Below are 115343 nucleotides of genomic sequence, written 5' to 3'. Positions count from 1 at the left end.
AACTATGATAAAATGGCATTTAGCAAAGCACATACTGTTTTGAAAAATGACAATCAACTCTATATTTTACCCAAAAACAATTCTGAAATCATACCAATTTCACATCCAAATTTGTTAATAAATCAGTTTTTGGTAACCAATGAAACCTTGTATATTTACAACGACGGAATTCTGCGTCAATATCAACTTAAACTAGAATAGATTATGCATGTTGCTGTTGCTGGAAATATAGGAGCTGGGAAGACTACGCTCACCAAATTACTTGCTAAACACTATAAATGGGAAGCGCAATTAGAAGATGTTGTAGACAATCCATACCTAGATGATTTTTACAATCAGATGGAACGTTGGAGCTTTAATTTGCAGGTATATTTCCTTAATAGCAGATTTCGTCAGGTAAACCAGATTCATAGCAGTGGCAAAGACATTATTCAAGATAGAACCATCTATGAAGATGCTCATATTTTTGCACCAAACCTTCATGCCATGGGTTTAATGACCAATCGCGATTTTGAGAACTATTCTTCGTTGTTTGATTTAATGGAATCTTTTGTAAAAGGACCTGATTTATTAATTTATCTAAGAAGTTCAATTCCAAATCTTGTTGCTCAGATTCACAAACGTGGTAGAGACTACGAAAATTCAATTAGTATTGACTATTTAAGCAGATTAAATGAGCGATACGAAGCATGGATTCATGGTTACAACAAGGGGAATCTTTTAATTATAGATGTTGATGACCTAGATTTTGTTGATAATCCTGAAGATCTGGGAGGTATTATAAATAAGATTGATGCACAAATTCACGGTTTATTCTAAGCAATAAACCCATGATTTCTGGCATGTAACAAAGCCTGTTCTCCATTTTCTACTATTAGTACAGGAACTTCGTTATAATCTTCAAAAAGAGTACTGATACGTTTCATACGTTTGGAATGCTCTACAGCTCTTAAGTATATTGCTGCTATTCTATTTGGAAATTCTTTTACGACATCTAAATAGATATAGGCATCTTTCTCTCCACAGTCACCAATTAAAATAAAATTGAGGTTGGGATACGTCTTTAGAATATTGAAAATTTCATGATACTTGTGTGCCAGTTCCATTTTTGGAGTTCTATCAAACGGAGTTCTAAAATCTCTTAGCAAAATTGGACCTTTAGGGAAATTATTGTTTTTTAAAAAAAACGCCAAGTATCGGTATAAATTCCAAGGACTATTGCTCACATAAAAAATGGGGTTTGCCTCTAAGTTTGTTTTTCCATTATGTAACAAATGATAAAACTCTGCGGAGCCCTCTAATGCCTTCCGTTTATGAGGTGTTTTAAACAATGTATTTACAACAACCCTCCACTTTAATCTAGAAGTAACACCTGTATGCAGAATAGTATCATCAATGTCGCTAATTACACCAAAGCTTGTATTTTGCCTTGGAATAAGCATTTTACCCTTGAACTTATTATTTAACTGAATCTGTCTTTTCTTACTATTGCTTTTGTAAGAGACATAATATTCTAGCCAACCTTCATCATCAATGTGATGTTTTAAGTTATCAGAAGATTTATCCAATAGGTAATACCCTTCTGCATCTGTGCTCGATTTAATAATTTCTTGATTAGGGAGGCTGATGACTAAAGGTGAATTTCTTATCTCATCAGTTTCAAAACGCTTCCAAGAGTTTAAAAGTAAACTAAACCAGTCCTTTTTATCTAAATCTATGTCCTCATCTTCTAAGGCCCTACCCTTCAAATAAAGGTGTTCATTAGTACCATAGGTATCAAAAGGTATTATCTGTAATGGATCTTTTTTAAACCAACTCAAATGAAAACAGTTTTTGAAAGTTTGAAGATACTAAAACTAGAATTTAAGTCTAGTTTGTAAATTAAAAAACTAAGGAAAATGTTAAAGTAACTATGACTTCAATTTTTAACAAGTAATTTAGTGGCATTACCGATTAAACTTCAAAAAACCAACTAATCATGAAGAAAATACTCGTCGTTCTTTTAGTACTATTTACTTACGGCACTGTTAGCGCACAATCTGAAAAAGAGGATAATATTCCTGTTCCTAACTATAGATTAGCATCTAAATATTCTCCTACAAACCTTGGGAAAATGGTGCACTCTACTTCAGTTAGACCAAATTGGTTAAAAAAAGGGAATCGATTTTGGTATCAATACAAAACTACAGAAGGCTCTAAATATTATATTGTTGATGCGGACAACAGAACTAAAAAAGAACTTTTTGATAATGAAAAAATGGCCAAATGGCTTACTGAAATCACCAAAGACCCATATGATGCAAAGCACCTACCTAAGTTCGATTTCAAGTTTGTGAAAAACGATACAGCAATTCAATTTTATGTTACCTCTACAGAGAAAGTAGAAGAAGTTAAGGAAGATAAAAACGAAGAAGACAAGCAAAAAAGGGATTCTACTTCTACCAAAAAGAAAAAAAGCAAACCAAAAATGGTAAATAAGATTTATCATTTTGAATATCGCCTTGGTGGTAATTCATTAATCGTATTAGATAATAAAAAGAAGGAAAAAGAAGAATGGAAAAAATGGGCCAATATTGCTCCAGATAGTTCGGTAGTTTTATTTTCTAAGAACTACAATCTTTATTGGATGGATAAAGAAAACTTTCTTAAAGCAGTAAAAAACGAGAAAGACTCTACAATAGTTGAAAATCAATGGACCAATGATGGTGAAGAAAATTATAGTTACGGTGGCAGAACAAGAGGAGAAAATAATGAGACCAAACTTAAAAATAAGGACAATCGAAAATATGTTGGAGGAACATGGTCTCACGATTCTAAAAAGTTTGTTTTCCAAAGACGAGATGCCAGACACATTAAAGATCTATGGGTAATCAACACAACATCTAGCAAAAGACCAACACTTGAAACCTACAAGTATCATATGCCAGGAGAAGATGAATTTTACAAAACAGAAATTCATGTTTTTGATATCCCATCAAAGAGCAGTATTAAGGTCAAAATAGATACGGTAAAACAACAAAGTATTCAAATTTATCGAGCACCTAGAAAAAAATCAACTTATAGAGATGATTTTCAACCATCTCTTTTATTATCCCAAAAGGGGAAAATATATTTCAATACTATAAGTCGGGACCGAAAAAAATTGGATATCTGTGTGGCAGATATAAATACTGGAGATGTTAAAGTATTAATAGAAGAACGCTTTAACACATACATTGAATCTAGACCATTAGTACTATTTAATAATGAAACAGAAATGTTGCACTGGGCTGAGCGTTCTGGTTGGGCTCATTATTACCTATATGATACAGAAGGTAATTTAAAAAATCAGGTGACAAGTGGTTCATATCATGTAGAACGTTCAATTGGCGTGGATGATAAAACAAGAACACTTTATTTTACAGCTCATGGCATTCCAAAAAATCAAGATCCTTACTATGAGCATATGTATAAGATAAACCTTAACGGTACGGCTTTAAGAGCTCTTAATCCTGGAGATTTTAATACTAATACAAGTATGGCCGATTCTAATAAATATTTTGTTAGTAATTATTCTAGAGTTAATACCACTCCGAAGTCAGAATTAAGGGATAGCAGCGGCAAAGTTGCTATGCAACTAGAGGAGGCAGATTTATCCCAATTGTTTGCATCTGGATATCAATTTCCAGAACCATTTAAAATGAAAGCTGATGATGGAATCACTGACATTTATGGTGTAATGTATAAGCCTTTTGATTTTGATGAAACAAAAAAATACCCACTACTAGAATATGTATATCCAGGTCCTCAGACCGAAGCTGTAAACAAATCATTTTCTGTACGGATGGATAGGTTAGATCGAATGGCTCAAGTAGGGTTTATTGTTGTTACCATGGGTAATCGAGGAGGTCATCCAGATAGGTCTAAATGGTATCACAATTATGGTTATGGGAACCTAAGGGATTATGGTTTAGCAGATAAAAAACATGTAGCTGAACAGTTATCAGATAAATATGGTTTTATTGACATCGAAAAAGTTGGAATTTATGGACATTCTGGAGGCGGATTCATGTCTACTGCAGCAATTTTAGTATACCCAGATTTCTTTAAAGCTGCAGTATCTTCTGCCGGGAACCATGACAACAATATCTATAATAGTTGGTGGAGCGAAACGCACCATGGTGTACAAGAAGAAATTGATGAAAATGGCAATGTAAAATATAAATACATGATTGATGACAATCAATCACTTGCTAAAAACTTGAAAGGACATTTAATGCTAATTACCGGTGATGTAGACAATAACGTTCATCCAGGTGGCACAATTCGAATGGCTCATGCATTGATAAAAGCAAACAAACGGTTTGATTTTATGCTAATGCCAGGCCAACGTCATGGTTTTGGCAATATGACAGAATACTCATTCTGGTTAAGAGCAGATCATTTCAGCAAGCATTTACTCAATCATGAAGCAACTAATATTGATATTACTGAAATGAATAGAGACAAACCAAAAGGCAAATAGCCTAAACTCTATTGAAAAGAAAAGCCCTTGCAATTGCGAGGGCTTTTTTATTTAATAAGCTCTTATTTTAGCTTTTAGAAACTTCTACTTTTTCTATAATAGTTTCTACTTCTGCATCTTTCTCAGTAGACTTTAAGTTTTCTTCAAAAGCTTTAAGTTGTGCTTCAACTTCAGCCTCAGTTCCCTTAAAAGTCTTGCTTTCAGTTACTTCTTCGCCATTTACTACCATTGTATATTCTACTGTAGCTTCGGCCTCATTACTATCTGAAATAACAATCTCCTTTTTAATTTCCTCAGTCTCATAAGAAGCCATTCCTGTGGCAGATATTGCAATACTTGGTGCTATTACCAAGGCTACAACAGACATTAACTTTAATAAGATATTTAATGAAGGACCTGAAGTATCTTTAAATGGATCACCTACAGTATCACCAACAACAGCTGCTTTGTGAGCATCAGTTCCTTTTCTTCCTTGTTCTTCAATCATCTTTTTAGCATTGTCCCATGCTCCACCTGCATTAGATTGGAATATCGCCATAAGAACACCACAAGTTGTTACACCAGCTAATAGACCACCTAACATTTCTGCTCCACCAATAAAACCAACAGCAACTGGTACGGCTATGGCTAATAGACCAGGTAATACCATTTCTTTAATAGATGCTTGTGTAGAAATCTCAACACATTTATCATATTCTGCAACACCATCAGCTTCGTCAAAAATTGCTCTTTGGGCATCTGTTGCTTTAGACATATCAGAATCAACAGCACGCATTACTTCTAATGCTGCTTTTAATTTTGGTATATCTCTAAACTGACGTCTAACTTCTTCGATCATTGCCATTGCAGCTCTACCAACCGCATTCATAGACAATGCTGAGAATACAAATGGTAACATACCACCTACTAATAGACCAGCCATTACTGTAGGCTTAGAAACGTCAATTGCAGTTACGTTTGCTGTTTTCATGAATGCAGCAAATAATGCTAATGCAGTTAAAGCTGCAGAAGCAATAGCAAATCCTTTACCAATTGCAGCAGTTGTATTTCCAACTGCATCTAATTTGTCAGTACGCTCACGTACTTCACTTGGTAATTCTGCCATCTCTGCAATACCACCTGCATTATCTGAAATTGGTCCATAAGCATCAACTGCTAATTGGATTCCTGTATTTGCAAGCATACCAACAGCTGCAATCGCAATACCATATAAACCTGCATAATAATGTGATACTAATATTGCCGCAGCAATAAGAAGAATAGGAATCATTGTAGACATCATTCCTACACCTAAACCAGCAATAATATTTGTAGCACTACCAGTTTCTGATTGCTTTACGATAGAGTTAACTGGTCTTGTGCCAGTTCCTGTATAATATTCAGTTACTTTACCAACAGCTAAACCAGCAATTAAACCAGCGATTACTGCAACAAATACTCCTGTAGCTCCACTAGGAAGCCCTTCAACAGTTTCAGGAATTAAAGCGTTTATAATAAAATAAGATGCAACTAGCATTAAACCAGCTGAACCAAACTCACCAATATTTAGAGCTGTTTGTGGGTTACCACCATCTTTAACTTTTACGAAGAATGTACCTATAATAGACATTACTATACCTACAGCTGCTAAAACTAGAGGCAAGTATACAGCACCTAAACCATTAAAGTCTGGTGTTATAATAAATGCTCCAAGAACCATAGTACCAATTATTGAGCCTACATAAGATTCAAATAAATCAGCGCCCATACCAGCAACATCTCCAACGTTATCACCAACGTTATCTGCAATTGTAGCAGGATTTAATGGGTGATCTTCAGGAATTCCAGCTTCTACCTTACCAACTAAATCGGCTCCAACGTCTGCTGCTTTAGTATAAATACCTCCACCAACACGCGCAAATAACGCAATAGATGAAGCACCTAAAGAAAATCCTGATAGTACATTTAAGACTTCATTGATTCCCCAGCCCATTTCACTGTAAATCATAAACAAACCGCTTAGCCCTAATACACCTAAGCCAACAACTCCAAGTCCCATTACAGCACCACCAGCAAAAGCTACTTCTAAAGCTTTACCTAAAGATGTTCTCGCCGCACTAGTTGTTCTTACATTTGCTTTAGTTGCAACTTTCATTCCTATGAAACCTGCAAGAGCAGAACAAATTGCACCTATAATAAAGGAAACTGCTACAACACCATTTGACCCTTCTTCATAACTACCTTTGAAGTAAAGTAGAATTGCAACTGCTACAACGAAAATTGCTAAAATTTTGTATTCAGCCTTTAAAAAGGACATTGCACCATCTGCAATATTCTTAGCAATTCTTTTCATTTTGTCCGTTCCTTGGTCTTGTTTGCTTACCCATGCACTTTTAATAAATACAAAGAGTAATGCTAAAACACCAAAAGCTGGAAGCGCTTTAATTAAAATATCCATATTAATATGTGTTAGTTAGTTACTAGTTTTTTAATGCTGCCAAAAATAGAAAAATATACCTGATAAAAAAAGCCACCCTTAATTAAAGATAGCTCATTTTAAATGCTGAATTTTTACAATAAATACATTATATAGTAAAAGTTCTTTTCTTTTTGTGTTCACTCTCTTCGTATCGTTCAACACATTGCAGATATATTTTTGTAGCTTCTTCTGCATCTCCCCAGCCACCTACATCTACTTTTTTCTTCTCTAAATCCTTATAAACCTGGAAGAAATGTTCTATTTCTTTTAAACGATGTGGGTTTAAATCATTGATATCTGATCGTTTACTCCAAACAGGATCAGAAACCGGAACGCAAATAATTTTTTCGTCCGGACCTTTTTCGTCTGTCATATGAAAAACTCCTATTGGTCTAACTTCCATTACAACCATTGGATATGACGGTTCTGTTGAAAGCACCAATACATCAAGTGGATCTTGATCTAATGCTAACGTTTCTGGCACAAATCCATAATCTCCTGGATACATCATAGATGAGAATAAAGTTCTGTCAAAACGTATTTTATTTAATGCAAAATCGTATTCGTATTTGTTTCTACTTCCTTTTGGTATTTCAATTAATACGTCAAAAGTAATTTTCTTCTTTTCTTTCATTTAATGTTTTATTAGGTTAACCCTTCTTTGGGACGTTTGATTCAATTTTCGGGCAGCGAAGATACGACATAGTAAAGGTTCTACCTAGTAAAAGGTTATGAGTATATGAATTAAATAATTTTATTCTAACAGTGTTAAATTAGAAATAAAAACCAAAACTACCTGTTACTCCAAATCGTCTTGCGTCTGGATTATTAAGATAATTCCCTCTAAAGTTGAAGTCAATTCTTAGCACTTTGAAGATATTTGCTACACCGAAGCTATATTCATAATAAACTTCAGAATCTGGCGCAATCAAAGGAAACTCTAATGGGTTACCTGTTGTACTTAATGCTATATTTTCATCAGACAACTCACCCCAAACACCTCTAAGTGCGACTATAGCTCTAAGATTATATTTCTTTAAGAAAGGAATTCTTGAAAATAATCTTCCATTGAAATTATGTTCTAAATGCAATGAGGAATACGTGTCTGTTACAAATTCATAAAAATCTAATTGCGGGAAAGTATTATATATTGAAAAGTAGGTTTGATTACCAGGAACAATACTAAGCAAGGCCAACGGAACTTCACCAAATGTTTTTCCTAGTTCTACTGAACTAACTAATCTTCCAAATCCACCAATCTGCCAAGGTTGAATATAAGATAATTGAAGTTTAGTATAATCAAAATCACTGTTAAACCAATTCTTGTCCCCTCTAGTGACTTGAGCAAACAATCGGGCGAAATTGTCATTCTTATTTTTTCGTTCCACGCCAAAGCCAGTCATCTGGCGTTTAGGGAAATAGCCTAGAGAAAATCTACTTTCAAACTGCTTAACTTCAGAACTAATTCCTGTCGTAGACGTTGGATCATTAAAATCTAAACTAAATGTTGGTGAGGCACTACTTATCTTCCTAAAACTACCATCCCATCTCACCTCCAAATTTCTTAGAGGTTCTATTGCAACACCAAAATTTGTAAGATTTATGTTAGAAAGCTTATCATTAGCTCCCGCTGTAAATACCGCATTTGAAGCTAAACTTCTACCTAATACGTCAGTAGAGCTAGTTAAACTTGCTCCTATCTGTTCTATATCTCTTCGGTGGCCACCAAAAACCGTAAGCCTGCTCTTCTTGTCCAACAGCCATTTACCAGAAATTCCATGTTTAAACTTATTATCTCTAAAGCCGTACGCTACAAAACCTTCGAGTCTCCAAAGGTCATTTGGCCCAAAATAAGTTCTTCCGCCTGTTCTTATTCGTAAACCTTCAACATCATTAAATCCAAATGTTGAGAATATTGGCCCATAATCAAAATTAATACTTGGAAACTCTACATAACCAGATGCCAGAATGCTTCCTAAATTATACAGTCGTTTAAACTTTTTAACTGTCTTTAGAGTATCTAACATTGTATAGACACCTTTTTCGTCTTTATTGAGAGCTTCTAACCTATTTTGATCCCAAAAATCTTCGCCCCTATTATATACGTCTGCATCGTAATTATAAACTACTTGGTCATAATATTTAGGATCTTTTGGGTCGTTAAATTTATAGTTGTCATATAATGTAGTACGTTTACCATAAACACCACGAGATTTCTCTTTCTTATTAAAAGCAAAATCAGATAAAAAATAATCTCGTTTTATTAAAAACACAGAGTCGTTCAACACCTCAAATTCTTGCTCAATATAAATTTCTTTTACCCAGTTTATATTGGCACTCTTTGAGGCCTGCATATTAATTTCTTTTATAGCATAGGTAGAGTCGTTAACCCAAAAATCTCCCTTAAAGGTCAGTTCATTTTTCCGCCTTGGATAGTAAATAATATTATAACACCATTTGTTATCAATAAAGGCACTATCTGATAGCACATAATTGTAGGTCTGAACACCAGACCTGCCCAATGGACTCACAAAGCTTTTATCAAAGAACTTTATGTAATTGTCATATACATTGTACTCTGAATATAAGTCGTCAATAAAGTCTATAATGACTTGATTATTGCTAAAGCCACTGTTTTTGTTTCCTACTAAATCTTGACGCTCTTTATTAAGAATATTATCTCCAGAAACTTTCTTTACGGATTCATTCAAAAATATTGGCAAATAGGTTTTACCTGTTACACTAGAAGTATCTACTTCTTCAAAAACAAACTCCATCCCTCTAAACAACTTACTTTTAATCAAAGAACTATCGATTGTATTAAGGTCAAACTCTACCTTTTCATATTGATCGTATTCATATTGATTAAATTGATTAAGTCCATTTTGACGTTTCCTTTCCCAAATTTTCTCTAGCAATTTAACCGCAGGATTTTCTGAGGCTTTCTTAGATTGTTTACCGGTTATTATTACAACCTCATCTAATGAGGATGCCTCTTCTTTCAAAATAAATTTTAAATTAAAATTGACACTTTTTGTAAGTGGTATTTCTAGAAGCTCATAGCCAATAAAAGATACGATAAGCGTGTCCCACTTTTCATCAGATTCAAGATAAAATCGTCCGTTTTCGTTAGTTGTTGTCCCCTCTGTTGAGCCTTTAAATAGGATATTTGCATATGCAATAGGTTCGTTATATTCATCAAAAACATAACCACTAACCTTTGTCTGGGCATATGCACAAATTGATGAAATGGTTAATAGAAAGGAAAGTAGTTTTATTTTCATATTAAAAAACAGACTTCATCGACAACCAAACTTTTAAGGTCTCTACGGTTATCAATGAAGTCTATTTAACGCAAAAAACTGCGAATTATTTATTTATACATCACTTTTTTCACTGCTTTAACAACATCGTCACTATTAGGTAACCATTCAGCTAGTAATACTGGTGAGTAAGGTGCTGGAGTATCAGCGGTATTAATTTTTACGATTGGTGCATCGAGATAATCAAATGCTTCAGACTGAACTAAATATGTAATCTCAGTAGCAACATTACCAAAAGGCCAAGCTTCCTCTAAAACTACAAGTCTATTCGTTTTCTTAACAGAATCAAGAATGGCTTTTCTATCCATTGGTCTAACCGTTCTCAAATCTATAATCTCACAGCTTATTCCTTCTTCTGCAAGCACGTCTGCGGCCTTATATGCTTCTTTAATAATTTTACCAAACGAAACTATAGTAACATCAGTTCCCTCCCTTTTAATTTCTGCAACACCGATAGGAATTGTATATTCTCCTTCTGGCACTTCGCCCTTATCACCATACATTTGCTCACTTTCCATAAAAATAACAGGATCGTCATCTCTGATGGCTGATTTTAATAATCCCTTTGCATCATATGGGTTAGAAGGTACTATAACTTTTAAACCTGGTGTATTCGCAAACCAGCTTTCAAAGGCCTGTGAGTGGGTTGCTGCCAATTGTCCTGCTGAAGCAGTAGGTCCTCTAAATACAATAGGGCACTTAAACTGACCTCCAGACATCTGTCTAATCTTCGCAGCATTATTGATAATTTGATCAATACCAACTAAAGAGAAGTTAAAAGTCATGTACTCCACAATTGGTCTATTACCTGTCATTGTAGAACCAATGGCTATACCAGCAAATCCTAATTCTGCAATTGGAGTATCTAAAACTCGCTTTGGACCAAATTCATCAAGCATTCCTTTTGATGCTTTATAGGCACCATTATATTCAGCCACTTCCTCGCCCATTAGATAAACGCTTTCGTCGCGACGCATTTCTTCGCTCATTGCTTCGCAAACAGCTTCTCTAAATTGAATTGTCTTCATTATCTATTTTTTAATCGAGTAGCAAAAATAGGAATAAATGAAAAACTATATATGTCAAATTTCTTTAAAATTTATTATGCGTGCATAGTAAATATTCGAAATAAAATATTTATCTTCGCTACCGCAATAAATAGGGCTTTCAATCGCCTTAAATTGTTATAAAAATGTAAATATTTTTGGCATTTACGATAACGTTCTCGTAATGTAAAAAAGCATTAATAAAAACTAAATAATATATAAATATGAAGATTTTAGTGTGTATTAGTCATGTACCTGATACAACATCAAAGATTAATTTCACTGATGGTGACACGAAATTTGACACCAATGGTGTTCAGTTTGTAATAAATCCTAATGACGAATTTGGATTAACACGTGCCATGTGGTTTAAAGAAAAACAAGGAGCAAGTGTTGACGTTGTAAATGTTGGAGGACCAGAAACAGAACCTACATTAAGAAAAGCTTTAGCGATTGGTGCAGACGCCGCAATTAGAGTTAACACAGAAGCTACTGATGGTTTTGCCGTGGCAAAACAATTAGCCAAAGTTGTTAAAGACGGCGCCTACGATCTCGTTATTGCTGGTCGTGAATCTATTGATTATAATGGAGGTATGGTACCAGGAATGTTGGCATCATTAATAGGCGCAAATTTTGTTGCCAATTGTATAGGTTTAGAAATTGAAGGTACTAGTGCTAAGGCCGTAAGAGAAATAGATGGTGGTAAAGAAACTGTTTCTACATCTCTTCCTTTGGTTATAGGAGGTCAGAAAGGATTGGTAGAAGAAAGTGACTTGAGAATCCCTAACATGAGAGGTATTATGATGGCGAGAAAAAAACCTCTAAACGTAATGGAACCAATAGATCCAAGTGCTGAAACCAATGCTACAAGTTTTGAAAAACCAGCACCAAAAGGAGCCGTTAAATTGGTTGATGCAGATAATGTAGATGAATTAGTAAGCTTACTTCATAATGAAGCTAAGGTGATTTAAAAAAACAAGTTATGTCAGTTATAGTATATACAGAATCAGAAAAAGGAAAATTTAAGAAAGCCGCATTTGAAGTTGTTTCTTATGCTAAGGCAGTTGCAGATCAAATGGGTACTTCAGTTACTGCAGTGACAATAAATGCAGAAAATGCAGAAAGTCTAGGTAACTATGGAGCATCAAAAGTATTGTCTGTCAATAATGCAAACCTAGATACATTTAACGCCAAACAATATGCTTCAGTAATAGAGCAAGCCGTAAAGCAAGATGGCGGAAATGTGGTAATTGTTAGCTCTAGCGCAGATAGTAAATATTTGGCTCCTTTATTGGCGGTTGGATTAGAAGCAGGTTATGTTTCAAATGTAGTTGAAGCACCATCAAGTGCATCACCTTTTACAGTAAAAAGAACAGCTTTTACAAACAAGGCCTTCGCCAATACAGAAATTAGCACAGATATAAAACTAGTAGGACTCTCAAATAATTCATTTGGATTAGTAGAATCTGGAGGAAGTGCCTCAGTTGAGGAATTTACTCCTTCAATACCAGACTCAGGAGTATCAGTAGAATCTGTTGATAAGGCAACCGATAAGGTAAGTATTGCAGATGCCGAAATTGTTGTTTCTGGAGGTAGAGGATTAAAAGGTCCTGAAAACTGGGCTTTAGTAGAAGATTTAGCTGAAGTTCTTGGAGCTGCAACAGCATGTTCAAAACCTGTATCAGATTTAGGCTGGAGACCTCATAGTGAACACGTTGGACAAACAGGCAAACCTGTTGCTTCTAACTTATATATAGCTATTGGTATTTCTGGCGCTATACAGCATTTAGCTGGTATAAATTCTTCTAAGGTAAAAGTCGTAATTAATACTGATTCTGAAGCTCCTTTCTTTAAAGCAGCAGATTATGGTATTGTTGGTGACGCTTTTGAAGTAGTACCAAAATTAACAGAAAAATTAAAAGCTTTTAAAGCACAAAACGCATAAATTTATTAACTTGTATTGTCAATAGGACTGTTTAAATTTGGAATGTCACTGACGCATTATAATTATTGTTTGTTCAGTTAAAAAACCAAAACTGTTAAATACAGTTGGTAAAGTCCAAATTTAAACGGTTCTTTGTGTTTTACATTTTATGAGCTTAGTTCGTTTAAATATAAAGGGAATTTCCTATAGCCAAACTCAGAATGGTGCTTATGCGTTAATACTCAATGAAGTTGATGGCGACAGAAAACTTCCTATTGTGATTGGAGCCTTTGAAGCTCAATCCATAGCAATTGCCCTAGAAAAGGAAATTAGACCTCCTCGACCATTAACACACGATTTATTTAAAAATTTTGCGGATCGATTTGACATTGTTGTTAAGCAGGTGATTATTCATAAACTTGTGGATGGTGTCTTCTATTCGAGCTTAATTTGCGAACGCGATAAAATTGAGGAAATTATAGACGCCAGAACTAGTGACGCAATCGCTTTAGCATTAAGGTTTCAGGCTCCAATTTTTACATATAAAAACATCTTAGACAAGGCAGGAATCTATCTTAAGGTAAATCCTAAAAAAGAGGATGAGGAAGAAGATAGTATTTTGGTTGACGATCTTGTTGCTGAAGAAATTGAAACTGCAGTAATTGAGCAAGAAGGTTACAAAGATAAATCTTTAGATGAGCTGAAAACACTTCTTGATGAGGCTGTGAACAATGAAGATTATGAGAAAGCTGCCAAGATACGAGATGAAATTTCTAAGCGTTAACTAATCAACAACTTCGATGACAAAATTTTTCAAAGCCCTATTAGCTTTTTTTATTGCACTCTCTACAATAACAGCTCAAGAGCTTGAAAAAACCTGGCAATTCGAATCTATTAAAGATACTTCAGGACAAAATTTGTTCAATACCATTGAATCAGATACACTTAGATTTGATGCCGGAAAATTTAATTATTCACTTGACGCAAAGAATAATTTAAGGGCGTCTGGTGACTATTTGCATCAAAACAATGTATTAGTACTCTATTATTCCTCACCAAAAGATACCATAAGACATTATAGAATTAAGGAATTAACGGATTCTACCTTAGTTTTTACGGAAAATAACATCGCTTATAGCTACAAACCTTTTATTAAGGATAAGGTAATTACAAATGATATTATACCAAGTCAAGGGTTTACACTCAATAGTCTAATGCGTGGTGCATTGGGTATGTTGGTTTTATTAATAATCGCGTTTCTATTAAGTAAAAATCGAAAAGCTATTAATTGGCGCACAGTTGGATTTGGATTACTTGCCCAATTAGTTTTGGCTGTTGGAGTTCTCAAAGTACCATTTGTTCAGTCAGCATTTGAATGGGTTGGTGGTCTGTTTATTAGTGTTCTCGATTTTACTATGGCTGGAACAAAATTTCTATTTGCATCATTCAGCACCAATGAAATTGCAGATTCTTTAATGACGTTTGCAGTTTCAATTTTACCTACTATAATATTCTTCTCTGCCCTAACTTCAGTCTTATTCTATCTTGGAATAATCCAGAAAGTAGTAAAAGGAATGGCGTGGTTACTCACCAAATTATTACAGATTTCTGGAGCTGAGAGCTTAAGTGTTGCAGGTAATATCTTTTTGGGCCAAACCGAATCACCATTGATGATTAAGGCCTACTTAGAAAAGATGACAAAGTCAGAAATCCTTTTAGTGATGATTGGTGGAATGGCAACTGTGGCAGGTGGAGTTTTGGCAGCTTATATTGGCTTTTTGGGTGGTTCAGATGAAGCACTTAGATTATTCTATGCTAAGCATTTATTAACAGCTTCAGTAATGGCAGCTCCAGGAGCAATTGTAATTTCAAAGATATTATACCCTCAACAGGAAAAAATCAATTCTGAAATAAAAATAACTCAAGATAAAATAGGCTCAAATATATTAGATGCTATTGCTAACGGTACTACCGAAGGATTAAAATTAGCAGTTAATGTTGGTGCTATGCTTCTAGTTTTCCTTGCTTTTATCGCAATGATAAATGGTATCCTAGGATGGGCTGGTGATATTACAAATCTAAATAGTTGGATTGCCAGTAATACAACCTATTCTGAGTTTTCACTAGAGTTTATTCTTGGTTATACATTTGCGCCATTAATGTGGTTAATTGGTGTGGCAAAAGAAGATATTGCCCTAATGGGACAACTATTAGGAATCAAATTAGCAGCAAGTGAATTTGTGGGTTATATTCAACTGGCCGAACTAAAAAATCCGGCACAATTGCTTCATTTGAAATATCAGAAATCTATTATCATGGCTACATATATGTTGTGTGGTTTCGCAAATTTCGCTTCTATAGGTATACAAATTGGAGGTATAGGATCCTTAGCACCTGGTCAACGTAAAACTTTATCTGAGTTTGGCATTAAGGCTCTTATTGGAGGTACTTTAGCTTCGCTTTTATCTGCTACAATTGCAGGTATGATCATTGGTTAAGCAAACCAATTTAAACGTTACAAAATCTAATAGTAAACGTTAATAACTTTTAATATCTGACAAACTCTTTAGTCCAAATTTAATTGACTTTTTAATTAAATTCGTTCCCGAATAATTTTCTAAAAAATTCTAGCCCAAACAGGACTGGACATATTACGCTTATGAAACAATATCACGACTTAGTAAAACATGTATTAGAAAACGGCAATGAAAAAAGTGATAGAACAGGCACTGGTACAAAGAGCGTTTTTGGTTATCAAATGCGATTTGATTTAAGTGAAGGTTTCCCGATGGTCACAACCAAAAAATTACATCTTAAATCTATAATATATGAATTGCTTTGGTTTTTAAGAGGTGACACAAATATTAACTACTTAAATGAAAATGGTGTTAGAATTTGGAATGAATGGGCTGATGAAAATGGTGACTTAGGACCAGTTTACGGTCATCAATGGCGCAATTGGGCAAGTGAAGATATTGACCAAATAAAGGCGGTAATTGAAGGTTTAAAAAGAAATCCAGATAGCAGAAGAATGTTAGTATCTGCTTGGAACCCTTCAGTATTACCAGACACCTCAAAATCATTTTCAGAGAATGTAGCTAATGGCAAAGCAGCCCTACCACCATGCCATGCTTTCTTTCAGTTTTATGTTGCAGACGGAAAACTCTCTTGTCAATTATATCAAAGAAGTGCAGATATATTTTTGGGTGTACCGTTTAATATTGCATCCTATGCATTATTTACCATGATGATGGCACAAGTTTGTGGATTCGAAGCGGGTGAATTTATTCATACGTTTGGAGATGCCCATATCTATAATAATCATTTAGAGCAGTTAGAATTACAACTTTCCCGAGATATTAGACCATTGCCAAAAATGATTTTGAATCCTGAAGTAAAAGACATTTTCGATTTCAAATTTGAAGACTTTACTTTAGTAGATTATAATCCACATCCACATATTAAAGGTATAGTTGCAGTTTAAATTAAAAAACTATCAATAAAAAAGCGCCTCAAAATTGAGGCGCTTTTTTATTGATTAATAGCACATTAATAATTACAAATTCAAAACGCCATTCTCAGCTCCTGCATAATCACTCCATGCATAAGCATCCGCTTGCTCATCATTGATGTAAGTACCATCAACAACATATCTAAATTCGTAAGAATTGTCTTTTTCTAAATCAACGGTTCCTTTAAAGGTTCCGCTTTTTAATTTCTTAAGTTTTACAGCTTTCTTCTCGTTCCATTCATTGAATGTTCCAACTACTGCTACTTTTTTTGCTTCTTCCGCAGGCACAGAAAATGTAACCTTACATACTGGCTTGCTTTTTAAATACTGCTTTTTAATTGCCATAATAGATAGATTTAATTATGGGTCAAAAGTATAAAAGAATAAATCACTAAATAAACATTAATTCACTTAAGTCCAAAGAATTATTACTTTCATAAAATAGCATTAGATTTTTGATAAAATACATATTTTTATAAGACTAATTTTATGAGATTATCAACGTTCTGAAAATGTTATTAAGCCTTGATTATCAACTATATCGTTTGCGTTAAACTAACGATTCTAAACTCTGAGGAAAACTAAAACGTTTTAGTGAAAATTAGGTATCTTTAACCATTCAAATTTCAGTTATGTTTGGAAAGAAAAAACAAGTTTCTTCAATAGATAAAGATCAATTAGAACTCATTGAATATGCACAAAAAAGAATAAGGCAAAAAAAACGTCTATATATTCATTTTGTTGTTTTTCTTATTGGTGCTGTGTTCTTGATTATTGCTAATACAGTATTAGGAATTGGCAAAGATTTTACCATTGCTGGTGTTAATTGGTTTGTTTATGCCATATTGGCTTGGCTTTTTCTATTTATATATCACTTTATTAATGTGTTTATAACCAATAAATTCATGGGTAAGGAATGGGAAAAATTACAATTAGATAAGCTTGTAAACTTGCAGCAATCACGCATCGATGCCTTAAAAAAGGATTTTCTTAAAGAAGAATCTAAAATAGCGCAATCTCAAGCCTATAACGAAGCACAATCTCAACCCGAGATTTCAGAAAAAAAAAAGACTAAGGAATTAACTGTTATTGTTGCGGCAGGAGAAAATAACGCTATTGGTAAAGACAATGACCTCATTTGGCATTTAAGCAATGATCTGAAACGATTTAAAAAATTAACCAATGGGCATCATATTATAATGGGGCGTAAAACTTTTGAAAGCTTTCCGAAGCCTCTTCCAAATCGCACACATATTGTTATTACTAGACAAGAAGACTATAAAGCTCCTGAAGGTGTAATTATTGTCAATAGCTTAGAAGATGCAATTGATGCTGCTAAAAATGACGACCAACCTTTTATAATAGGTGGTGGAGAAATATACAAGCAATCTATTAGTCTTGCCGATAAACTCGAAATCACTAGGGTTCACGCTACTTTTGATAATGCTGATACGTTTTTTCCAGAAATTGATAAATCCATTTGGAAAGAGGTTAGCAGAATATTACATGATGCCGATGAAAAACATGCACATGCCTTTTCATTTGTAACGTATTTGAGAAAATAAATATTCCTATTTTTGCATCACTAAATTTAAATGAAAATGAACGCATATATATTTCCAGGACAAGGTGCTCAATTCTCAGGCATGGGCTTAGATCTCTATGAAAAATCTCCATTAGCACAAGAGTTATTTGAGAGAGCCAATGATATATTAGGATTTCATATCACTGATATTATGTTTCAAGGCTCTGCAGAAGATCTTAAGCAAACAAAGGTTACCCAACCAGCTATCTTTCTTCATTCTGTAATTCTTGCCAAAACAATTGGAGATAACTTTAAACCAGACATGGTTGCAGGTCATTCACTCGGTGAATTTTCTGCCTTAGTTGCAAATGGTGCTTTAACTTTTGAGGATGGATTAAACTTAGTGTCACAGCGTGCACAGGCTATGCAAAAAGCATGTGAGCTACAACCTAGTACAATGGCAGCTGTATTAGGATTAGATGATGATATTGTAGAAAAAGTATGTGCAATGACTGAAGGAGTTGTAGTTGCTGCTAATTATAATTGCCCAGGTCAACTGGTGATTTCAGGAGAAATTGAAGCAATAAATAAAGCCTGTGAAACCCTTAAGGAGGAAGGTGCAAGACGCGCATTAGTATTGCCTGTTGGTGGTGCATTTCACTCTCCTATGATGGAACCAGCAAGAGAAGAATTGGCAAGCGCCATTGAAAACACAAATTTTAGTAAGCCTAATTGTCCTATATACCAAAATGTAACTGCTTCGGCAATTACAGATGAAAATGAAATAAAAGGTAATTTAATTTCTCAGTTAACGGCACCAGTACGTTGGACACAGTCCGTGCAACAAATGGTGGCTGATGGTGCCACACATTTTACAGAAGTAGGACCTGGTAGGGTATTGCAAGGCCTAGTTAAAAAAATACATAAAGAGGCTGAAACCTCTTCTGCCAGTTTAGATTCTAACGCCTAACATCATCCATTTTGAATAGAAACGTATTTATTACTCTACTTATAGCTTTTAACATTGCTATTGACCAAATCTCAAAAAAAATTGTTAGGTCTAATATGATTGAAGGTGCACGTGGTGAAATTGACATCATTAAAGACTACTTTCAACTAATTTGGGTAGAAAATAAAGGAGCTTTTCTAGGTATGGGCAGTGATATGAATCCTACCTTGAAATTAATTTTTCTATTAATCTTACCAACTATAGTGCTTGGTTATGTCATTTATTACATTGTAAAAACCAAAGACCTAGACCGAACAAGTTTAATTGCTTTTTGTTGCATTGTTGGCGGTGGAATCGCAAACGTATTTGACCGTATTGTCTACGGACAAGTTACCGATTTTTTCTTTATTAAAATTACCGATACGATAAAAACAGGTATCTTCAATGTAGCTGACCTGTCTGTAACAACAGGTATGATTATGCTTCTATTTAGTGGTGTAGTTAGTAAGAAGAAAAATAAAAACGAGATTGCCTAGCGTTCTAACATGCAATGCTTGCAATCTTTTACCTCACCATAATATGTCTCACGATATTTATGGATAGTTTTATATGGAATATTGAGGATTTGTTTTTTGATATAGGTTACGTTTGTCTTTAAACATCCCATTTTTTTTGTAAACCTTGTCTCGACTCTAGTTTGTCGTTTTACGCTTATCAATTTCATTTTTAATCAATTATCATTAAATGCAAAACAACAAAGACTAAAAAGCAATCCCAAGTATAAGCTGTTAAAATAATGTTAACCCGTAAAAAGACAAGGTAAGACTATTGTTTAAAAATAGTACCATCCTTCATTACAAAACTGACATTCTCCATTGTAGAAATGTCCTTAGTAGGATCTTCGTCTACCGCAATAATATCCGCTAAGTAACCAGACTCTATGACTCCTAGTTTTCCTTCCATGCCCAATAATTTAGCATTAGTAATTGTTGCAGACTTAATACTGAACATAGGTGACCAGCCAGCCTCTACCATATAAATAAATTCTTTTGCATTTTCGCCATGAGGAAAAACACCTGCATCAGTACCAAAAGCTATTGGAACATTTTCTTTAACTACCATACTAAAAGTATCATCAAGAACTTCCATAGTACTTGCAATTTTTGGTAATATTACATCTGGATAATAGTTTGGTATTTTAGCTTTCTCCTCAACGTATCTACCTGCAGATAAAGTTGGTACCAGATAAGTATTATTCTCTTTCATTAATTTGGCAACTTCTGCATCCATAAAGGAACCGTGCTCAATAGTTTGTACACCACCGATAACTGCTCGCTTCATCCCTTCTTTGCCATGGGCATGAGCAGCTACAACCATTCCGTATTCCTCTGCTGTTTTGACTATTTCGTTTACTTCCTCTTGAGTAAACTGGGCATTCTGACCATTTTTTGCAACACTCAAAACACCACCAGTTGCTGTGATTTTAATTAAATCTGCTCCATTCTTGTAACGTTGCCTTACAGCTTTTCTAGCATCTTCTGGGCTATTAATAACACCTTCAGCAGGACCGGGATCTCCCATTAAATCTTTACGCATACCGTTTGTTGGGTCGGCGTGTCCACCTGTTGTCCCAATAGCTTTTTCAGCAGTATAGATTCTAGGGCCAGACACTATTCCTTTATTTATTGCATCACGTAAAGAAACATTTACACCAGACCCTCCTAAGTCTCTAACCGTAGTGAAGCCAGATAATAGTGTTCTATTTGCAATTTCTGCAGAAACAAATGCCACATCAGATTTATTCTTTGTAAAACGATCCAAATAACGCGTCGGACTTGTTTCTCCTTCGATATGTACATGCATATCAATTAATCCAGGCATTACCGTTTTAGATTTTAAATCAATAATAACATCATCTGGATTTTCTGAAGTAATAAAACCGTCATTTACAGAGACAATAGTATTACCTTTTATAACAATTGTTTTTTCATTTAAAACTTTACCTGATTTAGTGTCTATAAGATTACCACAGTGCAAATAGGTGTTTTGCGCCACTATTGTTAGAGTAAATGTAAATGCTAAGATGTTCAGTAAAGTCTTCATATTGATTTTATTTTTTTCTAATTTTTTTCTCCCAATTCCAGGCAGACGCCATGGCATCATCTAACGTGGATTCTGTTTTCCAACCCAGGACTTTATTGGCATGTGTTGTGTCTGCATACGCTGCGATTACATCACCTTCTCTTCTATCCACAATTTTATAGTTCAATTTTTGGCCTGATACTTTTTCAAAAGATTGAATAACTTCTAATACAGAACTCCCTTTGCCAGTGCCCAAATTAAACACCTCATAATTTGAATCACTTTTATTTTCAATAAGACGTTCTAATGCAATAACATGTGCTTTGGCAAGATCCACAACATGAATATAATCTCTAATACACGTACCATCCTCTGTAGGATAATCATCTCCAAAAACAGACAATTGATCTCTCATTCCAATTCCTGTCTGGGTAATATAAGGCACTAAGTTCTGTGGAACACCAATTGGTAATTCACCAATATCAGATGTCGGATGCGCGCCAATTGGATTAAAATATCTCAATGCGATTGCATTTAAATCTTTATTTACCTTGCAGGTGTCTCTTATGATTTCCTCACCTATTTGTTTGGTGTTTCCATAAGGAGATTCTGCAGGTTTTACAGGTGCAGATTCAGTAACCGGTAGTTTGTCTGCTTGACCATAAACTGTACATGAAGAACTAAAAATGAAATTTTTATTATCTAGTTGACATAAATTTTGCAACATGTAAACTAGTGTATTAATATTATTTTCATAGTACATTAAAGGCTCTTTTACACTTTCACCTACCGCCTTACTAGCTGCAAAGTGAATAACACCTGTTATATCCTTATGCTTTTCAAAAAACTGATCTGTACTTTGCTTATCTCTTAGATCTAACTTCTCAAATGCAGGTCTCTTATTTGTAATTTTTGTAATGCCTTCAATGACATCAATTGAAGAGTTACTCAGATTGTCTATAATAACAACCTCAAAGCCTTTATTTTGCAGTTCAACTACGGTGTGAGATCCTATGAAACCTAAACCACCTGTTACTAATACTTTCATTAATTAAGAATTGGAGTTTATAAAATTTAGTACTGTGTTGGAAATAAAATTAATTTGTTCATCATCAAGTTCAGTATGCATTGGTAATGATATTACTGTTTTTACAAGTTCATTCGTTACTGTAAAATCTGCTTCATTATATCGCTCGTCTACATAAGCTTTCTGATTATGTAAAGGAATAGGGTAATAAACACCACAAGGAATATTATTCTCGTTTAAATGAGCAACTAAGGCGTCCCTATCTACATCCTTTAATTTTAAGGTATATTGATGAAATACATGACAATCGCAAGTGCTACAAATTCCTTCACACTCTGTTCTTCCTGAAGGAATAGTGATTTTAGGATGGTTCTTAAATGCCTCATTGTACTTTCTTGCTGTATTGCGTCTTGTATCATTATAAGCATCTAAATGAGGTAGTTTTGCATCTAAAACAGCGGCCTGGATTGAATCTAATCTAGAATTCACCCCCACCACATCATGGTGATAACGCTTATACATACCATGATTAACTATTCCTCTTATAGTATGGGCCAAATCATCATCATTGGTAAAAATTGCTCCTCCATCACCATAGCATCCCAAATTTTTTGATGGAAAAAAAGAAGTTGATGCCACATCTCCAATAACACCAGTTTTTATTTTTGACCCATCTTTACGTGTGTAGTTTGCCCCAATTCCTTGAGCATTGTCCTCTATAACATATAAGTTATGCTTTTTAGCAAGATCTAATATTTCGTCCATATTGGCAGCTAATCCAAAAAGATGAACCGGAACAATTGCTTTTGTATTAGGAGTAATCGCTTTTTCAATAGCATCCACATCAATATTAAAACTTACAGGATCAACATCTACTAAAACAGGTGTTAACTGTAATAACGCAATAACCTCTACAGTTGCAGCAAATGTAAAATCTGCTGTAATTACCTCATCTCCTGGTTTTAATCCTAAGCCCATCATAGCAATTTGCAATGCATCAGTACCATTAGCACAAGGAATAACATGTTTTGCGCCTAAATATTCTTCTAGGTTTTTCTGAAATTGATGAACTTTTGGGCCATTTATAAATGCTGCACTTTCCATAACCTCTTGAATTGAAGGGTCTACAACATCTTTAATTTTAGCGTATTGACTCTGAAGGTCAACCATTTGGATTTTTTTCATTCTGAAGATTTGAATTAAATCGTTTCTTAAAATACGACTAGAGCGAAAATACAAAATTGTAATTGCTATGCCAATGCAATTAATTGAAAGAAATGTATTTTAGCACAAATTTCAACTATTGAGGCTATTTTATAACATAGGGATTTATATTACCAGTGTTTTAATTAAAATTTTAGCAGTTTATAATCAAAAATTAAAACTTGGTGTAAACGGCAGAAAGGAAACATTTAAACTTCTCCAATCTTCAATATCTAAAAACGACAAAGTGTTTTGGTTTCATTGTGCTTCATTGGGAGAATATGAACAGGGTCTTCCTGTATTTGAAGCACTGAGAAAAAGACATCCAAATTATAAAATTGTCCTAAGTTTTTTCTCACCGTCTGGATATGAAGTACGAAAAAATACTGATATCGCAGATGTTGTGGTTTACTTACCCTTAGATACAGCTCAAAACACAAAACGATTTTTAGATCTGGCGAACCCAACATACATCATATTTGTGAAATATGAAATATGGCCAAACTTTCTTGGTGAAATAAGAAGACGAAATTTAAATGCAATCCTTATTTCTGCACTTTTTAGAGAAAACCATAGTTTTTTTAAGTGGTATGGTAGTTTAAGACGCAAGGCATTATTTGCATTCAAGCATATTTTCACTCAAGATGAAAAATCAAAAATACTGTTGGAAAGCATCCAATATAAAAACGTATCAGTATCTGGAGACACAAGATTTGATAGAGTGTCAAATCAACTCAGAATCGACAATTCACTTCCTTTCATTGAAAAGTTTATCGATAATAAACTATGTATTGTTTTTGGAAGCACTTGGCCTGAAGACGATAAATTATACTTAGACTTTATTAATAATAATTCATCAAAGGTTGTAAAATATATCATTGCTCCTCATAATATCAAGCCAAATTATATTACTTCACTTAAATCACAATTGAAGGCTAGTATCGTTTGCTATTCTGAAACAGAAACTGAAAATCTTAATAATTCTAATGTTTTTATTCTAGACACCATAGGTTATTTGTCTAAGGTTTACAGTTATGCAGACATTGCCTATGTTGGTGGTGGTGCTGGAAATACTGGATTACATAACATATTAGAACCAGCTGTATTTGGAATACCCATAATTATTGGTAAAAACTTTGATAAGTTTCCTGAAGCCAAAACGCTTATGGCGTCCAATGGTCTAGTTTCTGCATCTTCACAACAGGAGTTTAATAAAATTGTGACTTCGTTATTAAATGATGTGTCCAAACGTAAAGAAATGGGTACCATTAATTCAAATTACATTAAAGAAAATAAAGGTGCCGTAAACCAAATACTAGATTATATTCGTATTTAAGGTCATAACATCGAGAAATAGCAGTTAAAATGTTAAAATTTCATTAAAATTACTATTTTCGTACTATAACAATTAACACTAAAACTATTAACATGAAAAGAATTGTAATGAGTTTAGCACTAGTTGCGGCTCTAGGTTTATCATTAAACTCTTGTAGAGAGACAAAAGAAAAAACAGAAAATGCTGTAGAAAAAGCAACAGATTCTGCAAGTGATGCTGTTAACGATGCTAAAGACGCTGCAAGCGATGCAGTGGAAGATGCTACTGATGCAGCAAGTGATGCACTTGATAGCGCTAAGGATGCAGCGAATGATGCTGTAGATGCAGTTAAAGATGGTGCTGAAGATATGGCTAACGAAGCTAAAGATGCAGCGAATGATGCTGTTGATAAAGTAAAGGAAGCTGGAAATGACGCCATTGAAAAAGCTAAAGAAGCTGGAAATGATGCAGTAGACAAAGCTAAAGGAAGTATTGGTAACTAAATACCAATAAAAAATACTTAGTTAAGCCTGGTCGTTAGATCAGGCTTTTTTTGTTGAACCACTTAACTTAAGTTCACTGGGCACAATTATGGTCTGTAATTCGTGTGCTTCGTTATTGAGATTTTCAATTAATAGTTTTATTGAAATTTCACCTATTTCAAATGCTTTTTGATGAATTATAGAAATTTTAGGGCTTGAAATAATCTGAGTGTTTTCATAGCCAAAACCAATAACAGAAATATCCTTTGGTATTTCCTTGCCTAATTTTCTAGCCATATTAATCGCAACAATACCAGTAATATGGTCGTTAGAAATTATGGCATCAATATCCTTATTCTTCTTAAGGTAATTGAACAATGCTTCTTCTACGTCATCAACATTATCAAGTTTTAATACATCACTTGTAAGATTATTTTCTTCAACTGCCTGCTTATATCCTTTTATTCGAAGTTTACCAACACTCAATTCTTCAATATTACTAATAAGTAATATATTCTTTCTTTTTTCTTCTTCAATAAGATATTTTGTGGCTTCATAAACCGATTGAAAGTCATCTACAATCACCTTGTCACAAACTATATCTTTCACTACCCTATCAAACATCAGTACTGGAATCTTTCTATCTATTATAGAATCTATATGGTCCCATTGTTGTTTGACTTGACTCTCTCTTGCCACAGCAATTATAAAACCATCTACACTGCCATTAGAAAGCAATTCTAAACTTCTTGCTTCCTTTGCACAGGTCTCTTCAGATAAGCATACAATAATGTCATAGTCATTTTTGGAAGCGGCAGTTTCTACACCATGTAATACCTCTGCAAAAAATGGATTAGTGACCGTGGGTAATATTACTCCTATTGTCTTGGTCTTGTTTGTCTTTAATTGTTGTGCAATTCTATTAGGTTTATAATTGAGCTTTTCTGCCAACTCATGCACCCTAATCTTGGTTTGCTCACTAATCTCATGACTGTCATTCAAAGCTTTGGATACCGTCGAAACCGATATGTTAAGCAATTTTGCTAATTCCTTTAGTGTGGTCATAATTTGATTTGTTTTAAATAATCATCAACTCCTAAAATTGAATTGACGTTATTTAATTATTTTTTAATCTGATTAAGGGCCTTTTTTACTTCTTGTACTGGCAACTTACAAGTCCCATTTACACATACAAATATTGACGTATTACCTTCAGTAAATTTATTAATTAATAATGGTAAATCATCATCATTTAATGATCCAGCAACAATTATATTTGGTAAATAAGCACTATTGATCTCCTTCAATTTATCATTCGCCTCTGGTCCACTAATAGCAACTTCGTAAAATGGTTTAACATAGTTTAAATATAGCTCTAACCAATTTGTGAATGCTGTAGGTGACTTTTCAAACTCATTACTTACGTTACTCAACATTTGGTTAGCTAAATTTAAATATGTTTTGTCATAAAAATATAACCCCAATTGAAATAAGTTCTTGGCCTGAACGGAATTAGATGCTGGTATTACATTATCATAAACTTCGGTTTTTCTTGCAATTAAACTGGAGCCATTATTTGAAGTAAAGTAAAACATTCTGTTTTCTTTATTTTGAAAATGTTTTATTGAATAATCCATTACGTCTTTTGCAAGGTTTAGCCATGACCTGTCCATAGTCACTTGATATAAATTGATATATGCACTAATTACATGTGCGTAATCCTCTAAAAATCCATCAATTGAGCTAACTTCATCTTTATAACTGTGCAATAATTGACCGTTATTTTGTATTTGTTTATCCCTTATAAATCCTGCATTATTTAATGCTATTTGCAAATATTCGCTATCACCAATTGCTTTATAGGCATCTAAGTACGCATTTAACATCATTGCATTCCATGATGTCAATGCCTTATCATCTAATCTTGGTGATTTTCGCTTATCTCTTTCAGCCAATAACAACTTTTTCCATTCACTTAGTTTAGAACTAAATTGAATTGGGTCTAATTGATTTTTTTCTTTAAACTGAGAATCAGATTCAGTCTTATACAAAATGTAATGACCTTTTTCCCAAAACCCAATATTGTTAACGTTATAATATTGCTTGAACAATTCATAGTCTTCTTTTAAAATTTTCTGTAATTCCTCTTTAGTCCAAGTATAGTAAATGCCTTCCTCTAATTCATCACTTTCATTTTTACTATCCGCGTCAATTGATGAATAAAATGCATCATCTGACGAAGTCATTTCATTTTTAATAAAGTTTAAAGTCTCAGTAATAATTTGTTTGTAATACTTATTACCTGTTAACTTATATGCATTAGCATATGTGCTAACTAATTGTGCATTATCATAAAGCATTTTCTCAAAATGCGGCACATGCCATTTGCCATCTACAGAGTATCTTGAAAAACCTCCTCCAATTTGATCGTATAAACCACCATAAGCCATTTTATCTAATGACGTAGTGACATGATCTAAAAGTTGCTTATCATTATAATGATGTGCATATCGCAATGAAAAATTTAAATGACTAGGCATTGGAAATTTAGGGGCCTTTTTCTGACCTCCTAGTTCAAAATCCAAATTAGTCTTTAGGTTAGCAACTATATTTTCTAGTATTGATTCCTTAAATGGATTTTCTTCATTATTGACTTCTATTAAATCCGTTTTTTTAACACCTTCGGTAAGCTTCTCAGCATAGGCTATCATTTTTTGTGGTTCTGTTTCGTAAAGCGAAGAGGTCTGTTCTAATACTTTTAACCACTGGTCTTTGGTAAAGTAAGTACCTCCAAAAACTGGCTTACCATCTGGCAGTGTGATAACATTTAAAGGCCAACCTGCACTGCCAGTCATTAAGGTCACAGCATTAACATATACTTGATCTACATCTGGTCGTTCTTCTCGATCTACCTTTATATTGATGAATTTCTCGTTCATTAATTTGGCGACAGAATCGTTTTCAAAACTTTCCTCTTCCATCACATGACACCAATGACATGCAGAATAACCAACCGAAATAACAATCAGCTTATTTTGTGCTTTGGCAAGTGCTAATGATTCATCATTCCAAGCTTTCCAATTTACAGGATTATAAGCATGCTGTAATAAATAGGGACTAGTTTCATTTATTAAATCATTTGGGTTGGCACCATTTTCACCTACCTGTTGACTGGCCTTCTGGTTACACCCAAACAATAACAATGACATACATAATATGAAAATTGTCTTCTTTATCATAGATGATTTTATTGTTGAAGAATAAATTTAGTTAATTGAAAACTTAAAATAAAAAAAGCGTGCTTATAAAATATTAACACGCTTTAAATTTAAAACTATAATTGCATCAATTAGATTATTGTCTAACAAGCTTAACAGTTTCTGTACCGTTTACACCTTCAATTTTAGCGAAGTATATACCTGTTTTAAATGTAGTGGTATCTATTGTTACCGCAGTAGTATTAGGTGTGATCGTTAATACTTCTTTGCCCAAAATATCATACAAGGCAACTTTAATCATAACAGAAATACCTTCTATATTCCAAACATCATTTGTTGGGTTAGGATATACACTAAAACTAGCAGTTTCAAATTCATTTATAGAAAGTAAGTTTTGAGTTAATAGAATATTATCAACATATACAATTCCACTATTATCTACACTATCATTAAGTGGACTAAATTTCCATTGCCATAATGCCGTATCTGCAAAACCAATATTTGTAAAGTAAGACATAGGAATTTGAACTTTAGTCCAAGCTTCATTCACAACAGGTTCTTGAATACTGATTTGGTACTTATGTTCTGTAATTCCACCATTGTTGCTAATTAATACAAAATCAAAACCAACAACCGTAGGGCCAGCCCAATAATCAAATGATACAAAGCTATATGAAGATACATCATCAGGACCTCCTTCACCTTGCCCCCAACCCGCGACTCCAAAATTAAATTTAAGTGCTTTATTCTCTGTAACTGAAGGGTCTAAATCTGGTTCACCAGAAAGGGTGCCAAAAGTGTAAGCAACCGGAAAATTAGTTGAAAAGCCTGGGTTATCATTATAGATACTATAAACTTCTGAATCCGGTGCGTTCGGTACATTTGCCGGACCAGAAGGTACTGGGTCTGGTGGAATTATTGCTCCATTTGGCCCATCTATATCATCAATATAATATGTCCCTGTTGCAGTATTACCTGACCCAGAATCCGCAAATAACACTAAAATTGGATAATCATTTGATAAACCTGCGCCAAAATCAATAGTTACGGTTTGCCATCCGGCTGCTGTAGTGCTAAAGTATAATTCTGTAACTGTAGGACTACTTGACGCTCCTTCTAATTTGAGCAAATGTGTTCTAGGTGTTGCATCTGGTGTCCAAAACTCTAAAGTTATAGTGTTATTATTATCATCTGATAAATCAATATATGTCCCCATGTTGATAGATGCACCATCAAAGTCTGCACCATTACTTGTTAACTCTAACACTTGGTTAGAGGCATTAGTTGGGTCCACCACAACCATAGCTGTTGCACCATTAAAAGTGCTCCAATTATCATCCTCAGGAACTTCAAAATCTAAAGGTAATTCTTGAGCAGAAATTCCAAGTGTTATGACCAATGCCAAGAACAGGAATGTAAATTTTTTCATAAAGATTGAATTTTAGTTAAATAAAGTTAGTATTTACAAAAAAAGTGGTTGTTATAACAACCACTTTTTATAAGTAATCTATTACAAAATAGACTTATTGTCTAACCAGTTTTACGGTTTTAGTACCGTTTACACCTTCAATTCTAGCGAAGTAAACACCAGTTTTGAATGAAGAAGCATCGATTGTTGCTTCCATTGCATTAGGTGTAATAGTTAATACTTCTTTACCTAAAATATCAAATAGAGCCACTTTACTCATCTCTAAATTGCTATTGATATTCCACTCACCGTTTGTTGGGTTAGGGAATACACTAAACTCAGCTGTTTCAAATTGATCTGTGCTTAACACCATATTATTATGGAAGTATAAGTTATCATAATAAAATGGGCCAACTAATTGACCTTCAGGACCAGCTACTTGAACGATAACCTGTTGTATCTCATCTCTGGCATATGTAGGATTACCGTCGAAATCTGAAAAATCAACATCAAACTGATGCCATGTGTTAGAAGCTAAAGATGTAACATCAAAGTTCTCTTGAATATTTGTACCGTCTGAATACTGAGCTATTACAATAAGTACGGTTCCTGCAGCACTCGCACTTCCTTCAAAATAAAAATCGAAATGCATAGTATCCATTCCTGACAGGTCTAGAAAAGGAACACCAAAATACTGATATTGTAGTCCTGCGCCTGAAACTGGAGTTGTCACTGAAACGATCTGATCACCAGAAAAATCAATTTCACTTGTCACTGCACCTCCAAAAGTCTGAGCTCCATCAGTTGGCTCAGCGGTATATGCATTGCTATAAACCGATTTCACATCTGCTGCGGCTCTAGCTGGTGGCGCCACAGTTGGTGGTCCAGAAGGTGGGTTCGCACAAGGTTGGCATATTGCACCTCCACAATCAACACCAGTTTCATCACCATCTTGCACTCCATTGTTGCATGTAGTAACAACTAATTCTAAAGATATATCATCTAAAGTAACTGTACCCGTAAATGCTGCTAAATCAAAAAGCACTCTACTTCCATTTGCAACTGTATCAAAATTTGCAACCAAATCCATTGTATAAGCAGTTGGTGTTGTTGTGATAGCTTGCTCTACAGTATTTGACGCAAAATCACCACCTGCCTTGCCAATACCTGCAATGATTGTCCTATTGGCATCTGCTGAAGCAACAAAAGAAAGTGTATAGGTCTCATTTTGAGTTAACGCTACCGCTTGGTCAATACCAACTCGCCATACATCACCTGCTGTAGTAATAATTGATTGGTTAACGAAATTAGAACCCGAACCATCATCAATCACATTGATGTTAGTACCGTTAGTACTATTTCCGCCCCAATTGGAACCATCACCTGTTTCAAAGTCTCCATTGGTCAACAGATTTTGCGAAAACCCTAATGAGAACAATAAAAGAAAAGATAAAAAAGTAATTTTTTTCATGTTTGTTTATTATTTAGTTAATATTTCATACAAGAACGTGAATATAATTCAAAAAAACGTGAAAAGCAACCTATACAAAAACTATACAAGTCAATTTTTAACGTTTTGTAGGACAATTAGTATATTTATTTAAAGTACTGATTTATAATTATTTATATTTATGCTCTTTATTTATTCTCTATAAAATGGAACTATACAGCATAATAGATTAACCCTTGGTACTGAATATTTTTAATTGGTCGTTGTTGTTTGTAACAACAATGGATTCTTTACCATTAATTGTTATTTGAGATAAATTCCTACTATCAAAAGGTACATAAAATCCACTTTGTTTTGGTGATTGTACCACGTAATTTCCATCACTTGTTCCTAAAAGTACGGCGCCATATCCAGCATCGTATCTTGTGGTTTCTACCTCAACACCATAATGATTTCCAGCTAAGACAATATCCATTATCCCATCTTTGTTCACATCAGTTACCAAAGACGATTTTATTGGTGAAATCTGCACAGCAGTAGGTAATAATCGCTTAACAAAATGATCTCCTTCATTGATTAAAACAATGCTCTCAAAACTTTTAATCTCGTAAATTACAGCATCATCAACCTTGTCTTCTGGTAATATTTCAAATAGTTTAGAAGATGCAAAACTGTGATAATCCTCAAACTTTTCTGCCACATAAGGCATCTGCTGGCTCGTACATTCCCTACCACGAACTGGCACATAATCGTCTTTGTAAAATTTAGCCAATACCACATCATTAGTGCCGTTATTATCAAAGTCATTGGCATAAACCTTAAAAGGATGTTCCTCAGAAGCTTTGAATTTATTATTCTTACCCAAATTACCTAAGACATAATCTTCATCGCCATCCCCATCTAAATCTGCTGCTGTGATAGACCACCAAATGCCTCGTGTATCCTCTAATCCAAAATCTGTGGAATTATCTTCAAAATTTCCGTTTTCATTAAGAAGTACTTTCACTTCCATCCATTCACCAACTATCATTAAATCCTGTGTTCCATCCTTATTAATATCAGTAAACACCGCATCAGTAACCATTCCGATATTTTCTAGAGCAGGAGCTCTTTCTGTAGAGGCTTTTCTAAATTTACCATTCTCATTAATCAGTAAATAGCTGTCAGCAGGAAACGTATATTGTCCAGGAATTAACCTTGTGCCCACAAACAAATCTAAATCACCATCATTGTCAATATCTGACGAAGCAACACTTTGAGAGCTTTGTTTTATAGATGGCAAGGCCCTTAAATCTCTACTGAAATTCCCTACGCCATCATTAATATAGAGCCTATCTAGTAATGCATTATCCCCTAATTTGAACTCATTACCACCACTAGCCACATACAAGTCTAAATCTTTATCACCATCTGCGTCAAAAAACAAACATCCCAGATCTTCAGACCCACTATCTGAATTCCATGGTTGTGAACTGTTCTTAGAGAATTTACCTGAACTATTTTGTATGTAAAGAACACCTGATTGGTCTTTAGCACCACCAACAAACATATCTTCTAATCCGTCACCATTGATATCTCCTGTGGCGGAAAAAGGGCCGTTTTGAGATAACCTGTGCGGTAATAATATTTGTTCTTTCCAATCATCATATTCATTTTCTTTGTGTGTGAAATCTAACCCTAAGTCTTGAACATCAATATTTTCAAAAAATGGATCACTTTTTTCCTTCTGTATTCTAATTGCTTTCGCATCTGCAATATCTGCTTCAATAACTCGATTAGCTTTGATATTTTCAAAAACATTTACTTTACCATTTGGCCAAATAACTTCTACCTTTTCTATCATAGTATCTTTACCTAAACCAAATAACAATTGTGGCTCTACAGAAGAAAAATAACCCCTCGTTACTAGATTCTCAGCTATTTGTTTCTTTCCATTATGATAAATAATTGCTTTAGCTCCATAACCGAATTTATTGTTCATAGAGCCTTCTAATTTTATCTTTAGAAAGTTCCCTGTCGCATTATTCCTATATACAAATGCTTCAGATTGAATATTATTAACTACTACATCCAAATCTCCATCATTATCCAAATCACCGTAAGCCATTCCATTAGAAAAACTAGGTGTACTAAATCCCCACTCCTTTGTCATTTTTTGAAATTCAAAATCTCCTTTATTTTTAAAGGCATAGTTGGAAATAGGTTGTGAAGGTGCATTTTTACTAATTTCAAACAAATAATCTACGGTGGTTGAGTCTTTATTTAAGGAGTTTAATATTGATTTATAGTCATTATTATCTACATCCTTTTTAATACCATTAGACACTAGAATATCCTTTAAGCCATCATTATCAAGATCCACCATTAAACTTGACCAACTCCAATCGGTATAAGCCATACCAGCCATATTGCCAATATCAGAGAATGTACCCATTCCCGTATTGATTTGAAGTGTATTGGTCATATATTGATAATGAGCTCCAGCATCTACCATCATATTAAATGCTTCTGTACTCATTGAGGCCATATTAGTTTTGGACCGGTAATGATCTTCAGGCGTCATATCGGTTGTAATAAGATCAATTAATCCATCATTATTGATATCTCCAGTGTCCGAACCCATACTCAATTGAGTTATATGCCTTAATTGTTCGTTAATTACGTTGGTAAAAGTACCATCGCCATTATTATAATACATGAAGTCTGGTTGAGCATAATCATTTGCTACGTATAAATCTATAAAACCATCATTATTAAAATCTGAAGCACTTACACTCAAACCATAAGCTAGTTCCCTTGAAATTCCTGATCTTTCAGAAATATCCCTAAATCTTCCATTTTCGTTTCTGTAAAGTCTATCCTTAAAGGACTCAGCATCCCTTTGTGTAACCTTATTTGTTAAAAGAACTTTCTTATCTGCAGGCTGATTAACTAGATACATATCCAAATCTCCATCATTATCCATATCAAAAAAGACCGCTTCTGTTGAAAAACCAATATCTGCCAAACCATATTTTTGTGCTGATTCTGTAAAAGTTAAATCTTGATTATTGATATATAATTGATTTCGCCTATCCTCCAGCTTAAGCGAATTTCCATTTCTACTCACATAAATATCAAGATAACCATCGGAATTAATGTCTACCATAGAAACACCCCAAGTCCAGCCAGAATTTCGAGCTACTTTTGATTTCTTGGTTATATCTTCAAATTGAAAGTTTCCTTTATTTAGATATAATCGATCTGCAACTTGATTACCTCCAAAAAACACATCGGCAAGACCATCATTATTGATATCTCCAATAGCTACTCCAGATCCAAGATAAATTTGACTAAAAAAATAATGATGAAACATCTTGGACTCATTAATTGTATTACTGAAGTCAATACCAGTCATTGTTGAAGGCAATAATTCAAAACCTCCAATAAGTTCTTCTGGATATAAATCTCGAGTTGGTTGGTTACTACAACTCCAAATAAAAAGGCATAAACAAAAAATCTGGATTAGTCTCTTACAAATATTCTTCATCTTTCATTAAATAATTAGCTGAAGGTAAAGATATGTAATTGCGGAGATTAATCCAGATTTTTAAATATAGAGAATTGTTAAAAAACGTGTTTAATACTTTGGTTGTTCATTCGTATCCCAAATTCCCCAATAAGCACCTACATCACCTTCAGCACCCACTTTCCATGATTCATCAAAAGAGGAGAAATAGAACATTTCTATATCCTCTTCTTGAGACCATTTTTGAGCATTAATGAAGTATTTTATAGCATTCTCTTCTGAAGGAAAAGCACCTTGTAGATTTGTTCCTTCACTTGGCCAACCCGTCTCTGTTATTATAACTCGTTTTCCCTTGCCAGCCCTTTTTGCTTTGTTGTACATATCCTTCATGTACAATAATGAGTAATCCAAATCACAGCCTTCCCAAAACGGATAGCAGTTTGCCAATATGACATCACATGCTTCTGTGACGGCTGGTCTTTCTTCAAATTCGTAATAGGCATCTACATAACCAACTGGTACATCTAAATTTTTAATCGATCCTTTTACGTAATACAATTTATCCAGCAACTCATCCTCGGTTAAATCACCTCTGTACATCACTTCATTACCAACAGCTGCAATATCTACCAATCCTTTATGACAAAGATCTATTAACCCTTCTAATTCTTTTTCATTGATTTCAGGATCATCGCCTAACCAAGCTCCTACAAGAGTTTTTACTCCCATTTCCTTTGCAATTTTCGGTATCATTTCATTACCGTCGGTACATGAAAAAGAACGGATCCAACTTGTGTAAGGTTTCATAATCTCCAGCCTTCTACGAATTTGATCTTCTGATAATAGATCACCAGGTTTTTGCCCTTCCACATATGGGCTAGAACATAATCCATGCATACCAGATTTTAAGGTCTTTCTAAACATTACTTTTAAATCCTTCAGTGACTTCCCTTGATAATCTATAGAAGCTAATGCAAAATATTTCTCCTCTCGTCGAGACATATTTATAAATTTACATTAACTAAATTTCAGATTTTCATGTTTATCCCAAAGTCCCCAATAAGCACCAACATCTCCTTCATCTCCAGTTTTCCATGATTCATCAAAGGATGAGAAGTAAAAAATAGGAATATCATTCTCTTCGGTCCATCTAATAGCATCTATGAAATATTTCATTGCTGCTACGTCACCTGCAACCGCTCCATTATAACTTCCTCCTTCACTTGGCCATCCGGTTTCAGTTATAATAATTGGTTTACCCTGTGCTGCGTCAACAACCTGCCCATACATTGCCTGCATATGTCCTAAGGCATATTCTATAGGACAACCTTCCCAAAATGGATACAAGTTTGCTAAGACCACATCTGAAAGTTCCACAATTTCAGGGTGGCGTGAAAACTCATAGTATGCATCGACGTAACCAACAGGAATATCTAGTCCCTGTAGAGCATCTTTAACTCTTTTAATATACCCTAAAAGTTCCTCTTTAGTTAAGTCATTTCTATACAATACCTCATTACCAACTGCCGCCACATCAACATGGCCCGCTTTTGCAAGTGCTATTAAGCCTTCTATTTCTTTTTCATTATCTTCTTTATCATCACTTAACCATGCACCCACAAGAGTCTTCATCCCTTGTTTTTTAGCCGCAACAGGAACATGTTCGTTCCCTTCAATACAAGAAAATGATCGGATAGCCTTCACATACGGTTTCAAAATACTTATACGACGTTCTACCTGCTCGTAACTAATATGATCTCCTGGTGTCTGTCCATCTTCGTACATACTAAAACATATACCATGAAAACCATCATTCATTGTTTTAAGCCAAAGACTTTTAAGTTCCTCTAATGATAGATTTGATACATCTATTCCTTGAGTAGCTATTTGACTATACCTTTTATATTTATAATAAGATTCTCTTCTGTAACCCATTTATTTTTTTATTTATTTAAGTTATTACAATTCTCCTCTTCGTTCTATTAGTTCTGCTTTAATATCTCTTGCTCTTTCTTCCGTTAGGTTATATTTCCACATTACCCAAACCGCAAGTGCTGCTGTAGCGGAAGGAACAATAATATCTGCTATTCTCAAATTATTCATTGTCTCAACCGACTGTTCCGTAACATTAGGATCAAAACCAACTACGCTTAATATTACACCACCTAGAACAAGTGCAATTGACTGACCTATCTTTACCATTAACCAGTATATAGCGCCAAATGTTCCTTCTTTTCTTGGCATTCCGTTTTCCAACTCATCTAAATCACATACATCTGCAGTCATAGACATCATTAATGTAAATAATCCTCCCATACCAAATGCAAAGAGCGGAATTGGAACAAATATTAACCACGGAATTTCCGTCCCAGGATCAATACTAAACCAAGACATACCAATGCTATCTAAAACTGGGTTTAAAGACTCAAATATCGAGCTTACTCCAGAATTCAAACTTTTTGCCAATCCTGTTTGTGAAAATTCATTATTCAATTCCTTATCAAATCCCCACCATTTCAATATATAACCAACAATAGATAGAACGGTTGATATAATAAATGCGTTTTTCTTACCCCATTTATTGGCCATTTTAGAAATAATTGGAATTACTATAAATGCTGTAATAATAGCATTTATGGTGTTAAACCACGCAGGCCATGTACCTGCCGATTCATAACTTCCGTTGTACATGTAAAAAACAATAATAAATACGCCAAATGCAGCTACTAATTGAAAACCATTAAATACCAAAAATGTGGCTCCACAAAGTTTCATAAATGGTTTGTTCTTAGAAACCTGAACTATACCTGCTAACAATTCCTTCATGTTAGAGGCGAGTGATTTAAAATTGATCTCTTTACGGTTTTCCATATGAGAAGAATCAATTCCTTTACAAAAGAGTGCAGGTAATATTCCGAACACCACACACATTGCACCTACAATTAGAGCCATAGTCCTTACACCTTCTGTCTGTGTATTAAATGTCTCAGAATCTGGTATAATAACATACAACCATGGCACTATCATCCAAGCAATTTGCCCCATTGTATTAGAAAACGCCATAAGGCGCGTACGCTCATTATAATCTGAAGTCATCTCATAACCCAACCCTACAAGAGGAGTTGCAAACATGGTATTACCAATTAAGAACAATAACTGAAGAACCATCACATGCCAAATGATATAGGTTTGGGACGCATTATCATCTAGTTGCCACATTAAGAAGAATAAAATTCCACTTAATATTGCACCAACAAAAATATAAGGTCTTCGACGTCCCCATCTTGATTTGGTATTGTCAGAAATGAAGCCCATTATAGGGTCTGTTATAGAATCAAAGATTCGAGGTAATCCACCTAAAAGACCAGCCCAAAGAGGATCAACTCCCCAAGCGGTTAATAAAAAGAATTGGATAAAGACACCTAAAGTACCTGGTAAGATATTTAATATAAAATGACCAGCACCAAATGCAGCCTTTTGACCCATTGGCACTTTATCTCTTTTTGGAGTAGCGATGTTAGACATAATTTAAATTAGTTCGTTAGTGTTAATTTTATTTACTTGAAGGGATAACAATAGTTTGAATTGCCTGCCCTTTTATTCCCATATTCTTTGTCTCATTATTTAAACTTAACGTAAAGTTCTTAGCTTCTTTTCCTTCATTAAAAACTACAATTGCTATTGAACCATCAGTATTTTTTGATGCCGAAACCATTAGGTCATCATCCGTTTTATTGACTCCTAATACCTCAGCACCAGGTCTAATAAATTTACTGAAATGAGCCATTGTGTAGTAAAGTGGTGTAAAATAAACCTCATCTTTATCAGGATCTACAATTACTGGAGCAATACACCAATTTTTGAACCAGTTAGGTCCACCTTTGGTATCTAAAACCATATTCCAGTCTACCCAACCGTCAACCCAATTATTTAAGCAACCAATGATATCTCTGGCATAACGGTTGACAGGCGCGTACTTAGGATGTAAATGTTTGTCCTTTTCTGGTGCCCAAGTAAAACCCCAATCGGTTGCCTCTTTTTTCCAATACCAAGCATCGTCCTTCCAAACAGGAATCTGTGCATCTATACATGCTTCAGACTGAATAAGTAATTTATCAGGTGCTTTACTATGTGCATTTTGCAGTTCATCCGCGAAAATCTCATACGTACTTGCATACCAATGGATCGCTGTGCCATCAAAGTATTTAGACGTTTCCTCATTCTTAAATTGAGAATCCACCCATTCACTCAAATGCTCTCTATTTTGATCGTAGCCTAAGATTTTTAAATCGCCTTTCCCATCTGTCTCTAATTTTGGACCCAAATGATTAACAACAAAATCTGTCATTTCGTCTGGTGTGAAATGCATACTTTCCCAGTTGTTTCCATTACCTAGTGGTTCATTTTCTACAGTGAATCCCCAAAGATCAATACCCTCTTCTTTGTATGCATCCACATACTTTGAGAAGAACAAAGCCCACGTTGGATAATGTTCTGGTAAAAGTTTACCTCCAACCCATTCTTTATTATCTTTCATCCATGGTGGTGCAGTCCAAGGGGAAGCAAATAGCTTAAATCCATCTTTTGAAATAGCACTGGCTTCTTTAATCATAGGAATCAAATCGTCCATATCCTCTTTAACCGAAAAATCCTTTAAATCTTTATCTTCAGTTGGTGTATAGGAATATTGCCCCAAAGAGAAATCACAGGAGTTCATATGTGTTCTACAGAGTGAATAATTTGCACCTTCCTCACTAAAATATGCTTGTAAAATTGTATCTCGGTTCTTCTTACTCAGTTTATTAAGCAAATAAGCGGAAGATTCTGTAAATGCACCTCCAAAACCTGTTATAGTCTGAAACTTTTGATCTGGATCTATTTTGATTAGTGATGTTGAATCCAATTTTTCAAATTCGGTGACAAGGGTCAATTGGTTGCCACTTGCTGAAGTCTCGTAAACATCTGCAATCAACTCATTTTGTTCTTGATCCTTGCAACTCATAGCTGTAATTATTAGACAACAAATGCCAAATCTAAGTAGCTTCATAATTTTATCTATTTGCCATAATTTCTTCTTCACTAGGTGGTACCAACACTTCTTCTAAAAGTGCATTTTTATCGCCATCATAAGTTTTAGAAATCACATTACCATCTCTGGTTAAACCTTCAAATATTCCTTTGTCAACTAAATCCCAAATTGGATATTTTGCCTTACCATCAATTGTAAATAAACCAAAATGATTTTCTGATCCTTTTGCATTATGAGAGTCTTTCCATTGTTCATTAAAAGCTTCAAAATAAAAACAAGAAATACCAGCTCTATTGGTCCAACGTCTCATCTGCTTATAATACAAACCTTGTTTATACTCATCTGTTGCTCTCGAACCGTTTGGCCCATAATGCCCATTAGATATTGTAGCCCAACCTGTTTCACCAATATGAACAGGTTTATTAACACCTACACTTTTCATATAATTTGTTACACTATCAAAATGCTTTTGAGCAAACTTAATAGAACGTTCCATTGCCATTTCTATTTTGGTTGTATATGGCATGTTTGAATGTGCCTCTGGCACACCCCAAAACTCAGGATTATAGTGCGTGTTGTGATATGGATATGTGTGCATTGAGATATAATCAACAGCCTTGATCAATTTTTCTAAATCTTCAACATGGTAGCTATCTTCTCCACCTCCCCAAGACGCATAATCATCTGAGCTTGTAATCCATAACTCTTTAGGTAATTTGCCTTCCTTCTTAAGATTTTGTAAATGATTAACCCATTTTAAAATAACATCTGGCTGCACATAGTAAGAAGTGGCCCATTTTACCATGGCCTCATTTCCTACAGCAATCACTTTAACTATATCTGGGTATTTATTAGCCAAAGCAACAGCTCTGTCAATTTCACCAGCGTTATTTGGACTTTCAACATTATGATCAGGTTCTTTATCTGTCCAAGCATTAAGACAATCAATCCATGCACCCAACATTACGTACATTTCAAAATTCTCATCTTCTGCCTTTAACTCAGTAATAGCCTTTAAAATATTTGAAGCATGTGGTAGTTTTGGCTGAACATTATATGTTCTAAGCACCTTAATTCCCATTGCCGATAATATTCTTAGATCTTCCTTCAATTGCGGAATCGTTGGTTGACTATCCCTAGATTTTTCACGATAACCTCCATATGAAATAGCTAAATAATCCGGATTTCCTAATATCTCTTTTGCTGTCACTTCTTTCGTTATTTGGGTTAAAGACTCTTGATCCTTTTTATTTTCTTCATTACAAGACATCATGATAAACAAAGACAAAACACAAACTATTATTTTTCCTTTTTTCATGATACTATAATTTTACTTTAAATATTCTTCTTTAATATGAACAGTGATATACTCTACCTTTCCTGAACGGCTAAAAACTTCATTACTAGTAGCATCATCTAAACCAAGTTGGTTAAATGACCTTTCTGAACCATCAGTGAGTGACGCGACTGTTTTATATTCATTGGATACTGAATAAATAACAGGTACTTGGCAAAATGTAAATACCAATTGCCCTTCATTTATTTGCACTGAAGAATCATTCCCTTTCGCGTTTATATAATTGAAAGTTCTTTTTTCTTCTAAAAACTCATTTTTTCTTAGCATGCATGGATTAAATACAAGTAATCCATCCTTAAAAAACACTCCCAGTTCACCAAAGCGACTCAAGATATCTTCCTTAACCTGTCCGGTCATTCCTGGCTGTTGTGCTCCTTTACCCGCTGGTGTATGAGAATATGGATCTGTTGGGAAGGCGCCATATAATTCTGGAGATTTATGCACACCAATACCTTCATTAATCTCATAATAGTGCTCTAACAATCTTCCAACTACTTCTGGAGATTCATTTTCGCCAATAGCTTTTTGACAACATTCCATTACAGCCAAAAGTAATTTAGAAACCATATGCCAGTATATAGATCCTAATCCTTCATAGCCATAGAATGTCCCTGAACGGCCTGTAAACGCCTTATGATTAAAAATATCTTCAAAGATTTGAAGTACATTCTGCTCATCTTTCTCAACTAATTCCGCATAATTTGAGTCTTTTAAATTGTCAAGGGCCTCTTTTAAATCATTTGCATTTTTGAAATTTCCATTGAAATGATAATCTCCCTTAACATCTTTATTGATTATATGTGCATTATTGTCTGCTACAAGAGATTGCAATAATTCAGAACTTTTTACGGCTTCTGATGGTATAGAATTTCTATCCATAAAACCTTTTAAGTTCTTATTTGGATATAGGATGTAACTATACTGGTCTGGTCTAAACAACTTACTTGCTTTTAAACCATCTAATACAGCTAAATTTTCCTTAGAACTAAGATATCCAGAACTTAATACAGCCACTTGTCCTTCTAACATTTCATCCAAGTAAGAAATAGATACTGTATTATCATCATTAACCGTCATTAGGTTGTAGGCATGATATAAATTATCTTCTCTTTTATTTGCCTCAATTGACTGTTCTAAAAATTTAAGACTTATATCTACAAATTCCTTAAGTGAATCAATTGTTAACTCAGATTTTCTGCCTGTAAATGCATTATTATAAATTTGCTCTCTATAATTACTACCTGCTTGACCCAATGCATCTAATACTATTTTGCGGTCTTTATCATTAATTGACTCAGATAATATTTGTGAATTTGATTTAAACGCACCGAATATTGCATCAAAAAATACTTTTAATTCCTGAGAAATTTCAACTGATTCTGCTTCAGATTTATCAAAAACCTCATCGAAGAACTTTAAAAATCGTCTTAAATAATAGAGCGTAACCATTGACACACCATTACCAACTAAAGCATTGTTTGCATCATTCCATTCTGGGCGTTGTGTATTCATCCAAATACCACCTTCAGGAATAAAATTGGATAATTTAGCTAGAGTAGTCGCTAATATTTTTTCAATGAAATTTACTTTTACAATAAATCTATTTTCGTCTCTCAATAATGCTCCATCAGCACCAATCTCAGATCTATCTTGACGAATTCTATGATCTAATTCCTCGTCGAACTCAATTGTATCTTTAGGATTTTTAAGTAAATCCTCATACTGTTTAATTTTATAAGGAACGTTTGCATAAACAAATAGATCTTTATCAAAGAAGCTTTCAAGCTTGCCTGGTGTGTATTCTTCTATAAATTCTAAGAACTTAAGTAAGTATATAATTTGGTGATCTCCCCAATATCCAATATAGGACCATGGATCGTCTGGCTCAATTATTTCCCAATCAAAGCCGTCTTTTGTTACTCTATATGGATTATATCCATCAAATGTAGTTGCATTAAGGAACTTGTGAATCATGCTCTCAATAAACTCAGGATAAGAGCATGCTAAGGCTTCCCAATTCTGAAAAATATCTCTCCAGTTACCTTCGTAATCTAATATTTTAGACCCATCTACTTCATCTCTTGTATTAATTGAAAATTTGTTCCATGGACGACTCGGGTCACCATGACGACGACTAAACTTTAATGGCATGTACTCTAGACATAACCTTCTGAAGTTTTTATCATCAGATTTGTATGCAATTTCTTTTAGTACTCCAACAGAAAATGTTTCTGGCAAGGCATTAATAATATCTTCAGAATTTCTCGATACTTTTTTATTTGCCTTTGCTAAATACTTTTCTAAATCCCATTTTTCAATTGTATAGCCATTGTCAAAAATACCACCACGCATAATATTGAATAGGGTATTTGAAAAATGCCTAGTATCTCTATAATTATCTGATGATAATTGTAGTCCATCAGAAGCAGCATTCAGTTTTACAAGATTTTCAGTACCCAAGGCTATATCATCTTCAAGCTTCTGTAAAAGTTTACTCTCCTCACTAATCGCTTTTGAGATTTCAACAATATCTGATGTGTCCTGATTAACATTTACAACGAATAACCATTCTTTTTTGGACTGAGGAACAAGCTGAATCTTTGAATTTATAAAATAGGCACCTTTCTCAGCCTTTACATCAGTTTCTAAGTCTACATCTACAAAATTTCTAAATTTATCAAGTTGAAGAGAGGACAACAGGTAATTTGGGTTTTCAATTCCTAAGGACCATACAACATTTGCTTTTAATGCTTCGCTTGGCTCTGCTTTATCTACAATTATAGCACTTAAAGCAAAAATTCCTATACCAGATTCTTTAACTAATTCTGTACGTTTATAGGCATCAACTAAATTACTACTTGCATTTTGTAGTGCACTATTCACACCATAAGGCAAAACATTTTGAATACCATCTAAAACATTAACCTCTACAGGTGATTCGCCGCTATTTGAAAGTGTTGATTTTTTAACAAAACCATATTTATCGCTTGAACACCACTCATAACTATATACAAGGTCAAGGTCTAGATTTTCTTCTTCAAAAATCACGGAGTTTCCATAAACACTTTTATATAAGTTACACCTTGTGTTATAATTATCTTGAAATCTAATTGAGAATGGTTCCCAAATATATTTTTCTCCATTTTTGGTTACCTGAAAAATCGATTTTGAACCTGTAATTTCAGATGATTCAGTTATTTTATCGTCAGAGTAATAAGGGAAAATTGAGTATTCAGAATTCTTTCTTCCCGCTGTTAATCCGCCATTACTAGATATAAACATCCAGTGATCAGAATCACTTACTATGCTCATAAAAAATGGTCGCATTCTATTACTGTTGGAAATTTTAAAATAAGCCTTGTTATCAATTGTTATGGGCTCTAATTTCACATTAATATCTTGTGTAATAGTATCTTTCAAAATAAAATTTAATTAGTTATTACTACTTACTATATTGTGGGTAAAAAGGTCAAGAATGTGATCCCTTGACCTTTTTAATTTTGCTATTAATTGGTATTTAATTTGCTGAGAAAACGCGTACGTAATCAACATACATTGTTTGAGGGAAAACAGTATCTGCATTAGGATTTCCATCAAAATTTCCACCAACTGCTAAGTTAATTAACATATAGAATGGCCCATTATCAAATACCCAATTAGATCTATCAACATCTTTTGCATCTAAGCTTTCTGGTGTTATTTGATTGTATAAAACATCATCTACATAAAAGTTGATATAGCTTGGTCCCCATTCAATACCATATATATGGAATTCATCCGCACGAGAGTTTTCAAACGCATATTCTTTTTTAATAGGGTTACCACCAGAATATCCTGGTCCATGAACGGCACCACTCACTATTGTAGGATTAGAACCTCCATTTTCCATAACATCTATTTCACCACAAAATGGCCAACTGACTTCATCTATATTAGATCCTAATAACCAAAATGCTGGCCACATGCCCTTTCCGTAAGGTAATTTCATTCTTGCTTCAAATCTACCATATTGTTGTTCAAATAATCCTTTGGTTAAAAGCCTGGCAGATGTATAACCTGATCCTTCAAAAGACTCTTGTATTGCCGTGATTTTAAGCATACCATCTTCAACAACTACATTTTCCGGTCTGCTGGTATAATATTGAAGTTCATTGTTTCCCCAACCATTATCTCCTATTCCAATATCGTATGTCCACATAGCACTATTTGGTGCTCCATCAACTTCAAATTCATCATGCCATGACAAATTATTGAATTGAGCTACTGTTTGCGTTTCGTCTGGATCACAATTAGTAATTAAAACCATAATCCCAACGCATAATAAGCTATAAATGAGGCCTGATTTTATTTTAGTATTTAAAATTCTATTTTTCATATTTAGCAAAGTTTTTATTAGTTTTCATTAAAGAAATAAATATTATCTAAAGACACATTTGCAATTGTACCATCTGTCACAAAAATAAATGCACCTAAAGCATCCTGTGCACTTAAGCCAGCAAAACTTGAAAGCGGAATATCAAACTCCACCCACTCGTTACTTAACAACTCGCTACCCGAGATTGTAAAGCTTCCTGCAACTTGATTTCCTGTAGTGAAATTATTGAATAACTCAATTCTGAAAAAGTCTGATGGATCAACAGTTTCATTTACTCTTATATCAATATGCAATTGTGTCATATCCGATGCATCTACAGGTGGCACACCACTTCCTTCTCTTCCATAAAACTCAATGGCAACAAAGTTCATTTCTGTGTAATCGATAATATTATTACCATTTTCTTCAATAGCACCTCCTAAAGTTGTCTGAAAGCCATCGAAATAAAAACCATTATAATTGTCTACAGGTACATTGGCATATAAATCACTAAATATAGAAATGACATCAATATCTACAGATTGAACCGTTAATGACCCAGAGGCTAAAACTCCTCCCATGTAACCAGTAATTACAGATGTATTATCCACCAAACCGGTTTCAGGATCAATTTCACCAGGACCATCAACAGTAACCACGCCACCTTCGTCTACAGAAGCCACAAATGGATTTGAGGTTTCGAAGTCAAAATAGGCAGGTGTACAAGAAGTTGTAACGTCTAGACCATTAGGAAGGTTATATGTTTGAGTAAGGTTTGATAATGGTAATGACGTACCAATATTAATTTGTGCGGTCTGATCTTGTCCTCCAAGAATTGCAGGTCTAGGTTGTCCTAATGTACCTAACTTCTCAAAACGCATCTCATCCATCCAAAAGGTGAAACCTACTCCATTTGTGCTTTGCGTGCCTGCTGCAAACAAAAACATTCCTTTCTCCTGTACTAATTTTGATGGGTCTGGAATTGGAATTATTATTTTTTTCCAAGTTGTAGACAGTTCAACATCATTTATTTCAACAGCATATTTATTTTCCGCAAAGTCTGTTCCAAATCCAAAGGTTCCTACAGTTGCGGTAGTTGAGCCTTTAGCCCAAAACGTTAATGCATCATAACCGGTTAAATCTCTACCTGCTCCACGGTCTTTAAAAATTCCTCCAATATAGCCTCCCTCTGGGTCATTTGGTGTAGGAACATCAATTCTAATTGAAGATGAACCTTCAAAAGCCACGTCATTATCAACATCAAAACCTTCTACATTAGCTCCAGTTGCAGGATCAAATGATATGAAAACTGAGTCATTTAAACCTATTGGTATATCAGTAAATATTTCTCCGTTAGGATTAAAAGTCGCTAATTCTACGTCATCAGAGAATCCTCTTTCACAACTTATCGTTATAACCATAAGGCCAAATATGGCAAGTGCTGTTCTCCAATGTTTTAATTTTATATTCTTCATCGTTTGCTATTTTTTATTTTCCAATATTAATATGAACATAGGTTCTAATTTCCCATTCTGAACCATCCGGAAAACCAACTGGACTTATAGGTGCCACAGGTGGAAATGTATTTGGAGGAACTTGATTCGGAAGATATCTAGGTGAATTCACATCAAGTGATCTCCATGTTCCTCTTAGACCAATTGTAGTACTTGGTAAAATGAACCAATCTGGTTTTCCTAATGATGTAGAAATATCCAACATTAACTGTAATGGAAATGTTAAGTTAAAATCTCTGTGATAATCAAAAGGTCCCCAATCATTAACTTTAACGTGGGTTTCTAATTTCATTTTCTTATAAATAGCTCTAATGTCACCACCAAATCTTTTAATAGTTCTATCACTATCACCATTTGCTTGTGCATTACCATAATAGAAGTTTCCAATGATTCCAAGATCAGAAGTCACCTTAGACACCATTCTAGAGTGCACTTCCCATAAATCTTCTGCTGGTGCAGAATTTGGAAATGCAAAGAAAGTACGATTTGCTAAGAAACCAATATGTGCATCCATAGTAGTTGGCAGATGTTGGTATACAAAACCTAAATTCATCGCAAATTTAGCATCCTCAGCTCTATCATTATTCCACTCGTACATCCAAGTACCTGGCGTAGGGTCAAATGAAAATAAAATTTCACCTGCGGTCATTTCTCTATTACCTTGTCTAACTGCAAAAGGATCATCAATAACATTTCTTAATCTCCCTGGAGCATTCACATCATTTGGCATTGGATCAACCAATGGTTTTTGCCACATAAAATTTGGTGCTACTTGCAGATTTCCAAAAGAATATGTAAATCCAGAAAGAAAGTTTGTAACATTACTACTTCCTGTATCTTTTAATCTCCAGCCTGTAAAGGTTCTTGTTGCATCAAATCCACCATTTGCTACTAAGCCCATGTATGCTGCTTGAGCGTACATATTAAATCTTCCTCCTGTATAAGTGATTTTTGCTTTTCCACCCCAGTTGTCATCACTATTAATTTTATCTATAACAACAACATCATTCTCTTCTTCATACATTTGGAATGAACTACCATTTAAAGGACTACCACCCCAAATACCACCGACTGTAACATCAAATTTCCCGAACTCTCTCTCTACAGCTAAAGTTGCTCTTTCTGTTGGCCATGCTGGGATAATACCACTTCGTAATTGATTTTGATCTAAAACACGACGCCCAGTTGCATCAAATTCTAAGTCTCTTTCTACATCGCGGTGATAAATACCTGTAACATCATATTTACCTACTTTCTTATGATATTTAAATAACATAGTTGGGTTTGCTCCCCACCATAATTGAGGTCCAAAAGCAGCTTTAAGTCCTTCTAGTGCGCCTTTACCATCAATTTCAGCCCCAAAAATCTCCCCACCGTAAATGTCTAGGTTTGGCCCATAATTCGCTTCCGGATAAAGACCAAAGAAGTCACCTTCATATTGCCAATGGAAATGACCTGTTCTATAAAACCCTCGTAAATCAAAGTCTTTTGCATTCCACTCAAACTCACTTTGATAAATATTAAGTCTATTAATATCATTAAGAGTTACCTCACCCTGATCTGTATCTAGAGTGACTACTCTTCCGCGATTTTCATAAAAAATTTCATCAATTGGATTTTGAGCCACATTACCTAATAGGTTAAAAACAACATTAGCTCTAACGTTTGGTGCTGGATTACCTTCCACACCAATGAAATATGATTGCATATGATCAAACCCTAATTGATTTGGAAATTCATTAACATTAGGATCTGCATTATCTGGTGTTGTTATTAATGAACCTCCTGTATTAAATGTTGTGAATCTAGCGGTAAGTTGACTTAGCCTAATCTTTTGTGAATCGTTTCCCCCTAAAGCAGCTTTATCTCCTCGTGCCCTAAGAACATGATCCATAATTTGGATATTCTTAAAATAATTTGTTACGAACTCTTGTGTCATACCTTCATCGTAAGGATTTAGGCTATGTGCTTCCTTTAAAGCATAATAGGCAGCTCTAGGGTATAGATCGTATAAACCTCTTTCGTCAGTTGCACCTTTTGCGCAAATACCGAACCACTCCTCATTCATATTATTTTGTCCTGGTGCTAAATCAATAGCATATCCACCGTTGGTCCATGATGCATTATTATCATGAACATCGGCATTCTTTCTATCGTCAAATCCAAACTTCCACCATCCGTCACTAAACTGGAATGTGAAACCACCTATTGAATTTCCAGCCTTTCCTAGACCAGCTGCGTTTTGATAGATTTCTTTCCAGTTCTCTACCATATAATAAGCTTGAGCCTTTTGATCTTCACGATTCTCTTTAGCATTAAATGCATCTGCACCAAACTCAGTAAACATTAAAGGTAAACCTGTCTTTTCCTTTACTACATCGAACATATCTGTAAATGAGGCTCCTCTATAGGTGTTAGTACCATAGATATCTACATCTTTACACTCTTCTGCAATGATATCAATAAATAGAACATCTCCATTACAAAGTGCGACTGGATGGTTAGGGTCTATAGCTTTCATAGCTATTGCCGCGTCATTCATTAATTTATACATAGGTCGTCCACGTGACTCACCAATAAATGCCTTTTGATCTTCATCATCAGGGAAATCCTCAGTTTCAGCTCCTTGCCAAAATAAACCATAATTGTTCTCATTACCTAAAAGATAAAGTAACAAACCCGGAGTATCCTTATAGTCTTCAACTAGAGTAGTAATTTCAGACATAAGTAGTTCTGAAGTTTTTTCATCATTATAAATAGTCACTGGTGTCCATACACCATCTATAGTAAGACCATACCTACCGAATGAATGGTTCAGCATTGTATAAATTCCATAATTTTCATAGATATACTGAATCCATTTAGCAGGAACACCAGTATATTGTCTTATAACATTAACGCCCATATTTTTTAGTAAGGACATTTCAGTATCTAAACCAGCTTTGATTACATCGTCTGATTTAGTCCAGAAACTAGCATCTACCACATCAGTACCAATTGGAATATAATCCCAATTCATACCATTAATCATAAAGCTTTCGCCATTAACTAGTAGTCGAGAACCATCAGCACTATTTTCTACGCTTACTTTATCTGCTTGTGCGAGTGCAAATGACACACAAAACATGAAGAAAAGTACAATAAGATTATTTTTCATATAGTTTATTTAATGAATTTATTATTGATTAGTTAGGTAATTAAATTATACCTAATTATTTGATTTTAATAATCATTCATCCGAAGTCTCGAACTTAATCGATAAGGTCAATACTTATAAAGGTATTGACCTTATCTTTGACTATTAAACTAAATAATTATTGTTTTACAAGTGTGAATGACCACCAGCCATCACCTTCTACTGCAATATCCAATTCCATTGTATTGCCACCGTCAGTTAACTCTACTATGTATTCGATAGAATCTACTGCTGCTCCTGGCGAACCTAATTCACCTCCGTTGAAAACTTTAGCTAACCCTAAGAAAGCTCCTTGACCATTTATAGTTACAGTACCTGCACCTTCATCATAAGTATATGTTGCGGCATTTGAGCCGTCATGAGGGAATACAGGTGCTCCACAAGCATCTGGTGTTACACCTTGCCATCCTTCTAACCAAGTATCAGAACCTAATACATTTTGGAAGCTACCATCTGCATTAAATACATATTCGTCATCAAATAAACACGCTCTAGTTGTCACATCTTCTTCTGAACTTGAGAACCAAGACACATCGTTAAATCCAGGCCCTACTCCAAATGCCCCTGCTTGAGGTGCAAACACCCAAGACCCTACCAATGGATTGGCTGGGGCGGCATCTTTCACTAGTTTAAAAGACCACCAGCCATCACCTTCGACTGCTATATCTAATTCCATTGTATTACCATCGTCTGATAATTCAATCAAATATTCGATAGAATCAGGTGCAGCAGCTGGAGAGGCTAATTCTCCACCATTGAATACTTTTGCTAATCCTAAAAATGCTCCTTGACCATTTATAGTTACAGTGCCTGCTGCTTCATCATAAGAATATGTTGCTGTAGCTGAACCATCATGCGGGAATATTGGTGCTCCACAAGCATCTGGTGTTACACCTTGCCATCCTTCTAACCAAGTATCAGAACCTAATACATTTTGGAAGGTACCATCTGAATTAAATACGTATTCATCATCAAATAAACATGCTCGCGTTGTTATATCTTCTTCCGAACTTGAAAACCACGATACATCATTTAATCCTGGACCTACTCCAAATGCACCTGCTTCTGGTGCGAATCTCCAAGTCCCATCCAATGCTGATGGCTCAGGTGGAGCATCTTTTTGGAAAGTGAATGACCACCATCCATCTCCAGCTACTTGGATATCCAAATCTAAAGTGTTACCATCAGCAGATATTTCTGCCACATATGTAATTGACTCTGGTGCGTCACCAGGTGCTGCCAATTCTGCGCCATTTATAACTTTTGCTAGACCCATGAATGCACCTGTACCGTTAATTGTTAATGTACCCATCGCTGCGTTATAAGTATATGTAGCACTCGCTGATCCATCATGAGGTGCAACTGGAGCACCACAAGCTTCAGGATCTACGCCCTGCCATGCCTCTAACCATGTGTCTGCACCTAAAACATTCATAAAAGAACCATCTGATCCAAGAACATATTCATCATCAAATAAACATGCTCGTGTTGTTACGTCATCTGCAGAACTTGAAAACCAAGATGTATCATTTAATCCAGGACCTACTCCAAATGCACCAGCTTGAGGTGCTAATCTCCATGTACCAGCTATTGGTGAGTCTGGAGTTGGCTCTGGTTCTGTAACATAAATAACCGTATGTTCCTTGGTAATTGAAACATCGTCTCTTCCTGGTAAAGATGCAGTTACAGTAATTGTATAAGTAGCCGTTTCTAATGGATATTCATAAGTCACCATTGGACCACTTGTTTGGAATACATCGGCTTCATCATCTGGATTTCCGAAATCTACGGTGAACAACATTCTTCCATCTGGTGGAATAGTTGTTGCTACAACTCCTGTTTCATTACCTTCTGCATTTAATGTTGCAATGGTAAAATCCAGGCCTGCAATAATATTTAAATCATCGTCATCTTCACAAGCATATGGTGTACTCACTAAAAGCAACAATGCTAAGATTTTAAAAGCTCCTTTTTTTAATATTTTCATTTTTAATCTATTTTATTATTTTACTATTTTTAATATCCTGGATTTCCCCAACGCTCTTCTGCATTGGCTAATTGAAGTTCAATTAAAGGTATTGGAAATACTTCATTTTTATTTGGTGTAAACCCTTCAATTGTAGAAGCGGCTCTTCCTGTTCTAACTAAATCAAAGAATCCATGTCCTTCACCTCCTAATTCTTTTCTTCTTTCTGTATAAATCGCCTCTAAAAGCGTACCTTCAGAAGTATCAAAGTCATGACTATTATCTCCATAAGCTCTTGCTCTTACTTCATTTAAATAATTTTCAGCATTAGCACCTCCACTTTGCGCTTCAGCCTCTGCAGCCATCAATAAAACATCCGCATATCTTATTGACCTGTAATTTTGGGAATAATTTAAGGGATCAGCACCGACTCCGTCCGCAGCCTTGCGTGGCATATACTTTCTGTTGAATAAGCCAGTATCATCTCTACTTTGAGAATAACTATCTTGATCATCTCTTAAGTCAAAAAATGTTACATCGCGCCTAGCATCACCATCTTCAAATAAGTCATATAATTCTAGTGATGGTAAACAAAAGCCCCAACCTGAAGAAAACTCTGAATTATTATATGGAGAACGAGGACCACAGAATTGTGGAAAATAAGTTCCTTGACTACATTCTATACATCCCCAACCTGCAGCTTCTATACCAGTATACTGAATTTCAAAAACAGCTTCAGAACTGTTCTCTCCTTCACCTTCAAAAAGCATCATATAATTATCACCTGTTGTTAATGAATATTGGTTACTAGAAATAACTTCGTTTAACTCGGATGCAGCATCAGCGAATTTAGATTGATCAAATGTACCATGATATAAATATACTTTGCCTAATAGTGCTTGAGCAGCACTCTTAGTTGCCTCATATGGAAAATCTTGAGTAACTGGTAAATTAGGAATAGCTTCTTTTAAGTCTTCTTCAATTAAACTATATGCAGTCGCAATATCTGCCACCCTTTCTAAACCAAACTCTTCTTCCGGAAAAATACGCTCATTTGCAATTCTCATTACACCGTTGCGCTCTTCAAGTTTAAGTGGCACATTACCAAAGTATTTTACTAGTTCAAAAGTGTAATATGCTCTTAAAAAATAAGTCTCAGCAATAATCTCTTCTTTTCCAGAAAAATCAGTTTTATCCTCAAATTCTAAAATAAAATTAGCTCTATTTATCCCAGCATACATAAGGCCCCAAATGCTTCTCAACTGATTTTCATCAGCAGGCGTATGGATCATTAAATTAATGTTTTGCAATGTAGCCTGGTCGTAATTAAATGCATCACCTCCCGCAGCATAATCAGGTGAGGCTACAATACCAGTAAGGACATTCCAAAATGTAGACTGTAGCATATCATATGCACCAATCAAAGCACTTTCATATTCTTGCTGATTATTAAAAAAATCAGTGTCATTGAAACCATCCGGTTCTACTTCAACAAAGTCATCACTACATCCTACGACATAGAATAAAGTGAGACCAAATAAAATTATTAACGTTCTTTTCATAACAAATTAAAAGTTTAAATTAATTCCTAAAAGATAAGATGCAGCAACTGGGTAGAACCCTTTATCAATTCCACCTCCAAGAGGAGCACCTGTATTTGCAGATGGGTCAAACCCAAAATAATCAGATATTGTAAATAAATTATTACCTGACACATATACTCTGAAACTGTTCACTCCTAATGAGTTAACCAATTTCTCTCCAAATGTATAACCAATTTGTACATTTTGTAAACGCAAAAATGATGCGTCTTCAACATGAAAATCATTAAATACATCAGTATTTACATTTGCACCAGAAACAGCTCTTGGCACAGAATTACTTGTACCTGTACCTTGCCATCTTTCTAACATATAAGTACCTCTATTAGCGTATAAATCTTTACGCTCATAGTCTCTAATCATATCATTGCCAATTGATGCAAAGGCATTAGCACTAAAATCTATGTTTTTGTAAGAAAAACCAATATTTAGACCAAAAGTAACATCAGGTATCGGATCACCTATATTGGTTCTGTCTTCTGCTGTGATTTCGCCATCACCATTTGTATCAACAAATATTAAATCACCAGGTGCTACATCTCCAATTGTACTATATGTACCAGAAGGTGCAGAAGCATTTAATGCGTCTATTTGAGCTTGTGTTTGGTAAATACCATCAGTTTCGTAACCATAATAATGACCAAGTGGAAGACCTGGTACCATTCTAGTAATTCCGGTTTGGTTTATTCCTACACCGTATTCACCACCTACAGGAGTTGTTCTTCCGTTAAGAGAAATTACCTCATTGTCTATAGTTGTAAAATTGAAATTCAAATTAAAGTTGAAATCATCTGAAAAGTTTTCGCTATATCCTATTGCAAACTCCAATCCTGTATTACGAACTGTACCTGCATTAACTACTGAAGGTCCTGTAGCAGGTGCACCAACACCAGTAATACCTGAAGCTTGAGGAGTTAATAATAAATCCTTTGTTTGTTTTCTGTAGGCATCAGCAGTTATATTAATTTTATTATCCCAAAAACGTAAGTCTAAACCAACATTTGCTGTTTCCTGCTCTTCCCATTTTAAATCTGGATTACCTGGTCTACCTGGTGCTAATCCGAATAATAGATCGTCAGAACCAACATCAATTGTAGCTTGACCGTCTAATCTAGTAACGAAGGCAAAATTAGGTATACGGTCATTTCCTATTACACCATAACTTGCTCTTAATTTTAAACTATTAATCCAGTTAACTTCTTGCATAAAGTCTTCATCAGAAATATTCCAACCTATAGATCCAGATGGGAAGTACCCTACGTTGTTATTATCTTGCGAAGAAAATTGTGAGGACACGTCTCTTCTTATCACTGCAGAAAGTAAATATTTACCTTTATAACTGTACTGTATTCTGGTAAAAAGCGAAGAAAGACGCGAATCAAACCAATCAGCACCATTTTCTAATTGTGCTTCTGTAAAACGTGGTTGTCTTTCCATTCCATCATCATAAATTGATTGCCCAGGCTCATTTGTTCCCATCTCAGTACGACCAACATCACCATAAAAACGACCTTTTGTTCTATATAAGGACGTTCCTAATAAAACTGTTAAATCGTGTTTATCATCGAAAGTGTTGGTATATGTTATTAAATTATCCCAAGTAAAATCAGTGAAATCAGAACCAAAATCAACAACTTCATTGAAAACAATTTCATCTTCTAATGCTGCTAATGAGCTAACCGTATTTGCTGATTTACCACCACCATAATATACTTCTGGTCTAAAAATATCATCACGAACGTTGGCATGGTTTCCTTGAAATCTTGAAGTAACAGTAAAGTTTTCCCAAAATGTGTAGTCTAATCCTAACACACCACTGTATCGCTCTACCTTACTTGTATTATAGGTATCTGCTATTTGAGCAACTGGATTAATAATCTCAATTTGTGTGATATCATTTGCCAATGCAAAAACACCATTTTCGTCTCGAACAGGCATTGTTGGATTTATATTAACAGCATTATATAATACTGCCCCTATGCCACCTTCTGCTAGGTTATTTTTTTCCGACTTAGTTAATAAAGTATTAGCCGTTAATTTCAAATTATCTAAAATGTCATATTGAAAATTTATTCTTCCAGTCAATCTTTCATATTTATTCTTATCTCCACCAACAATACCATCTTGATTTAAATAAGAAACACCAGCTGAAAATGCCGATTTCTCAGTTCCACCACTAACATTTAAACTGATATCTGAAATTGGCGCAGCTTCAAAAACTTCATCTTGCCAATCTGTACCGCTACTCGGATAAACAAAAAACTCCGTATCATCCGCAGCGTCATTAACATAAATTGCAAAATCTCTGGAGTTTAACAAGTCCATTTTTTTACTGGTTACCTGAAAGCCCGAGTAGGTATCTAATTGAAATTTTAATTCCGAATTAGTTCTACCAGATTTAGTAGTAATTAATATAACACCGTTTGCTGCTTGTACACCATATATACCTGCAGTAGCATCCTTTAATACGTTTATTGTTTTAATATCATTTGGATTTAAAACAGACAAATCAGTTATTCTATTTCCATCTACCAAAATTAATGGTGCATTATTACCATTTGTAGTAATACCTCTAATTCGAATATTGAGACCACTACCTGGAGAACCAGAATTCGATGTAATATTGACACCTGCTACTTGACCTTGTATTGCTTGCTCAACCCTCACTGGATTAAGCTTTTCTATTGCTTTGGAGTCTAGTACACTAACTGCACCTGTGACTTCTTTCTTTTTTTGTGTCCCATAACCAATAACTACAACTTCACTTAATGCCTCAGCATCTTCTTGAAGTTGAATTGTTAACGGTTGTTCATTTACCACCGTAATTTCTTGAGTTTGATACCCGATGTAAGAAATAACGATAATGGAGTTTAGAGGAACATCATCGAGAGTAAATTTTCCGTCAAAATCGGTAGAAGCACCTTTTGCGGTGTTTTTGATAATAACATTTACTCCTGGTAAGGGTTGGCCTGAGGAGGCTTCTGTAACTGTTCCTGAAATACTAATGTTTTGTCCAGCGATTAAACCTGTCATTAGCATAACAATTAAAGTTAAAAATTGATTGCGCATAGTTATTTTGATTTACTGCAACTTAAAACAAGTTGTTAAAAAATCATTAATTATTGGCTATACAATAAGTATACAAGGCAAAATTTTAGGCCTATTTTTACTGTAAATTCAATATTTAGCCCATAAAATAAGGATTCATTAATTTAGTAATTAATTAACATAAATCCCTTAAAATCCTTGTTTTAACACTAATGTATAGTTAATGTATAGGTAATTTTTATCAATGTATAGGCGAGCTACAATTCAATAATGTAATTAGAAAGGCTTTGATCGTGTTCTAAGCCCATTTTTTTACGTAAACGATAACGCTTTACCTCTACACTTTTGTGAGATATATTTAATAGTGGTGCTATTTCTTTAGATGACAAGTTCAATCTTAAATAGGCACATAGTCTTAAATCATTTGGTGTAATTGCGGGATGTAATATTTTAATTCTCTTCATAAAGTCTTTATCAACATTATTAAAAGCTTCTTCAAAGAGTTTCCAGTCTCCAGTGCTGTTTAAACTTGAGTTAATAACCTTTATTACACTTTTAATTTCATCAATAGAATTGGCTCTAGTCAATTCTTCTTTAATGTTATTAAGCAATTCATTACGTTTAACAAGGTTCATTGTCGCCATGCCCAATTCCCTGTTCTTATTTTCAATATCCAATTGAAGATTCTTATTCTTAAATTGAATTAATTGCCTTTGGTTTTCTAATTGCTCTAGTTCAAGTTCTTGTGCCTTTTTCCTAAGTAAAGTCTCTTTTTGCTTTTTGTAATATCTCTTATTGAGATAATGAATAAGGTATATAGACACTATAGCTAAAAGTGCATAAATAATTAGTGCTAATGGTTTAATATACCATGGCTTTTCAATGGAAAAATTATAACTGATTTTATTCTTAGAGGTTACTCCATCTGTTATTGCTCTAGCTTCAAAAGTGTACTCACCATGAGGAAGATTCTCAAATACAACCTCTGGGCTAGAAGACCATTCACTCCATTGATCATACCTACCCAATAACCTATATTGATACTTATTCGTTGATAATGCGTTATAACTTGCTACACTATATTTAAAGTGTAAGTTATTCTCTCTAGGTTTTAAGTTTGAAGCAACATTAGTTGCTAATGATACAGATTCATTATGGTTTGAGTTATACGTTACACCATTAAGGAATATCTCTTTCTCTTCATTTTTAAATTTGGCTAAATCTATAACTAAATACCCAACAGTTGTCCCAATTAAATATCTTTTATTATCCAAATACAGCAGATTATCGTAGCCAGGTTTGCCCTTTCTAATTTCACTAGGAATAGGCACTGCTTCTATTTCGGGAATCGAAGAAAGTTTTCCAGGTTCGATATAAACAATCTCATTCTTAGGAAAACCCCAAAGTCTCTTATCATCGCGATTATAAATTAGTTTTCCGGAAAGATATTTATCACCACTCAAAACAGAGCTAAACAAACTGTCTCTATTAAAAGTTGAACCAACTTTGTCATATTTAAAAACTCCATCTTGATTGCAATACAAAATATCATTGTCGTATTGTGCAATACCAGACTTGGATCCCATAAATTTTGAAAATTGTGATGATTTAATCACATTCCTGTATTCTTCATCAAGAATTAACCTATATATGCCTTTGTACTCATGGCTAACCAAAATCTCTGTAGGTGATGCAAATTCTAAATATCTACTTGATATATCAAAACCTTGAATTTTATTTCTTTTTCTCCATCCTGTACTTGTCTTTTCTAAAATATGAAGACCCTTATAATTACCGGTAATTATCAAATTTGGATTATTCTCAATCTGTTTGATATTCCAAGTCCCCATTTCGTCCGAAATTAGGGTTGAACGATTATCTACTATAATAAAAGTCCCTTTATCATGACCGCAAAAAAGTGTGCCGTCTATAACTTTTAAGCTCCAAACCTGACCGTTTGTTCCTTTAATGAAAGTAAAACCGTCATTTGTATTGAGTTCTTTATAAAATAGGCCTTGATTTGTACCTAGATAGAGTGTATTTCCAATTTTTCTTGAAACATAAACAGTACCCAAAATACCCAACTTGTCCTGAAAAACTCGGTATGGTGAATTCAAATTAATTACGTTAATACCATTATCCAATCCAAGCCATACATTACCGCTGGAATCCTCATTAATTGATAGAACAGTATTATTACTCAAGCCAATTTCTTGGTTAATAGAAAATAATAAATTTCCGTTGGCATCAATATTAATTATACCGTTGGAAATTGTGCCCAAAACAAAACTGCCGTCTTTAAGCCTAATACCACTATAAATACTTTCATTTAATATTAAGTTGTCAGCATTAATGGACCATTTTTCGAGATTCTCATCCTTAACCTTATAAAAACCTCTTTCCTTGGTTATAAGCAATAAGTCATCTTCAAAACTGAACATATTAATTATTTCAACACCATTAATATCTTCAGAGTCTAAAAATTTAGATTCCTTACCATTCTCTAATTTAAATAATCCCTCTCCTCGCTTTTGAAAAAAGACTATACCATTTACTACGAAGATTTTATTGATTCTATTGTCAGAATTTATAATTCTAAAAGATTTATCCTTTGTACTGTAGATATATATTCTTTCAAAAGACTGAAAAAGAACAAAATCTTCTACAGCAATAATTCCCCAAATCTCCTCATCTTCCAGTATATCAAATCCTATTTCCTTGACTAAGGATGAATACAACAACTCTCCAAATTCATTTCTTTGCCAATAACCAAAATCCATATATCCACCTGTGTAAATAAGATCTCCAACACTTTTTACAGTTCTGAGAATCATATCATTTGGTGATTTATACATCTGCCAAGAAGCACCATTGTATTCTAACAGACCAACATTATTAGCTACATAAATAAAGTTTTTGTCATTCTGTGTGATTGACCAATTCTGATCTTCAGCTCCATAATCTTGTGGTGTAAAAATATTTATTGGAGGAATTTCTTGAGACTGAAGGAAGGTAACAAGTAAAACAAAAGATAAACAAAGTATTTTTCTAAGAATGACCATTTGAATAATCCATAGAAACTACCACAACATTTGTGTTTTGGTTTGTTAAGGTTTAAATATAAGCAATTATAAGGGTTTTTAGAATATTTGTAGTGGTAATCTATTTAATTTATGATACTTTTTTATTATTTATTATAAGGGAATGTATTTTAATACGACCATTTTTAATTGCATAAAATGAAATATAAAGAATGATTATTATCATAGGTTATCATATGTCTGTTGTCTAATTTTAATCTTATCTTATATGGTGTGAAAAAACAAAAATCAATAATAGAACCAACTAATTGGCTTTATCCATTTCAAATATATCTTGGAGAGATTGTTTATGGAGGTATTGATGGTGCCGTTACAACATTTGCGGTTGTTTCTGGTGCAGTTGGTGCGGGTCTGAGTAATTCAGTAATAATCATACTTGGTTTTGCAAATTTACTCGCAGATGGGTTCGCGATGTCCGTAGGCGCTTATTTATCTGCCAAATCAGTAAAGGACAGCCAAAATAATATTGAAAACACAAATAGCAGAACATCTCAGAATCAACTCAAATACGGTAAAAACAAAATCAAAAAAATTCTTCTTAAAAATGGCTTTGCTGGAGAATCAATTGAAAGCATGGTTGAGGAAATCGTAACAGAGAAGAAGACCTGGATGAAAAATTTCAAAAAAAGTAATATAGACATGATCCAATTAAGTAAAACACCATTTAAAATTGGATTATCCACTTATTTGGCATTTGTTTTGGTCGGTATTATTCCCTTAACAGTATATGTATGGGATTTAATTTGGGAATTCCCTGGTCATCTATTTCTTTGGACAAGCATTTTAACTTCTATGGCTTTTATTTTAATAGGATTTTTAAAAACACACATTACCAACACCAGTAAAATTAAAGGTGTGTTTGAGACGCTTATACTTGGTGCAATAGCCGCAACCGTTGCCTATTATGTAGGTGACATTTTAGAGGCAATCATAGTAGGTTCTTAAATGGCCGAACTAATAAAAAACAGAAATGGCATTATTTCAAAAGTCTTTTTTGTTTGCTTTCCTTCATTACAAGTTTTATTAATGTGAAAAGCCTCATCTTAATCTTTTGGTAACGCTTTTTAAATTCACCTATCAGCTCAATTAAATTTCTGTGTTCTTTTCTATATGTGGCCTCTTCTTCTAACTGATCAATTCCATCAACCATAATTGATAATCCATTTTCGTGAGAATTAACAGCATTCAATAAAACTTGTGTATTCTTAACCACTATGGAGAGTTTATCAATTACTTTTTTACTTTCTTCAAAATGATTGTTGTCAATTAAATTTAGAGTATACGATTTAATTAGGTCTTCTAAGAAAAGTTGTTCCTCCTTAAAAAAACTCAATTCTGAAATCCATATTTTAGAAGCATCGTGCATATCCTCAGCACTAAGCCACTCTGTATGTTTTGCTTTTGTGTGTATTGTTTTCATGGTATAATGGTATAAAAAAGCAGAGTGCAACACCTAAAAATGCACTCTGCTCAAATCCTTGATTTTTAAATAACCTCTATTACTTTTTTAGGTGTTTCTTTTGATGGTTCTTTTTTAAGAAGATTTAATTTTAATATACCTTCGTTATAAGTTGCCTTGATATCTGCCATATTATCAACAGTTTCAGGCAGTCTTAATGCGCGCTTAAATGCATTATAGCTAAATTCCCTGCGCATGTAGTCTTCTTTTTCTTCTTCTTTTTCTATTTCCTTTTTCGCAGATACATTAAGGATGTTATCTTCTAATGTAACTTCAAAATCAGACTTTTTAAATCCAGGTGCTGCAAACTCAACTTCAAACTCACCTTCCAACTCTTTTACATTCATCGCCGGCATTAAAGAATCTTCTTCAAAAAAGTTATCGTTAAAAAAGAAATCATCAGAGCTAAAAAAATCTTTTAGCTGTGTATTATTCCATGGGAATAATCGGTTTCGATTGTTAAATTTAATTAATGACATAGCTTTTATTTTATTTGTTAAACATGATTCTAACTGAAATTTAAAAATCAAACCTGATTCCTAAAATGATTTTAATCAGTTTACTTTTAAATAATTAGCTGGTCTATATCTGTTAATTTTGGAATTTTTACACGCCATTTATTAATAGTTTCAAGCTTAACTCTAAAAGCATTAAGCGCATTAGACTCACCGTGTATAAGGTAAACCTGTTCTGGTATGTTTTTTATTTCATCTAACCAGTCCATAAGTTCTCCTTGATCGGCATGGGCAGATAGGCTCTCTATGTGTTCAACTTTTGCTTTAATTGGATAATACTTACCAAAGAATTTTATTTCGTGTGCACCTTCAATCAGCTGGCGTCCACGGGTTCCTTCGGCTTGGTAACCAACCAATAAAACTGTTGTTGAGGGCTCATCAATATACTGTTGTAAGTATGTAAGCACCCTTCCTCCGGTTACCATACCACTACCGGCAATAACGACCTTTGCCCTTCTATCGTCTATTGTCTCCCAAGTTTCCTTGTAGGAACTAACAATATTTATGTGATTGCACATGGCATAATACTCAGATTCTGGTAACTTATGCCAATTTGGATAATACTTAAAAACATCCAACACGTTTTTTCCCATTGGACTATCAATAAATATTGGAATATCTGGAATTTTATTTTGCTTATACAGTTTCCAGAGTATGTACATTAAGGTTTGAAGCCTTTCCACAGCAAAACTTGGTATTATCAAGTTACCTCTATTTTGAAGTGTTTTTTTAACAAGATCAGCGAGAACAATTTCTACATCTTGCTCCGGATGGAGTTTATCTCCATAAGTGCTTTCTACAAATAAGTAGTCTGCCCATTGTGGTTTTTTGGGATTACTCAATAAATAATCATTCTTTCTTCCAACATCACCTGAGAACACTAGGCGTTTACCATTAATTTCTAATTCAATAAATGTTGAACCTATAATATGTCCATTATATTGAAATCTTACTGATATATTTTCAGACAACTGAACCCAACTATCTAATTCAACAGATTTAAAGTACTTAATAGTTTTTTCTGCCTCATTTATAGTGTAAAATGGAAGAGCAGGATTATGTTTGGTGTACTTTTCTTTGTTGGCTTTTTTTGCTTCTTCCTCATGAATCTTTGCGCTATCTCTTAAAATTATTTCTGCTATTGCCAAAGTTGGTGATGTTCCAATTATTTCACCCTTAAACCCTTGCTTTATAAGTCGAGGCATATAACCTACATGATCTAGATGTCCATGCGTTAAAAGGACTAAGTCAATTCTGGGAACATCTACTGGTAAATCAACCCAATTCAATTCTCTGAGTTCCTTTAGACCCTGAAACATCCCACAATCTATCATTAAATTGCATTCAGATGTTTCTAGTAAAAACTTAGAACCTGTAACTGTGCCTGCACCTCCTAAAAAATTGACCTTAACTATTCGTTTCATAGGTAGATTATCAAGTTGTACATAAGGCTTCAATCTCTAATAGAATTTTTTCTTTTCTGACTTCAGAAATACCTAAATGATCTAGATAAAACACATCTCCTAAAAGTTGTCTGCATAAAACAATATTTCGACTCAATAAAAACTGTTTTTCTCGTTTTGTCAGCAATGTAGAAACTGTAATTGGATATAGACCAAGTCTATCAATTCTATCTCTTAAACTTTCATTATTAGGATAATCCCAACTCAACAAATACAAACCAGAACAGCGACCATATTGTACCGCGTCCTCTGAAAACCTCGTATTCGTAACCACCCAACAATTTTTTAGTTGCGTACTGTTACCATTTGCCTTCCAACTCGCTTTAATGTCCTCATATCTAGAGTTGATATATAACGGTACTTTAACATTACAGTTTAAGCCTTGCTCACCATGAAACTTACACTCAATGATAATAGTTTCATTATCTATGTTTGCAATAACATCAATTTCGTGCGAGACACATTTCCCTTCTACTACCTCGCCTACTGAGGTGTCATATCCTGAGTAACGAAGTATTTCCTGAATGAATCTTTCAAAAGGAAATCCTGTTGGTCCAAGCTCATAAATTGCCTTTTTTAATTTGTATTTTGAAGCCAGGTAACTTTTTTTCTTCTTCAGCAATGCAAAAGCTCTATTATAAATCTCTTTGGTTGAAATACCTTGATATAGCTCATCTCTAACCTTATCAATTATTGCGTCTATTGTTTCTTTGCTGGCTCCACTTCTTTTTAAAGAGGATCTTAATTTGCTTAAAGAAAACTTTACACGTTTACCGCTAGATTTTATTACTTCAAAATTGTCGTTTTTCATAACCATTAAGAATTATGTTGCCAGGGCAACGTATTGCCCTGGCAACTCCCCAAACTAACCAAATCGCCGCTTAACCTAATGGCGAAAAGTAATCTTTTACCAAGGCTTTTAATTGATTTTCTGTCATCTTATCAGCCTTTCTTACTTCCTTTATTTTGGCGCCTATAATTGGATAATTGTTACCCAATACTTTGGCAAACTTTTGGCACATCATTGACGGACCTAATACAAGAATATTTTTTGTGTCCTTTAATTTTGGAACTAATGATTTTATAAAACTATTTATTCTTAGTTTTTCTCGCTCCAGAACTTTACGATCCTTTATTATTTCTTGTGCACCACCTGGCCGTTCAACTTCAAATGATTGTTCAACATTATCCTCAGCCAATATTGTTACCATCTTTGTGTCTTTTTCTAGAACTGTTACAATATGCGCCTTTTCCTTATCAATCCAAATTCCTTTATTTTTCATTTCTGCATTTAATATTATAAATTGTTACAATCTAAATTTAGGTTGTAATAGTACCTCTAACAATGATATCAATCACTTTAGGCCGGAATCACCAAAAATGGAATTAATGGTTGAAATCCAATCTTTTTAATAACTGGTTCATGTGTTATTTTTTCTAGCCAACTGTGCTTGTTATTTACCATGGCTAAAAGGTCAATCTCTAATTCTGATATAAACTCATTAATCTCAACTTCTTTTGTACTGTAGTCTGGCATCCAATGAAATGACGATCTATAATCACTAAGTTTCTCTTTTAAATTCTCATAATTAAGTTCTTGTTTATTACTTAATTTTTCCTCTTCATTAATGTGTAATATCCTTATTTTAGAATTATACAGTTCTGCCATATCAATTAATGGAGCTAATTGCTCAACTGTATATTTATGTTTAAAATCTGTCGGAAAAGCAATTTGTCTCGGCGAAACAAAATCATGCTCATCTGGAACCAATAATATTGGACAATTCTGTATTTTTTTAATGACTCTAACCGTATTGCTACCAATAAATATTTCCTTTGCTCCAGTAGCACCTTTGGTTCCCATAACAATTAAATCAATGTTATTCTGTTTAACTTCCGCATCAATTGCATCAATTAAATCATGCATGCTCAATACCGTATGAAACTCATGATTTGCATTGGCATCAGAGGAAATCAATTGATCTCTTATTTCAAGTAGTTCAATAAGGGCATTGTCCTTCATTTTCTTTAAAAGAGTATTTGAAAAATTAGACATTGTAGATGCCTTCAAGGCAATAGAGTTTAAAACGTAAAACGTACAATACTCTTCTTGGAAAAGTTTAAGTGCATATACAATAGCGCTCCAAGAATTATCTGAGAAATCTGTTGGCAAAAGTATTTTTTTCATTTTAATCAGTTTTAAATGGTCCTTCTTACATTTTGAAGTGCTAAAAATGGAATATCAGTGTGTAATGAAATATCATCAACCTTAGATCTATAGAGCATATCCTCTAAATAGGAATGTCTAGTATTCACCATTACTAATAAGTCAATTTCATAAGTCTTAATATGATGTATAATTGCTTTGGAGACATCCTTCTTATCTACAGTTTCAAATTTTAATTCTAAACCGTCCAATTCCTCTACAAGGAACTCTCTATTATCTATTTGTCGCCTGGAGAGATTACTATATTTAGCTATATACAATACATCAACCATAGACCTAAAAGGCTTAAGCATAGTATTTAACAACTTCAGCTCTCTTCTCCTATAAGGAATTAAGAAATTAGTTGGAAAAAGTACTTTCTTTGGTTGTTCATATTTGCAAAATTCTGGGATTACTAAAACTGGACAAGCAACATATTTTAAAACTTGTAATGTGTTACTGCCAAAAGCATAGGCATGATTTGAGCCTTCTCCTTTTGTGCCCATTACAATTAAATCTATGTTCTTGTCAATTACAATTTTATCAACCTCATCTAAAATAGAATTGTAAGCAGATATTAAGTGATGTTTAAATCTTTTATGAGGCGCAAGTGAAGTTACTTCTTTAAACAAGCTATTTAAATTCTCTTCAGATTTGATTTTTGCATCCTCCTTAATCTTATCAAAGGAAACTTCTTCGGCAATATTGTGCTTTTCGTAAACTTCGTCTTCATATGTATGCAAAAAATAGAATTCGCAGTTATCATACTTAAAAAACTCTAATGCAAATCGAATTGCATTCATTGCGTTTTTTGAAAAATCAGTTGGAATAAGCACATTTTTCATAATTGTATCAATTAAATTGAACCATAAAACTATATCTTAATCACCTTTATTACAATGATATATGTCATCTAGATAATTACTATAAGATACTTAAAAAGACCAAAACAGGGAGCTTACGCTCCCTGTTTCACCGAACATTATAATTTTATGATATTGCTTTCGTAGCAGTTTAAAGATATCTTTTATCTTAAGAAAACTGAAAGTACTTTGAGCTTTATCATAAACTCACACAGCCCCTTAATTATGTTATTAAAAGCCCCCTTTTAACAACTCTCAAAGTAGAATAAAATGCTAAATTCTAAAATGATTTTAATCAGTTTTAGAAATGTTGAATTATCTTAACAAAGAGAACCAGATTTTAGCAAATCTGGTTCTCTTCATGATTAATAGCAAAATAACATTAAGGAACTCCCAAACCTTAATATTAAATAAACATAATGCTTTATGAACTAACTAAAAATGACAATCGTCAATTTTAAAAAGGAATTAGATTATATACTTCATTTAATAAGAACAAACCAACTAAAAATAAGAGCGTATAAATAACCTGTACAAATTTTACATTGGTTACCTGGAGCCAACTAACAGTCCTAACAGGGAAAATAAATAAGCCTAAGCCAATTATTAGCGAAAACCAACCGATTAAGGTTATGATAATTTTAAAATTAGCCTCCCAAATATTATGAAAAATGATATTGATCAACCCTACAATTATTGCTAAGAATGAAAACAAAATGAGAAACTTTTGGTCTTTAAGATCCTCAAAAATCTGTTTGATACGTTTTGGATTTAAGCTTAATATTAAAAAGAAAATAATAAGATACCAACCCCAAAATTTTGCAAAAGTTACTGATACATCCATAATAGTTTAATTAGTTGTTTCGTGTAATACTAAGAAAGGAATATTTGTATGATATGTAATATTCTCTACTCTTGAATGAAATAATATTTGTTGAAAATAATTAAGATTCTTTGCAACCATTGCAATCATATCAACCTCTCTACTTTCTGTAAAGCACTGTACAGCATCCTCTAACTTTTTGTTTGAAAGGAAGAAAAACTTATGCTCATATTCACCAAATAAATCTTTAATAAATTCTTTACCGTTTTCTTGTTCTTCATTAAGGCTTTGATTGGATCCATTTACATGCAGTACAGATAGTTTAGAATCTCTTTCCTCAACAAGATCAACCAAAGGCTTTAAGGTTTCAAAATTGTTGTGAGATGAAAAATCAGTAGGGAAAGCTACCTCAGATATACCATCATAAACTGCATTTTCAGGCACTACAAGTGTTGTACATTTAACTTTAACAACTACATCGCCGGCATTACTGCCAATCACAATTTTTTTAAGTCCTGAAGCTCCTTTTGTGCCCATGACTATTAAATCTATATTCTTTTCTTCAATTTGTCTTCTTATGGAATCAATAAAGAACCCATAATCTACAATGGAATAAAACCTATGATAATCTTTATCTGAAATTTTCGAAATACGTTTTAACAGCTTATGCAACTTCACCTTGGACGGTTTAACGTAAACTTCTTCAATGACATCTTCAGTACTTATATAAGTTGGATCGTTTAAAATAGCGTTACTCATGGTGTTTACATGAAGTAAATAAAATACGCACGGTTCCCTTTTTAAAAATTCAAGTGCATACTCAATAGCGTTCCAAGAATTTTCAGAAAAATCAGTGGGCAGAAGTACACTCTTCATAATTATATTGATTTAAGAGAACTAATGTAATTTCTTTTTAGTAGCTCTAAAATGACGACAGTCATTAAACTGCGTTTCTATTCTATTTCCTTTAATCGTTCTAAATCTAACACAACAATATTTCTGCCTTCTGATTTTATAATTCCGTCATTTTTAAAATTTGTAAGTGTTCTTATAAAGGTTTCTGTTGCTACACCAGCTACACTTGCCAAATCACTTCTGGAAATTTTTATTGGGTCTTCAGGTTTGCGATTTATATGTTCTGCAAACTGCACAATTGTACTGGCTGTTTTTTTATTTACAGAACTATAAGCCATTTGCAATAGTTGCTCTTTTGTATTGCACAAATCATCTGTAAGCAGATCTATAAGAGCAATTGCAACTCTATGGTTACTATCTAAAATACTAGATAACTGAAGGATGGATATACCCATCAATTGCGTTTCTTTTATTGCCGTTGCTGTCTCCTTGTGCGGTAAATTGTGTGTAAAGGATGTGTAACCAAATAAATCGTCCTCTTTGTAAAGTGCTATTGTTAATTCTTTTCCTTGGTCATCTAACTTATGGCATTTAACCGCACCTTTTGTTATTAAATAAATGTAGTTTGAATGATCACCTTCGTTATAAATGATTTCATTCTTATCGTATTTGAATTCTTCACCATAATCATCAAAGAAATTCTTAAGATCATTTAATGATCGTAATTCCTCTTCATCTTCATCGACATATTGATTTAAACCTCGTCTTTGTTCTAATATTGTAGCTTTGGCAAGTCTACTTTTAATTGCACTTAAAAGTTCATCTTCAGTAAATGGTTTTGTTATATAATCGTCTGCACCCATATTCATACCTTTTCTAACATCTTGATGTTCTGTCTTGGCTGATAGAAAAATAAACGGTGTGAACTTTAATTTTTTGTTTTTGGATAATTTTTCTAAAACTTCATAACCATCCATTTCTGGCATCATAATATCACATATTATAAGATCAGGAGGATTAGTCATTGCAAGTTTCAGCCCTTCTTTACCATTAGAGGCCTTAATCACATTGTAATCAGATAACTCCAATAATTCTGCAGTATTATCTCTTAATACTATATCATCTTCTATAAGTAATAGTTTAGCTATCATATCTAGATGGTATATTAATCGTTACTGTTGTTCCTTTATTTTCTTCACTTTGTAAAGTAATTTCACCTCCTAAGTTTTCGGCATGTGTTTTAGCAATGTTGAGACCAATACCTGTTCCTCTAATATTTACAACATTTTCAGCTCTAAAATAGCGTGTGAATACATTCTCCAAATCTTCTTTTGGAATACCAACGCCTTCATCTTTAACCCTAATTTTTGTATTGTTTTTGTTTTGCTCAATTGTAATATCAATACATGTATTTTCGGCTGAGTATTTAATGGCATTAAGCACAACATTGGATAAAATCAGTTCTAATATCCTTTCATCTTGACGCATGGTCATATGATCAATGTTAATTGGGTATTTTATATGCTGTCCTTCTTTTAAAAGCATATTGGCATTATAAACCACCTCGTTTATAACCTTGCTTAAATTAAAGTCACTTATTTTATAATTAACAGTGCCTGATTCTAGTCTCTCAATAGATAGAAAATCATTTAAAATTGCATTTAAATACTGCACTTTTTCCTTAATAGTATTTAAGTGCTTTTCTCGTTTTTTTTGCTCAGTTTCTTTCTGATACTTTTCTAGCAACATCACTGAAGTAGAAATACCGCTTAGCGGTGTTTTAAATTCATGTGACACAAGAGATAAAAATTTAGTTTTAAGTTCATTAAGCTCTTTTTCCTTGCTCAATGCTATTCTTAACTGCTCTGTTCTTTCTTTAACAGTATTCTCAAGTTTTTGCAGGTAATTCTTTTGTTCCGTAATATCAAGAACAATGGCAACTAAAACAGGTTTACCGCTTAGATAGGACAGCTGTAAATGTACATTAACAGGGTATATACTACCGTCTTTTCTTACATGTATGGTTTCATATTCAACTTTCTCTGTTGCTTTAGTTGTTAATGGATCAAAATATGCTTTTCGGTAACTTTCTTCATCTACTTCATTCTTTAAATCGAAAGGTGTCATTTTTTTCAATTCATCCTCTGAATAGCCTAAATTTTTTAAGGCGCCTGTATTAGCTGATAAAAACAATAATGTTTTAGCATCAAATACATATATCTCATTTAAACTTTCATTGAATATTGTTGCGAAATGACTTCTTTCTTGCTCTGATTTTACACGTTCAGTAACATCATTTTGAATTCCGATATAGTTGGTAATTATCCCGTCATTGTTTGTTATTGGTGTGATATAAAGATCATTCCAGAATAGACTCCCATCTTTTCTATAATTTCGAAGAGTTACCAGGCAACTTTTCCCATTTTTAATGGCTCTTCTTAGTTTATCAAGTTCTTTTTGTTCTCGGTCTTCACCTTGTAAAAATCTACAATTCTTATGGACCACTTCTTTATTGGAATAACCTGTAAGTTTTATAAAAGCTTTGTTACAATATATTATAGGGTTATCTGGTCTTAACGCATCAGTAATTATTATTCCATTGCTTGCTGACTCCAAAGCCTTGCTTCTTAGCATATAGTCTAACTCTGTTTCCTTCTGTTTAGTAACATCCTTAATTAAGGCCATTACATAGGTCTTATCATAAATTTTAAAAGGATTTAGTTGTACTTCAATTGGAATTATGTCACCAAGCTTATTGAGCCCAAAAACGTCCATGGATTTTGCCATCTTTTTATTGCCCATCTGTTCAATAAAATTTTTAAAATGAACCTTATGGGAATCATGATAATTAGATGGCATTAATACATTTAATGGCTTTCCTTTAATTTCTTCGTTATCATAACCGAAAATTACCTCTGCGGATCTATTAACCTCAACGATTTTCTGATCTTGGTTAACAATCACCACCGCTTCAGAAACGGTTTCTAAAAGAATGTTGAATATTTCCTGGTCTTGTCTTAGCATACAACAAAATGTATTAAGCCTTATTAATAAATGTATGAATTAAGACCTAGTTAAATCATGACAATTATCACATTCAACCTTTCAAATTTGTATTAACTTCAACTGTAAATAGTTAGCTTTTTATTAAATTTATTAGACCATATGAAATCAGAATTTTACAAAAATATTGGCTCCTTATTTTACGCAATTGCAAAGGCAGATGGCAACCTTACATTTGAGGAATATACTGAGTTATCACGTTGTTTAGAACGTGATTGGTTTCATGTTGGAGACAAAAATTTAGAAGTCATTAAAAAGCAGTTCAACGATTTGCAAAGTGAAAATAAATCAGCAGACATTTGTTTTAAATCCTTTGTAGGATATTTAAATAACAACCCAGATTTGTTTGAAAAAAATATCAGGTCAAAGATTTTAAAAACAGCAAACGATATTGCTTACGCATTTTCAAAAATCAACAAAGCTGAACTGACCTATGTCGCAAAATTGGATTTAGAATTTAAAAAGATATAATCATGAAATCTAGTTTCAATAAAATAATTAATTCACAAGTACCTGTATTGGTAGATTTCTATGCTGATTGGTGCGGTCCTTGTAAAATGTTAGCTCCAATACTAAAAGAGGTGAAGGATGAATTGGGTGACAATATTAAAATTGTGAAAATAGATGTGGATAAAAATCAAGCTCTCGCAAGTACTTATCAGGTTAGAGGTGTCCCAACAATGCTCTTATTTAAAAATGGAAAACAAGTCTGGCGTCAATCTGGTGTATTACAAAAATCTGATATTGTTTCAGTTATAAAAAACACAAAATAAGGATTACCCATAAAGAGTGATTTTAGTCATTGTTTAATACGACATCGTATTTTACATTTAAGCCATAATTTTAAAGGCTTATGTCATGAAAAAAGCACTGAGTTTATCCGTTTTACTATTGATTATTCCGTTAACAGTATTTGCACAATCCTTAAGCGGATTAGATTTCATTTCACCTATACATGATGGTGTGATGGCTATTAAAAAAGGTGAAAAATGGGCATTTATTAACCAAGAAGGTGAACTACTTGTTGATTTTAGAAATGATGTTGTTGTTTCTACTATTAATGGAAACAAGTACCCGGTTTTTAATTCAGATCGATGTTTAATCTCATCTGAGAAAGAAGGTATTTCCTATTTCGGGTATATTGATAAAAAGGGTAATGCTATTTTAAAACCACAATTTTTAAATGCGACTGAATTTAAAAATGGTAAGGCCACTGTTATTAAGCTCTACAAAAATGTATTGGGTAAAAATGATGTTCTAGATAAACAGATGATTGAATATGATTATATGGAAGTTGCTATTGATATCAATGGTGAAATTGTTTATTATTTCAATAAAAAACCAACTCATGTTACCTTAGAAAAAAACTTCTTAGGCAAACCTCCTAGAATTAAATCAAAATTCATATCTGACAACTTAATTGCTACTCAGAACATGGATAATACTTGGACCATAAAAAAGTATAAACAATAACTTTAATGAGATTATATTATTTAGTTCTCTTTTTAATCCTATTCTTTGATTGTTCAAATAATAAGGAACACACTACAGCTACAAAAAACTCAATTACAGAATCCGTATATGCTTCGGTTACAGTTCAACCAGACAGCTTATACCAGGTACATTCAATAGTTTCTGGAATTTTGCAAGAAAACTTAGTTGAAGAAGGTGACATTGTAATTAAAAATCAACCATTACTCCAAATTATAAATAATTCCCCCAAACTTAACGCGCAAAACAATAGGCTTGCGGCAGATTTGGCTTATCAAAACTATAAAGGTGAAGCAACTATATTAAATGACATCAGAAATGAAATTGAAGCTGCCAAATTGAAGTTTAAGGACGACTCCATTAATTATTTTAGACAATCTAATTTATGGAAACAAAATATAGGATCTAAAGCACAGTATGATACCAAGAAATTAAATTATGAACTATCTAAAAATTCATTAAAACTTTTAAAAGATAAATTTAAGAGAACAGAAAATGAATTAAAGGTGTTGTTAAAACAGGCCGAAAACAACTATGAAACTTCTCTTATTAACACCAAAGATTTCACTATTAAAAGTAAGATTGATGGTAAATTATACGCATTATACAAAGAACCTGGAGAAATTGTAAATACACAGGAACCTCTTGCATCCATTGGTAGCAGAAATAATTTTATCATTGAGATGCTTATAGACGAAGTTGACATAATTAGTATAACCCTAGGGCAAAAAGTACTCGTCACCTTAGATGCTTATAATAACACCGTTTTTGATGCATCAATTACAAAAATTTACCCTAAGAAGGATGTTCGCAATCAAACCTTTTTGGTTGAGGCAATATTTACTGAAGTCCCTGAAAGGCTTTACCCTGGACTTTCTGGTGAAGCTAACATAATAATTGCCAAACATGATAATGTTTTAACCATACCAAAATCTTATTTGATTGACAACGACAAAGTCTCAACAGAAGATGGTTTAAAAACTGTGGAACTTGGATTGCAGAGTATGGAATTTGCAGAAATAAAATCAGGCATTTCAGAAAACACAATCATTTACAAACCAGAATAATGGTTAACTGGAATTTAATCTTAAACATTGCTAAAACTCATTTACTAACCAAGGTAAAGCAGACAAGCATTGCCGCTTTAGGAGTCACTTTTGGTATAGGTGCCTACATTACCTTAGTATGTTTTATGACAGGTTTAAACACTATGTTAGATGACCTCATATTAAATCAGACTCCGCAAATTCATATTTATAATGAAATTAAACCCTCTAACCAACAACCTATAAGTCTATACGAAGAACTCAATAACAGTATTAAAGTTGTTCATTCTATTAAGCCCAAAATAACCCAGAAGAAAATTCACAATGTTTTGCCTATAATAGATTATTTGTCTAACAATAGCAATGTTGAAGCTGTTTTACCTCAAATTAAAACTCAGATATTTTATATCGCTGGTTCTATTGAAATTGGCGGCAACCTTACCGGCTTTGAACCCATTAAGGAAGTTGAGCATTTTAACCTCAACAATTATATCATTGAAGGATCTGCTACAGCTTTAAACAATATTGACAACAGCATAATTATTGGTGCTGGAATTGCAGAAAAAATGTCTTTAAAAATTGGAGATCGTGTCCAGGTCAGTCCTCTTGAAGGTGGTTTCTTCCCATTAAAAATTGTAGGTATTTATCAAAGTGGTATAGCAGATGTCGATGCCATACAAAGCTTTACTAATATAAAAACGATTCAGCGGATTCTAGGAAAGCCAAAAAACTATATCACAGATTTAAACCTAAAGTTATATGATATTAACATAGCACCACAATTATCCAAGGAAATTGAAAATCAGTTTAATTTAAGAGCCATTGATATACAAACTGCAAATGCGCAATTTGAAACAGGAACAACCGTTAGAAACCTAATTACATATGCTGTTTCCATCACACTTTTAATAGTAGCCGGATTTGGGATTTATAACATTCTTAATATGTTAATCTATGAAAAGATGAATGATATTGCTATTCTCAAAGCCACAGGTTTCTCTGGCAGAGACGTTCAGCTTATATTTATGAGTCAGGCAATGATTATTGGGTTTGTAGGCGGAATTTTAGGGCTTTTAATTGGTTTTGGATTGGCCAACTTTATAGGCACATTGCCATTTAATACGGAAGCCTTACCAACTATTGAGACCTATCCCATAAATCTAAATCCATTATTCTTTCTTATAGGCTTTAGTTTTGCAATGATATCTACATTTATTGCGGGTTATTTACCATCTAAAAGGGCAGAAAAAATTGATCCAGTTAAAATTATAAGAGGACAATGATGGAACCAATTTTAGAAGCAAGACATATCAACAAATATTTTAGAAAACCTGTTTTATTCCATGTCCTTAAAGACATTAATTTTAAGATAAACAAAGGCGAATTCACTTCAATTATGGGTAAGTCTGGTTGTGGAAAATCTACGCTATTATACATATTGTCTACAATGGATACAGATTATGATGGTGAATTATTACTCAACAATCAGCTTATAACTGGGGCTGAACGCAATGAGCTGTCATATATTAGAAATAAGTACGTCGGATTTGTGTTTCAGTTTCATTATTTATTGCCTGAATTCTCAGTTCTAGAAAACGTAATACTACCTGCAAAAAAATTGGGAGAGAAATCCATTGAAGAAATAATCTCAGACGGTCATGACAAATTGAAAATACTAAATATTGAGCACCTCGCAACTAAACGTGCATCTCAGATTTCTGGTGGAGAAAAACAACGTGTTGCAATCGCAAGAGCACTCATTAACAATCCATCAATTATAATGGGCGATGAGCCTACGGGCAACCTTGATAGCCACAATGCTGATAATGTCTTTAATATTTTTAGACAATTAAGTGACGAACAAAACCTCTCCTTACTTATTGTTACGCACGATGAAGATTTCGCAAAACAAACAGACAGAATTATAACTATGGGAGATGGCAGAATTATTAGTTAATTCCATCTCTGAAAACCTACCAGTTTTATTTTACATTAATTGTAACCTCTGATGTAATATTTCTTGATGAATTACCAATTCTCAAACTATAACTGCCCTGTTCTACTGTCCAAGCTTTTTGGGAAACATCATAGTACGCTAATTCTTTAACTGGTAATTCTAAAGTAACCTTTTTACTTTGTCCAGAGGTTACCATCACCTTTTTAAATCCTTTTAATTCCTTTTCAGCTCTTTCAACTTGAGAATCTGATTTACTAACATATAATTGTACAACCTCTTTTCCATCCATGCCTCCAGTATTTTCAACATCAACCGTAATTAAAATAGTCTCCTCTTTAGTATACTCATTCTTATCAGTTTTAGCGTTTTTAATACCAAAAGATGTATAAGAAAGCCCATAACCAAATGGATATAAGGGTTCTACATTTTTTGTGTCAAACCAACGGTATCCCACCAAAATGCCTTCTTCATACAATACCGACTCATCACCTGGAAAACTATTAGTTGCATGTGCAGGAGAATCGTCTAATGCTTTAGGCATAGTCCATGGCAGCTTTCCTGATGGATTAACAGTTCCTAATAATACATCTGCTAGGGCATTTCCTCCTTCAGAACCATTGAACCAGCTCCATACCAAAGCTGATGATTTTTGCTCTATAGTATTTAAATTGAATGGTGCGCCACCAATCATAACCACAATTGTATTTGGATTGACTTTAAGAACTTCCTCAATTAGTTCTACCTGTCCAAAAGGAAGTTCTAAATCTGCTCTATCAGAAGCCTCCGTTTCATAATCACGATTTGAACCTGCAAAAATTACGGTTATATCAGAATTTTTGGCCGCGCTAAGCGCTTCATCTAATAGCTTAGTATCCAATTCATCTATTGTAGTTAGCTGTTCCTGGGTTACTTCACCAACTTCTGCTACTTGACCCACAGCACCTTTCTTTTTGGGTGCATATCTTTCAAGATAACCTTCTGCATAATTAATTTTGATAGATTCTGGTAGTCTATTTTGTAGACCTTCAAAAGGAGTCACCTCACGTTTGGTTTTAACACCAGCTCCAAATCCTCCTAATGCGTTCTTCTTCATAGCATTATTACCAATTACCGCAATAGATTTAATTTCAGATATGTTTATTGGCAATAAGTCATTACTATTTTTTAATAGAACAACCGACTCTTTAGCTATATCGTAAGCATCCATAAAGTGAGCCTCAGTATTTATGCTTCCTTTTTTGCGCTTATCGTTGCCCATGCTCTTTACGGTATGCATCAATCGTAATATTCTTTTTAGATGTATGTCAAGTTCTGCTTCTGACATTTTCCCAACTTTAATGGAGTCGATCAATGGATCTGCCAAATAAAATTCATTAAAAGGTTTAGGAGTTCCCATCTCAATATCTAGACCACTTCTTAAGGATTTTACTGATGTATGTACAGCGTTCCAATCTGAAATAACTATCCCTTCAAATCCCCATTCATCTCTTAAAACATCGTTTAGCATATAGCCATTTTCACACAAGTATTCTCCCCTAAATTTGTTGTATGCTCCCATCATACTATAGGCCTTTGCATCTACCACTGCATCTTTGAATGCCGGTAAATAAATTTCACGCAGTGCACGTTCATCTATCTGTACATCTACAAAATCTCTGTTGGTTTCTTGATTATTAGCGGCATAGTGTTTTACGCAAACCGCAACATCATTTTCTTGCATACCAACTACAAAAGGAACCGTGAGTTTTTTATTTAGAAACGGATCTTCCGTAAAGTATTCATAGGTTCTACCTCCTAAAGGCGTTCTAATAATATTAATAGCAGGAGATAACAACACGTCCTTATCTCTCGCGCGAGTTTCTTGGCCAACACTAAATCCAAATGAATAGGCCAGTTCAGTATTCCATGTAGCAGAAAGTCCACCTCCAGCAGGATAGTACGTGGCAAAATCATTATCTAATCCGGCAGGTGCCCAAGAATCTCTTGAAATCTCTTCACGTACACCTAAAGGTCCATCTGCCATTTTCAATTCAGGCACTCCTAAGCGTTCTACACCTGCGGTAGAAAACATACTTGTACCATGTAGCATTCCCGTTTTTTCTTCTAATGTCATTTGACTTATTAAAGCATCTATTTCTGCATCAAACGCATGTGTTATAGATTCACCTACATAGGTTTTAGATGGCTCTTTTTCATCCATTGAAATTTCTGTTTTTGTTGAATCATTGCAGGATATATTAATTAATGATACTGTAACAATTGCTAATACGGTATGTTTAAAATTCATAAATCTTGTAATTGTATGGTTGGAATATTTTGGTTGCAAAAAGAAATGTTTTTTCACTAAAATAAAAATCTCTTAAAGATATTTAAACATTTTCTTTTTCCATGAATTGAAACGAAAAATGTGTTATTAAAAGAAAAAGATAAGAAAGATGCTTTTAAAAATTTTATTGGCTTATATGATTAACTTCAATTAATAATTGGTAATTCAGTTTAAACTATACAATATTATTACTTGTTCAAAAAATTCACCGCTGACCGATATCATTGGCTAGTGTTTTTTGAAGTTATAATTTAAAGTGTTGTTCGAAAAGTTGAATACTGAACAATTTTAAAATATTAGTTGTGAAGACCGTTCAAAAACACTTTAAATTTCTTACAGTTTTAATAGTTTTATTACTGTTACCAATTACACTATCACCTCAAGAAGAAGAGTTTAGGATCATTACAAATAAGTTATTTTCTAATAAGTTAGATACAATATATGGCAAGCAGCACTACGATGGCAAAAAAGTTAAGATCATTGACTCTAAGGGAAACTCCATTTCTCTCCCAACTTTTAACATACTATCTGTAAGAAAAGAAATTGAAGGTTGGCAATATTTTGAATGGGAACCAAACGGGTTTACAGATTATTTGAAAGTAGACATTGATTCAATGAGCTGTGATGAACTTTTTAATCGTGCCATTGAATGGATAAAGGAAAGTTTTATTACTACTGAACACAATTTTTTAATACAGAAGGATTCAGTTTTCGCAGAGTATGAGGGCAGAAAAAGATTTAGAAATTCATATTATCCAAAGGGATATGTGAATAAAATAGACTTTATACCTCGAATAATACCTGACACAATTATACCTGAATTCACCTATAAGTTCACTATTGATAAAGAAAACTATAAAATTACACTAACAGCATATAATCCATTAATTCTCAAAGGAGGAACCCCAGGAACAACAATAACAAGTGTAGCATTTCCAGAGGTTTTTTATACCGTAGAATTAAAGTTTTTTGAAGGAAGCTACACGATAGATCCAGTTCAAATATTCTATTGCTATTTGTATGAAGATCAGTCTTGGGTAGAGCCAGTTGAATTTGATTTTTTGGATATGCCAAGTATACATGATATAGTAATAGATGGATTAAGGCCTTATGGTAGAGTATACTATTATATTTATCCTTTCGAAACCAACTTTTATAAAAAAGATTCTGGGAAAATTCGTCAAAGGTATGTATGTCTACTTTCGCGTATAGAAATTCATTTTAATGATTTAAATAGATCACTATTTAATTATGTTAATGGACAAAATATTTCTCCAGATCTTTATGTATACTACCCTGAGACGAATTGTAGACACTATTGGAGAAAGTGGTAGCTTTTATAATCGAATATAATTCTTGTCTGCTAAAATTAAAATGAGCAACTAATTTAATGGTAAGGAAATTACAAATGATATTAAATATCAGAACGCTAGAGAGTGAACTAGATGAACTTTACAGACTACAAGATAATGAGCGAAGATAAGACAGAAGATATCGCTTAGAGATTAGGATAATCTATCGTAATAATAGTGTGATAATCATTAATAATCTTTTTTAATTCTCTTACACTATAAAAAAACCTATGCTGGAAAGCCCACTAAAAGGTATTTGCGAATTATAAATCAGATTAACAAAGTAGAAACATAACATATCGCAATTTAAGATGAATAAGTCCATTTGATTTTTCTGATATATTTACTATATTCTATTATTGCTAATTAATTTTTTATTTCAGATGCGCACTTTTCTCAAAATTTCTTTTTTACTTTTTTCCTTTATTTTTATTACTAACTGTTCAAATGGTGATGACAGTTCAAATGACGCGAACAACGATGATGTTATAATAGAGCCATTAAATGAATTTGGATTGCTTGAATTTAAAATGTTTAGTAACTCAAATACAAGCACAGATAAGATATTTGAAGGGAGTGATGATAAGTTTAACTACATAGGCTATGGTGAATCTTTCTTCTCTTCAGTTGCTGGGAAGAATGTACCAAAGAACATAAAAAATGTTGTTCAGTTTGATCCTGATTCAGATGTTTCCTATTCAATGGAATTGGACAATAATTATATCCCAATTGAATATAGGTCAAACAGAATAAATGCATTAGATACGATTTGGAGTATTCAATATGACCCAATGATAACTGAAATTACAGTAGAAGTTGAAAATATTGATGGTTCTCTCAATTTTGTTGAGACATTAACCCTCCCGGGATTTGACCCTTCATCTAACGATCGTAATGGCACTTTCAATGAGGATTGCTTAGATGAAATACTAGATGATAGGCCATTATATATTTGTAATGATAGAGAGCTTTACGAACAATTTGGTGAAGATTTTGAATCGACCTCTGGACAAACTGGACATCGTGATGTTAGTAGAGTTGGAAAGTTCATAAATTGGGTGATGGAGATGGCAAGAAGGGTCTTTTGCGACGATGATACAATAGTAACTGAGGATAGAGTTTTTCAAGCTCCTTTTACTTGCGAGGATATAGAAGAGCCTATTAAAAGTTATATTAAGTTTTTAGATACTGGTGAAGTCTTTAAATTTCAAGATCAAGTGTTCGTAACAAATAATATTGACTGTTATGAGGGTACATTGTATTATATTAATACAGAATTTAATTGTGAAGAAGTAAATAATGGTGGTATTATCTGGCCAAATGATGGAAGAGAGTTTATGACAATCTACTGGATTATGGATAGTTTAAATAGCGTTTCTTGGAACTGGACTAGTGGCAGCCCTTCGGTCTATGGACTCGAGCAGGGAGATTTCATTTTCTCGCAACAATCAAACGCTGGATTAACTATCATCGGCCATCAACCTGTTTATTATAGCCCAGATGGCAATTATAATTCTGACGGAAATATAAATAGACCTATTGAGTTGGTCTTTAGATTTTAGTGATTTTTTTGATTCAATTATCTAAATTGAACACATTATTGCTACAATAATAGGCAACACTCAGACTGATTGAAGCATAATTTTGTGGCATGAGAAAATATAGTTCTATTGATAGTTACAGTCAATAGATAAATACGTTTCTGGATCTATTTTATAATCAAGATTTTCGATTTGAAATTGATTTGCTTGTATACATTCAAGATTAAATATGTGTTCGCATTCTAAGTATATCAAGTTTAAATTTCTACTTATATCTAATTGAATTAAGCCAAAGTTCGCTGAACAATCTAAATATTTTAGAGCAGTATTTTGAGACAAATCCAAAGCAGTAATGTAATTATGTTGAACGTTTAATATTTCTAAACTGCTGAAGTCTTGTAAACCAGTAAGATCTCTTATGCCATAACCGGTAATCGACCATCCATAACCTTGACTGGCATTTAATTCTTTTATGTCTTCAATATTACGTGTTAAAACATAGTTATCCATTTTATCATCGTACCCTTTAATGATTAGAAATTCCTCGAAATTGTCATCAGGCACATAAGTATAAAGACTTAAATCCATGTCTTCAACAATATCGTTATCCTTTGAGCAAGTCATTAATAATAATGAAACCAATATTAAAATTAGATTTTTCATAATATTAGATTTTAATTATTCCAAAACCAACGTTCCGAACATCAAGATGGTCAATTAAAAAAAATAAGGCAATGATATTACTCAGTTATAAAATCCTACTTTTTTAAAAGCAAGTATTTTTAAACCTTCAGTATTACAACAGATTATTGCTACAATAATAAGCAACACTCAGACTGATTGACACATAATTTTGTAGTATGAAGTTTACCAGTTATTTTTCATGTCTTTTAAAATCAAAAAAGCCGAAACTTTCGTTTCGGCTTTTCGTCTGTACTGAAGGCGGGACTTGAACCCGCACGGCCATAATGGCCATTGGATTTTAAGTCCAACGTGTCTACCAATTCCACCACTTCAGCATCAAGGTTACGAACTGTAACCATATTGGTATATATTGTATAGAGCGAAAGACGGGATTTGAACCCGCGACCCTCACCTTGGCAAGGTGATGCTCTACCCCTGAGCTACTTTCGCGTAGTCTTTTTAAAGAACATATTCGCTGTAAAAGCGGATGCAAATTTAAAATATTTCTTAGAAAAGCAAAGCCTTTTTTTAAAATAAATAGAAATTAAATTATGCTTGTTTTTTCTTAACCAGCATACGCTTTATTTCATTGAGCTTCATTAAAGCTTCAACAGGAGTCAGGGTATCAATATCTGTATGTAATATTTCGTCTTTAATTTCTTCTAATAATGGATCGTCTAGGTTAAAGAAGCTCAACTGCATATCATCTTTTAGCGATTTTACCTTATCCGTTAATTCTTCGCTAGAATGGGACTTCTCTAATTTTGATAATATCTTATTAGCACGACGAATAACCTGTTGTGGCATACCAGCCATCTTAGCTACATGAATTCCAAAACTATGTTCACTACCTCCTTCAACTAGCTTCCGCACAAATAGTACATTGTCCTTTAGCTCCTTAATCGCAACATTAAAGTTTTTAATTCTACCGAAGGTCTCAGTCATTTCATTAAGCTCGTGGTAATGCGTTGCAAATAAGGTTTTTGGTCTTGCAGGATGCTCATGCAGATATTCACTGATAGCCCAAGCGATGGAAATACCATCGTAAGTGCTTGTACCACGACCGATTTCGTCTAGAAGTACCAAGCTTCGTTCAGAAATATTGTTAAGAATAGATGCCGTTTCATTCATCTCAACCATAAACGTAGATTCACCCATTGAGATATTATCACTAGCACCAACACGCGTAAATATTTTATCTACCAAGCCTATTCTAGCTTCTTTTGCTGGGACAAAACTTCCTATTTGAGCCAGCAATACTATTAAAGCCGTTTGTCTCAATATAGCTGACTTACCAGACATATTAGGTCCGGTTATCATAATGATTTGTTGTGACTCTCTATCTAGATAAACATCATTTGCAATGTAGGGTTCACCAAGTGGTAATTGTTTTTCAATGACTGGGTGACGACCATCTTTGATATCTAATTCAAAGCTATCATCAATCTGTGGGTAATTATATTTATTGGATTTTGCCAAACTTGCAAAGCCACACAGACAATCTAACTGACCTATCAGTTGCGCATTTTGTTGCACTTTAATAATGAATTGGTGCATCCAAAGCACTAGCTCAGAAAACAGTTGTTGTTCAATGGCTAAAATACGCTCTTCTGCACCAAGAATGTTAGCTTCATATTCCTTTAGTTCTTCTGTAATATAGCGTTCTGCATTGACTAAAGTTTGTTTTCTAATCCACTCTTCCGGTACTTTATCTTTATGCGAATTACGTACTTCTATGTAATACCCAAACACATTATTTGAGGCTATCTTTAGTGAGGTAATCCCTGTGCGTTCACTTTCACGTTGTAGCATAGCATCTAGGTAATCCTTACCTGACTTTGACAATCCTCTTAGCTCATCTAATTCTTGGGAATAACCTGTAGCAATTGTATTTCCTTTCAATACATTAACTGGTGCTTCTTCATTAAGTGTCTGCTTTATCTTATCCCTTAGTAAATCACAATTATTTAGATTCTCACCAATGACTTTTAGAGCTTCATTTTCACATGTTTCTGCCAAAGATTTTATCGGTACAATGGCTTCCAATGAATTCTTTAACTGAATCACTTCGCGAGGACTCACTTTAGTCGTTGCAATTTTTGAGATAAGACGTTCTACATCACCAATATGCTTTATTTGTCCTTGTATTTTTTGAAGAACGGCTTCATTATCTAGCAAAAACTGTACAACCTCATGTCGTTGCTTTATCTTATCTGCATGCTTTAATGGTAAGGCTAACCAACGTTTTAAAGTTCGCCCTCCCATCGCAGAAATGGTCTTATCAATAACGTTAATAAGTGTAACGGCATTTGCATTTGTGGAATGGTACAACTCTAAATTTCTAATAGTGAATTTATCCATCCACACATAATCATCGGTTGCTATCCTTGATAGGGTTGCAATATGCTCTAACCTGTTATGCCGAGTTTCACTTAAATAATGAAGTACAACGCCAGAAGCAATTATCCCTTCATATAAATCATCAATACCAAAGCCTTTAAGAGTTTTTGTATTGAAATGTTTGGTTAAGGTTTCGTGAGCATAATCTGCTTGAAACACCCAATCTTCCAGATAAAATGTATGGAAATCATTTCCAAAAGTTTCAGTAAACTCCGTTCTACATTGTTTGGATATTAAAACTTCATTAGGACTAAAATTCTGAAGTAACTTATCTACATATTCTGCATCACCTTGAGATGTTAAAAATTCTCCAGTAGAAATATCCAAGAAGGAAACACCAATATATTTTTTATCAAAATGGACTGCACATAAAAAGTTGTTTGATTTTGAATGTAGTATATCATCATTCAACGCTACACCTGGTGTTACCAATTCCGTCACACCGCGTTTTACAATTTTTTTGGTTTGCTTAGGATCTTCTAATTGATCGCAAATCGCTACACGCTCACCTGCTCTCACTAATTTTGGCAAATACGTATTTAACGAATGGTGAGGAAATCCTGCCAATTCTGTTTCACTCTCGCTACCTGCACCACGTTTTGTTAGAATAATATCTAAAATCTTTGAAGCTTTAACGGCATCACTACCGAAGGTTTCATAGAAATCACCGACTCTAAACAACAATAAAGCATCTGGATACTTTGCTTTAATAGCATTGTATTGCTTCATTAATGGTGTTTCTTTTTTTGCCTTTTTAGCCAAGAGTTTTGTGTACTTTTGTTAAAAATGTAAGTGTGCTAATTTAGCCAAATAGCTGAGTTTTATAAAGTGAAGAAGCTATAAGTTATCTACAATTAGACCAAGATTTCAACATGCGAAAGTTAAAAAACGAAGAATTAGACCGATTAGATATTTCAGAATTTAAACAAACTGATAAGTCACCTATCATAATAATTCTTGATAATATTAGAAGTTTAAATAATATCGGTTCGGTATTTAGAACCAGCGATGCCTTCTTAATTGAGAAAATTTATCTCTGTGGCATTACAGCGCAACCACCACATAACGATATTCGTAAAACGGCTTTAGGAAGCACAGAATCTGTGGATTGGGAATATCATGAAAACACACTTAATGTAATTGAAAAGTTAAAATCTGAAGACGTCATTATATGCTCAATTGAGCAAGCAGAAAAGGCCACATTTCTCAATACTTTTGAACCTCAACCAAATACCAAATATGCCTTTGTTTTTGGAAACGAAGTTAAAGGTGTACAACAAGATGTGGTTGACAAAAGTGATGTGGTGATTGAAATTCCTCAATATGGCACTAAGCATTCCCTAAATATTTCTGTAAGCGCTGGCGTGGTAATTTGGGATGTGTTTTCTAAACTTAAGCAACGTAATTAAATTGAATAAGTTAAAAAACCCTTGGCCAACTAAGGAAGCAATGACTCAAATTTATGAGATGCATCTTTGGGGCGGAAAAGACTATGATTTTTATTCTGGTGAAGGTTCTCACCATCGAGACATTATAAAACCCTATTTAGAAGCCGTGACTTCTTTTTTAGCTTCGCACAATAATAAACTAACGGTTTGCGACTTGGGCTGTGGTGATTTTAATATTGGAAAGCAACTTGTTGAATTTACTGAATCATTCATTGCTATTGATATTGTAGAAAACCTAATCGAAAGGAACAAAGCACTATTCAAGGCAGATAATTTAGAGTTTCATTGTTTAGATATTTCACGAGATGAATTGCCAAAAGCAGATTGCATTATTCTGAGGCAAGTCCTTCAGCATTTATCAAATAATGAAATTAAAAGTATTGTCGAAAAACTTTCTAATTATAAATACATAATACTCACAGAGCATCTTCCAATCGGTCAATTCACTGCTAACAAAGATGTTATTTCTGGTCAAGGAATTCGTAAAAAAATTAATAGTGGTGTAGACCTATTGGCAACGCCTTTTAATCTCAAAATAAAAAAGGACATACTACTGAATGAAATAATATTAGAAACTAATAAAGGAATAATTAAAACTGTTTTATACGAACTGTTCTAACTATTAATTTCATTCAACAACCACAAGTAGTCTTCACGATTCTTTACGAAATCACGATCTGAAATATCTATAATTTTTACGTTTAATTCTGTTTGATTCCGTAAGAAGTTTAAATAACCTGAGTTAATTTTCTCTAAGTATTCATCTTGTATTTCTTTCTCATACTTACGTCCGCGCTTTTTTATATTTTCTTGCAATCGTTCCGTATTTTGATAGAGATAGACATATAAATCTGGTCTTGCGATGTCTTTATAAACCTGATAGAACAATTTTCGATATAGTCTAAACTCATCTTCGGGCAAGGTTACCTTTGAAAAAATGAGCGATTTATGGACGTCGTAATCACTAACCATGAAGTCTTTGAACAAATCCAATTGCGATAAATCATCACTTATTTGCTGATAGCGATCCGCTAAAAAAGACATCTCTAGTGTAAAGGCGTAACGCTCTGGTTCCTTATAAAATTTGGGTAAAAACGGATTGTCAGCAAAGCGCTCTAAAATGAGTTTAGCATTAAAATCTTTTGAAATCCTTGTTGCTAAGCTCGTTTTCCCTGCACCAATATTCCCCTCTATTGCAATAAAGTTAAAATCACTAAAGCTGTAGGCCTTTTTTGGATTCTTTAGCCATTTATTAATAGGTTCAATTTTTGAATTATCTGAGCATTCCCCTAACAATTCTGAAACTGTTTTATTCAATTTTGGATGCGCTATATCTTTTGCAATATCCAGCAAAGGTTCCAATACAAATCTGCGATTATGCATTTCTGGATGGGGAATTATAAGACTCTTTTGCTCAACTATTTCATCTTCATAAAATAATATATCCAAATCAATTTCACGAGATTCATAACCTTTAGAGCTTGACTTCTTACGACCTAAATCCTTTTCAATCTTCAAAAGTTGCTTTAATAGTTGCTTTGGTTTCAATTCGGTATTGACCTTAATGCAAGCATTATGAAATTCTTCACCTTCAAACCCAAAAGCAGGTGTGTTATATACTTTAGATATTTTTTCAATAGCACCAACAGTTATAAAAATAGCATCAATGGCAGATTGGAGATTTTGCAATTTCAAACCCTTATTACTACCTAATGCTATGTAAACTGTCTTCGCTAATTTCATGGAGAAAGCAAATTAACTAAAAGATATATTAATAGATTATCTTTGGGTCAACATTTTATCTACAATTTTAAATGCAATTAAAGGACAAGCTTTTAGCCCAACGCATATACCTACTATTAGGTGCCCTTTTTATTACCTCGCTTGTTGTATCTAATTTAATTTTCCAAAAGTTTTTTTACTGGTACCCTATAGACATTGAAATTTTTGGGAGTAAAATATTTGAAATTTCGGTTGGCATATTGCCTTACCCTATTACCTTTTTAATTACAGATTTAATTAGTGAGATTTATGGTAAAAAAAGAGCAAACGATGTTGTAGTAGCAGGTATTTTCGCTTCCTTTTTTTCAATGCTTATTATATACACTTCAAATGCGGTTCCTGCTACGCCATGGTCACCTGTGCAAGACAGCATGTTTTCTACAGTTTTTGGAAGTACAGCAATTGCAGTTTTTGCAAGTATGATGGCCTATCTTTTGGCTCAATTTGTAGATATTCATATTTATCATTTCTGGAAAAATCTAACCAAAGGGAAACACCTTTGGTTACGTAATAATTTCTCAACATTTTTATCTCAATTTGTCGATACTGCAACGGTCCTACTTTTACTATGTAGTTTCGGTAAAATTGAATGGGATAAATTCACTGGTTTGTTAATCGCTGGTTTTCTCTTTAAAGTTCTCGTTGCTTTATTTGACACTCCATTTCTTTATTTAGGTGTGTATATTTTTAGAAGAAGATTTAAGCTAAAAGTAAATGAAGAAATTGATCTCCTTTAGGTGATTTTTAAACCTTAAAATCTTGCTAAAGTTTAATTAAGGCACAACTATTGTCCCTTGTTATTCGTATAATACTATAGTTACGGAATCATTATGAAGAAATTTTTAAAAATAATTGGAATTCTTTTACTCATTTTTATCGCTGTATTGATAGCAATTCCTCTTGTTTTAGAGTCTAAAATAGATACCATAGTTCAGAATTATGCCGATGAAAACTTAAATGCTGATTTAAGTTTTGACGATATCAGCCTGAGTTTAATTAGTAGTTTTCCGAAGGCTGAAGTTAATGTAGAGAACTTAAAAATAATTAATAGGGCACCATTTGAGGATGAAACATTAGTCACTGCAAAATCCATTTCTTTTGAAATGCCAGTGCGTCAATTATTCAGCAGTGAAGATGAGCCCTTAGCAGTTAATGAAATCATCGCTGACGAATTGCTGTTAACCTTAAAAACCAATAAAAATGGTACCGTTAATTATGACATTGTGAAGAAAAATGAATCTGTTACTCCAACCTCGGATTCTTCTTCAACGAGTTTTAGTTTTGATATAGAGCATTATGAACTTAACAACAGTGCAATAACATATTTAGATGAAGAATCTAACGTAAAGTTTGATGCTACGGATATTAATCACTCTGGTAATGGTATTTTTTCTGGGCAACTTTCTGAATTGGAAACAAACACCGTTGCAAAAATCAGTTTGAGCCTTGATAGTACAAATTACCTAACAAATAATAATTTAAAATTAGATGCACTCATCGATCTTAACTTAGATGAAGACATTTATACATTTAAAGAGAACAAAGGATTTATCAATGCTTTGCCTTTAGAATTTAACGGATTTGTTCAATTGGTTGAAGCTGGTCAACAAATAGACATAACATTCAAAAATCCAGAATCTTCATTTAAAGATTTCTTGGCCATTTTACCAGAAACCTATTCAAAAAACATTGAAGATGTAACTACCACTGGTAGTTTTAAGATTGATGGAGAGATAAAAGGATTGATTTCAGATGAATCTATCCCAACCTTAGACATTAATTTGTTATCCAAAAATGCGTCGTTTAAGTATCCTGATTTGGCTAAAAGCGTTGATAATATAACTATAGATGCTTCTATTAAAAACAAAACAGGCAAAGCAAACGACACTTATATAGACATTAATAAACTAGATTTTAAAGTAGACCAAGATGTTTTTAAATCTGAGGCTCATATAAAAAATCTAACAGGAAATATACTGATTGACGCCTACTTAGATGGCGTATTGAATTTGGCAAATATCACAAAGGCCTATCCAATAGAACTAGAAAATCAACTTAGCGGTATCCTAAAAGGAAAACTCAATACGTCTTTTGATATGAATGCCATTGAAACAAATGCCTATCAAAGAATAAAGAATAAAGGGAGTGTTACCATCTCAGATTTTATTTTTTCATCTGAAGATATTGTTAATCCAATACAAATAAATAATGCTGACTTAAGTTTTAAACCTGGCAATGTTATGCTCAATAGTTTTGACGCACAAACAGGGAAAAGTGATTTTAAGGCAACAGGATATATTAATAATCTTCTTGGTTTCTTATTGAGCGATAAAAAATTACAGGGTGATTTTAAAGTAACATCGAACAATTTTGTTGTTGAAGATTTTATGGTTGAAGATGAGTCAGTGACAGATGATTCCAAAAAGACGACATCTGATGATGAATCTTTAAAAATTCCAGATTTTTTAGACTGTTCTATTTACGCCAATGCACAAAATGTTGTTTATGATAATTTAACCTTGAAAAACGTTAGTGGCAAACTACGTATCAAAGACCAAAATGCTAATTTAAGTGAAATGACAACCAGTCTTTTTGGAGGCAAATTAGGTATAAACGGTAATGTATCTACAAAATCCGACCGACCTATTTTTGACATGCAATTGGCTATGCAACAATTTGATATTTCGCAATCTTTTAATGATTTAGAAATGTTAAAAGCTCTGGCTCCTATCGCCAAAGTTGTTCAAGGAAAACTAAATTCTACCATTAATGTAAGCGGTTTACTAGATGAAAATTTCACACCAGACCTAAATACTATTTCTGGTGATGCACTTGCTGAAATACTGACGTCTAATATTGATACATCTAAAAGTCCAATATTATCTGGTTTAGATGATCAATTAAATTTCATTGATTTTAATGAGCTTGAAAAGGATATTAAAACAAAGTTGAAATTTGACAAGGGTGAGGTAACAGTGAATCCGTTTACAATCACTTATAATGATATTCCTATTGAAGTTTCTGGGAAACACAGTTTCACAAATACAATGGATTATAAGGCTATTGTAGAAGTGCCAGCTAAATACCTAGGCAACGACGTTAACCAATTATTAGAAAGTTTAAATGATCCAGAACTAGATAATGTCACCATCCCGGTAACAGCCAATATTGATGGGACATTTTCAAATCCTAATATAAAAACGGACTTAACAAGTGGCATTGCCAACTTAACAAATCTACTCATAGAAATACAAAAGCAAAAACTACTTAATCAAGGCAAAGACAAAGTTAATGAGCTAATTGGCGGAATATTAGGTAATAACAAAAACGAAACAAAAACAGACTCCACAATTACCAAAACTGATAGTACCAAAACAAATTCAACTGAAGATGTGGTAAAAGAGGGCGTGAAAAATGTACTTGGCGATATTTTCAGGAAAAAGAAGAGTAAAGAAAAAGAAGACAAAAAAGTCCCAGATTCGACTAAAAATGATTGATTTTAGGCAAAAATGATTCATTTTTTGCCAATTTTTGTTAATAATTGATGTTTTTCTTGCTTTTCTAAATTATTAAGTTATGTTGTGGGTTGACTAAATTTAAACTAATTCCATGAGGCAATTAAAAATTACCAAGCAGGTAACCAACAGAGAAGACAAATCTTTAGACAAATATCTACAAGACATAAGCAAAATTCCTTTGATTACCGCAGATGAAGAGGTAGAATTAGCACAAAGAATAAAGAAAGGGGATCAGCAAGCTTTAGAAAAATTGACCACTGCTAACTTGAGATTTGTGGTTTCTGTTGCAAAGCAATACCAAAACCAAGGGTTAAAATTACCAGACTTAATTAATGAAGGAAATGCTGGTTTGGTTAAAGCGGCTAAAAGATTTGATGAAACCAGAGGATTTAAATTTATCTCATATGCAGTTTGGTGGATAAGACAAGCCATTCTTCAGGCATTAGCTGAGCAATCTAGAATTGTTAGATTACCACTTAATAAAATTGGTACTATCAATAAAATCAATAAGACATTTTCTCATTTAGAGCAAATTCATCAACGTCCACCAAACGCTGATGAAATTGCTAGAGAATTAGATATCAGTGTGAGAGAGGTAAAACAATCAATGAAAAATTCTGGCCGTCATTTATCTATGGATGCACCTCTAAAGCAAGGTGAAGACTTTAGTTTATATGATGTAGTTAGCGCCAGTGAATCACCAAACCCAGACAAATCATTGATGAAAGCATCCTTAAACATAGAGATTGAAAGAGCTCTCGATACGCTAACGCAAAAGGAAAGTGATATCATAAGATTAAATTTTGGTATTGGAGATCAACCTGCTATGACGCTAGAAGAGATTGGTGGAATTTATGATTTAACCAGAGAACGTGTAAGACAAATTAGAGAAAAGGGCATTAGAAGATTAAGACATGCTAGCAAGAGTAAGATTTTAAAGACCTATTTGGGATAATTAATTTTTTATTTTCAAATAGTTAGCATATATTTGCCGTCCATTTGAGAAACACAATAAAATATCATTAGATGATAAAGATTGAAATTAAAGAAGGAGAGAATATAGAAAGAGCGCTTAAGCGTTATAAGCGTAAACATAGAAACGTTCAAATTATGAACAATTTGAAGGAGTCTCGTTATTTTACTAAGCCATCAGTAAAAAGAAGAAGAGAGATCCAAAAAGCTCAGTATATTCAAGGTCTAAGAGATCAAGAGAACATATAATTATATTTTCATATAAATTGAAAGAGCAACTAATAAGTTGCTCTTTTTTTTGTCAAAATTTGCTCATACCAGAACATTTTTGACTTCTTAATCATAGCAATGTTGAAGCTATGTTCAATAAGTTTTATTAACTAAGGGCTTGTATTTTATTACAATCTAAATTTTTCCGTTTCATTTTCTGCTCTCAATTCTAATGGCTCAATTGGCCTGTCTTCATAAAAATGATCAAATGTTTTATCAGTTTTATAGTCGTCCGTTAGCACCTTATAAACCATTACTACTAAAAAAACCTGTCCTAATACTGTTAAATAGAACACCCAACCAAAAGGAAAATCCATTGCTGACATTACAGTTATGGTAATTAAAATAAGGGTTGTAATTGCTATATATAAAAAAGGAGAAGTTTTCATAAATATATATTTTGTTTAAAATTATCTAATATTTGTTAAACAAAATAAATTTTAACGGAAAACTAACACTAATGCTATGAGCATAAACAAGTCACATACTCAACTCCACCACTAGACCTTCATTAGCTCTAACATTAAAAACAGTATTGTCTTCAAAAATTAAATATTGTCCTTTGATACCAACTAATTTGCCTTCAAATTCAATGGATTTATTCAGATTTAAGCTCTTCGGTTTTTCAGGATATTGCCCAACTGGAAAATATAAATGTGTCTCGGAATTATTCTCAATAAAATAATCTTTAGCTTCGTCAGGAATAAATTTCTTAAGCTTATTTCGCCATTCAATTAAATCTTCATCTTTAACGTCATTTTTCAACATATTTCTCCAATTTGTTTTATCAGCAACATGATCTTTTAGAGCAACTTCCGTAATACCTGCGAGATACCTGTTAGGAACTTCAACAATTTCGACAGCCTCATGGGCACCTTGATCTATCCACCTAGTCGGGACCTGGCTTTTTCTAGTAACACCAACCTTAACATTGCTGGAGTTAGCCAAGTATACAATATGAGGTTGTAATTGTACTTTTTTCTCATATTCTAAATCGCGATCTTCTTTACCTAAATGAGCAGTACTTAATTCCGGACGCATTATCCAATCACCAGCAATTGGTTTATCAAAAAAACAGGTTCTGCAAAATCCTTGCCTGTAAATTGGCCTATCAAGACCACAACTTAAACATTGACTACCAATAAGTTTTATGGATACACTTTTATTCAATAATTGGTTCATATGAATGAAGTCATTCTCAAAGACCAGATAATATTGAATTGGTTCTAAAAACTCGGTTTGCATTTTAGTAAGAACACCTCTGTAAATCATAAAAGAAATTTATTATTTTTAGCATCTAAGCCTCAATGAAATTAGCATAAAGAACTTTGAAGAAAAAGATTTAATAATAATATTTTAATTAAAAATAATTATATCTCGCTTAGCGAGTAAAGATAACCAATCCATGCCAATTCCTATTGTAAATTCTATTGCTTCATGGTTTCTAAAAAAACGATTTCATCAGATTGATTTGTTTTTAAAATATCCTAATGAAGTACAAAATGAGCTACTTTTTAGCCTATTAAAATTTTCTAAGGATACAGAATATGGGAAAAAGTATGATTTTGCATCTATAAAGACCTACAAAGAATTCAGTGAACGTCTCCCAATAGTTAATTATGAAACCCTTCAACCCTTAATTGAACGTTCTAGACAAGGTGAACAAAATATATTTTGGCCAAGGCCTATAAAATGGTTCGCAAAATCCAGTGGAACAACCAATGCCAAAAGTAAATTTATACCAGTAAGTAATGAATCACTTGAGGATTGCCATTATGCCGCAAGTAAGGATTTGCTTTGTATGTATTTAAATAACAATGAAGATGCTCAATTGTTTACTGGTAAGAGTTTACGATTGGGTGGCAGCAAAGAATTGTATAAAGAAAATGGAACCGTATTTGGAGACCTGAGCGCAATTCTTATTGACAACATGCCTTTTTGGGCAGAATTTAGCAGCACTCCTAGCAGTAAAGTCTCTCTTATGAGTGAATGGGAAACTAAAATGGCTGCAATTGTAGAAGAAACAATAAATGAAAATGTAACCAGTCTTGCAGGTGTTCCGTCATGGATGCTAGTATTGTTAAACCATGTATTGGACAAGACTGGAAAGGATAGTTTATTTGATGTTTGGCCAAATCTAGAAGTTTATTTTCATGGTGGCGTAAGTTTCAATCCATATATAGAACAATATAGAGCTATACTACCGTCTAAGAAATTTAAATATTACGAAATCTACAATGCTTCTGAGGGTTTCTTTGCCATACAAGATCAAAACTATACTGGTGACTTATTATTAATGCTAGATTATGGAATATTTTACGAATTTATCCCAATGGACAGCTATGGCACTAGTGAACAAAAAGTCATTCCGCTCAGTGATGTAAAACTTAATACAAACTATGCGCTCCTTATTACTACTAATGCTGGTTTATGGCGTTATAGAATTGGCGACACAATAAGGTTTGTGAGTTTAAAACCACATAGAATAAAAGTATCTGGTAGAACTAAACATCATATTAATGCATTTGGTGAAGAATTAATAATAGAGAATGCAGAAGATGCTCTTAAAAAAGTCTGTAAACGGACCAATGCGGAAATTGTAGATTACACTGCCGCTCCAATATTTATGAAAGGAAAAGAAAAGGGCGCCCATGAATGGATTATAGAATTTAAGACACCTCCTGAAAATATGTCTTATTTTGAAGAATTATTTGATAATGCCTTAAAGGCACTAAATTCAGATTATGAAGCAAAGCGCTATAACAACATGACACTTAACAAACCAACAATACATTCTGCACGACAAAATTTATTTTATGATTGGCTAAAAGAAAACAACAAATTAGGCGGACAACATAAAGTACCTAGGCTCTCCAACACAAGGGATTATATTGATGAGCTTCTAAAGCTAAATTCTAAGGTGTAGCATTTATCTCTAAATTTCCTTTTATCGTTAAAATTTGTCTTGAGTTTTCGTACATCGATAATACCAACGATTTTGACCAATAATTAATTAAGAAAGGATTAATACTAAGTAAAGATTATATATTCGTACAGAAGATAAATAACAATGATTTTATCTCCTCAACAGAACAATATTGCATGCAATATTTTATTAATCAATCCTAACTAAATATAAAAACCACAAAATCTAATTTAGATCTTGTGGTTTCTGTTTTTTATAGCACTATGCGTCTTAAGAGACTGCCTTCAGTTTTTTCAATGTAGATTTAGAAAGCCTATCCTCAGCATATGCTTTGGTAACATTCAATTTTGTCTCACCAGATCCTGGTAAATCAAACATTGCCTCTGTTAATATTTCTTCACAAAGAGATCTAAGACCACGAGCACCAAGCTTATATTCAATCGCTTTTTCTACGATGTAATTTAGTGCGCCTTCAGTAATACTAAAATCTACTTCGTCCATCGCAAACAACTTCTTGTACTGTTTGATTATGGCGTTTTTAGGCTCTGTTAAAATAGCCCTCAGAGTATTAGCATCTAAGGGATCCATATGAGTCAAAACAGGCAGCCTTCCAATAATCTCAGGTATCAACCCAAAATCTTTAAGGTCTTTTGGTATTATATATTGAAGAATGTTATCATTATCAACAGTATCTGTATTGATTGAACTGTAACCAATAGCCTGCATATTTAGTCTTTTGGTAATAACACGTTCAATACCATCAAAGGCACCACCTGCAATAAACAAAATATGCTCAGTATTTACTTCAATAAATTTTTGATCTGGATGTTTACGACCACCTTTTGGCGGTACATTAACAACAGTTCCTTCTAATAATTTCAATAAGGCTTGTTGCACACCCTCACCAGAAACATCTCTAGTAATAGACGGGTTATCGCTCTTGCGTGCAATTTTATCGATTTCATCAATAAATACAATTCCACGTTGCGCTTTTTCAAGATTATAATCTGCAGATTGTAGTAACCTTGTTAATATACTCTCAACATCTTCACCCACATAACCAGCTTCAGTAAGAACTGTTGCATCAACTATAGCCAATGGCACATTTAACATTCTGGCAATGGTTTTTGCCATCAAAGTTTTACCAGTTCCTGTTTGACCAACCATTATGATGTTACTCTTTTGTATTTCTATTTCATCATCCGATGGTGGTTGCAACAATCGTTTATAATGATTGTATACTGCAACAGACATAACTCTTTTAGTATACTCCTGCCCAATAATGTATTCATCTAAGAATGCCTTTATCTCTTTGGGCTTTCTAAGCATTAATTCAGCACTTAACTCTGAATTACCGCTTTGCTTAGATTCTTCTATTACAATTCCATGGGCTTGCTCGATACACCTATCGCAAATATGTGCATCAAGACCTGCTATAAGCAAATTTGTCTCTGGCTTCTTCCTTCCGCAAAACGAACATTCTAATTCTTCTTTGGCCATAATATTAATTCTAGTTTGTAGATATAGTCGTAAACAACAAGTACTACTTGCGTTCTAAAACCTCATCAATCATTCCGTATTCTAGTGCTTCACTAGATTTCATCCAGTAATCTCTATCTGAGTCTTTCTCCACTTGCTCATATGGTTTACCCGAATGACTTGAAATAATGTTATAAAGTTCTTCTTTTACCTTTATGGTTTCTCTTACAGCAATTTCCATATCAGATACTTGTCCTTGGGTACCACTCATTGGTTGATGAATCATTACTCTTGAGTGCTTAAGGGCTGATCTCTTTCCTTTTTCTCCAGCACATAGTAATACTGCCGCCATCGAAGCTGCAATACCAGTACAAATAGTAGCAACGTCTGGTTTAATAAATTGCATGGTGTCATATATACCTAATCCGGCATATACACTACCACCTGGTGAATTGATATAAATTTGAACATCTTTTGAAGCATCCACACTTTGCAAGAATAACAACTGAGCCTGAATAATATTAGCTACCTGGTCATTTACACCAGTTCCTAAAAAGATAATACGATCCATCATTAACCTTGAGAAAACATCCATAGCAACAGCATTCATCTGACGCTCTTCTATAATGTTTGGAGTTAAATTTGTAGGATACATACTGGTTATTATACTATCGTAATATGTACTGCTTACACCTTGGTCTTTAATAGCGAATTTTTCAAATTCCTTACCGTAGTTCATATATTTTAAATTGTTTTTTGATTTTAAAAAAAAAGCGTAAAACTTTTCAGTTTTACGCCTTAAAGATACTAATATTTTTACAGACTGATTAACTGTAAAATTCTTTTACAAAATCATCATAAGTGATTTCTTTTGTTTTAAGATTTGCTTCTTTTTTATACAAGTCTAATAATTTCTGACTCATTAACTGTTCAGAAAGTCTCTTTACTTCATCTTGATTAGATAATATACGAGCTGCAATATCCTCTAATTCCTTTTCTGAAGGATTCATTTGACCAAACTGAGCCATTTGTCCTTTGATCATTTCTAGTGCATAGGCTTTTAAATCTTCAAATTGAACTTGTAAATCATACTCATTAATTAATTTACCTTCAATTAATTGATAACGCATACTCTTCTCAGACTTCTCATATTCCTCCTTAGCTTGCTCCTCAGTCATTGGCTCTTCTCCTGCAGTCTGCATCCATTTTTGCAAAAATGTTGCTGGTAAATCAAACTTTGTATTGTCTACCAAATACTCGGTAACATCGTTTAATAATTTTTGATCTCCTTGTTGTGAAAATTGCTTTTCAGAGTCTGTTTTTATCTTTTCTTTCAATTCAGTTACAGTAGTCACCACACCTTTTCCAAAAAGTTTATCAAACAACTCTTGGTCTAAATCTGCTAATTCTCTTGAGTTTATTTCGCTAACTTCAAAATCTACATCCACATTTAAATCATGAGCATCATCGTGAGAAACTTTTAAGAAAGTCATTAAATCGTGATCATCATTAAATAATCCTTTAGTCTTTAATTTAATCACGTCTCCAACTTTTGCACCAATAAATTTCTTAGGATTTGTTTTTCCTTTTAGCTTATCTAAAGTAATTGTAGCAACATTTTCAATACCATTTTCTTCGCTGGTAAATTTACCTGTTACCTCTGAATCCTTAGCTATCTCAGTTTCTGAAACTAATTTTCCATATTGTTTTCTGATGTGATCAACCTGATTGTCAATCATTTTATCATCTGCAACTATATTATAATGTGTTATTGCTTTTTTACCTTTTAACTTAACGTCAAATTCTGGCGCTAAACCAAGCTCAAACTCAAAAGAAAATGCATCAGAATCCCAATCTAAATTGTCTTGAGGTTTTGGTAATGGGTTTCCTAAAACGTCTAACTTTTCTTCTACTAGATACTTACCAATTGCATCTTGTAATAGTTTATTTACCTCATCAACAAGAACTGCTTTACCATATTGCTTTTTAACTAAACTCATTGGCACATGCCCTTTTCTAAATCCAGGAATGTTGGCAGATTTACGATAATCAGTTAATATTTTTTCAACTTTATCGCTGTAATCTTCTTTTGCGATATCTACTTTTACTACCGCATTAAGCTCGTCGATGTTCTCTCTTGTGATATTCATTATTATTGTAACTAAAATTGGGCTGCAAAAATACAATATTTTTTACAACCCAACAATACTTTAAGTCTTTGATTTATTGCGGTTTCTTCTTCTCCTTAAATATTGAATGTAGTATCGATTGAAGTATAGATAACAGGATGCTAAAAAGCAAAGCAGTCAAAAAACTTGAAACCCCAAAACCATCAACTAATTTGTCTGCCAAAAGTATTATCAACGCATTAATAACTAACAGAAACAAGCCCAATGTCATTAAAGTCACTGGTAAGGTTAAAATAATTAGTAGAGGTTTTACCAATATATTCAATACTGCTATGACTACGGCAACAATTAATGCTCCCAAATAACCATTTACAGTAACACCGTCTAAAACATGTGCGAGAATGAAAACTGCTAAAGCGTTTAATAAAAGTCTAATAATTACATTCATAATCTTTGATTTTTTATCAATTTACAAATTTTATAACAGCATCATAAAACTCAGTTGGGTTTTCTGCATGAAGCCAATGACCTGCTTTAGTTATTGTCACAATTTCTGAATTTGGAAAGTGGCTATTAATTATGGCCTCATCAGCCTCTCCAATATATTCAGATCTGTCCCCACGAAGAAATAAAGTTTCCTTCTCGAAAACAGCATGAGCTGGCAAAGCTTCTCCAACCTCTGATACATTTTCTTTTAAAACTTCAAGGTTTATTCTCAATCCTAGTTCACCTTTATACACCCAATATAGATTTTTCAGCAAAAATTGCCTAACTCCGATTTGTGGTACGTATTCCTCTAAAACCTGATCTGCTTCTAGTCTCGTTTTGACGAATGAAAAATCTAATTGGCTCAATCCTTCTAAAATGACATCATGATGCACAGGGTAATATCGTGGAGATATGTCTGCAACAATTAATTTTTTTACTAAATCTGGGTATTTTGAAGCAAATAACATGGCTGTTTTTCCACCCATTGAATGACCTAACAAAATAATTTCAGACATTCCTTTGCTCTGACAATAATGCATTAAGTCTTCCGCCAAAAGTTCATAGTCAAATTCATCTGAATGAAAACTACGACCATGATTTCTCTGATCCACTAAATGCACTTGGAAACTTGATTCTGAAAACTTTCTGGCCAAGGTTTTCCAATTATCACCCATACCTAAAAATCCGTGCAATATTATGAAGGGATTACCTTCACCAATAACATTAGAATGTAAAATCATTGTAGTCTGTGCAAATACATTTGAATTACATTTTCAACTCCGAGATAAAGACTTTCCGATACCAATGCATGCCCAATTGATACCTCAAGGAGTCCTGTAATATTTTCCTTAAAGAATTTTATATTTTCTAGTGATAAATCATGTCCAGCATTAATGCCTAATTGCAACGAATTTGCTAAACCAGCACATTCCATATAAGGTTTAATACCTTCTTTATTCCCGAATTTAAATTGATGTGCAAATGACTCTGTGTATAATTCTATTCTATCTGTACCTGTATCCTTTGCCCCTTGTATCTGGCACATATCTGGATCAACAAAAATGGAAGTTCTGATACCATTGTCTTTAAATTCTTTAATTACCTCTATTAAAAAATCTTTGTGTTTAATGGTGTCCCAACCAGCATTTGATGTTATTGCATCCTCAGCATCTGGCACTAAAGTCACTTGAGTTGGTTTTATGTCTAAAACCAGATCAATAAACTTGGGTATTGGATTACCTTCAATATTATATTCAGTGTGCACTACTGGTTTTAAATCGTATGCATCTTGATATCTAATATGTCTTTCATCAGGTCTCGGATGTATCGTAACCCCTTCTGCCCCAAATCTTTGAACATCCTTAGCAAACTGTACAACATTGGGCAGGTCACCTCCTCTACTGTTTCTTAGTGTGGCAATCTTATTAATATTAACACTTAACTTGGTCATTTAATCTCAATTTTTTGAAATACAAAAATACGAAGTACATGATGCTTTTTGTGGTTATTTTTGATTAATTTGCGCCTAATTAATAGTCCCATAATGCAATTACAGCAATACATAATAAATGATATTAAACCACTAAGTATCACAGATAAAATAAGTGATTTACAATTACTTTTTAATAATCTGACTTATTCGCATGTTCCAATTCACAAAGATGGAATTTATATGGGTTGCATTTCTGAAACAGACGCACATTGCTTTGATGGTGCAATTTCCATAAGCGATTGCAACTATGCAGTTGAGGGCTTCTACGTTAGAGACACCACAAATTGGCTTGATGTTTTAGAGGCTTTTGCACAAAACGACTCTAACATAATGCCTGTGTTAAGGATGGATAACACCTATATTGGTTATTATGAATTGAACGATATTATTCACTTATTTAATGAAACTCCATTTTTCTCTGAGCCAGGAGGAATAATAATTGTTGAAAAGGGTATTAATGACTATTCTTTCAGTGAAATAAGTCAAATTGTTGAATCTAATGATGCCAAATTATTAGGTGCATTTATCTCTAAAATGGATGGTGATTTAGTTAAAGTTACTATTAAAATTGCCAACGCAAGTCTAAACGAGGTTATTCAGACCTTTAGACGTTACAGTTATAATATAGTTTCGGGTCATGAAGATGACACTTATCTAAATAGTTTGAAAGAACGCTCACAATATCTTGATAAATATTTAAACATGTAATTGATATGAAAATTGCTGTTTATGGTCAAAATTATGCAAAGGAATCCAACCAAGAGGCCTTTAATATTCTTCTAAAAATACTTTTAGAACATAACATAGATGTTTTTGTCGAATCAGATTTTTTAAGCAAGCAAACTGATTCTATTCAAGATAATTCATCTGTAAAACAATTCAATACCCTAGATGATTCCTTTAATTTACTAATTAGTATTGGAGGAGACGGTACAATTCTAAGAGCAATAACTTTTGTAAGAGATTTAGGGATTCCGATTGTAGGTATAAATACTGGGCGTCTAGGATTTCTGGCAACAATACAGACAGATGAAATCTCAAATGCCTTGAATGAAATATTCAAAGGTGCCTATAAAATATCAGAGCGTTCATTGTTAAGTGTTACAACTAGCCCAAAGAATGAGGATATTGAAAACACGAACTTCGCACTAAACGAAATTGCCATAAGCAGGAAGAATACAACCTCAATGATTACTGTTGAAACTCACCTTAATGATGAATATTTAACCTCATATTGGGCGGATGGCCTTATCCTTTCCACACCTACAGGTTCAACAGGTTATTCATTAAGTTGTGGAGGACCTGTTATTACACCAGATGCTAACAACTTTGTATTAACGCCTATTGCACCGCATAACCTAAGTGCTAGGCCTCTAATAATACCAGATAACACATCCGTGAAGTTTAAAGTTGACGGTAGAGAGGACCAATTTCTCTTGTCACTAGATTCTCGGATCATTACCTTACCAAACAGCACTAAGGTGATTATTAAAAAAGCTGACTTTGTAATAAGAATGGTAGAATTGATTGATGAGTCATTTTTAGATACATTAAGAAAAAAATTACTCTGGGGAGAAGATCGGAGAAACTAAACAATAAATACCCATTTAATCTGTTTATCTCTAAGACAATTTAATTCAAATTGTTAAAGGCTCATCATAATTATTATATTTGCAAACTTTGAGAATTTTATGAGGTATTTTTTCCTAGTTATATTGAGTATTTTCATAAGCCAAAATATAGACGCTCAGATTTATGAAGTTGGTATTTTTGCTGGTGGAAGTAATTTTATTGGCGATGTTGGAGCTACCAATTACATTTCTCCAAATCAACCGGCATTAGGCGCTATTTTTAAATGGAATAGAAGCCCCAGACATTCCTTTAGAGCGTCAATTATTTTTAGTGAATTAGAAGGACTCGATAGTAAATCTAGTGATCCTAGGCGAGTAGAAAGAGACTATAGTTTTAGTAACGATATATTAGAAATTTCTGTGGGTATGGAGTTTACCTTTTGGGATTTTGATCTTCATCAAGTAGGCATACAAGGCACACCGTATCTATACACTGGTATAACTACAGCAAATCATGATAATTTCTATTTTGATGAAAACGGCATTATAACATCTGAAAACACTTCTAGTTGGGCCTATGGAATACCAATGGTTTTAGGCTATAAAACTAATATCTCAAATCATTTGGTCCTAGCAGCAGAAATTGGCACAAGATATACCTTTACTGACGAGATTGATGGAAGCGTTCCAGATGCAGAATTTAGAGAACGATTTAGTTTTGGAAATACTAATAGTAATGATTGGTATGTATTTACAGGATTTACACTAACTTACACCTTTGGAAGAAGACCTTGCTATTGTAATTTTTAAATGAGCTTAAAAGACCAAATAAACAAAGATAAACTACCTAACCATGTTGCCATAATAATGGACGGTAATGGACGCTGGGCAAAGCAAAAAGGGTTAGTGCGAGTCATTGGTCATGAAAACGGAACAAAATCTGTTAGGGAAACAGTAGAAGCTAGTGCTGAACTTGGCATAAAAAACCTCACTCTTTATGCGTTTTCAACTGAAAACTGGAATAGACCAAAAATAGAAGTGCAAACTCTAATGAAGTTATTGGTCAGGTCTTTAAAAAAAGAGATAAAAACTTTACAAGACAATAATATTAGACTTTCTGCTATTGGTTGCTTAAAAGATTTACCTAAAAAAGCATATTCTGAACTATTAGATGTTATAGAAAAAACCAAAAACAATACGAATATGACATTAACTTTAGCGTTAAGCTATGGTTCTCGTGAGGAAATTGTTAATGTTATTAAGGAATTATCAGTTAAAGTTAAAAATAATATAATTTCCTCTGAAAGTATTGATGAATCCATTATAAATAAGCATCTTTACACGCAAAATTTACCAGACGTTGACCTACTAATTAGAACAAGTGGAGAACAACGTATTAGTAATTTTTTGCTTTGGCAAATCGCCTATGCAGAATTATATTTTACAGATATTTTATGGCCAGATTTTAAAAAAGAAAATCTGTACGAGGCCCTCATAAATTATCAAAATAGAGAACGAAGATTTGGAAAAACAAGCGAACAACTTACCCCTTAATAGAGTACTAATCTCCTTTACAACGTTTATAACCATAGTATTGTTCTTTATTGCAACGATAACTGCTAATGCTCAGGTTGAAGGCGCTAAGTATTTAATAAAAGAAATTAATGTTACTGGAAACACTAATTTCAGTCCACAAACAATTATAGCTTATTCTAAACTTAGAAAAAATGAAGAAATTCAAATAGGTGGTGAGAAAATAGCAAATGCTGTAAAAACACTGTGGAAATCTAACCTATTTAGTAGTATAGATATATACGTAACTAACATTGATGGTAATACTGCAAATCTAGAGATAAACCTTATGGATTTGCCAGAACTATTGGACCTTACAATATCTGGGGTAAAAAAAGGTAAAAAAGATGAAATCATCCAAGAAAACAATCTTCAATCTGGAGTTAAGGTTACTGAAAATTTAATAGCTAATACGCGTAATTATCTTTCCAATAAATACCAAAAGAAAGGGTTTCTTAATGCTAAAATAAACATAATCACTTCCCAGGTAATAGATTCAGTTAAGAAGGAGCGCGTTGATATGCTTATTAAAATAGATAAAGGTGAAAAGGTTAAGATTAAGGATATCTCTTTTATCGGCAATGAAAAAATTAAAGGGAAAAAGCTTCGTAAAGCAATGAAAAACACGAAGCAAAAAAACCCAATTCGTATTCTTAAAAGATCTAAGTACATTGAGGAAGACTATAAAACTGACCTTGTAAGTGTTGTAGATTATTATAAAGCCAAAGGATATAGAGACGCAAGGGTAGTATCAGATTCTATTATTTACAACAATGACAATACTATCAGTTTAAATATTAATGTTGAGGAAGGTGAAAAATATACCTTTGGAAAAATAGATTTTGTAGGTAATACAGTTTATTCAGATAGCTATTTATCTAGTATCTTAAAAATTAAACCAGGAGACACTTATAATGGTGTTGAATTAAGAGAGCGTATAGCAGACCCAAATAATCCTGATGCCAATGATTTAACAAATGCATATCAAAACTTCGGATACATGTTTTCTACTATTAATCCAGTAGAAGTGAGTGCAGAAGGTAATGTTATTGATATGGAGATAAGAATATCAGAGGGTAAACCAGCCTATTTTAATAATGTAACGGTAGTTGGAAATGATGTAACTAACGACCATGTAATATATAGAGAAATTAGAACACGTCCAGGACAATTGTATAGTAAGGCAAATATTATTAGAACAATTAGAGAGCTTGGTCAATTAGGATTTTTTGATGCTCAGCAAATTGCACCTAATATCAAAAACCCAAACCCTGTTGATGGAACTCTCGATGTTGAGTATTCAGTTGTAGAGCAAGGTTCTAGCCAGATTCAATTACAAGGTGGTTACGGTGGTGGTGGCTTTATCGGAACACTCGGTTTGTCTTTTAACAACTTTGCAATAAAAGACATATTTAAAAAGGAAGCTTATAAGCCAGTCCCTAGAGGTGATGGTCAAAGTTTAGCATTAAGGCTTCAAGCTAGTCAGTTCTTTCAGACTTATAGTTTTTCTTTTAGTGAACCATGGTTAGGTGGTAAAAAACCATTCCAACTTTCAACTTCATTATCCTATTCTAGACAATTTTTATTTGACCCTCAAAGCAGAAGAGCAGATAAAAGTAGAAGTTTTAATATTACAGGTATAACATTTGGTGCATCTACCAGATTAAAGAGACCAGATGATTTCTTTTTACTTTCTCAAGCAATAAGTTATCAGCATTACGATCTTAATAATTATAACACAGGGCTATTTACGTTTGGAAACGGAACCTCTAATAATTTATCTTACACCATTGGTTTAAGTAGAAATAACCTTTATAACGATCCTATTTATCCAACTGGTGGTTCAAATTTTTCAATATCAGCAAAGGCTACTTTCCCATATTCCTTGGTTAATGGTGTTGATTATGAAGCTTTAGCTGATGAAAGGGATTCTCTAGACCCAACTGATCCGGATGACTTAGAGCGCATCGGTGAAATTGACCAAGAACGTTTTAATTGGTTAGAATTTTACAAAATAAAGTTTAAGGCAGATTGGTATACCGAATTAACTAAAAAGCTCGTTTTAAGACCGAGTGTTGAATTTGGTTTCTTAGGTGCATATAACAACGATAGAGGTGTTATACCTTTTGAAAGATTTTTCCTTGGTGGTGATGGTTTAGGAAACTTTGCTTTAGATGGAAGAGAAATAATTCAATTACGTGGTTATCCAAATCAATCGCTATCAACTCAAGATGGTGGATCAATATATAACAAGTTTTCATTAGAATTGAGGTACCCTATAACTTTGGGTGCACAAGCTAAAATTTATGCTTTAACCTTTTTAGAAGCTGGAGCATCTGTTAATAGCTTTAGAGATTTCAATCCGTTTGATCTCAATAGATCTGCAGGTGTTGGTTTAAGAATATTTATGCCAGCCTTTGGATTATTGGGTATAGATTTTGGTCATGGTTTCGATCCTCTACCAGGTCGAACTGTTAAAAATGGATGGGAAACTCACTTCATTATCGGACAACAATTTTAAGTTTGGCACGATATTTTCTAACAGCTATATAAGGATTTCATCATGGTGTTAAAATTTTTAGGAATATATTTCGTTAATTTGAAGTAAAGTAACACTGAAAACAAGGGAAACATTTGGTCACACCATTTAAGACTCTAAATAAAAATATACTCATGATGAAATTTAAAGTTCTTTTTTTACTGGCAATTACAGGGTTAATGAGCTTTAGTGCTATGGCACAACGTGGTGTTAGGATTGGTTATATAGATACTGAATACATTTTACAAAATGTTCCTGAATATCAAGAAGCTTCAACGCAATTAGACAAGAAAGTATTGCAATGGAAATCTGAAATTGAAAAACAGCTGAGCGTCATTGAGCAGAAGAAGAAAGAGCTTGAAAATGAAAGTGTTCTTTTAACCAAGGAGCTCTATGAAGAAAGGATGGAAGACATATCTTTTGAAGAAGCTGAAATTTTAGATTATCAACAAAAACGATTTGGTCCTAATGGAGATTTAATGATTCAAAAAAGACAATTAATTGCTCCAATTCAAGATCAGATTTTTTCAGCTGTGCAAGAGATAGCATCAACAAAGAAATATGATTTTGTTTTTGATAAATCTGCAGACGTTGTTATGCTTTATTCAGCTGAGCGATATGACATTAGTGAGCAAGTTCTAAGAACTATTACTAGAACATCTAAGAGATCTCAAGCGAAAAGCAAAAAAGAAAGAAAGGAATTAGAAGAGGAAGAAGTTGTACCAGTTGTAGACTCAGAAAAGGATGAACGACAAAAAGCCCTAGAAGAACGCAAAGCAACTCGTGAAGCTGAGTTAGCGGCTAAACGTGCTGAAAGAGAAAAAGCTCTAGAAGAAAGAAGAAAGCAACAACAAGAAGCTAGGGAAGCAAAAAAGCGTGAAGCAGAGGAAAGACGTAGAAAGGTTCTTGAGGCAAGAAATGCTCAGAATAATACAGGAGAAGAGACTGAAGCTAAAACAGAAGAAGCTAAGGAAGAAACCAAAACTGAAACTAAAGAAGGAGCAGTTGTAGGAGAGGTTGCAAAAGAAAAAAATACGGATAAAACAGAAACCAAAAAGCCTGAAGCTGAAGTAAAAAAAGACTCAAGTAAAACAAGTAAGCCTAAAACCCAAGCTGAAATTTTAGAAGAAAAGCGTCAGCAAAAATTAAAGGAAAGAGAAGCCAGAAAGAAAGCATTAGAAGATAGAAAAAAACAAATAATCGAAGAGCGTAAAAAAGCTCGCGAAGAACGAGAGAAACAACTAAAAAAGAGAGATTCTATAGCAAAAGCTAAGAAAGAGGAAGGAAATAATTAATTATAACACACAAATACAACTTAGAAAAAATGAAACATTTAAAAACTTTATTATTTGCAACAGCACTTTTTATAGGAGCTACTAGTTTTACAGCTGCACAAAGTAGTATTGCACATATTGATACACAAGAGCTAATAAAAGCCATGCCTGAGTATAAAGCTGCACAAGCGGAAATTGAAAAACTTGGGAAAACCTATCAACAAACAATAGAAGGCTCTATTAAAGAACTTGAGACTAAATTAAAGCAATACGATGCTGAAGCACCAAGCCAGACACAAGAAGAGAATCAAAAGCGTATGCAAGAAGTTGAGGAAATGAAGCAAAGCTTAGGTCAATACCAGCAACAAGCTCAACAAGATCTACAAAAAAAGGAATTTGATCTATTAAAGCCAATTACAGAAAAAGCGAAGAGTGCAATTGAAAAAGTTGCTGCTGCGCAAAATATTGAATATGTACTTGAAGCAGGAGGATTAATTGTTGCTAAGGGAAAAGATTTAATGGCAGACGTAAAGGCTGAATTAGGATTATAATTTATACTCAAATAAATATTATAAAAGTCGCTTATTTGATAAGCGACTTTTTATTTTTGTGATAATGAGTAACAAACCCATAGGAATATTCGATTCTGGCATTGGAGGAACTTCTATTTTTAAGGAGATACATAGCATACTACCTGCTGAACACTTTATTTATTTGGCAGACAGTAAACATGCTCCTTATGGTAATAAAACAAAGGATGAAATTGTTCAACTAAGTATCAAAAACACAGAATTACTGCTTGATGAAGGATGCAAAATTATTGTAGTTGCATGCAACACTGCTACAACAAATGCCATATCCTATTTAAGAGAAAAATATGATGTGCCTTTTATAGGAATTGAACCAGCAATTAAACCAGCAGCCTTAAAGACTAAGACTAAAGTAGTCGGTATCCTGGCTACAAGAGGTACTTTGAGTAGTCAATTATTTCATAAGACCACGGACTTATATGCTAGTGGGATAAAAGTCATTGAACAAGTTGGTGAAGGCATTGTTCCTTTAATTGAAACAGGTCAATTAGATTCAAAAAAGATGCAGGCTTTATTAAAAAGCTATATTGACCCAATGATCGAAGCAGATATAGACTATTTGGTTTTAGGTTGCACACATTATCCATATTTAATTCCAATTTTGAAAAAGATGTTGCCAAAAAAAGTAACTATTATAGATTCTGGACTAGCAGTTGCCAAACAAACTCAAGCCATACTAAAAGCGAATGACTTATTAAACTCCAATAATACTAAGCCTATAATAAAATTGTATTCTAATGGAGACATTGAAGTACTAAACTCAATTCTAGAAAATAGGTTTGATACTTCGTTTTTAGAATTTTAGTAAGGAAAGTGTTTAGTCATACACTAATTAATATATAATGAAGTTCATTTTTATATATAATGCCAACTCAGGGAAGTTAAATGCCTTATTGGACGGAGTACATAAACTATTAAGTCCAAAAACTTATCCTTGTAGTTTATGCGCCCTAACTTACGATGCCTTTTCTGAAAAAAAGACATGGAAAAATTTTAGAGAAAAAAGTAACACTGATTTGATCTTTTACCATAAAGATGAATTTGAAGCGATCTTTCCAAATGTTAAAGTTGAATATCCATCTGTATTAAAACTTATGGATAACCAGTTGACTACTATATTAAATAATGAAAAGCTTAATTCCATCCAAAGTGTTGAGGAATTAATTGAAATTCTCAAGAATCGGTTTTAAACCAACTTGAATACTTCACATAGTTATTCGCAATTCTGTCAATTTCACCAGAAATTAACTCAGCACTTATATCTTTAACCTTTTTAGCAGGTACTCCTGCATAGATACTTCCAGACTCAACAATTGTATTCTGGGTAACGACTGCACCTGCGGCAATTATACAATTACTTTCTACTATACAATCATCCATTATAATACTGCCCATACCCACAAGTACATTATCATATATGGTACAACCATGCACAATTGCATTATGCCCTATGGAAACATTATTACCAATCGTCGTTGGAGATTTCTGGTATGTAGCATGTATTATAGCGCCATCCTGTACATTAACTTTATTGCCCATTTTTATAAAATGTACATCTCCTCTAATTACAGCATTAAACCATACACTGCATTTTTTCCCCATTATGACTTCTCCTACAATTGTTGCATTCTCTGCGACGAAACAATCTTCTGGTATTTGAGGATGTATTCCTCTAACTTGTTTTATAATTGGCATAATTATTTAAAATAAGATAACAATTCAGATTTTCTAGAAGCCGATACCATAACCTCTTTTCCATTACTTAACACTACACTTCCTCCTTTTCCTTTCACGTATTTTACAATTTCATTGACATTGACCAAATAACTTTTATGAACTCTTGCAAAATTACCATCCTTTAGACTTTCTTCAATATATTTTAGTGTTTTACTCACTAATTTCTTTTTATTGTTGTTTAAATATATTTCCGTGTAATTGTCATCTGCCTTGCAATACATTATGTCCGAAGTATCTATTATTTCAAAACCATCTTGTTGAGGTAATGTAATCTTACCACTTACAACTTTAGTTTTAGGCGTTAAAACCTGATCCTGTAGTGCATCTTCCTTAGTTTTTATTTCAGTTACATAATCTACAGCTTTTATTAACTCGTCAATGGAAATTGGTTTCATCAAATAATATGATGCATGAGCATTTAAAGCGTCAATTGCATAGTGATTATATGCGGTTACAAATATGGTTTCGAAATTGATATCACCCACTTTATCCAATAAATCAAAGGCATTGCCATACGGCATTTCAACATCGAGAAAAACAACATCTAAATCGTTATTTCTTATCTCAATTAATGCTTCATCTACATTAGAAGCTTCACCTAATATTGAAACATTTGGGCAATATTTAGTGAGATAATTTCTTAGAATCTCTCTGCTTTTTGCCTCATCTTCTACAATTATTGCTTTAAGTTTCATATTAATCCTTTTTAAGTGTTACAACAACTTTTGTACCTGTATCCCTTTCATCTTGATAATCATCAATATAAACATCAACTTTGTCTTTATACATTTCATTAAGTATGGCAACGCGCTTTTTGATATTGTTCATACCCTTTGAATTTTGTTTCTTTTGGTGTGCAGTTTTTAACGCTTTAGAACGCTCTCTACCAATACCATCATCAGTAATTGTGATTGTTATCTCTTCTTTGGATCTAGATTGAATGTCTATATTCAATTTCCCTTTATTTTCCTTGTATCTCAACCCGTGCCATACAGCATTTTCTATATATGGTTGAAGTAGCATAGGAGGAATAAGAAAGTCTTCGATGTTTATGGATTCATCTACATTAATAGAGTAATCAAATTTATCCTGAAACCTAAAGTGCTCTAATTTGGTATATAATTCTAATAGCTCAATCTCCTTTGCCAAAGGAATAAAATCCTCTTCACTATTTTCTAAGACGGCTCGCATCAAAAATGAAAAATCAGACAAGTACTTATTTGCAGTGCGCTCATCGTTTGTAGCAATGAAACTATTAACAGAGTTTAAGGCATTGAAAATGAAATGTGGATTCATTTGACTACGCAATGTTTTTAAAGCCAATAGATTGTTTGCAAGCTTTTGTTGTTTTATATACTTAAACATAAAATAACCCGTAACCAAAAGAAGTATCAAGCCTCCAATTAGTGAGTGTATAATAAGTTGCTGGCGTTTATTTCTTTCCTCGGTTAGTTCATATTTGCTTTCAGATAAAGCCCTATCACTTTCAAGCGAGGTAATTCTGTTTTGTTTATCTAAAATATTTCTTCTAAAACTTGACACTTGAGAAATCTCCATTTCCTTCTGTGCGTAAAGCTCATCATAAAGCTCATCAACTACATTTTTATATGTATCCAAGTATTCTAGACCTTTTTCGGTATTACCTGCTTTAATATTTACCTCTGATAGTTTGCGCGCTGCATCCTTCTTTACAACAAGATCCTCCTTCTTCTCGGCCTCTTCAAAGCTCTTTTCTAAATAAGGTATGGCATTCTCTAAATCATTATTAAGATAATATGCATTCCCTATTTTATAATTCTGTTTCTGTAATGTTATAGCACTTTCATTTGAGATTAAAGAATCTTTTTCTATATCTATTATGCCTTCAATTGCTTTTTTTCTTAGTTGTATTTCACTTTCATAATCTTCCATATCACCACTAAATTCAGCAACTTTTACTTGTTCCTCTACTGCCCTCGTTTTATTTTCCTTTTGTGCTAAGTTTAATGAGTTATTAAAATAGGTTTTGGCCTTTGTTAACTCCCCTCTATCATTATAAACTTGGGCTAACTTTGAGTTTAAATCCGTGATTTTTGGAGAAATCAGATGGTCTTTAGCAATTGTCAACCCTTTTTCATAAGAATCTATTGCGCTGGTATAATCATTTATTTTTTGATATGCATCTCCTAAACCCTCAAAGCGTTCGGTGTTTTCGTAATTGGATAGGTTCCTCTCATTTAACTCTTGAAAAGCCCTTATACTTTGTTGATATTCTTGATTCCCAAAAAATGCCTTTGCTAATTTTAATTTAGTAGAAGATGATTCAGTGTTTTGAATACTAATTTTGTAAGCTGAAATTGCTAAATCATATTGTTTCCAATACATGTACACATCGCCTAACAGTTCATGGGCCTCTGCACTTTGGCCAGAACTTACATCTCTATCTAAAGCATCTCCAATAAATTGTATACTTCTTTCGGCATCCTGCTTTAAATAAACATCCGCAGAGTCAATTAACCTATTAAACCGCATACCTAATGACTCTTTACCTAGTTTTTTGCGATATGGACTACTATCTTCAGAAACCTCAATAGAAATTCTTTCTCCGCTTGTAATGGTATAAAAAATAGTTTCAAAATCTTTATGCTGTACCGTAAGTTGATCGCCTATTCTAGCCTCAACTGTAAATTTTCCGTCTTTATTTGTAGTTGTGTAAGCGCCATTGTTCACAGAAATTGCAACACCATCTATTGGCACACGCGTGTCTTGCATATATACCGAACCCCTAATATCAAAAATCATTTCTTCCTTTTTTGAATCTGCCTCAGTCTTAACCTGACTTTGTGCGCTAAATCCAAGTAGAAAAATGATTAAATAAATATATATATGCGTTGTATTCAAAATATTTAATACGTGTTAATGGATTAAACTTACATACTTTATTCCACTTGAAAAAATGCTCAACCTTCTATCTCAATTATTTAATTACCCGAATCTTCTACTTAACAAAAAAACCTAATTGCATCACTCACTCAAAAGACTTATTCACTCATTCTGGTTTTTTATTCATTCTTTTTAATATGAGCTTTACACAGTAATCAAAAAACGAATCAATATGAAAACAATAATTAAAAACATGGTCCTTTCATTGACCATTATAGTTGTAAGCGCTTGCAATGCTAATAATAAAAAACACAAACAAGAAATTGCAATTAAAGGAACGGTTCTAGAAACTAATATGATTTCAGAGACACCTGAAATTAAAGTCGCTTTACTTCTAGATACTAGTAATAGTATGGACGGACTTATTGACCAGGCAAAGGCCCAATTATGGCAAATTGTAAATGAACTATCATATGCAAAGTGCAAAGAACAAAATCCAAATCTTAAGATTGCTGTTTATGAATACGGTAATGATAATCTCAATGCAGATGAAGGCTATTTAAGACAAGTAATTGGTTTTAGCGATGATTTAGACGAAATTTCTAAAAGCTTATTCTCATTAACCACAAATGGTGGCAATGAATTTTGCGGTAAAGTAATTGAAACAGCGCTTAAACAACTTAATTGGGGTAATCAAAAAGATGACTTAAAGTTTATCTTTATTGCAGGTAATGAACCTTACACTCAAGGAGATGTGAGTTATAAAGTTGCCTCTAAATTGGCTCATCAAAAAGATGTCACCGTTAATACTATTTTTTGCGGAGATTACAACCAAGGAATTTCCACATCTTGGAAAGATGGTGCTGATTTAACACATGGAAATTATATGGCTATAAATCATAATCAAGCAACAAAACATATAGCTACTCCTTATGATGATGAAATTCTTTTACTGAATAAAAAGTTAAATAAAACCTATGTTGCCTATGGAACTCAAGGCATTGCCAAAATGGAACTCCAAGCAGAACAAGATTCTAATGCAAGAAGTTACAATAAGGCCAATGCTGTTAGCAGAACAGTTAGTAAAAGTTCTAGGCTTTATAAAAATAGTTCTTGGGATTTAGTTGATGCAGAACTTGAAGAAAATTTTAAGTATGAAGATTTAAAAGACGAACAACTTCCTAAAGAATTGAAAGGCAAATCAAATTCTGAAATAAAAACTTATATTCAACTTAAACGAAAAGAAAGAGAGAAACTCCAAAAATCAATTGCATCATTAAATATTAAACGACGTGATTATATTTCAAACGAATCCACCGAATCAAAAAATGGATTAGAAAACGCAATGATTAAAGCAATTAAAATACAGGGTAAGACTAAGAATTATAGTTGGTAATAAACAAAGGCTCAATAAAATTGAGCCTTTCTTTTTATATATTAATTTACTGCTGGACAGTTACACTCGTATTTCTCTCGTCTACAATTAAAATTATACCCTAAAGTAATCTGATGAAATCCGCCTGTATTAAAATTAACTGTATTTGCTTGATAAGAATAGGTATATGCAAAAACGAATTGATTATAATCAACTCCGATGAATGGCGTGAAATATTGTAACTTTTGACTACTAATTCCAGAACCGTCAACAAATTCAGCTCCATCTAAACTACGTCTATATGATAATCCTCCCCAAACTTTACCAAAATCCATTTCTCTATAAACCTTAGCGTTTATATCTATAGTCGTTTCCTCAGTAGCATCTCTATGCATTAACATTACAGATGGCTCATAACTCCAATCACTACCATATTTACTAAAAACATATCCTGTGGAAAATAAATAGGTTCTTAAATTATCAAATTCAAATCCCTGTTCATTGAAGTTTATCCCTTCATTTTTAAGAATATTCTTCGCAGTGAAATGTGCATAAAAATCTAGAAATTGATATGAAAACCCAAAGTCAATATTGAAGTTTGTTGCACTTTGTTCAATTCCTGCGATTAATTGATCAAATTCTCCTGGTGCTAAAAAATCTGTTTCATCCAACTTATACTGTAAAAATCCAGCACTTAATCCAAATGAAAGCATATTTAAATCTATCTCATTTCTTGAAAACATTAAGTGATAAGCAAATGTAGCATAACCACCTACTGTAGAATGATACCCATTTGAATCATTAAAAAAGACACCTCCAATTCCAACAGGTGAGTCTCCGACTCTCCCATTCGCACTTATTGTTTGTAAGCTAGGAGCATCGTCAATACCAAACCATTGTTGTCTTGCAGTCATTCTAATCTTTGCACAATTAGCCACACCAGCCATTGACGGATGAATTAAATAATAATTATCAGTCAAATAATCTGAATAAATAGGCACACCCTCTTGAGCAAAACTAAAATTAACTATTAAGGCTATAAATGTTATTAAACTATACTTTTTCAAATTCATTTCTTTATTAACGTTTCAAGGTAAAATGGGCCTTCAGTTCCTTTCTCTGGTTGGTTATCGGCTCGTCGTACTCCACGGTGAACCAGTAATCGCTGCTCGGCA

94 protein-coding genes and 2 tRNA genes (1 of these 96 running past the window's edge) are annotated in these 115343 nt (G+C 33.5%); 39 read left to right on the top strand and 57 right to left on the bottom strand.

The annotated features are described in order from the left end of the window. Together LBV24_RS13120 and LBV24_RS13115 are read left to right on the top strand one after the other, a co-directional pair. Positions 1-201 carry the end of a hypothetical protein gene (locus LBV24_RS13120; protein ID WP_224479113.1) on the top strand. The gene continues 582 nt to the left of window position 1, outside the view, so only the last 201 of its 783 coding nucleotides appear in the window; the start codon falls outside the window, past its left edge; the stop codon is at positions 199-201. Between the two features lie 3 nt (positions 202-204). Then, positions 205-819, top strand: a complete 615-nt coding sequence (locus LBV24_RS13115; protein ID WP_114299811.1) for a deoxynucleoside kinase — start codon at positions 205-207, stop codon at positions 817-819. Here the strand turns inward: LBV24_RS13115 and LBV24_RS13110 are convergent. Continuing rightward, positions 816-1820, bottom strand: a complete 1005-nt coding sequence (locus LBV24_RS13110; protein WP_224479112.1) for an App1 family protein — start codon at positions 1818-1820, stop codon at positions 816-818. The genes LBV24_RS13115 and LBV24_RS13110 overlap by 4 nt on opposite strands. 158 nt (positions 1821-1978) lie before the next feature. Between LBV24_RS13110 and LBV24_RS13105 the strand changes: the two genes are divergently transcribed. Then, complete coding sequence (locus LBV24_RS13105) at positions 1979-4504, top strand: S9 family peptidase (protein ID WP_224479111.1); 2526 nt, start codon at positions 1979-1981, stop codon at positions 4502-4504. Between the two features lie 67 nt (positions 4505-4571). Here LBV24_RS13105 and LBV24_RS13100 read toward each other — a convergent pair whose 3' ends face one another. The 4 genes from LBV24_RS13100 to LBV24_RS13085 all read right to left on the bottom strand — a co-directional run bounded on the left by LBV24_RS13100 (position 4572) and on the right by LBV24_RS13085 (position 11313). Further along, the gene (locus LBV24_RS13100) at positions 4572-6941 is read right to left on the bottom strand and encodes a sodium-translocating pyrophosphatase (protein WP_224479110.1); all 2370 of its coding nucleotides are present in this window, start codon (positions 6939-6941) and stop codon (positions 4572-4574) included. 127 nt (positions 6942-7068) lie between these two features. Further along, complete coding sequence (locus LBV24_RS13095; RefSeq protein ID WP_224479109.1) at positions 7069-7596, bottom strand: inorganic diphosphatase; 528 nt, start codon at positions 7594-7596, stop codon at positions 7069-7071. A gap of 139 nt (positions 7597-7735) precedes the next feature. Beyond that, positions 7736-10246: a DUF5686 and carboxypeptidase-like regulatory domain-containing protein gene (locus tag LBV24_RS13090; RefSeq protein ID WP_224479108.1), complete on the bottom strand. Its 2511-nt coding sequence runs from the start codon at positions 10244-10246 to the stop codon at positions 7736-7738. Between the two features lie 89 nt (positions 10247-10335). Then, positions 10336-11313, bottom strand: a complete 978-nt coding sequence (locus LBV24_RS13085; RefSeq protein ID WP_224479107.1) for a pyruvate dehydrogenase complex E1 component subunit beta — start codon at positions 11311-11313, stop codon at positions 10336-10338. Between the two features lie 242 nt (positions 11314-11555). Here LBV24_RS13085 and LBV24_RS13080 point away from each other — a divergent pair, with 242 nt between their 5' ends. The 5 genes from LBV24_RS13080 (at position 11556) to LBV24_RS13060 (ending at position 16739) form a co-directional block, all read left to right on the top strand. After that, positions 11556-12302, top strand: coding sequence for an electron transfer flavoprotein subunit beta/FixA family protein (locus LBV24_RS13080; RefSeq protein ID WP_224479106.1), 747 nt, complete (start codon positions 11556-11558; stop codon positions 12300-12302). 11 nt (positions 12303-12313) lie between these two features. Then, on the top strand, positions 12314-13276 hold the full coding sequence (locus LBV24_RS13075; RefSeq protein ID WP_224479105.1) for an electron transfer flavoprotein subunit alpha/FixB family protein: 963 nt from the start codon (positions 12314-12316) through the stop codon (positions 13274-13276). A gap of 148 nt (positions 13277-13424) precedes the next feature. Beyond that, entirely contained in the window at positions 13425-14039 is a 615-nt protein-coding gene (locus LBV24_RS13070; RefSeq protein ID WP_224479104.1) for a bifunctional nuclease family protein, read from the top strand. A 16-nt stretch (positions 14040-14055) separates the two neighbouring features. After that, complete coding sequence (locus tag LBV24_RS13065; RefSeq protein ID WP_224479103.1) at positions 14056-15753, top strand: nucleoside transporter C-terminal domain-containing protein; 1698 nt, start codon at positions 14056-14058, stop codon at positions 15751-15753. A 161-nt stretch (positions 15754-15914) separates the two neighbouring features. Next, the gene (locus LBV24_RS13060; protein ID WP_224479102.1) at positions 15915-16739 is read left to right on the top strand and encodes a thymidylate synthase; all 825 of its coding nucleotides are present in this window, start codon (positions 15915-15917) and stop codon (positions 16737-16739) included. Positions 16740-16811: 72 nt separating this feature from the next. Here LBV24_RS13060 and LBV24_RS13055 read toward each other — a convergent pair whose 3' ends face one another. Beyond that, complete coding sequence (locus LBV24_RS13055; RefSeq protein WP_224479101.1) at positions 16812-17111, bottom strand: isoamylase early set domain-containing protein; 300 nt, start codon at positions 17109-17111, stop codon at positions 16812-16814. A gap of 287 nt (positions 17112-17398) precedes the next feature. Here LBV24_RS13055 and LBV24_RS13050 point away from each other — a divergent pair, with 287 nt between their 5' ends. Genes LBV24_RS13050 through lspA form a run of 3 tightly spaced genes read left to right on the top strand, consistent with a single transcriptional unit; the run spans position 17399 to position 19776 of the window. Then, complete coding sequence (locus tag LBV24_RS13050; RefSeq protein WP_224479100.1) at positions 17399-18331, top strand: dihydrofolate reductase; 933 nt, start codon at positions 17399-17401, stop codon at positions 18329-18331. Between the two features lie 36 nt (positions 18332-18367). Then, the gene (gene fabD / locus LBV24_RS13045; RefSeq protein WP_224479099.1) at positions 18368-19261 is read left to right on the top strand and encodes an ACP S-malonyltransferase; all 894 of its coding nucleotides are present in this window, start codon (positions 18368-18370) and stop codon (positions 19259-19261) included. An 11-nt stretch (positions 19262-19272) separates the two neighbouring features. Next, positions 19273-19776, top strand: coding sequence for a signal peptidase II (gene lspA, locus LBV24_RS13040; protein WP_224479098.1), 504 nt, complete (start codon positions 19273-19275; stop codon positions 19774-19776). On the opposite strand, the gene LBV24_RS13035 is transcribed toward lspA, so the two are convergent. From LBV24_RS13035 to LBV24_RS13020, 4 genes are all read right to left on the bottom strand, one after another. Then, positions 19773-19964 carry a hypothetical protein gene (locus tag LBV24_RS13035; RefSeq protein ID WP_224479097.1) on the bottom strand — a complete coding sequence of 64 codons (192 nt, stop codon included), beginning with the start codon at positions 19962-19964 and terminating at the stop codon, positions 19773-19775. The genes lspA and LBV24_RS13035 overlap by 4 nt on opposite strands. A 101-nt stretch (positions 19965-20065) precedes the next feature. Further along, a complete protein-coding gene (locus LBV24_RS13030; RefSeq protein WP_224479096.1) occupies positions 20066-21343 on the bottom strand; it encodes a metal-dependent hydrolase family protein in 1278 nt (425 codons plus the stop codon). 7 nt (positions 21344-21350) lie between these two features. Then, complete coding sequence (gene galE, locus LBV24_RS13025; protein WP_224479095.1) at positions 21351-22370, bottom strand: UDP-glucose 4-epimerase GalE; 1020 nt, start codon at positions 22368-22370, stop codon at positions 21351-21353. Positions 22371-22373: 3 nt separating this feature from the next. Next, positions 22374-23534: a DegT/DnrJ/EryC1/StrS family aminotransferase gene (locus LBV24_RS13020; protein WP_224479094.1), complete on the bottom strand. Its 1161-nt coding sequence runs from the start codon at positions 23532-23534 to the stop codon at positions 22374-22376. A 118-nt stretch (positions 23535-23652) separates the two neighbouring features. On the opposite strand from LBV24_RS13020, the gene LBV24_RS13015 reads away from it, so the two are divergent. Together LBV24_RS13015 and LBV24_RS13010 are read left to right on the top strand one after the other, a co-directional pair. Then, positions 23653-24888 carry a 3-deoxy-D-manno-octulosonic acid transferase gene (locus LBV24_RS13015; protein ID WP_224479093.1) on the top strand — a complete coding sequence of 412 codons (1236 nt, stop codon included), beginning with the start codon at positions 23653-23655 and terminating at the stop codon, positions 24886-24888. Between the two features lie 92 nt (positions 24889-24980). Next, positions 24981-25370: a hypothetical protein gene (locus tag LBV24_RS13010; RefSeq protein WP_224479092.1), complete on the top strand. Its 390-nt coding sequence runs from the start codon at positions 24981-24983 to the stop codon at positions 25368-25370. Between the two features lie 39 nt (positions 25371-25409). On the opposite strand, the gene LBV24_RS13005 is transcribed toward LBV24_RS13010, so the two are convergent. From LBV24_RS13005 to LBV24_RS12920, 18 genes are all read right to left on the bottom strand, one after another. Then, positions 25410-26414 carry a LacI family DNA-binding transcriptional regulator gene (locus LBV24_RS13005; protein WP_224479091.1) on the bottom strand — a complete coding sequence of 335 codons (1005 nt, stop codon included), beginning with the start codon at positions 26412-26414 and terminating at the stop codon, positions 25410-25412. A gap of 56 nt (positions 26415-26470) precedes the next feature. Then, complete coding sequence (locus tag LBV24_RS13000) at positions 26471-28588, bottom strand: thioredoxin domain-containing protein (protein ID WP_224479090.1); 2118 nt, start codon at positions 28586-28588, stop codon at positions 26471-26473. A gap of 115 nt (positions 28589-28703) precedes the next feature. Next, positions 28704-29996: a T9SS type A sorting domain-containing protein gene (locus LBV24_RS12995; RefSeq protein ID WP_224479089.1), complete on the bottom strand. Its 1293-nt coding sequence runs from the start codon at positions 29994-29996 to the stop codon at positions 28704-28706. A 94-nt stretch (positions 29997-30090) separates the two neighbouring features. After that, a complete protein-coding gene (locus tag LBV24_RS12990; RefSeq protein ID WP_224479088.1) occupies positions 30091-31446 on the bottom strand; it encodes a T9SS type A sorting domain-containing protein in 1356 nt (451 codons plus the stop codon). A 208-nt stretch (positions 31447-31654) separates the two neighbouring features. Continuing rightward, the gene (locus tag LBV24_RS12985; protein ID WP_224479087.1) at positions 31655-34954 is read right to left on the bottom strand and encodes a VCBS repeat-containing protein; all 3300 of its coding nucleotides are present in this window, start codon (positions 34952-34954) and stop codon (positions 31655-31657) included. A 90-nt stretch (positions 34955-35044) separates the two neighbouring features. Continuing rightward, the gene (locus tag LBV24_RS12980; protein WP_224479086.1) at positions 35045-35935 is read right to left on the bottom strand and encodes a glycoside hydrolase family 17 protein; all 891 of its coding nucleotides are present in this window, start codon (positions 35933-35935) and stop codon (positions 35045-35047) included. 15 nt (positions 35936-35950) lie between these two features. Continuing rightward, on the bottom strand, positions 35951-36868 hold the full coding sequence (locus tag LBV24_RS12975; protein WP_224479085.1) for a glycoside hydrolase family 17 protein: 918 nt from the start codon (positions 36866-36868) through the stop codon (positions 35951-35953). A gap of 24 nt (positions 36869-36892) precedes the next feature. Then, positions 36893-38458: an MFS transporter gene (locus tag LBV24_RS12970; RefSeq protein WP_224479084.1), complete on the bottom strand. Its 1566-nt coding sequence runs from the start codon at positions 38456-38458 to the stop codon at positions 36893-36895. 28 nt (positions 38459-38486) lie between these two features. Further along, positions 38487-39980: a glycoside hydrolase family 30 protein gene (locus LBV24_RS12965; RefSeq protein WP_224479083.1), complete on the bottom strand. Its 1494-nt coding sequence runs from the start codon at positions 39978-39980 to the stop codon at positions 38487-38489. A gap of 4 nt (positions 39981-39984) precedes the next feature. After that, positions 39985-41280: a glycosyl hydrolase family 17 protein gene (locus tag LBV24_RS12960; RefSeq protein ID WP_224479082.1), complete on the bottom strand. Its 1296-nt coding sequence runs from the start codon at positions 41278-41280 to the stop codon at positions 39985-39987. A gap of 12 nt (positions 41281-41292) precedes the next feature. Next, on the bottom strand, positions 41293-44742 hold the full coding sequence (locus LBV24_RS12955) for a hypothetical protein (RefSeq protein WP_224479126.1): 3450 nt from the start codon (positions 44740-44742) through the stop codon (positions 41293-41295). Between the two features lie 94 nt (positions 44743-44836). Then, a complete protein-coding gene (locus LBV24_RS12950; RefSeq protein ID WP_224479081.1) occupies positions 44837-45694 on the bottom strand; it encodes a glycoside hydrolase family 16 protein in 858 nt (285 codons plus the stop codon). Between the two features lie 17 nt (positions 45695-45711). Continuing rightward, positions 45712-47148 (bottom strand): carbohydrate-binding protein, encoded by a 1437-nt coding sequence (locus tag LBV24_RS12945; RefSeq protein ID WP_224479080.1) that lies wholly within the window; start codon positions 47146-47148, stop codon positions 45712-45714. 13 nt (positions 47149-47161) lie between these two features. Further along, positions 47162-50344, bottom strand: coding sequence for a glycoside hydrolase 5 family protein (locus tag LBV24_RS12940; protein ID WP_224479079.1), 3183 nt, complete (start codon positions 50342-50344; stop codon positions 47162-47164). 157 nt (positions 50345-50501) lie between these two features. Next, positions 50502-52370, bottom strand: coding sequence for a hypothetical protein (locus tag LBV24_RS12935; RefSeq protein WP_224479078.1), 1869 nt, complete (start codon positions 52368-52370; stop codon positions 50502-50504). Between the two features lie 29 nt (positions 52371-52399). Beyond that, the gene (locus tag LBV24_RS12930) at positions 52400-53911 is read right to left on the bottom strand and encodes a RagB/SusD family nutrient uptake outer membrane protein (protein ID WP_224479077.1); all 1512 of its coding nucleotides are present in this window, start codon (positions 53909-53911) and stop codon (positions 52400-52402) included. Positions 53912-53917: 6 nt separating this feature from the next. After that, positions 53918-57019, bottom strand: coding sequence for a SusC/RagA family TonB-linked outer membrane protein (locus LBV24_RS12925; RefSeq protein WP_224479076.1), 3102 nt, complete (start codon positions 57017-57019; stop codon positions 53918-53920). A 236-nt stretch (positions 57020-57255) separates the two neighbouring features. Beyond that, positions 57256-60060 carry a helix-turn-helix and ligand-binding sensor domain-containing protein gene (locus tag LBV24_RS12920; protein ID WP_224479075.1) on the bottom strand — a complete coding sequence of 935 codons (2805 nt, stop codon included), beginning with the start codon at positions 60058-60060 and terminating at the stop codon, positions 57256-57258. 252 nt (positions 60061-60312) lie between these two features. On the opposite strand from LBV24_RS12920, the gene LBV24_RS12915 reads away from it, so the two are divergent. Continuing rightward, positions 60313-61044: a VIT1/CCC1 transporter family protein gene (locus LBV24_RS12915; protein WP_224479074.1), complete on the top strand. Its 732-nt coding sequence runs from the start codon at positions 60313-60315 to the stop codon at positions 61042-61044. Between the two features lie 31 nt (positions 61045-61075). On the opposite strand, the gene LBV24_RS12910 is transcribed toward LBV24_RS12915, so the two are convergent. The 11 genes from LBV24_RS12910 to LBV24_RS12860 form a co-directional block, all read right to left on the bottom strand. Then, positions 61076-61519 (bottom strand): hypothetical protein, encoded by a 444-nt coding sequence (locus LBV24_RS12910; RefSeq protein WP_224479073.1) that lies wholly within the window; start codon positions 61517-61519, stop codon positions 61076-61078. Between the two features lie 65 nt (positions 61520-61584). Beyond that, the gene (locus LBV24_RS12905) at positions 61585-62037 is read right to left on the bottom strand and encodes an Hsp20/alpha crystallin family protein (protein ID WP_224479072.1); all 453 of its coding nucleotides are present in this window, start codon (positions 62035-62037) and stop codon (positions 61585-61587) included. Between the two features lie 86 nt (positions 62038-62123). Then, positions 62124-63497 carry an MBL fold metallo-hydrolase RNA specificity domain-containing protein gene (locus LBV24_RS12900; protein ID WP_224479071.1) on the bottom strand — a complete coding sequence of 458 codons (1374 nt, stop codon included), beginning with the start codon at positions 63495-63497 and terminating at the stop codon, positions 62124-62126. 10 nt (positions 63498-63507) lie between these two features. Next, a complete protein-coding gene (locus tag LBV24_RS12895; protein WP_224479070.1) occupies positions 63508-64347 on the bottom strand; it encodes an ATP cone domain-containing protein in 840 nt (279 codons plus the stop codon). A gap of 70 nt (positions 64348-64417) precedes the next feature. Beyond that, entirely contained in the window at positions 64418-64819 is a 402-nt protein-coding gene (locus LBV24_RS12890) for a hypothetical protein (protein WP_224479069.1), read from the bottom strand. Positions 64820-64896: 77 nt separating this feature from the next. Then, positions 64897-65724, bottom strand: a complete 828-nt coding sequence (locus LBV24_RS12885) for a universal stress protein (protein WP_224479068.1) — start codon at positions 65722-65724, stop codon at positions 64897-64899. A gap of 11 nt (positions 65725-65735) precedes the next feature. Beyond that, positions 65736-66587, bottom strand: coding sequence for a universal stress protein (locus LBV24_RS12880; protein WP_224479067.1), 852 nt, complete (start codon positions 66585-66587; stop codon positions 65736-65738). 475 nt (positions 66588-67062) lie between these two features. After that, positions 67063-67449, bottom strand: coding sequence for a hypothetical protein (locus LBV24_RS12875; RefSeq protein WP_224479066.1), 387 nt, complete (start codon positions 67447-67449; stop codon positions 67063-67065). A gap of 6 nt (positions 67450-67455) precedes the next feature. Beyond that, entirely contained in the window at positions 67456-68304 is an 849-nt protein-coding gene (locus LBV24_RS12870; RefSeq protein WP_224479065.1) for a universal stress protein, read from the bottom strand. Positions 68305-68381: 77 nt separating this feature from the next. Continuing rightward, positions 68382-69431 (bottom strand): response regulator, encoded by a 1050-nt coding sequence (locus tag LBV24_RS12865; RefSeq protein WP_224479125.1) that lies wholly within the window; start codon positions 69429-69431, stop codon positions 68382-68384. After that, positions 69424-71307: a sensor histidine kinase gene (locus LBV24_RS12860; RefSeq protein WP_224479064.1), complete on the bottom strand. Its 1884-nt coding sequence runs from the start codon at positions 71305-71307 to the stop codon at positions 69424-69426. Before LBV24_RS12860 ends, LBV24_RS12865 begins: the two co-directional genes overlap by 8 nt. 141 nt (positions 71308-71448) lie before the next feature. Between LBV24_RS12860 and LBV24_RS12855 the strand changes: the two genes are divergently transcribed. The 6 genes from LBV24_RS12855 to LBV24_RS12830 all read left to right on the top strand — a co-directional run bounded on the left by LBV24_RS12855 (position 71449) and on the right by LBV24_RS12830 (position 75840). Continuing rightward, the gene (locus tag LBV24_RS12855) at positions 71449-71817 is read left to right on the top strand and encodes a tellurite resistance TerB family protein (RefSeq protein WP_224479063.1); all 369 of its coding nucleotides are present in this window, start codon (positions 71449-71451) and stop codon (positions 71815-71817) included. A gap of 2 nt (positions 71818-71819) precedes the next feature. After that, the gene (gene trxA, locus LBV24_RS12850) at positions 71820-72119 is read left to right on the top strand and encodes a thioredoxin (protein ID WP_224479062.1); all 300 of its coding nucleotides are present in this window, start codon (positions 71820-71822) and stop codon (positions 72117-72119) included. A gap of 85 nt (positions 72120-72204) precedes the next feature. After that, the gene (locus LBV24_RS12845) at positions 72205-72819 is read left to right on the top strand and encodes a WG repeat-containing protein (RefSeq protein WP_224479061.1); all 615 of its coding nucleotides are present in this window, start codon (positions 72205-72207) and stop codon (positions 72817-72819) included. Positions 72820-72824: 5 nt separating this feature from the next. Further along, positions 72825-73904, top strand: a complete 1080-nt coding sequence (locus LBV24_RS12840; protein ID WP_224479060.1) for an efflux RND transporter periplasmic adaptor subunit — start codon at positions 72825-72827, stop codon at positions 73902-73904. Continuing rightward, the gene (locus LBV24_RS12835; RefSeq protein ID WP_224479059.1) at positions 73904-75166 is read left to right on the top strand and encodes an ABC transporter permease; all 1263 of its coding nucleotides are present in this window, start codon (positions 73904-73906) and stop codon (positions 75164-75166) included. The genes LBV24_RS12840 and LBV24_RS12835 overlap by 1 nt, the downstream gene beginning before the upstream one ends. Then, positions 75166-75840 (top strand): ABC transporter ATP-binding protein, encoded by a 675-nt coding sequence (locus tag LBV24_RS12830; protein WP_224479124.1) that lies wholly within the window; start codon positions 75166-75168, stop codon positions 75838-75840. The genes LBV24_RS12835 and LBV24_RS12830 overlap by 1 nt, the downstream gene beginning before the upstream one ends. A gap of 25 nt (positions 75841-75865) precedes the next feature. On the opposite strand, the gene LBV24_RS12825 is transcribed toward LBV24_RS12830, so the two are convergent. Further along, on the bottom strand, positions 75866-78127 hold the full coding sequence (locus LBV24_RS12825; RefSeq protein ID WP_224479058.1) for a glycoside hydrolase family 3 C-terminal domain-containing protein: 2262 nt from the start codon (positions 78125-78127) through the stop codon (positions 75866-75868). A gap of 341 nt (positions 78128-78468) precedes the next feature. Between LBV24_RS12825 and LBV24_RS12820 the strand changes: the two genes are divergently transcribed. Both LBV24_RS12820 and LBV24_RS12815 read left to right on the top strand, forming a co-directional pair. After that, entirely contained in the window at positions 78469-79500 is a 1032-nt protein-coding gene (locus LBV24_RS12820) for a hypothetical protein (protein WP_224479057.1), read from the top strand. 401 nt (positions 79501-79901) lie between these two features. Then, positions 79902-81080, top strand: a complete 1179-nt coding sequence (locus tag LBV24_RS12815; RefSeq protein WP_224479056.1) for a hypothetical protein — start codon at positions 79902-79904, stop codon at positions 81078-81080. A 105-nt stretch (positions 81081-81185) separates the two neighbouring features. On the opposite strand, the gene LBV24_RS12810 is transcribed toward LBV24_RS12815, so the two are convergent. The 4 genes from LBV24_RS12810 to mutS form a co-directional block, all read right to left on the bottom strand. After that, positions 81186-81722, bottom strand: a complete 537-nt coding sequence (locus LBV24_RS12810; protein WP_224479055.1) for a hypothetical protein — start codon at positions 81720-81722, stop codon at positions 81186-81188. Between the two features lie 271 nt (positions 81723-81993). Beyond that, positions 81994-82078, bottom strand: a tRNA-Leu gene (locus LBV24_RS12805). A gap of 43 nt (positions 82079-82121) precedes the next feature. Then, positions 82122-82193, bottom strand: a tRNA-Gly gene (locus tag LBV24_RS12800). Positions 82194-82292: 99 nt separating this feature from the next. Further along, a complete protein-coding gene (gene mutS, locus LBV24_RS12795; RefSeq protein ID WP_224479054.1) occupies positions 82293-84905 on the bottom strand; it encodes a DNA mismatch repair protein MutS in 2613 nt (870 codons plus the stop codon). Positions 84906-85015: 110 nt separating this feature from the next. Here mutS and LBV24_RS12790 point away from each other — a divergent pair, with 110 nt between their 5' ends. Both LBV24_RS12790 and LBV24_RS12785 read left to right on the top strand, forming a co-directional pair. Further along, positions 85016-85552, top strand: coding sequence for an RNA methyltransferase (locus LBV24_RS12790; RefSeq protein WP_224479053.1), 537 nt, complete (start codon positions 85016-85018; stop codon positions 85550-85552). A gap of 40 nt (positions 85553-85592) precedes the next feature. Then, positions 85593-86210 carry a class I SAM-dependent methyltransferase gene (locus tag LBV24_RS12785; RefSeq protein WP_224479123.1) on the top strand — a complete coding sequence of 206 codons (618 nt, stop codon included), beginning with the start codon at positions 85593-85595 and terminating at the stop codon, positions 86208-86210. On the opposite strand, the gene folK is transcribed toward LBV24_RS12785, so the two are convergent. Next, positions 86207-87334 carry a 2-amino-4-hydroxy-6-hydroxymethyldihydropteridine diphosphokinase gene (gene folK / locus LBV24_RS12780; RefSeq protein ID WP_224479052.1) on the bottom strand — a complete coding sequence of 376 codons (1128 nt, stop codon included), beginning with the start codon at positions 87332-87334 and terminating at the stop codon, positions 86207-86209. The genes LBV24_RS12785 and folK overlap by 4 nt on opposite strands. A 71-nt stretch (positions 87335-87405) precedes the next feature. On the opposite strand from folK, the gene LBV24_RS12775 reads away from it, so the two are divergent. From LBV24_RS12775 to rpsU, 4 genes are all read left to right on the top strand, one after another. Then, positions 87406-88110: a queuosine precursor transporter gene (locus LBV24_RS12775; RefSeq protein ID WP_224479051.1), complete on the top strand. Its 705-nt coding sequence runs from the start codon at positions 87406-87408 to the stop codon at positions 88108-88110. 93 nt (positions 88111-88203) lie between these two features. Then, positions 88204-90870, top strand: coding sequence for an AsmA-like C-terminal region-containing protein (locus LBV24_RS12770; RefSeq protein ID WP_224479050.1), 2667 nt, complete (start codon positions 88204-88206; stop codon positions 90868-90870). Positions 90871-90982: 112 nt separating this feature from the next. Beyond that, on the top strand, positions 90983-91846 hold the full coding sequence (locus LBV24_RS12765) for a sigma-70 family RNA polymerase sigma factor (protein WP_224479049.1): 864 nt from the start codon (positions 90983-90985) through the stop codon (positions 91844-91846). Positions 91847-91917: 71 nt separating this feature from the next. Further along, entirely contained in the window at positions 91918-92112 is a 195-nt protein-coding gene (gene rpsU / locus LBV24_RS12760) for a 30S ribosomal protein S21 (protein ID WP_224479048.1), read from the top strand. 149 nt (positions 92113-92261) lie between these two features. Here the strand turns inward: rpsU and LBV24_RS12755 are convergent, their stop codons facing one another. Both LBV24_RS12755 and LBV24_RS12750 read right to left on the bottom strand, forming a co-directional pair. After that, on the bottom strand, positions 92262-92522 hold the full coding sequence (locus LBV24_RS12755; protein ID WP_224479047.1) for a hypothetical protein: 261 nt from the start codon (positions 92520-92522) through the stop codon (positions 92262-92264). A gap of 91 nt (positions 92523-92613) precedes the next feature. Beyond that, positions 92614-93405 (bottom strand): DUF2797 domain-containing protein, encoded by a 792-nt coding sequence (locus LBV24_RS12750; protein ID WP_224479046.1) that lies wholly within the window; start codon positions 93403-93405, stop codon positions 92614-92616. A gap of 133 nt (positions 93406-93538) precedes the next feature. On the opposite strand from LBV24_RS12750, the gene LBV24_RS12745 reads away from it, so the two are divergent. After that, a complete protein-coding gene (locus tag LBV24_RS12745) occupies positions 93539-95059 on the top strand; it encodes a GH3 auxin-responsive promoter family protein (protein ID WP_224479045.1) in 1521 nt (506 codons plus the stop codon). A gap of 270 nt (positions 95060-95329) precedes the next feature. Here the strand turns inward: LBV24_RS12745 and clpX are convergent, their stop codons facing one another. The 6 genes from clpX to LBV24_RS12715 all read right to left on the bottom strand — a co-directional run bounded on the left by clpX (position 95330) and on the right by LBV24_RS12715 (position 100606). Next, the gene (clpX, locus tag LBV24_RS12740; protein ID WP_224479044.1) at positions 95330-96559 is read right to left on the bottom strand and encodes an ATP-dependent Clp protease ATP-binding subunit ClpX; all 1230 of its coding nucleotides are present in this window, start codon (positions 96557-96559) and stop codon (positions 95330-95332) included. A gap of 43 nt (positions 96560-96602) precedes the next feature. After that, on the bottom strand, positions 96603-97277 hold the full coding sequence (gene clpP, locus LBV24_RS12735; protein WP_224479043.1) for an ATP-dependent Clp endopeptidase proteolytic subunit ClpP: 675 nt from the start codon (positions 97275-97277) through the stop codon (positions 96603-96605). An 88-nt stretch (positions 97278-97365) separates the two neighbouring features. Further along, a complete protein-coding gene (gene tig / locus LBV24_RS12730) occupies positions 97366-98688 on the bottom strand; it encodes a trigger factor (protein ID WP_224479042.1) in 1323 nt (440 codons plus the stop codon). A 73-nt stretch (positions 98689-98761) separates the two neighbouring features. Beyond that, positions 98762-99115, bottom strand: coding sequence for a phage holin family protein (locus tag LBV24_RS12725; RefSeq protein ID WP_224479041.1), 354 nt, complete (start codon positions 99113-99115; stop codon positions 98762-98764). A 16-nt stretch (positions 99116-99131) separates the two neighbouring features. After that, positions 99132-99896 carry an alpha/beta fold hydrolase gene (locus tag LBV24_RS12720; RefSeq protein ID WP_224479040.1) on the bottom strand — a complete coding sequence of 255 codons (765 nt, stop codon included), beginning with the start codon at positions 99894-99896 and terminating at the stop codon, positions 99132-99134. Further along, positions 99893-100606, bottom strand: a complete 714-nt coding sequence (locus LBV24_RS12715; protein WP_224479039.1) for a pyridoxine 5'-phosphate synthase — start codon at positions 100604-100606, stop codon at positions 99893-99895. Before LBV24_RS12715 ends, LBV24_RS12720 begins: the two co-directional genes overlap by 4 nt. Positions 100607-100699: 93 nt before the next feature. Here LBV24_RS12715 and LBV24_RS12710 point away from each other — a divergent pair, with 93 nt between their 5' ends. From LBV24_RS12710 to LBV24_RS12670, 9 genes are all read left to right on the top strand, one after another. Continuing rightward, positions 100700-101356: a CBS domain-containing protein gene (locus LBV24_RS12710; RefSeq protein WP_224479038.1), complete on the top strand. Its 657-nt coding sequence runs from the start codon at positions 100700-100702 to the stop codon at positions 101354-101356. Positions 101357-101361: 5 nt separating this feature from the next. Beyond that, the gene (locus LBV24_RS12705) at positions 101362-102240 is read left to right on the top strand and encodes an NAD kinase (RefSeq protein WP_224479037.1); all 879 of its coding nucleotides are present in this window, start codon (positions 101362-101364) and stop codon (positions 102238-102240) included. A gap of 99 nt (positions 102241-102339) precedes the next feature. Then, the gene (gene porG, locus LBV24_RS12700) at positions 102340-103029 is read left to right on the top strand and encodes a type IX secretion system protein PorG (protein WP_224479036.1); all 690 of its coding nucleotides are present in this window, start codon (positions 102340-102342) and stop codon (positions 103027-103029) included. Next, positions 103030-103773, top strand: a complete 744-nt coding sequence (locus tag LBV24_RS12695; protein WP_224479035.1) for an isoprenyl transferase — start codon at positions 103030-103032, stop codon at positions 103771-103773. Next, positions 103742-106312, top strand: a complete 2571-nt coding sequence (locus LBV24_RS12690; protein WP_224479034.1) for a BamA/OMP85 family outer membrane protein — start codon at positions 103742-103744, stop codon at positions 106310-106312. Before LBV24_RS12695 ends, LBV24_RS12690 begins: the two co-directional genes overlap by 32 nt. Before the next feature lie 152 nt (positions 106313-106464). After that, positions 106465-107625 carry an OmpH family outer membrane protein gene (locus LBV24_RS12685; protein WP_317196183.1) on the top strand — a complete coding sequence of 387 codons (1161 nt, stop codon included), beginning with the start codon at positions 106465-106467 and terminating at the stop codon, positions 107623-107625. Between the two features lie 29 nt (positions 107626-107654). Continuing rightward, complete coding sequence (locus LBV24_RS12680) at positions 107655-108155, top strand: OmpH family outer membrane protein (RefSeq protein ID WP_224479033.1); 501 nt, start codon at positions 107655-107657, stop codon at positions 108153-108155. 64 nt (positions 108156-108219) lie between these two features. Further along, positions 108220-108999 carry a glutamate racemase gene (gene murI / locus LBV24_RS12675; RefSeq protein WP_224479032.1) on the top strand — a complete coding sequence of 260 codons (780 nt, stop codon included), beginning with the start codon at positions 108220-108222 and terminating at the stop codon, positions 108997-108999. Between the two features lie 37 nt (positions 109000-109036). Then, complete coding sequence (locus LBV24_RS12670) at positions 109037-109384, top strand: GTPase (protein ID WP_224479031.1); 348 nt, start codon at positions 109037-109039, stop codon at positions 109382-109384. On the opposite strand, the gene LBV24_RS12665 is transcribed toward LBV24_RS12670, so the two are convergent. Genes LBV24_RS12665 through LBV24_RS12655 form a run of 3 tightly spaced genes read right to left on the bottom strand, consistent with a single transcriptional unit; the run spans position 109368 to position 112811 of the window. After that, positions 109368-109889: a gamma carbonic anhydrase family protein gene (locus LBV24_RS12665; protein WP_224479030.1), complete on the bottom strand. Its 522-nt coding sequence runs from the start codon at positions 109887-109889 to the stop codon at positions 109368-109370. The two genes, LBV24_RS12670 and LBV24_RS12665, sit on opposite strands and share 17 nt — an antisense overlap. Before the next feature lie 2 nt (positions 109890-109891). Beyond that, positions 109892-110626 carry a LytR/AlgR family response regulator transcription factor gene (locus tag LBV24_RS12660; protein WP_224479029.1) on the bottom strand — a complete coding sequence of 245 codons (735 nt, stop codon included), beginning with the start codon at positions 110624-110626 and terminating at the stop codon, positions 109892-109894. 1 nt (position 110627) lies between these two features. After that, positions 110628-112811: a tetratricopeptide repeat-containing sensor histidine kinase gene (locus LBV24_RS12655; protein ID WP_224479028.1), complete on the bottom strand. Its 2184-nt coding sequence runs from the start codon at positions 112809-112811 to the stop codon at positions 110628-110630. 214 nt (positions 112812-113025) lie between these two features. Here LBV24_RS12655 and LBV24_RS12650 point away from each other — a divergent pair, with 214 nt between their 5' ends. Next, positions 113026-114189 (top strand): VWA domain-containing protein, encoded by a 1164-nt coding sequence (locus LBV24_RS12650; RefSeq protein ID WP_224479027.1) that lies wholly within the window; start codon positions 113026-113028, stop codon positions 114187-114189. A gap of 41 nt (positions 114190-114230) precedes the next feature. Here the strand turns inward: LBV24_RS12650 and LBV24_RS12645 are convergent, their stop codons facing one another. Continuing rightward, positions 114231-115241 carry a PorP/SprF family type IX secretion system membrane protein gene (locus LBV24_RS12645; protein WP_224479026.1) on the bottom strand — a complete coding sequence of 337 codons (1011 nt, stop codon included), beginning with the start codon at positions 115239-115241 and terminating at the stop codon, positions 114231-114233. Between the last annotated feature and the right edge of the window lie 102 nt (positions 115242-115343).

This window comes from Winogradskyella vincentii (genome assembly GCF_020166345.1).
GTDB lineage: Bacteria > Bacteroidota > Bacteroidia > Flavobacteriales > Flavobacteriaceae > Winogradskyella > Winogradskyella vincentii.
Note: the sequence above shows the minus strand (reverse complement) of the source record. Positions and strands in the feature narration are given on the sequence as shown.

Excerpts from the sequence above, each read along its gene's own strand:
- LBV24_RS12875 (WP_224479066.1), bottom strand. The coding sequence starts at position 67,449 with ATGGATGTATCAGTAACTTTTGCAAAATTTTGGGGTTGGTATCTTATT.
- LBV24_RS12960 (WP_224479082.1), bottom strand. The coding sequence starts at position 41,280 with ATGAAAAAAGGAAAAATAATAGTTTGTGTTTTGTCTTTGTTTATCATG.
- LBV24_RS12770 (WP_224479050.1), top strand. The coding sequence starts at position 88,204 with ATGAAGAAATTTTTAAAAATAATTGGAATTCTTTTACTCATTTTTATC.
- LBV24_RS12910 (WP_224479073.1), bottom strand. The coding sequence starts at position 61,519 with ATGAAAACAATACACACAAAAGCAAAACATACAGAGTGGCTTAGTGCT.
- LBV24_RS13005 (WP_224479091.1), bottom strand. The coding sequence starts at position 26,414 with ATGACCACACTAAAGGAATTAGCAAAATTGCTTAACATATCGGTTTCG.
- LBV24_RS12940 (WP_224479079.1), bottom strand. The coding sequence starts at position 50,344 with ATGAAAAATAATCTTATTGTACTTTTCTTCATGTTTTGTGTGTCATTT.
- LBV24_RS12965 (WP_224479083.1), bottom strand. The coding sequence starts at position 39,980 with ATGAAGCTACTTAGATTTGGCATTTGTTGTCTAATAATTACAGCTATG.
- clpP (WP_224479043.1), bottom strand. The coding sequence starts at position 97,277 with ATGAACTACGGTAAGGAATTTGAAAAATTCGCTATTAAAGACCAAGGT.
- LBV24_RS12930 (WP_224479077.1), bottom strand. The coding sequence starts at position 53,911 with ATGAAAAGAACGTTAATAATTTTATTTGGTCTCACTTTATTCTATGTC.
- LBV24_RS12925 (WP_224479076.1), bottom strand. The coding sequence starts at position 57,019 with ATGCGCAATCAATTTTTAACTTTAATTGTTATGCTAATGACAGGTTTA.
- LBV24_RS12870 (WP_224479065.1), bottom strand. The coding sequence starts at position 68,304 with ATGAAGAGTGTACTTCTGCCCACTGATTTTTCTGAAAATTCTTGGAAC.
- LBV24_RS12990 (WP_224479088.1), bottom strand. The coding sequence starts at position 31,446 with ATGAAAAAAATTACTTTTTTATCTTTTCTTTTATTGTTCTCATTAGGG.
- LBV24_RS12745 (WP_224479045.1), top strand. The coding sequence starts at position 93,539 with ATGCCAATTCCTATTGTAAATTCTATTGCTTCATGGTTTCTAAAAAAA.
- LBV24_RS12670 (WP_224479031.1), top strand. The coding sequence starts at position 109,037 with ATGAAGTTCATTTTTATATATAATGCCAACTCAGGGAAGTTAAATGCC.
- LBV24_RS12695 (WP_224479035.1), top strand. The coding sequence starts at position 103,030 with ATGAGCTTAAAAGACCAAATAAACAAAGATAAACTACCTAACCATGTT.
- LBV24_RS12935 (WP_224479078.1), bottom strand. The coding sequence starts at position 52,370 with ATGAAAATATTAAAAAAAGGAGCTTTTAAAATCTTAGCATTGTTGCTT.
- LBV24_RS12815 (WP_224479056.1), top strand. The coding sequence starts at position 79,902 with ATGCGCACTTTTCTCAAAATTTCTTTTTTACTTTTTTCCTTTATTTTT.
- LBV24_RS13095 (WP_224479109.1), bottom strand. The coding sequence starts at position 7,596 with ATGAAAGAAAAGAAGAAAATTACTTTTGACGTATTAATTGAAATACCA.
- LBV24_RS12645 (WP_224479026.1), bottom strand. The coding sequence starts at position 115,241 with ATGAATTTGAAAAAGTATAGTTTAATAACATTTATAGCCTTAATAGTT.
- LBV24_RS12750 (WP_224479046.1), bottom strand. The coding sequence starts at position 93,405 with ATGATTTACAGAGGTGTTCTTACTAAAATGCAAACCGAGTTTTTAGAA.
- LBV24_RS13060 (WP_224479102.1), top strand. The coding sequence starts at position 15,915 with ATGAAACAATATCACGACTTAGTAAAACATGTATTAGAAAACGGCAAT.
- LBV24_RS12680 (WP_224479033.1), top strand. The coding sequence starts at position 107,655 with ATGAAACATTTAAAAACTTTATTATTTGCAACAGCACTTTTTATAGGA.
- LBV24_RS12810 (WP_224479055.1), bottom strand. The coding sequence starts at position 81,722 with ATGAAAAATCTAATTTTAATATTGGTTTCATTATTATTAATGACTTGC.
- LBV24_RS12650 (WP_224479027.1), top strand. The coding sequence starts at position 113,026 with ATGAAAACAATAATTAAAAACATGGTCCTTTCATTGACCATTATAGTT.
- LBV24_RS12765 (WP_224479049.1), top strand. The coding sequence starts at position 90,983 with ATGAGGCAATTAAAAATTACCAAGCAGGTAACCAACAGAGAAGACAAA.
- rpsU (WP_224479048.1), top strand. The coding sequence starts at position 91,918 with ATGATAAAGATTGAAATTAAAGAAGGAGAGAATATAGAAAGAGCGCTT.
- LBV24_RS13090 (WP_224479108.1), bottom strand. The coding sequence starts at position 10,246 with ATGAAAATAAAACTACTTTCCTTTCTATTAACCATTTCATCAATTTGT.
- LBV24_RS12790 (WP_224479053.1), top strand. The coding sequence starts at position 85,016 with ATGCGAAAGTTAAAAAACGAAGAATTAGACCGATTAGATATTTCAGAA.
- LBV24_RS13050 (WP_224479100.1), top strand. The coding sequence starts at position 17,399 with ATGTTTGGAAAGAAAAAACAAGTTTCTTCAATAGATAAAGATCAATTA.
- murI (WP_224479032.1), top strand. The coding sequence starts at position 108,220 with ATGAGTAACAAACCCATAGGAATATTCGATTCTGGCATTGGAGGAACT.
- LBV24_RS12900 (WP_224479071.1), bottom strand. The coding sequence starts at position 63,497 with ATGAAACGAATAGTTAAGGTCAATTTTTTAGGAGGTGCAGGCACAGTT.
- LBV24_RS12970 (WP_224479084.1), bottom strand. The coding sequence starts at position 38,458 with ATGTCTAACATCGCTACTCCAAAAAGAGATAAAGTGCCAATGGGTCAA.
- folK (WP_224479052.1), bottom strand. The coding sequence starts at position 87,334 with ATGAAATTAGCGAAGACAGTTTACATAGCATTAGGTAGTAATAAGGGT.
- LBV24_RS13070 (WP_224479104.1), top strand. The coding sequence starts at position 13,425 with ATGAGCTTAGTTCGTTTAAATATAAAGGGAATTTCCTATAGCCAAACT.
- LBV24_RS12830 (WP_224479124.1), top strand. The coding sequence starts at position 75,166 with ATGGAACCAATTTTAGAAGCAAGACATATCAACAAATATTTTAGAAAA.
- clpX (WP_224479044.1), bottom strand. The coding sequence starts at position 96,559 with ATGGCCAAAGAAGAATTAGAATGTTCGTTTTGCGGAAGGAAGAAGCCA.
- LBV24_RS13030 (WP_224479096.1), bottom strand. The coding sequence starts at position 21,343 with ATGAAGACTTTACTGAACATCTTAGCATTTACATTTACTCTAACAATA.
- LBV24_RS12980 (WP_224479086.1), bottom strand. The coding sequence starts at position 35,935 with ATGTCTCGACGAGAGGAGAAATATTTTGCATTAGCTTCTATAGATTAT.
- LBV24_RS12835 (WP_224479059.1), top strand. The coding sequence starts at position 73,904 with ATGGTTAACTGGAATTTAATCTTAAACATTGCTAAAACTCATTTACTA.
- LBV24_RS13075 (WP_224479105.1), top strand. The coding sequence starts at position 12,314 with ATGTCAGTTATAGTATATACAGAATCAGAAAAAGGAAAATTTAAGAAA.
- LBV24_RS12895 (WP_224479070.1), bottom strand. The coding sequence starts at position 64,347 with ATGAAAAACGACAATTTTGAAGTAATAAAATCTAGCGGTAAACGTGTA.
- LBV24_RS13020 (WP_224479094.1), bottom strand. The coding sequence starts at position 23,534 with ATGAAAAAAATCCAAATGGTTGACCTTCAGAGTCAATACGCTAAAATT.
- LBV24_RS12720 (WP_224479040.1), bottom strand. The coding sequence starts at position 99,896 with ATGATTTTACATTCTAATGTTATTGGTGAAGGTAATCCCTTCATAATA.
- LBV24_RS13000 (WP_224479090.1), bottom strand. The coding sequence starts at position 28,588 with ATGATAAAGAAGACAATTTTCATATTATGTATGTCATTGTTATTGTTT.
- LBV24_RS12890 (WP_224479069.1), bottom strand. The coding sequence starts at position 64,819 with ATGAAAAATAAAGGAATTTGGATTGATAAGGAAAAGGCGCATATTGTA.
- LBV24_RS12860 (WP_224479064.1), bottom strand. The coding sequence starts at position 71,307 with ATGCTAAGACAAGACCAGGAAATATTCAACATTCTTTTAGAAACCGTT.
- LBV24_RS12880 (WP_224479067.1), bottom strand. The coding sequence starts at position 66,587 with ATGAAAAATGTGCTTATTCCAACTGATTTTTCAAAAAACGCAATGAAT.
- LBV24_RS12920 (WP_224479075.1), bottom strand. The coding sequence starts at position 60,060 with ATGGTCATTCTTAGAAAAATACTTTGTTTATCTTTTGTTTTACTTGTT.
- LBV24_RS12975 (WP_224479085.1), bottom strand. The coding sequence starts at position 36,868 with ATGGGTTACAGAAGAGAATCTTATTATAAATATAAAAGGTATAGTCAA.
- tig (WP_224479042.1), bottom strand. The coding sequence starts at position 98,688 with ATGAATATCACAAGAGAGAACATCGACGAGCTTAATGCGGTAGTAAAA.
- LBV24_RS12985 (WP_224479087.1), bottom strand. The coding sequence starts at position 34,954 with ATGAAGAATATTTGTAAGAGACTAATCCAGATTTTTTGTTTATGCCTT.
- LBV24_RS13105 (WP_224479111.1), top strand. The coding sequence starts at position 1,979 with ATGAAGAAAATACTCGTCGTTCTTTTAGTACTATTTACTTACGGCACT.
- LBV24_RS12665 (WP_224479030.1), bottom strand. The coding sequence starts at position 109,889 with ATGCCAATTATAAAACAAGTTAGAGGAATACATCCTCAAATACCAGAA.
- LBV24_RS12685 (WP_317196183.1), top strand. The coding sequence starts at position 106,465 with ATGATGAAATTTAAAGTTCTTTTTTTACTGGCAATTACAGGGTTAATG.
- LBV24_RS12755 (WP_224479047.1), bottom strand. The coding sequence starts at position 92,522 with ATGAAAACTTCTCCTTTTTTATATATAGCAATTACAACCCTTATTTTA.
- LBV24_RS12885 (WP_224479068.1), bottom strand. The coding sequence starts at position 65,724 with ATGAAAAAAATACTTTTGCCAACAGATTTCTCAGATAATTCTTGGAGC.
- LBV24_RS13085 (WP_224479107.1), bottom strand. The coding sequence starts at position 11,313 with ATGAAGACAATTCAATTTAGAGAAGCTGTTTGCGAAGCAATGAGCGAA.
- LBV24_RS12825 (WP_224479058.1), bottom strand. The coding sequence starts at position 78,127 with ATGAATTTTAAACATACCGTATTAGCAATTGTTACAGTATCATTAATT.
- LBV24_RS12785 (WP_224479123.1), top strand. The coding sequence starts at position 85,593 with ATGACTCAAATTTATGAGATGCATCTTTGGGGCGGAAAAGACTATGAT.
- LBV24_RS13115 (WP_114299811.1), top strand. The coding sequence starts at position 205 with ATGCATGTTGCTGTTGCTGGAAATATAGGAGCTGGGAAGACTACGCTC.
- galE (WP_224479095.1), bottom strand. The coding sequence starts at position 22,370 with ATGAAAGTATTAGTAACAGGTGGTTTAGGTTTCATAGGATCTCACACC.
- LBV24_RS12905 (WP_224479072.1), bottom strand. The coding sequence starts at position 62,037 with ATGTCATTAATTAAATTTAACAATCGAAACCGATTATTCCCATGGAAT.
- trxA (WP_224479062.1), top strand. The coding sequence starts at position 71,820 with ATGAAATCTAGTTTCAATAAAATAATTAATTCACAAGTACCTGTATTG.
- LBV24_RS12660 (WP_224479029.1), bottom strand. The coding sequence starts at position 110,626 with ATGAAACTTAAAGCAATAATTGTAGAAGATGAGGCAAAAAGCAGAGAG.
- LBV24_RS12995 (WP_224479089.1), bottom strand. The coding sequence starts at position 29,996 with ATGAAAAAATTTACATTCCTGTTCTTGGCATTGGTCATAACACTTGGA.
- LBV24_RS12725 (WP_224479041.1), bottom strand. The coding sequence starts at position 99,115 with ATGAATGTAATTATTAGACTTTTATTAAACGCTTTAGCAGTTTTCATT.
- LBV24_RS13010 (WP_224479092.1), top strand. The coding sequence starts at position 24,981 with ATGAAAAGAATTGTAATGAGTTTAGCACTAGTTGCGGCTCTAGGTTTA.
- LBV24_RS12855 (WP_224479063.1), top strand. The coding sequence starts at position 71,449 with ATGAAATCAGAATTTTACAAAAATATTGGCTCCTTATTTTACGCAATT.
- LBV24_RS12840 (WP_224479060.1), top strand. The coding sequence starts at position 72,825 with ATGAGATTATATTATTTAGTTCTCTTTTTAATCCTATTCTTTGATTGT.
- LBV24_RS13065 (WP_224479103.1), top strand. The coding sequence starts at position 14,056 with ATGACAAAATTTTTCAAAGCCCTATTAGCTTTTTTTATTGCACTCTCT.
- LBV24_RS13055 (WP_224479101.1), bottom strand. The coding sequence starts at position 17,111 with ATGGCAATTAAAAAGCAGTATTTAAAAAGCAAGCCAGTATGTAAGGTT.
- porG (WP_224479036.1), top strand. The coding sequence starts at position 102,340 with ATGAGGTATTTTTTCCTAGTTATATTGAGTATTTTCATAAGCCAAAAT.
- LBV24_RS12715 (WP_224479039.1), bottom strand. The coding sequence starts at position 100,606 with ATGACCAAGTTAAGTGTTAATATTAATAAGATTGCCACACTAAGAAAC.
- fabD (WP_224479099.1), top strand. The coding sequence starts at position 18,368 with ATGAACGCATATATATTTCCAGGACAAGGTGCTCAATTCTCAGGCATG.
- LBV24_RS13100 (WP_224479110.1), bottom strand. The coding sequence starts at position 6,941 with ATGGATATTTTAATTAAAGCGCTTCCAGCTTTTGGTGTTTTAGCATTA.
- LBV24_RS13080 (WP_224479106.1), top strand. The coding sequence starts at position 11,556 with ATGAAGATTTTAGTGTGTATTAGTCATGTACCTGATACAACATCAAAG.
- LBV24_RS12710 (WP_224479038.1), top strand. The coding sequence starts at position 100,700 with ATGCAATTACAGCAATACATAATAAATGATATTAAACCACTAAGTATC.
- LBV24_RS13035 (WP_224479097.1), bottom strand. The coding sequence starts at position 19,964 with ATGAAATTGATAAGCGTAAAACGACAAACTAGAGTCGAGACAAGGTTT.
- LBV24_RS12950 (WP_224479081.1), bottom strand. The coding sequence starts at position 45,694 with ATGAAAAATAGAATTTTAAATACTAAAATAAAATCAGGCCTCATTTAT.
- LBV24_RS12705 (WP_224479037.1), top strand. The coding sequence starts at position 101,362 with ATGAAAATTGCTGTTTATGGTCAAAATTATGCAAAGGAATCCAACCAA.
- LBV24_RS12945 (WP_224479080.1), bottom strand. The coding sequence starts at position 47,148 with ATGAAGAATATAAAATTAAAACATTGGAGAACAGCACTTGCCATATTT.
- LBV24_RS12775 (WP_224479051.1), top strand. The coding sequence starts at position 87,406 with ATGCAATTAAAGGACAAGCTTTTAGCCCAACGCATATACCTACTATTA.
- LBV24_RS12845 (WP_224479061.1), top strand. The coding sequence starts at position 72,205 with ATGAAAAAAGCACTGAGTTTATCCGTTTTACTATTGATTATTCCGTTA.